This is a genomic window from Dorea chungnamensis (assembly GCF_039832125.1).
Classification (GTDB): domain Bacteria; phylum Bacillota; class Clostridia; order Lachnospirales; family Lachnospiraceae; genus JAFBIX01.
Window position 1 is genome coordinate 1 of sequence record NZ_JBDOHT010000003.1, and the last position, 115343, is coordinate 115343.

A 115343-nucleotide genomic window follows, 5' to 3' on the forward strand; every position below is an offset into this window, starting at 1 on the left:
CCAACAGTGATAGACCGAACCCTTCAACAGGCAATAACCCAAATGTTAGTGCCAATCTATGAACCGCTGTTTGCAGATGATAGCTTCGGCTATCGTCCAAACAGAAGTGCAAAAGATGCAATTCTTAAAGTGAAGGAGTATGCAGAGCAAGGCTACACATTTGCAGTAGTATTGGATTTATCGAAATACTTTGATACACTGAATCACGAAATCCTTATCAATCTCCTTCGGAAGAACGTGAAGGATGAACGTGTAGTACAGCTCATTAAACGTTATCTGAAAAGTGGGGTAATGGAAAATGGGGTGGTCATGGAAACAGAGGAAGGCTCTCCACAGGGAGGGAATCTGTCACCACTGCTTGCGAACATCTACCTCAATGAGTTTGACCAAGAGTTCTTGAAGAGAGGAGTTCCATGCATCAGATATGCGGACGACATTGTGCTCCTTGCAAAGAGCAAACGAGCTTCGGAGAGACTTTTGGAAAGCAGTACGAGATATCTTGAAGAGAAGCTGAAATTAACAGTTAACAGAGAGAAAAGCCGAATTGTCAGCGTGTTTGCAATCCGAAATTTTAAATTCCTTGGCTTTGCGTTGGGAAGGAACGGAAGTGGCATTTATGTCAGAGTTCATCCAAAGTCATGGAAGAAGTTTAAGTCTAGGCTGAAAGAGTTATCTTCCCGTAAGTCTGTACAGTCAATCAAGCCTAGCCTTGAGAAAATCAAGGTTTATGCAAGAGGATGGCTTAACTACTATGGGATAGCGAGCATGAAGAATAACATAGATGACATCAACGGATGGCTCTATCACAGAATACGTATGTGCATATGGAAACAGTGGAAACTACCCAAAACAAAGAAGAGAAATCTGATTAAGATGGGTATACCAGAATACTACGCATGTATGGCGGCTAATAGCCGAAAAGGACATTGGTTGTGCGCCAACCTCACAACGGTAAAACGAGCCATGTCAAAAGAAAGACTGATAAACGGTGGCTTTTATGATTTAGCCACAGCCTATCAGTCCGTGCACGTCAACTATTGAAACCGCCGTGTACCGAACGGTACGCACGGTGGTGTGAGAGGACGGGAGTTAATCACTCCCTCCTACTCGATTTCAAAATTTAGAATATGTAAGTCTGATTCATCGTTTTGTCCAAAGGAGGCGCGAATAATTTTGCGGAAAATAAAGAAGTTTTTTCAATATGATAACATAGGTGTTTTGTTTGTTCTTCCGGCATTTGTGTATATGCTGATTTTCGTGGGGTATCCAATTCTGCGAAATATTATTCTGAGTTTTCAGGATGTTACGGCATTTAATCTGGTGCAGGGAGAAAAAAATTTTGTTGGTTTGACAAATTATCTTGAGATATTTCAGGATGAAGTGTTTCGGAAATCCCTTTTAAATACACTCATATTTACAGTTTGCTGTCTTGTGGTTCAATTTTTGATCGGTTTTGCACTGGCAATATTTTTTAACAAGAGATTTGTGATTGCAAAGCCGTTAAGAGGAATTCTGTTGGTTCCGTGGATGATTCCGATTACTGTAACAGCATTGATTTTCAAGCTGCTGTTTGCAACAGATGTTGGTGTTTTGAATTATATTCTAAAAAGTCTGCATTTGATCTCTACAAATGTTGAATGGCTTACGAATTCAAAGACAGCTATGTTTGCATTGATTTGTGCGAATATATGGATAGGGATTCCATTTAATATGATTTTAATATCTACGGGACTTACCACGATTCCAAAAGATCTTTATGAGAGTGCGTCCATTGATGGTGCAACAGGGGTACAGGCGTTTTTCAAGATTACGCTCCCACTTCTTCGTCCGACAATAGAGTCTGTATTGATCCTTGGATTCATTTACACTTTTAAAGTGTATGACCTGGTTTATGTTATGACAAGCGGAGGGCCTGTAAATTCTACACATATGCTGTCAACATACTCATATAAATTATCGTTTGATATGTTCCAGTATAGTAAGGGCTCGGCGGTAGCCAATGTATTGTTGGTTATTCTGATGATTGTTGGTGTATTTTATCTGAGAGCAACAAATGAGGAGGATGCATAATGGATGAAGAAAAAAGATTGAGTAAAAAGAAAAATATTGTTTTTTGTATCATTGCATTGATTATTGCGTGCATTTTGCTGTTTCCGTTATATTGGGCATTTATTACTTCTTTGAAAACGGAAATGGAGATTTTTCAGAATCCTCCGACATTCTTTCCGCACGTTATAAACACGAAGTCTTATGCGGCACAGGTTGAAACAGGGGATTTCAATATGTTTAAATCCTTTGGAAACAGCCTGATTATTTCACTGGGGGCAATGGTAATCGCGGTAGTTCTTGCGGTTCCGGCATCCTACGGAATTGCCAAGTACAAATTCAAAGGAAGAAAAGTAATGCTGCTTTCATTTTTAGTTACGCAGATGCTTCCAGTATCAGTGCTTTTAACACCGTTATTTATTATGTTTAAGAATATGCATCTGTATAATACATGGGGAGCGGCTATGCTGGCGGATGCAACAATCGGAATTCCTTTTTCTATTCTGATTCTGAAAAATTATTTTGCTGCAATACCAAAAGATATGGAAGAAGCCGCTTATATTGATGGGTGCAATAAATTTACTGCATTTATCCGGATTCTGCTACCAATTGCGAAACCGGGAGTCATGGTATGTGCTATTTTCTCATTCTTATATGCGTGGGGAGATTTGGCTTATGGTATGACATTTATTATTGATCAGCAGAATCGTCCAATTACGGCAGGGATTTTTAATTTTATGGGACAATATGGAACCAAGTGGAGTTATCTGACAGCCTTTGCGGTAGTTACAATTATTCCAGTATTATTGATATTTATCTTCTTACAGAAATATATTGTCGGTGGTATGACAAGTGGAGCAGTAAAAGGATAATCCTCTTGGAGAAAGGAAGTAACATATGCTTAGAATAGAAGAGCAAAAGATTATTTATCATTATGATGCGGAAGAATTATGGATTGAAGGATGGGGAAAGAATGGTCTGCGTATTCGAGCAACAAAGAATGCGCAGATGCCCGAAGAAGATTGGGCACTAAATCCGTTGTCAAAAGTACCGGTGGAAACTGACAGACTGGAAAATGGTGTAAGAGTTCGTAATGGAAAAGCGGAATTGTTTATTACAAATGGTGGAAAAATTACAGTTTACAACCAGAAGGGGAAACTGTTACTTGAAGAATACTGGAGAAATCGTCGGGATGTGACTGATAAAAAATGTAGTGCGATTGAGGTAGAAGCCAGAGAGTTCCAACCGAATATTGGTGGTGATTATCATGTGACCATGCGATGGGAGTCTGTTGATAAAGATGAAAAATTGTATGGTATGGGACAATATCAGCAACCATATCTGGACTTAAAGGGTATGGATCTGGAACTTGCTCATAGAAATTCGCAGGCGAGTGTTCCTTTTTTAGTTTCTTCCGCAGGATATGGACTTTTATGGAATAATCCTGGAGTAGGAAGAGCAGTGCTTGGGAAAAATATTATGAGCTTTGAAGCTTATGCATCAAAAACACTGGATTACTGGATTACTGTAGGAGATACGCCGGCGGAGATTGAGGAAGCTTATGCTGGTGTGGCAGGAACGGTGCCAATGATGCCGGAATATGGTCTTGGATTTTGGCAATGTAAGCTTAGATACCAGACGCAGGAAGAGCTCCTTGAGGTAGCAAGGGAATATAAGAAACGTGGTCTCCCGATTGATGTGATTGTAATCGACTTTTTCCACTGGCCGAAGCAAGGAGAATGGAAATTTGATCCTGTATATTGGCCGGATCCGGACGCAATGTTACAGGAATTAAAAGAAATGGGAATCGAGCTAATGGTTTCGATATGGCCGACAGTGGATCGAACATCTGAGAATTTTGACGAAATGTTGGAAAAAGGTTATCTGATTCGTACGGAGCGGGGGTATCGCACAGGATTGGATTTTGAGGGTGCGACGATTCACTATGATGCAACTAATCCAGCTGCAAGAAAGTATGTGTGGGAAAAGGCCAAACAGAACTATTATGACAAAGGAATTAAGCTGTTCTGGCTGGATGAGGCAGAACCAGAGTATACGGCATATGATTTCGATAATTATCGCTATTATCGTGGGACAGATCTGGAAATCGGTAATATTTATCCTGTTGATTATGCGAAAACATTTTACGAAGGAATGGAGGCACAGGGGCAAAAGAACATTGTAAATCTGTTAAGATGTGCGTGGGCAGGCAGTCAGAAATATGGTGCACTTGTCTGGTCCGGTGATATTGCTTCCAGTTTTGAAAGTATGAGAAATCAATTGGCTGCCGGTCTGAATATGGGGCTAGCAGGAATTCCGTGGTGGACGACGGATATAGGTGGATTTCATGGAGGAGATCCTAATGATCCGGCATTTAGAGAGTTATTTGTTCGATGGTTTCAGTGGGGAGCGTTCTGCCCGGTTATGCGCTTGCATGGTGATCGAGAGCCTAGGCAGCCGCAGTTTGGAACCACAGGAGGAGCAACTTGTTGTTCCGGAGCGGCGAATGAAGTGTGGAGCTATGGGGAAAAAGTCTATGAAATATGTAAGAAATATATGGAATTGAGGGAAACGCTTCGTCCTTATACAAGAACACTGATGAAAGAAGCTCATAAAAAAGGCTCGCCGGTCATGCGTACGATGTTTTATGAATATCCTGATGATAAAGAATGCTGGAAAATTGAGGATACATATTTTTATGGCCCAGATATTTTGGTGGCACCAGTATGCTATGCTAATCAAAAGAAACGGAAATTATATCTGCCAGGGAATACTGTCTGGGTGGAATATGAAACGGGAAAAGAATATTCAGGACAAAATTGGATTGAAGTTTCTGCACCGATTGAGAGTATTCCGATATTTGTGAAAAAAGCTTCTGAAGTAAAAGAAATATTAGAGTTATAAATAATCATAGTTTTATATCATTAAATAACAGAAGAAACGAAATCGTCATTTAGAGGATTTCGTTTCTTTTTATACAATGGTTATTTTTTTCTCTTACAGGAAAAGAGATTTTACTTTCGTATGCAATGAAATTTTTATGGTTCAAAACTTCCGTCTGCCATCGCTTTGATTGAAGAAGCATATTCGGAAGGTGTCATTCCCGTTACTTTTTTGAATTGTCTGGAAAAATAGTGTATCGAAGAATATCCAAGCTGCTCGGAGATCTGCGTAAAGTTCATCCGGTTAGTCCGGATCATTTCCTTGGCAGCATTGACCTTCATGAGAGAAAAATATTCTATAATACCGAGGTTACAGCGCTCTTTAAAGATCTTCTGGAGCTGGGAACGTCCGATAAGATTGTCCTTGCATATCTGTTCGATGGTAACCGGGGCGTTGATGTGATTCTCCAGATAATCAACTACACGATTGAAAATCTCGGTGTCACTCTTCTGCTTGGTGCTCTTAGGAGTCTCGATTCGTGCCGGCCGCTTCCTAAGGACAATCGGGTTAGAATACCTTCGGATCAGGTGAATCAGGAAATACTCCAGATACAGACAGATAAGTTGTTCTGCCCCGAACATTTCCGGTTCCTTTTGTGGCATATTCTGAAGATAAGGGTCATCCAGACGGCAGTCAAAACAGTGTCTTGCTTCGATAATAATGTCTGCAAGAAGATTGCGTTCCATCTCGTCGATTCGAAGAATCCGCTTTTTAAAGAAACGCATGGCTTCATCATCGCACTGGAAAGAGATGACTACAAGATTAGGCGCAATTGTTCCGGTTGCCTGTACATTGTGGAATTCGTTGGGCTGGTGAAAAGCAACATCTCCCTTCTTTAATATAGTAAATGTCTTGCCTGCAGTTACGCCGACTTCACCTTTGTCAACACAGATGAATTCCCAGAAGTTATGGGATTCTCCTTCAAAAGAAAAATCGCTCATGTACTCAAAATAGTGAATACTGTATATCTTGTTGATTGTAATAGAGTTTTTCAGAACCGTTCCTCTGTAGCCCAAGTGACCTCTCCCCCTTTTTGTCAATTTTGCTAATTCTAAAACAACGATTTTGTGTATTCTTAACAATATAATACCCCATTTTTTGTGAAAAATCAAAACAAAAATGCAGATAGTGCAAATTAAGAACAATATAGGATAAAGATATTTGTGCAATATTGTAATACAATACATACAAGCCAAAAAACAAACTTTATAGGAGGTAAAGTGTATGAAAAAGAAAATTGTAAGCATACTGTTGTGCGTGGCAATGGTAGCAACAATGGCTGTAGGCTGCGGAAGCAAATCAGATAGTGACAGCGGCGACAGCAAAGGTGGAGACAAACTTGTATACTGGTCTATGTGGAGCGAAGATGAACCACAGGCAAAAGTTATCAAAGATGCAATTGCCAAGTATACAGAAGACACAGGTGTTGAAGTTGATGTTCAGTTCAAGGGACGTACCGGACAGCGTGAAGGACTTCAGCCGGCACTGGATGCAAAACAGCAGATCGATGTATTTGATGAGGATGTTAACCGTGTAAATGGTTCTTGGGGAAAATACTTATTAGATCTGGAAGATCTGGCAGCAGATTACGAAGCAGAGCATGGCAATGAGACACTGTTCGCAATCGCACGTAACGCATATGGACAGACACATGATGGAGATGATACTTTACACTCTATCCCATATCAGCCATCAATCTTCGGTTTCTTCTACAACAAGACATTGTTCAACGAAGCTGGAATTGAAGCTGCACCTACAACATGGGAAGAACTGGATGCTGCTTGTGCAAAATTAAAAGATGCTGGTATCACACCAATCACTGCTGATGATGCATATATGACATCTTTCATCGGATATCATTTTGCAAGATACATCGGACAGGATGGAGTAAAATCTCTGGTTATGGGCGAAGAAGTGAATGGTGAAGCTGTAACATGGGATGATGACAGAGTTCTTGCAGCAGCAGAAAGCTTTGCTGATTTTGCAGACAAAGGATACTTCTCAGAGAATATCGCAACAAACAAATACCCAGCAGGACAGAATCAAGAATTTGCTCCTGGTGAAGCTGCAATCGTTATCTGCGGCTCCTGGCTTCCAAACGAAGCAAAAGCTTCTGTAGCAGAAGATCTTGAGTGGGGATACTTCAACTATCCATCAGTAGAAGGCGGAACAGATGACAATACAGCTAACAACATTGCAAATCAGGTATTCGCTATTAACAAAGATTCTAAGATGGCTGATCAGGCATTTGAACTGATTACATACATCACAACAGGTGATTTCGACAAGAAGATGACAGAAGAAGCTCTGTGTATCCCAACAGATAAGGCTAACAGTGATGCATGGCCGACAGAGCTTGCAGAAGTAAAAGGTGGCTTTGATGCTACAACAACATACTATGACTGGGCAGCTGGTGTTGAGAATAACAACGACCTTACACCTGTACTTCAGGAGAATACTCTGAAACTTGCTGGTGGAGAGATTGATGCAGCTGGATTTGTAAAAGCTATGAAAGAGGCAGCTGGTCAATAATATCTGGTAACTACCTTGCCAGATCAGGCGGGGATTTGAATATGGCGGCAGGGCGGTATACAACGCTGCCGCCATATTTTGTAAAGAAAAAGGAGGCATAATCAATGAAGAAGAATAAGAAAATGATCGTTGGTTTTCTTGCACCTGCAGTCATCATCTTCCTCGTTGTATTTCTGTATCCGATCATGCGTACGATTATGATGAGTCTGTACAAGATTGAATCTGTTACGGATGCTACAGAGTATTGGACGTTTGTAGGATTACAGAATTACCAAAAACTGTTCACGACAGCAATATTTAAAACAGCAATGTTTAACATCTTTAAGATCTGGGCAATCGGAGGAGCACTCGTGTTGGCAGTATCATTGCTTTTCGCAGTAATTCTAACGAGTGGAATCCACGGAAAGAAGTTCTTCCGAGCTGTGATCTATCTTCCGAACATTGTCAGTGCAGTAGCACTTGCAACCATGTGGATTCAATATGTATACAGTTCTAAATTCGGTCTTTTGAAAACATTCCTGGATGCGATCGGCCTGCATAAACTGGCTAATACACCATGGCTGGATACTAATCATAAATTCTGGGCATTACTGTTCGCATATTGCTTTGGTATGATTGGATATCATATGTTGATCTGGATGAGTGGAATTGAAAGAATCAGTCCAGATCTGTATGAAGCGGCAACGATTGACGGAGCAAATAAGATCCATCAGTTTCGGTATATGACGGTTCCGCTTTTAAAGGGAGTATTTAAAACAAATATTACTATGTGGTCTGTAAGTTCAGCAGCATTCTTCGTATGGTCACAGTTGTTCTCAACGGTTACTGCAGACAAAGCGACCATCGTTCCTGTTCAGTACATGTATATGCACACATTCGGAGCCGGAAATGCGGTAACTGAGCGTAACGCAGGCTATGGCGCGGCAATTGGTATCATCCTTTGCTTATGTGTTGTTATCATATTTACAATCTGTAATAAACTGATCAAAGATGATGATCTGGAATTCTAGAAAGGAGGAGCAATTATGGCGAAAGCAAAAGAAAGAAAAGTAAGAGATAAAATAAATTGGAAAAAAGAATTGAAGCTGGCTCCTGGATATATTATCATCATCTTGTGGATCATCTTTACGTTTATGCTTTTGGGGTGGATTCTGGCAGCAAGCTTGTCTACAACATCTGATATATTTGCAGGTAATGCTTTGAAGTTCCCAACAGGACTGCATTTTGAAAATTATGTGCAGGCGTGGGGCTCTGGCGGTGTTGCAACATTCTTTATGAACTCGTTGTTATATTCCCTGGTATCCTGTGCGCTCTTGATTTTAATCTGTGCGCCGGCAGCATATGTACTGGCAAGATTTACGTTTTTGGGAAATAAAATCATTCAGACGAGTTTTGTATCTGCGATGGGAATCCCGATTACCATGATCGTATTGCCACTGTTTAGTGTAGTAGCCAACCTGGGAATTTTGAATAATGTAGCTGCCAGTAAGGTGACGTTGATCTTCCTGTATATCGGAATCAATATCCCGTATACTACGATTTTCCTGTTGACATTCTTTGCCAATCTGTCACGCACATATGAAGAGGCAGCGGCAATAGATGGATGTCCTCCGGCAAAGACTTTCTGGAAGATTATGTTCCCGATGGCTCAGTCTGGAATCGTGACCGTGACAATTTTCAACTTTATTAATATCTGGAATGAATACTTCTTGTCATTGATCTTCGCAAATAACGATGCGCTGCGTCCGGTAGCCGTAGGTCTGTATGGAATGCTACAGTCTATGCAGTACACAGGAAACTGGGCAGGTATGTTTGCGGCAGTTATCATAGTATTCCTTCCGACATTTATCTTATATATCTTCTTGTCAGAAAAGATCATCGGTGGTGTTACCGGAGGTATTAAAGGTTAGGCGTTTGATTGTTGAAGCACAAATAAATGATAGAACTTGGAGGGATAACGATGAACAAACCAGTATTAGTCATTATGGCGGCAGGAATGGGAAGCCGCTATGGCGGATTAAAGCAAATTGACCCAGTAGATGAAGAAGGACATATTATCATGGACTTTTCCATGTATGATGCAAAACAGGCAGGATTTGAGAAAGTAATCTTCATTATTAAGAGGGAAAATGAAGCAGACTTTAGAGAAGCGGTGGGGGACCGTATGTCACAATACATGGAAGTTTCTTATGCATTCCAGGAACTTCAGAATATCCCGGAAGGATATGAAGTGCCGGAAGGACGTGTGAAGCCGTGGGGAACTGCACACGCTGTACTTAGCTGTATTGATCAGATTGACGGACCATTTGCAGTAATCAATGCAGACGATTATTATGGGCAGGAAGCATTCCGATTGATTTATGATTATCTGGCTACTCATCAGGATGATGACAAATATCGTTATACGATGGTAGGATATCAGCTTGGCAATACTGTGACTGACAATGGGCATGTTGCACGCGGCGTCTGTGATATGAATGAGAACGGAGAACTGGTCGCTATTCACGAAAGAACAAGAATCGAAAAGCGCGAAGGCGGCATTGCATATACAGAAGACGATGGGAAGACATGGACCGAAGTGCCGGCGGATACGACAGTATCTATGAATATGTGGGGATTTACTAAGAGTATATTGAAAGAAATCAAAGATGGATTCCCGGCATTTCTGGAGGAAGGCCTGAAGACTAATCCGATGAAATGTGAATATTTTCTGCCGACAGTCGTAAGTAATCTGCTGGAAGCAGATCAGGCAACGGTAGCAGTGCTGAAGTCAGCAGACAAATGGTATGGCGTTACGTATAAAGAGGATAAACCGGTCGTTGTTGCTGCAATTAAGAAGATGAAAGAAGATGGTCTCTATCCAGAGCATCTGTGGGAGGAAGCATAATGGCTTTGTTGACACAAAAGCAAAAAGATGAAGCAATCGCGAATTTCCAATTTGAGGGAATTTTGATAGAAGAAGGCCCCTATGGAAGTGGACATATCAATGATACATTTCTGCTGAAATTTGAGATAGCGGAGATGGGATGCATCAATGTCATTCTTCAGAGAATGAATAAAGATGTATTTTCGAATCCAGTAGAACTGATGGAAAACATCATGGGAGTCACATCGTATCTTCGTAAGAAGATTATTGAAAATGGAGGGGATCCTGAGCGTGAGACACTGAATGTGATTCCGGCGGTAGATGGAAAACCATATTATCTGGATTCGCAAGGGGATTACTGGCGCTCTTATAAATTTATTACAGATGCTACCAGTTATGACCAGGTAGAAAAACCAGAGCATTTTTATCAGAGTGCTGTAGCATTTGGTAATTTTCAAAGACTTTTGGCAGACTATCCGGCTGAGACACTTCATGAGACGATCAAAGGTTTTCATAATACCAAGGCCAGGTTTGCAGTGTTCAAAAAAGCGGTAGAAGAGGATGTAATGGGAAGAGCATCGCAGGTTCAAAAAGAGATTCAGTTCGTATTGGATCGGGAGAATATTGCGGATTATTTCACGGATCTTCTGGAAAAAGGAGAGCTTCCGCTTCGAGTTACGCATAACGATACAAAATTGAATAACATTATGATTGACAATAAGACGGGAAGAGGAATCTGTGTCATTGACCTGGATACAGTTATGCCGGGGCTGGCAATGAATGATTTTGGGGACTCTATCCGTTTTGGAGCAAGTACCGCAGCAGAAGATGAGCGGGATCTGGATAAAGTATCCTGCAGCATGGAGTTGTTTGATCTGTATGCGAAGGGATTTATCGAAGGCTGTGCGGAAAAACTGACTGCCAGAGAGATTGAACTGATGCCGATGGGCGCAAAGTCTATGACCTTTGAGTGTGGAATGCGTTTTCTTACGGATTATCTTCAGGGGGATAATTATTTTAAGATTCACCGCGAGGGACAGAATCTTGACCGATGCAGGACACAGTTCAAGCTGGTCGAAGATATGGAACAGAAATGGGATACCATGCAGGAAATTGTAAAAAAATATAGTAACTGCTAGGAGGCAAAAGCGATGGCAAAGATATTGATTACAGGCGGAGCGGGATATATTGGAAGTCATACGGCACTGGAACTTCTGAACGAAGGCTATGAGGTCGTGGTTTACGATAATCTCTGCAATTCTTCCAGAGAATCTTTGAGAAGAGTGGAAGAACTGACTGGAAAAGAAATCCGCTTTTATGAAGGTGATGTGCTGGATGCAAAAGCTCTGGAAGAGATGTTCGAAACAGAAAAGGTGGATGCGGTCATCCATTGTGCGGCATTGAAAGCGGTTGGGGAATCCGTCAGAAAGCCGTTGGAATACTACAATAATAATATTACGGGAACTTTGACCTTGATGGAGGTAATGGATAAAGTCGGTGTTAAAAATATTGTGTTTAGTTCATCTGCGACGGTCTATGGAAGTCCAGAGCAGATTCCGATTACAGAAGAATGTCCAAAGGGACAGTGTACCAATCCTTATGGATGGACAAAGTCTATGATGGAACAGATCATGACGGATCTTCAGAAAGCACATCCTGAGTGGAATGTCATCCTGTTACGCTATTTTAACCCGGTAGGTGCACACAAGAGTGGACGAATCGGAGAAGATCCGAAGGGAATACCGAATAACCTGATGCCATATATCTCACAGGTCGCAGTTGGAAAACTGGAAAAATTAGGAGTATTTGGAGATGATTACGATACACCGGACGGAACCGGAGTGCGTGATTATATTCATGTGGTAGATCTTGCAATCGGCCATGTCAAAGCAATCAAGTATATCTTTACGAATCCAGGGCTTGATATTATCAACCTGGGAACCGGAACGGGATACTCTGTATTGGATATGGTGAAGGCATTTGGTAAGGCCTGTGGAAAAGAGATACCGTATGAGATCAAACCAAGAAGAGAAGGCGATATTGCCATGTGTTATGCGGCACCAGATAAAGCGGCAAAAGTTCTGGGATGGAAGGCAGAACGCGGACTGGAAGAGATGTGCGAGGACACCTGGAGATGGCAGTCACAGAATCCAAATGGTTACAACAGTTAGGGAGACTGAGGAAAACAGAAGATAAAAGTGTATAGGGGACAGGTTCTGGAAAGAGCCTGTCCCTAACTAATGTCTTCCTTTTTATAAAAGAAAGTGGTATAATGTCTCCATACGTTGAGTTCTTGGTAATTATTGAGGAAATGGTTATGTTGGAAAAGAAAGAAAAAGAAAAAATTCAGTTAAAGGGGCAGTTGAAATTATATATTCAATGGCCTGCAATCATGGCGATTCTTTTGGTGATCATGAATATCTGGGTCGCAGTGATCGATCGACGTGTCGGGTTATTGATGTGCGCCTTTGTCCTGATCTATATTATCATGGTAGGAATCCTGTATATTTACAGCAAATCGATTATCATGAAGGATCTGGTTGAATTTGCTGCTCAATATGGAATCGTGCAGAACACACTTTTGAAGGAGCTTGCTGTGCCGTATGCCATTCTTTTGGATGATGGAAAGGCAATCTGGATGAATGATCAGTTTGAGAAAGTGCTGGGAGAGAAGCTGAAAGGTGAAGCGTATATCAGCCGCTATATGCCGGAGCTGAATAAGAGTATTTTCCCGAAAAAGGTCAACGACAAAGTGGAGATGGATGTCTATTACGGAGATCGTGAGTATAAAGCAGAACTTCGTAAGGTGTCTGTGGAGGGATTCAGCGATACCGAACAATTGCTGCAGATGCCAGAGGAGAAAGAATATTTTATTGCAGTATATCTGCAGGATGTTACGGAACTTAATGCATCAATCAAGGCGAATGAAGAGCAGCGTTTGATTGCCGGGCTGATCTACATTGATAATTATGATGAGGTCATTAACAGCGTGGAGGAAGTCAGACAGTCTCTGTTGATTGCATTGGTAGACAGGAAGATTAATCAGTATATTGCGAAGGTTAATGGAATCGTTCGCAAGATGGAGAATGATAAGTATTTTATCGTGATTCAGAAGCAATATTTTAAGCAGCTTGAGGCAGATAAGTTTTCGCTGTTGGAAGATGTCAAATCTGTCAATATCGGAAATGGAATACCGGCTACGCTGAGTATTGGTCTGGGGCTTAGCAAGGATTCCTATTCACAGAGTTACAACTATGCGCGTGTAGCGATCGATCTGGCACTTGCACGTGGCGGTGATCAGGCGGTCATCAAGGATTGCCATGGTATTACTTATTATGGAGGAAAGCGGGAGCAGACATCCAAGAATACACGGGTGAAAGCCAGAGTGAAGGCAGAGGCGCTTCGTGAATTTATGACGGTTAAGGATAAGATCTTTGTAATGGGACATAAGCTGACGGATGTGGATGCATTTGGGGCAGCTATGGGAATCTGTCGTGCGGCAGCAGCCTTAGAGAAGAAGGCGTATATCGTCATTAACGAAGTGTCTGCATCATTACGTCCATTGTATGAAAGCTATGAGAAAGATCCGAATTATCCGGATGATTTATTCTTGAAGTCTTCACAGGCGATTGATATGGCAGATGAGAATTCCATGGTCGTAGTTGTGGATACGAACCGTCCTCAGATGACAGAGTGTGAGGAACTGCTGAAAAAGACAAAGACCATTGTGGTACTTGACCATCACAGACAGAGCAGCGATAATATTGATAATGCATTGTTGTCATATATTGAGCCTTATGCTTCTTCTGCCTGTGAGATGGTATCAGAAGTATTGCAGTATATTGTGGATGATATTAAGATTCCAAAACTTGAGGCCAGCAGCCTTTATGCTGGAATTATGATTGATACCAATAATTTTGTGAATCGTACAGGTGTCCGGACATTTGAAGCGGCAGCATTCTTGAGAAGATGTGGTGCGGATATCACATTGGTTCGTAAGATGTTCCGGGATGATATGGAATCTTATCGTGCGAAAGCTGAGATTATCAGCAGTGCGAAGGTTTACCGTGAAAAATTCGCAATCGCAAGAGGGGAGAATCTTCATATTGAGAGTCCGACGATCATTGGGGCACAGGCGGCCAATGAACTGTTGGATATTAATGAGATTAAGGCTTCGTTTGTGCTGACAGAATACAATGGAAGAATTTATATCAGTGCACGTTCCATTGATGAAGTCAATGTCCAGATAATCATGGAACGTCTCGGCGGAGGCGGCCATATGAATGCGTCAGGCGCACAGTTCAATCACACAGATATGGATGAAGCGGTTGCTTGTCTGACGCAGGTGATTGATGAGATGATAGAAGGAGGAGATATCTAGAATGAAAGTAATATTGACAGAAGACGTAAAATCTCTTGGAAAAAAAGGTGAGATTGTTGAAGTGAGCGATGGATACGCAAGAAACTTTATCTTGAAGAAAAAGAAAGGCGTAGAGGCGAACAGCAAGAATCTGAATGATCTGAAGTTAAAGAAAGCAAATGAAGATAAGATTGCTCAGGAACAGTATGAAGCTGCCGTAGAATTAGGCAAGAAGATTGAAGCTGGTCAGATTGAAGTGTCTATCAAGACTGGCGAAGGCGGTAAGGCATTTGGTTCTATTGCGTCAAAAGAGATTGCAACAGAGGTGAAGGCTCAGATGGGACTGGATGTTGATAAGAAAAAAGTACAGTTAAAAGATGCAATTAAGACTTTGGGTACCCATACAGTGCCGGTGAAACTGCATCCGAAGGTTACTGTGGATCTGAAAGTAATCGTAACGGAAGAGGCTTAGGAGGAAGCAGGCATGGAAGAGGCTCTCATTAAAAGAGTGATGCCCCACAGTGTTGAAGCGGAACAATCGGTCGTAGGTGCGATGCTGATGGATCGGGATGCCATTACGACTGCGTCAGAGATTATCAGTGGAAATGATTTCTACCAAAGTGCATACGGAGTGATCTTTGATGCGATGGTAGAATTGTTTAATGAAGGAAAACCCGTAGATCTGATTACGCTCCAGGAAAGGTTGAAGGAAAAGGATGTCCCGGCCGAGATTGCAAGTCTGGAGTTCGTAAGAGATCTGGTGACAGCGGTCCCTACTTCTGCGAATGTAAAATACTATGCACAGATTGTGGCTGATAAGTCTGTGATGAGAAAGCTGATCAAGCTGAATGAAGAGATTGCGAACATCTGTTATGCGGGGAAGGAATCTCTGGAAGAAGTGCTGGAAAAAACGGAGAAATCCGTGTTCGAATTATTGCAAAAGCGAAATACCAGTGATTTTGTGCCGATTAAGCAAGTGGTACTGAATGCGCTGGAACGAATTGAGAAGGCTTCGAAGACGAAAGGAACAGTAACTGGAATTCCGACAGGATTTATCGACCTGGATTATAAGCTGTCAGGATTGCAGCCATCCGATCTGATTCTGGTTGCGGCCCGTCCATCTATGGGTAAGACTGCATTTGTCTTGAATATTGCACAGTATATTGCATTTAAGAAAGATAAGAGTGTGGCAATCTTCAGTTTGGAGATGTCAAAAGAACAGTTGGTGAACCGACTGTTTTCGCTGGAATCGCAAGTGGATGCGCAGGCAATCCGAAGCGGTAATATGAAAGATTCTGATTGGGAGAAATTAATTGAAGGAGCCGGGATTATCGGACAGTCTCATCTGATTATTGATGATACCCCTGGAATCTCTATATCTGAATTGCGTTCTAAGTGTAGAAAATACAAATTAGAACAGGGGCTGGATGTAGTTATTATCGACTATCTGCAGTTGATGACCGGAAGTGTTGGAAAGAGTTCTGAGTCCAGACAACAGGAGATCTCGGAGATCTCACGTTCATTAAAAGGACTGGCGAGAGAGCTGAATGTTCCGGTAATTGCATTGTCGCAGCTTAGCCGTGCAGTAGAGAGCCGTCCGGATAAGCGACCGATGCTTTCGGATTTACGTGAGTCTGGTGCGATCGAACAGGATGCCGACGTGGTAATGTTCATTTATCGTGATGAGTACTATAATAAAGACTCCGAATTTAAGAAACAGGCTGAGATTATTATCGCAAAACAAAGAAACGGCCCGATAGGGACCGTTAATCTGGCTTGGCTCGGCGAATACACGAAGTTCGCGAACTTAAGCAGGAAGGAATAATTTCCTGAGTTTTTTTACGGGACCAGCTTCCGCCGCAGATTTCCGAAAGGATTGTTGCTGGCGGATCAGCTGGTCCAGTTTTTTGAATTCTTCTTCTTCCTGGCGTTCCTTGGCATCCAGAAGAAAAGACATTTCCTTACTGATCATAGACAGAAGAACTTCATTGTTATTCTCAAGCATCCTCTTGATCTGTAATTGCTCTCTTGTGCGGCGGATGTCTGGAATCAGTGCTTTCAGTTCAGAAAATGGAACACCCTGCTCATATAGTTCTTTGATACAGCCGTAGAGTTTGGCATCATCTTTCGTCTCCCTTTTTAATTGTTCTAACGCGTTACTACCCATAAGCTTATACCCCCTTATCATATTCTCCTTCTGGGCGACTATATCATAGCATGGATTATCTGCGAAACAAGTAAAAAGCTGTCATCTATGAAAAAAAGACATTGCATATATCAAAACATGCAATGCCTTTTTGAATTCTTGTTCTCATATGAATCCGGTGATTAGCCTTCAGAAATAGCTCCAACTGGACATTGAGCTGCACATGCGCCACAATCAACACAAGCGTCAGCATCGATTTCATAATGATCTGCTCCCTGAGCGATAGCTCCAACTGGACACTGAGCTTCGCAAGATCCACAGCTTACACATTCATCACTAATTACGTGTGCCATAATATGTACCTCCTTTTTTGATATAAATAGACATAAATCCAAATTTAGTCTACCCATATCATAATACAAAAGGGGAAAATATACAAGAGGGGACGGGGGTTTTTTCGTTTTCCTCCGTCCCAGATTCGATTTTCCCTGTCCCCAATTCAAATTACCCTGTCCCTTGTCAATTTTTTGTAAAAAATTAAGAAAATTTTCAACAATTTTTCACGTTTTTGGTGTATAGTGGTTTTTGTTAGACTGAACAGATGCTTTTTGAGTGAGTTTTGAATAATGATTAACAGGAGGGAATAGGTCATGAAAAAAAGTAGTAGTGTCTTAGCGGTTATGCTATGTGTGGCGATGCTGGCATGTGCATGTGCTGCTCCCGAGAGTAGTGAGAATAAGGAACCAGAATCTTCTGATAATAAGCAGCAGGTGGAAGAGAAGGAATACCAGGGGAAGCTGGATCAGATAGAGCCATCTGCATATGATAATGTGGAGGGACTTCATCTGGAAGCAGGTTCCTATATTTCAATTATCGGGAAAGCTGAGGAAGGGCAGTACTGGAACGAAGTAAAAAGAGGTGTTGACCAGGCAGCGGCTGATATCAATGACTATCTGGGTTATGAAGGCAAGGATAAAGTGAAGGTTACTTACAGCGCTCCGGAGACGGAAGATAATGTGGATGAACAGGTGAATATCCTTGATGAAGAGCTTGCAAGATATCCGATCGCGGTGGGAATCTCCATTACAGATGCAAATGCATGTGAGGTGCAGTTTGATCTGGCTGCTGAGAATGATATTCCGGTTGTGGCATATGATTCTGGAAGTGCTTATCAGGGACTGATGGCAACCGTATCTACGGATAATGCGGCGGCAGCTCGTGAAGCAGCAACGAAACTTGCGAAATTGATTGGTGATTCAGGAGAAATTATCCTGTTTGTAAATGATTCCAAATCCAAGACTTCGTTGGATCGTGAAAATGCATTTAGAGAAGAGATTCAGAATAATCATCCTAATATTACAATTGTAGAATCGTATCATCTGGATCAGTTAGAAGACATGCAGAAAATAGTTGCAGATGAAATCAATGCGGGAACATATCAGATAGACGAAGAGAGTGCGGAAGCGGAGTCGGATGTACAGATTGCGCCGGCGGATATCACAGAAGAAGATGTGATAGATTATGTTCTGGCAAAGCATCCAGACATCAAGGGCTGTTTTGCATCGAATGCGCCGACAGTGAAAAAGGCAATTGCCGGACTTGAACGAGCAGAAGCAGATGATGTCATGGTCGTTGGGTTTGATGCAGACGAAGAAGAGAAGAAAGCCTTGTCTGATGGAAGGATTGAAGGATTGATTGTCCAGAATCCATTTGGAATGGGATATGCTACTGTAGTGGCTGCGGCAAGAGCAGCACTGGATATGGGAAATGAAGCCTTTGTTAATACTGGATATACATGGGTGACCGCGGATAACTTAGAAGATGAAAGTATCCAGAAGACGTTATATTAAGATATATAAGAAATAAAATGACAGGCAGTGGAAAAACCATTGCCTGTCTTCTTTTTGCAAATCTTTCGATTCAGAGAATTATTATTTAATCGTTTTCTTTGTGGCTGTCGTCATTGGATGCCGGTTCCGGCAGATACAAGTGGACACTCTCGATTCGATTTTTATCCAGCGTCTCTACAACCATACGAATTCCTTCTTCTGTTGTAATGCTATCCCCCTTCTCGGGAAGGCGGTCCAGATATTCAATGATGAATCCTCCAAGAGAATCATATTCTTCAGAACTTAAGTTAAGATCCAGACGATCATTCAGGTCATCCAGATTGATAGAACCTTCTACGATATATTCGCGGTCGCTGATTTCCTGAATAAAATCCTCTTCGTTTTCATCGTATTCATCATGAATCTCACCGACAATCTCTTCTAATATGTCTTCCAGGGTAATAAGTCCGGCTGTTTCGCCATATTCATCCAATACAATTGCAATGTTGAATGAAGCCTGGCGCATCTCTACAAGAAGTTCTGAGATGCTTTTATATTCGTAAGTAAAATATGCTTCTCTAAGTATATCACGGATGTTGAATTCCTTTGTGTTGTCATATAACAACAAGTCCTTCATATTAATAGTACCAACAACATTATCTGTGGTGTCTTCAAAAATAGGAAGACGTGTAAATTTATCTTCACGGAAGATTTCAATCAGCTCCGTATAAGTACTGTTGATATCAGCAAATGTCACATGGACACGGGGAACCATAACGTCTTTTGCCCTGGCATCCCCCAGGTCGAATACGTTATTGATCATCTCCCTTTCATCGGATTCAATTACTCCGTCTTCATGGCTTACATCTACGATGGTCCGCAGTTCATTTTCTGTCATGGCGGTATTCTTTGCCTTCGGATCTATGCGGAGCAGTAATAAAACACCGGTAGATAATCCGTTGATCACGAAAATCAAAGGCGTCATGATCTTCATAAAGAAATGGATGACCGGTGCATAGAGCAATGACATTTTCTCAGAATGAATGGTTGCCATGGTCTTCGGGGTTATCTCACCGAATAAAAGAATCAATACGGTTAATATTCCGCTGGCAATTGCTACCATGGAACCGCCAAAGCTGTAAGCAAGACTGGTGGTCAAGGACGCTGCTGACAGATTGACGATGTTGTTGCCAATTAATATGGCACTGAGCATCTTGCCGGAATCATCGGTAACTTTTAAGACCGATTTTGCACGTTTATTTCCTTCGTCAGCCAGACTGCGGATCCGGATCTTATTCACCGTTGTCAAGGCTGTTTCTGCCGATGAAAAGAAAGCAGATAATATCAATAAAATAATTAGAATAATGAGTTGTGTGACGTCACTCGAGTCCAATTGAAAAGTTCACTCCTTTTTGATTAAAATTAATATGGCAATAATATAACGCATTTATGAGGATTTTGCAAGTGTACGTTGAATTTATGCGTTATTTAGTGTATGATGTACGGAGAAATCAAGTAGTGTGTATGGAGAAGAATATGAATCAGATTTTATATAATGAATTGTTGAAAATAATGAGTGAAGAACAGGTTAAAACAGAAGAACCTATGAAGAATCATACGACATTCCGTGTGGGAGGACCGGCTGAATTTTTTGTGATGCCAAGGACAGCCGAAGAAGTAAAGAAAGTGATCGACTTGTGTCGGAGAGAATCATTTCCTTATTATATTATTGGAAATGGCAGCAATCTCCTGGTATCTGACCAGGGATATCGAGGTGTTGTTCTTCAGATTTATAAGGAGATGAGCTACATTGAGGTTGAGGAAAATGTTGTTGTGGCTCAGGCGGGAGCTTTGTTGTCTGCAATTGCGAATAAGGCCTTGGAAAATGGACTTACAGGATTCGAATTTGCAGCAGGGATCCCTGGAACTCTGGGCGGCGCCTGTGTAATGAATGCGGGAGCATATGGTGGCGAGATGAAGGATGTCCTGGAGGAAGTCACGGTCTTGACGGAAGAAGGAGAAGTGCTTACTATTCCAAAGGAGAATCTGGAATTAGGCTATCGTACCAGTATTATTGCCAGGAAGGGCTATACTGTGCTGGAGGCAAGAATACAGCTTCGGGGAGGCGAAAAAGAAGCAATTAAGTCCTTGATGGAAGAGCTGAAGGACAAGAGAGTCAGCAAGCAGCCGTTAGAATATCCAAGTGCCGGAAGTACATTTAAGCGTCCGGAAGGATATTTTGCAGGAAAGCTGATACAGGATGCAGGCCTTAGAGGTTTCTCTGTGGGCGGTGCACAAGTGTCGGAGAAGCATTGTGGATTTGTGATTAACAGAGAGAATGCAACAGCAGCTGATGTAGCAGAATTAATGCGACAGGTATCTGCCAGAGTGGAAGAAGAATTTGGAGTAAAATTAGAGCCGGAAGTGAAGAGACTAGGAGAATTCTAAGATGAGATGTGTAATTGTAACAGGAATGTCAGGAGCGGGAAAAAGTACAGCTCTTAAAATGTTGGAAGATGTAGGATATTTTTGCGTAGATAATCTGCCGGTACCTTTGATCCCGAAGATGGCAGATCTGTTACGAGTGCCTGGAACAGAGATCAATAAGGCGGCTCTGGGTGTGGATATCCGAAGTGGACAGAGCTTTGAAGAACTGGAAAAAGTACTGGAAGAATTGGATAGTACTGGAATGCAGTATGAGATTCTGTTCTTGGAATCCAGTGACGATGTCCTGATCAAACGATACAAAGAGACCAGGCGGTTCCATCCGTTGGCGGGAAATGAAGGGCGCGTTGATCAGGGAATCCGTATGGAGAGGCAGCGTATTCGATTTTTACGTAAGAGAGCGGATTATCTGATAGATACAAGCCATATGTTGACGAGAGAGTTAAAGGCAGAATTAAATAAGATATTTGTGCAAAATAAAGAATATAAGAATCTTTATATCTCTGTGCTCTCTTTTGGCTTCAAATATGGAATTCCGGCAGACGCAGATCTGGTGTTTGATGTGCGTTTCTTGCCGAACCCATATTATATAGAAGAATTACGTCCTAAGAGCGGAAATGACAAAGAAGTAAGAGATTATGTAATGCAGAATGAGAAGGCAAAGGTATTCCTGGAGAAGTTGTCAGATATGGTGGAATTCCTGATCCCGAATTATATTTTGGAAGGGAAAACGCAGCTGGTAATAGGGATTGGATGTACCGGCGGGAAGCATCGCTCGGTTACACTTGCCAATGAACTGTTTTGGGTATTAAGTAAGAATGAGAATTATGGAGTTCGTATTGAACATCGGGATATAGGAAAGGATGCAATTACCAAGGCAAGATAGGAGTAAGAGATGTCATTTTCAGGAAAGATAAGAGAAGAGCTGCTGCAGCATTATGCGAAGGCCAGACACTGTAATCTCGCGGAATTATCGGCAATTGTGCATATGACAGGAGCATTTTCACAAGACAAGAAAGGCGTATGTATCATGAAACTTCATACGGAAAATCTTGGAGTTGCAAGAAAATGCTTTACATTATTGGAAAAAACATTTAATATAAGAACTGATATCGCAATTCGTAGGAATATGAGCAAAGGAAGCTGCAATTATTATATTTACGCCAAAGGTGAAGAATTGTTGGCTGTGAAGAATACGATCGTGCAGGCGGTATGCTGCAAGAGGGCATATATCCGTGGTGCGTTTATCGCTTCAGGTTCGATGAGCGATCCGAGTAAATCCTATCATTTCGAAATTGTCTGCAATACACAGGATCAGGCGGAACATCTGAAGAACATGATAAATAGTTTCGATATGGAAGCAAAGATCGTCAGCAGAAAGAAGACCTACGTTGTGTATCTAAAAGAAGGTTCGCAGATCGTTGATATTCTGAATGTTATGGAAGCGCATGTCGCATTGATGGAACTTGAGAATGTCCGGATTATGAAGGAAATGCGTAATTCTGTAAATCGTAAGGTGAACTGCGAGACAGCTAATATTAACAAAACCGTATCTGCCGCTGTCAGGCAGATAGAGGATATCAAATATATACAAGATACCGTTGGTTTTGAAAAGTTGCCCGAAGGGTTGAAAGACGTTGCCCTTACACGTCTTGCATATCGGGATGCAACTTTGAAGGAACTGGGGAAACTCCTGGAGACACCGTTAGGGAAATCCGGGGTAAATCACCGGCTCAGGAAATTAAGTGAAATAGCAGAAAAGTTAAGGGAACAATAGGGAGGAGCTTTTTTATGATCAAGAAACCTGTTACTATTCAAAACAATATGGATATGGAAGATCGTCCGATTGCACACTTGGTCCAGGAAGCAAGTCAATATGCAAGTCAGGTATACATTGAAATTGATAATAAAAAGATCAATGCCAAGAGTATCATGGGAATGATGAGCTTAAGACTGCAGAAGGGTGAGAATATTACGGTGGTAGCAGAGGGAAAAGACGAAGCAGAAGCCGCGGCAGGTGTAGAAAACTTTTTGGTTGCGAACAACTAAATAATACATAATCAGCAAAAGGCAGAGGGCATGGAATCAACATGTCCTTTTGTTTATCTTATGATAAAAGGAGGAGATATGTATGAAACGGTTATTATTTATTTATAATCCTCATGCAGGAAAGGAACTTTTAAAACCACAGTTGTCGGATATCATTGACATATTTGTAAAAGCGGGTTATGAAGTAACTGCATATCCAACCCAGTCATACCGGGATGCTTATAAAAAAGTACTGAAGTACAATGCGAAAGATTATGATCTGGTTGTGTGTAGCGGCGGTGACGGAACGATTGACGAAGTTGTGACCGGAATGATGAAAAGGAAAGAGAAAACTCCGGTCGGATATATTCCGACAGGGACAACCAATGACTTCGCAAATAGTCTGCATATCCCGAAGGGACTCTTGAAGGCGGCAGACAATGCGGTAAACGGTGTTGTATTTCCTTGTGATGTGGGTCGGTTTAATGATGATACGTTTGTATATGTTGCGGCATTTGGAATTTTTACCAGTGTTTCCTACGAGACCAAGCAGGAGATGAAAAATATCCTGGGGCATCTGGCTTACGTTCTGGAAGGAACGAAACAGTTGTTCAATGTGCCTTCCTATCGGATCAGAGTGATACATGATGATGAGGTTATTGAAGATGAGTTTATCCTGGGTATGGTGACAAATTCCCGTTCGGTAGGAGGGTTCCGTAATATGATCGGCAGACAGGTAGCGTTTGATGACGGCCTGTTTGAAGTGACCCTGATCAAACGCCCGAAGAATCCGATTGAATTGCAGGAGATTATAGCTGCGCTTCTGATTGAACAGATAGATACCAAACATATGTATACATTTAAAACGGGCCATATTACGTTTGAGTCTATTGAGGAAATCCCATGGACACTAGACGGAGAATTCGGCGGTGAGCATGATGAAGTTGTGATAGACAATCTGAATAAACAGCTTATGATAATGGTGCCGGAGACCCATGTCGAAGAATTGATGGAAGATCCGGAAGAAAAATAACATATTTTGAAAAAAGTGCTTGCCTATTTGGCGATTGTTTGCTATAATAGGCAAGTACGAAACAGAAGGACGTATGAATATGGCTCCGTGGTCAAGCGGTCAAGACGCTAGCCTCTCACGCTGGAATCAGGGGTTCGATTCCCCTCGGAGTCACTTAACCAATTCGCTGAATGCTTTGAAATACAGGTGCTCAGCGGATTTTTTTGTTTCATCATATAGAAAACATAATCAGAATGGTAATTGGAAGGAGAGATGACGATGAAATATTATGAGATTCCTCACACGAATATGCGACAATCAGCAGTCATACAAGGCTGCATGCGCTTTAAGGGAATGAGCAGTACGGAAGTTGAGCGAATAGTGAATCTTTGTCTGGAGAACGGAATCAACAGTTTTGATCATGCCGATGTGTATGGCACTGCTGGAATGCGCGGTGAATGTGAGCAATTGTTTGGACAAGTGCTTAAGGAGAATCCGGGACTGCGTGATAAAGTATATATTCAGAGTAAATGCGGCATCTGTAAGAGCGAACAGGATTATTACAACTTTTCAAAGGAACATATTCTGGAGGCTGTGGATGGAATATTGACAAGATTGCAGACGGAATATCTGGATGCTCTGCTTCTCCATCGCCCGGATACTTTGATGGAACCAGAAGAAGTTGCGGATGCTTTTGAAACTCTACATAAGGCAGGCAAGGTTCGATACTTTGGAGTCTCGAATATGAATCCGGGACAGGTGGAACTACTTGACCGTGCGGTGGATGCTCCACTGGTGTTTAATCAGCTCCAGTTGAGTATTGCTCACTGTCCGATGATAGATACCGGACTTAGTGTGAATAACCGGATTCCACAGGCTGTCGATTATGAAGGTGGTATCCTGGAATATTCCCGGTTGAAAGCAATGACGATTCAGGCATGGTCTCCGTTCCAGAAAGGTCTGTTTGAAGGACCATTCCTCGCGGACCGGGAGACTTATGGAGAATTAAATGCTTATATTGATCAGCTTGCTGAAAAATATAATGTGACGAATACAGCGATTGCTGTGGCGTGGATTCTGAGACATCCGGCACACATGCAGGTAATTCTGGGAACAACGAACCAGAAAAGGATAGCAGATGCATGCCAGGGAGCAGATATTACGCTGACAAGAGAAGAATGGTATACGCTGTATGCAAAAGCAGGAAAGAGAATTCTGTAATTGCCATATTCTGAGAGTGCATTACCTTTTGTTGGGATACAATAGATAGGTAACAAATAAAAAACAAGGATTCACTTCGATATGATATATTGGAGTTGACGAAAAACCAATGATCTTAACGAAAGGAGAATCCTTGTATGTCAATCTTATCACAACAGAAATACCAACGTCAACGCATGGTTAAGTATGCACAGAAACATTCTGTAACCGAAACGGCAATCCGTTACCGTGTGAGCCGTAAAACGGTTTATAAATGGATTTCACGGTACGACGGAACCTTAGCAAGCCTGGAGGATCGAAGTCACAGACCCAAGACTTCTCCAGGAAGTCATACGGAACAGGAGCTTCGCCAAATCCGGCGCCGACTGAAAAAATACAAATGGACAGATCTGCTTCTGGCATATCAGGATTTAATAGAGAAAGATGGATATACCCGAAGCTATGGAGGTTTCAAACGAGTTGTAAGGCGTTTAAAGGCTTTAAAACCAGACAAAAAGAAGAAAAAGAAACGCAAACTGAAACCGTATCAACGAGCCGATTATCCAGGGCAGAAAATACAGATAGATGTAAAATATGTGCCATCTTACTGTGTGACAGATGGAAGAAAGTATTACCAGTATACGGCAGTAGATGAGTGTAGCAGATGGACATACCGAGAGATGTATGATGAGCATAGTACCTATAGTTCAAAAGATTTTTTGCTCAAACTAATACAGCACGCACCGTTTCCGATTCGAGAAGTTCAGACGGATAATGGATGTGAATTCACAAATCGGCTGTTGGTGATTAAGAGCAAACACCTCACCATGTTTGAGAAAGCGTTGGAGGAACTGGGAATCTTATATCACCGGATCCAGATAGCAACCCCAAGACATAATGGGAAAGTGGAGAGACAGCATCGTCAGGATGAAGCACGGTTTTATAAGCAAATGCGGATGTATAATCTGGAAGATGGACGAAAACAGCTTGCAGTATATCAGAAGAAATCAAACAACTATATAAAAACGTGTTTAGGAATGAGAAGTCCGAATACCGTTGTAAGAATGTATCAAAATGTTATGTTTTAGAATAGCCAAGGGCGACAGCATAGAGTGCTGCCGCCGTGAACCAGTATATCATGAAGGATAATGTCAAGGTCAGGTAGTATTCCTTTTAGGAATCTCCACCTTTCCCTTGACATTATATGAGGGGTGAAGTGTTACCAATCATTGACACCTATACACCATATTCTGAGAGTGCATTACCTTTCTCCTTGTTTTTTTTCCTTTTATGAGATATAATGAAACAAGCGAATATAATTGCCATGCAGATGTAATGTTACATGGCCAAGGAATTGGAGGAATAATATATGTTAGTATCAGCAAAAGAGATGCTTGACAAAGCAGTAGCAGGCCACTATGCAGTGGGACAGTTCAACATTAATAATCTTGAGTGGACAAAAGCAATCCTTCTTACAGCAGAAGAATGCAAGTCACCAGTTATCTTAGGTGTATCTGAAGGTGCAGGAAAATATATGACAGGCTTCAAGACTGTATCAGCTATGGTATCTGCAATGATCGAAGAACTTGGAATCACAGTTCCAGTTGCATTACACCTTGACCATGGTACTTATGACGGATGTTATAAATGTATTGAAGCAGGATTCTCTTCTATCATGTTTGATGGTTCCAAATATCCAATCGAAGAGAACGTTGCAAAGACAAAAGAGTTAATCGCAGTATGTAAAGAAAAAGGTCTGTCTCTGGAAGCTGAAGTAGGTGCGATCGGTGGAGAAGAAGATGGAGTAATCGGTCAGGGCGAATGTGCTGATCCTAATGAATGCAAGATGATCGCTGATCTTGGTGTAGACATGCTTGCAGCAGGAATCGGTAACATCCATGGAAAATATCCAGAGAACTGGGCTGGATTAAGCTTTGAAACTCTGGACGCAATCCAGAAGCTTACAGGAGATATGCCATTAGTACTTCACGGTGGTACAGGAATTCCAGAAGATATGATTAAGAAAGCTATCGACCTTGGAGTTGCTAAGATCAATGTTAATACAGAATGCCAGTTATCTTTCGCAGATGCTACACGTAAATATATCGAAGCAGGAAAAGATCTGGAAGGAAAGGGATATGACCCTCGTAAATTATTAAAACCAGGTGTAGACGCAATCATGCAGACAGTAAAAGAGAAGATGGAATTATTTGGCTCCGTTGGTAAGGCTGAATAATTTGATAAAATTTTCACTTGCCTTTTTCGACCGATTGAGTTATACTAACAGGCATAGAAAGAACAAAGGCGTTCCAGAGTTATCTGGAGTGCCTTTTTTTCTGGCTTTTATACAAGAGAGTTTCTCTGGTACATAAAACCCCGTAGCATTAGCTTAAAATTAAAGATTAAGAAAGGAAACGCAAAGATATGAGTGAAGCAATTAATGTGGCTGATATTTTTGGCGAAGACGTATTCAATGACACTGTCATGCAGGAACGTCTGCCAAAAAAAGTTTACAAAGATCTGAAGAAAACAATTGAGGAAGGTAAAGAGTTAGACCTTGCAACAGCAGATGTCATTGCACATGAGATGAAGGAATGGGCAATTGAAAAGGGTGCTACTCATTATACCCACTGGTTCCAGCCTCTTACAGGAGTAACTGCTGAGAAGCATGATTCATTTATCTCTGCACCTCTTCCGAGTGGAAAGGTATTGATGAGTTTCTCTGGAAAAGAATTGATCAAAGGAGAACCAGATGCATCTTCATTCCCATCAGGAGGTCTTCGTGCAACATTCGAAGCAAGAGGATATACAGCATGGGATTGTACATCACCAGCATTTGTAAGACATGACGCAGCTGGAGCTACGCTTTGCATTCCTACTGCATTCTGTTCATATAAAGGAGAAGCGCTGGATCAGAAGACACCACTGCTTCGTTCTATGCAGGCAATCAGTGAACAGTCTATCAGACTGCTTCGTCTCTTTGGAAATACAACCTCCAAGAAGGTGACACCTTCTGTTGGACCTGAGCAGGAATATTTCCTTGTAGATGCTGAGAAATTCCTTCAAAGAAAGGATTTGATCTACACAGGACGTACATTATTCGGTGCAATGCCACCAAAAGGTCAGGAATTGGATGATCACTATTTTGGAACCATTCGTCAGAGAATTGCAGGTTTCATGAAAGATGTCAATGAAGAACTGTGGAAAGTCGGTGTATCTGCTAAAACACAGCATAATGAAGTTGCTCCTGCACAGCATGAGTTAGCTCCAATCTATGCAGAAGCTAATGTAGCGGTTGACCATAACCATTTGGTAATGCAGACTCTTAAGAGAGTTGCATGCCAACACGGTATGAAATGTCTGCTTCATGAGAAACCGTTCGCAGGTGTCAATGGTTCTGGTAAGCATAATAACTGGTCTCTTACTACAGATGACGGTAAAAACCTGTTGGATCCAGGAAAAACTCCTCACGAAAATATCCAGTTCTTACTTGTACTTACCTGTATCCTGAAAGCAGTTGATGAACATGCGGATTTGCTTCGTGAGTCAGCAGCCGATCCAGGAAATGATCACAGACTTGGAGCAAATGAGGCTCCTCCGGCAATTATCTCAATCTTCCTTGGAGAGCAATTAGAGGATGTATTGGAACAGCTGATCAGTACAGGTGCAGCTACACACAGCCTGAAGGGCGGCAAACTGGAGACCGGTGTAAGCACACTGCCAGATCTTGCAAAAGACGCTACAGACCGTAACAGAACGTCACCATTTGCGTTTACTGGAAATAAATTCGAATTCCGTATGGTAGGTTCCCGTGATTCTATCGCAGGACCAAACGTTGTACTGAATACAATCGTTGCAGAAGCATTTTCAGAAGCATGCGATGTGCTGGAGAATGCAGATGACTTCCAGACAGCAGTTCATGATCTGATCAAACAATATGCAACTGAGCATCAGCGTATTGTCTTCAATGGCAATGGTTACTCTGATGAGTGGGTTGCAGAAGCCCAGAGACGCGGACTTCCGAATATTAAATCTATGGTAGAAGCGATTCCTGCTCTGACAACAGAAAAGACGGTAGCTATGTTTGAAAAGTTCAAAGTATTTACCAAAGCTGAGCTTGAGTCTCGTGCAGAAATCAAATATGAGAACTACTCAAAGGCAATCAATATTGAAGCACGTACGATGATCGATATGGCAAGTAAGCAGATTGTTCCTGCAGTTATTAAGTATACAAAATCTCTGGCAGATACAGTTGTTGTAGTGAAGGAAGCTGGCGCAGATGCATCTGTTCAGGCAGAATTGCTGGGAGAAATCTCTGGATTACTCACAGAGACAAAGAAAGCATTAGAAGAGCTTATTGTAATCACTGATAAAGCAGCAGCAATGGAAGAAGGCGAAGAGCAGGCAAGATACTATCATTTCGATGTTGTTCCTGCTATGGAAGCACTTCGTGCGCCAGTTGATAAACTGGAGATGATCGTAGATAAAGAAGCATGGCCAATGCCATCTTACGGCGATCTTATGTTTGAAGTATAGGATTTTAATAAAGTCATAAGAAAAATTTTAGAACCTTGGACTTGGAATAGAAACAGGTATGTGATATTCTAAGTGCAAGGTTTTATTATTGAAAATATACTGTAAGGCACAGATATATGTAAGAATAGATGCAGGAGGCTTTCATGACAAAAAGTGAATTTTTGGAAAAATTAAGACATGCGTTGGCAAATGATCTGAGCGGTCCGATTGTGCAGGATAATGTCAGATATTACGATAGTTATATCAGTGATGAAGTAAGAAAAGGACGAAGGGAAGAAGACGTGATCGCGGAGTTGGGAGACCCGTGGGCGATTGCCAAGACAATTATTGAATCTGTTGAGATACAGGGTAATACACAGGATGAATATGGATATGAACCATATAATCAAAGATATGAACAGGAACAACAGAAGGCTGGCGGCCATGTACATGTATTTGGCTTTGATACCTGGTGGAAAAAATTGCTTCTGATATTGGGAATTGTAGGAATCATTATGGTAGTCGTTGCCGTGATCGGCGGTCTTATAAGCCTTCTTGCTCCGATTTTGATTCCGTTGTTGATCATTATGTTCGTGATAAGAGTGCTGGGGAATAGGCGACAATAGATATATAGGATAAATAAAAGACCGATGGGGGAGCCATCGGTCTTTTGAGGGGAGTATAAATAATTAATAAGGGGTTGTAGAAAGTATTCTTTCTACATTGTTAAGTATAATATAGGGTGGTTCAAAAAGCAAGTTAAAAATTAAAAAAAACTTAATATATTTGCAAGTGCATTTTTGTGAAAAAGATACATAAAATCTGAGAGCGTGGACATAATAACCTCGTAACCAAAAAGATTAGGAGGAATTAACATGGCTAAGAATTATAGTTCATCTAACAACAGTCAGAATACATCTGACAGAAATGCATCTGACAAGAACACATCTAACAGAAACGCATCTGATAAGAATGCATCTAACAGAAATGCATCTACACAGAGTACAACTTCAAAGAACAAGAATGCGAACAGCACAAACTTCGGTGATAAATACTAATCTGATCTGACAGAATAGAAACTGAAGAACGAAAGCACCGTCTGTGGAAAATGATTACCGCAGGCGGTGTTTTTTGTATAAAAATATTTCCGATTTTAACAGGATAACAGAAAGTTTTCGGTGTGAGTTGACAAGTGCTATAGAAAGAAAGTAAGATGGAAAAGTAAATAGACAGAATTGGAGAACAGAGAGATTATTATATGAAGAAAGTTGAATTGATCGCGCCCTGTCATTTTGGATTGGAAGCGGTATTAAAAAGAGAAATTCTTGATCTGGGATATGAGATCTCAGAAGTCGAAGACGGAAGGGTCACTTTCTATGGGGATGCGGACGCAGTCTGCCGTGCTAATATATTCTTGCGTACAGCGGAGAGAATATTGTGGAAAGTCGGGAGCTTCACGGCGGTGACGTTTGATGAGCTGTTCGAAAAGACGAAGAGTCTTCCCTGGGAAGATTATATTCCGAAAGATGGAAAGTTCTGGGTTGCGAAGGCTGCTTCTGTGAAGAGTAAGCTTTTCAGCCCTTCTGATATACAGTCGATTATGAAAAAGGCTATGGTAAGGCGGCTGCAGGAGCATTATCATATGGAATGGTTCCCGGAAGATGGGGCATCCTATCCGGTGAGGGTATTTTTGATGAAAGATGTGGTTACTATTGGAATTGACACATCAGGAATATCCCTCCATAAGCGTGGATATCGTGAAGTTTCAGGAAAAGCACCGATTACGGAGACGTTAGCAGCGGCATTGATCATGCTGACACCATGGAGGAAAGACCGGATTCTGGTAGATCCATTCTGCGGAAGCGGAACATTTCCGATTGAAGCGGCTATGATGGCGGCAAATATTGCGCCAGGAATGAACCGGTCTTTCACGGCGGAAGAATGGACGAATCTGATTCCGAGGAAGTTATGGTACGATGCAGTCAATGAGGCCAATGACTTGATTGATGACGAGGTTGATGTGGATATTCAGGGATATGATCTGGATGGTTCAGTTGTTAAGATAGCCAGAAGAAATGCAGAAGAAGCAGGCGTTGGACATCTGATTCATTTTCAGGAAAGAGACGTCAAAGACTTAAGCCATCCGAAGAAGTATGGATTTATCATTACGAATCCACCTTATGGAGAGCGTCTGGAAGAAAAGAAAGACTTGCCGCAATTATACAGAGCATTTGGCGACAGTTTCAAACGACTGGATTCCTGGTCTGCATACATGATTACTTCTTATGAAGAAGCAGAGAGGTATTTTGGAAGAAAGGCGGATAAGAACCGTAAGATTTATAATGGCATGTTAAAAACATACTTTTACCAGTTCCTGGGGCCAAAACCGCCTAGACGGCCCAGAGAACAACAGGAGAAATAATAAAGGGGAGGAAACAGATGGAAAAGATTATATTTGCAACAGGCAATGCACATAAGATGATAGAGATTCGTATGATTCTCGAAGATCTGGGAATGGAGATTCTGTCCCAGAAGGAAGCGGGAATTACGGCAGATGTGGTAGAGGATGGAAAGACATTTGAGGAAAACGCCTTGATAAAAGCGACCAAAATAGCAGAAGCAGCGGCGAATATGCCGAAATACAAAAATGCGGTGGTTCTGGCAGATGATTCAGGCCTGGAAATTGATTATCTGAACAAAGAGCCGGGAATCTATTCAGCAAGATATATGGGAGAAGATACTTCTTACGATATCAAGAATCAGAACCTTATTGACCGATTAGATGGCGTGCCGGATGAAAAAAGAACTGCCAGATTCGTCTGTGCCATTGCGGCTGCGTTCCCGGATGGAAGCAGTGAAGTGGTCAGAGGAACGATGGAAGGAATCATCGGGTATGAGATTGCGGGGGAAAATGGGTTCGGATATGATCCGATATTCTATCTTCCGGAGTATGGATGTACCAGTGCGCAGCTTGCACCGGAGAAGAAGAATGAACTCAGTCACAGAGGAGAAGGCTTAAGAAAGATGAGAAAGATTCTGGAGAAAAAACTGGAATCCAGAGAAAGATAAGATTGCGAGGATACTTATGAAGGTAGTGATTGTAAGCGATACACACGGTTCGCACAGGAATCTGGAAAAGGTACTGGAGGAAGAAAAGCCAATGGATATGTTGATTCATCTCGGAGATGTCGAGGGTGGAGAAGATTATATCACAGCGCTGGCAGACTGCCCTACACATATTGTAAGAGGAAATAATGACTTCTTTTCCGATCTTCCGGGTGAAGAAGAGTTTATGATGGGTGGTTATCATATGTTTATTTCCCATGGACATTATTACTATGTCTCTATGGGAGAAGAACGATTAAAAGAAGAAGCAAGAGCACGAGGAGCGGATATTGTGATGTATGGTCATACACACAAACCGACATTGACTCGAGAAGAAGATCTTATTACATTGAATCCGGGAAGCATTGCGTATCCAAGGCAAGAAGGTCGCAGGCCCAGTTATATGGTGATGGAAATTGGGGGCGGAGACAGGATAGAATTCTCATTACGATATCTGTAAAAAGTGCGTTGTAAAAAGTACTGTAAAAAAGTGAAAAAAGTTGTTGACAAGCTGAGAGCCTTGCTATATAATAACTATTGTGTCACGGAGATGAAGACATAAATGACACGAAAATAAAATATCGGGGTGTGGCTCAGCTTGGCTAGAGCGCCTGGTTTGGGACCAGGAGGTCGCAGGTTCGAATCCTGTCACCCCGATAGACTTTGCGGGTGTAGTTCAATGGTAGAACACCAGCCTTCCAAGCTGGATACGTGGGTTCGATTCCCATCACCCGCTTTCTTAAAGCCATAAGGGATTTAAGAAGTATAGTTCTAAGGAGCTAGTCTTATGAGTCTGTAGCTCAGCTGGATAGAGCAACGGCCTTCTAAGCCGTAGGTCGAGGGTTCGAATCCCCCCAGGCTCGTTAGAACCACAAAAATTGAATAAGGTGGTACTTAGTTGGACATCAATAGTTCGATAAGTAATATATATGGTGGGTATGGTGCAGTTGGTTAGCGCGCCAGATTGTGGTTCTGGATATCAAGGGTTCGAGTCCCTTTACCCACCTTTTTTCTTTTTATTGGGCTATCGCCAAGCGGTAAGGCACAGGACTTTGACTCCTGCATTCGTTGGTTCGAATCCAACTAGCCCAGTTATTATGGGCGTGTAGCTCAGGTGGTAGAGCACTTGACTTTTAATCAAGTTGTCCGGGGTTCGAATCCCCGCACGCTCACTAAAAAAGGGATCAGAATGCTGGTCCCTTTTGATATCATTTATATGGATTATGCGGATGTGGCGGAACTGGCAGACGCGCTAGACTTAGGATCTAGTGGGAGACCGTGCAGGTTCGATTCCTGTCATCCGCAGTGAAAGTCTCAGCCTTTCGATTTCAGGGGGTTGGGGCTTTTTTTGTCCGTATAGACATCTTTTTACAGGGATAGTATTGACCTTCAAGGAACTTGATACTTTACAATTGCTATAAGAAATAAAGAAAGAGGAGGGATCGATATGAAATATGATAAAGAAATAGATGAGATTAGAAAGGCTATAGTGGAAGAAATAGACTTAGAATTTTATGATAGAAAAGATAGTGTCAATCAATTCTGCGTTTCGATAATTTCTGGCAATCCTGTTCCGGAAGATCATTTATTACTGGTTAGTTTTGACAAAAGGACCCTGGGCATACCTCCAATGTCAGGAACTTTCCGGTCAACAGGAGTAAGCCAGGAATATTATGGGAAAGTAACGGTTTATTATTGTAAGAAGAAGAGGGGATTATTTGGAAAAGAAACGATAAAAGTAGATAATTTCTATAAGAAGATATATAGTAAAGAAGATTGGAATTCTCATATAGAGAAAATACATTTGGCAGATATTGTGTGGAAATAAATTATTTCAGGAAATATATTGACCTTCAGGGAACTTGATACCCTACAATCGCATCATATAAGAACGAAAGGAAGGGATTCGTATGAAGATTAAGGAAGTAGAACAAAGGGTGGGGATTACCAGAGCGAACATCCGTTATTATGAAGAGGAAGGCCTTTTGAATCCAGTCAGAAATCGGGAGAACAATTACCGTGAGTATTCAGAAGAGGATGTAAAGAATCTGGAACGAATCAAAGTCTTGAGGGCGCTGGGAATTCCGATATCGGATGTTAAGATGTTGAATGCGGGGGCCCTTTCGCTGGATGAGGTTATGGAGAAGCGCCTGGAGCGGATCAGTGAGGAAGAGAAGAATCTGCGAGAGATTGAAAAGGTGTGCAGAACAATCCGACAGCTGGATATTTCCTTTGAAGAAGTGGATGAACAGATATTGGGTGAGGAAAAGGATATCTGGGAAGAGCAGTTTGAGAAGATCTGGAAAGAAGATATTACCAAGGAGATACTGACGCTGGGACAGCTGAACAAGAATCTGACATGGATGCTTGTGTGGGGATATTTCATGAATGCAGTTATTGCACTGTTATTTGGGGATTTCTTTTTGAGATATGAAGGAATGTCATGGAGTAAGAGAATTGCAGCGATAAAAAGTAATCCGGGAGAGATCCTGAATCGCCAGACCTTGTTCTTTGACCAGTGGAAATGGTTGATTCTGGCGGTAATTGTCTGTTTGATATGCTATATTGGTATGTATTTTACCGCAAATGTCAAAGCTCTGACGGTATTCTTCCACTTGGAGGCTTTGGTTCTGACACCGTTTATTGCGGGAATATCATTGGCTGTTCGTAGCGTGTTTAGTACAGAAAAAGTGAAGAATCAGACCATAAGTGGAATGCATCTTGCGATTTTCTGGCTGGCGATGGTGCTATATGTACTTCTGCTCTTCCTGTTATCAGGGAAAAAACAAGCATTTTTCTCAAAAGCAAGATATGTTCTGGGGATGGCCGTTGTGTATGCAATCATCCTGACTGTGTTGGCAGGAATTCTAAGTGACCTGTGGATACCGGCAGCGGTGATGTCATTTATATTTACGATATATATTGGACTTAGCTGGTTCCATGTAATCGGAGATGCTCCGAAGAGCGGAGGAAGCCGGTATTATGCAATCGTAAGTGCAACGAAGATGATGAATATCGCCGGTGCGGCATTTACAATGCAGGGCAAGTCAAGAGGAACAACGATCTTAAGATAATCAGAGAATCTGGATAAAAGAGCTCGCGTGCGGGCTCTTTTTATTAAGGCTATTTTATGTGTGTCCGGAAAACCATATGTTGCAACAAAAGAAAAAACCGATTATAATGTGAAGTATGTGTATATTAATAATAGGAGAATATATTGGAAAATACAGTTGGAAAAGGAGCGTAAGCAGATATGCTGGAAGTAAAAAATCTGACATTCAAGGTGAATGAAAATGGAATAGAGAGAAGCATCGTCAAGGGTATCAGTTTTGATGTTAAAGATGGTGAGATGCTTGTCATTACTGGACCGAATGGTGGTGGAAAATCAACACTTGCCAAGGTGTTGATGGGAATTGAACAGGCAGATGAAGGCCAGATTATACTGGACGGAGAGGATATTACCTCTTATGATATTAATCATCGCGCCAATGCGGGAATCGGTTTCGCATTCCAGCAGCCGCCAAGATTCAAGGGTATGACGTTGGATAAGTTATTGTCTCTGGCGGCAGGACATAAACTGGCAGAGCCGGAATGCTGTGCATTGCTAAGTAGTGTCGGGCTGTGTGCGCAGGAATATCTGAAAAGAGAAGTAGATGCAACTCTTTCCGGCGGAGAGATGAAGCGCCTGGAGATTGCGACTGTGCTTGCAAAGCAGCATAAGTTATGTATCTTTGATGAGCCGGAGGCAGGGATTGATCTCTGGAGTTTCGCCATGTTGATCCAGCAGTTTGAAAAGATACACAGTAAAAAGGAAGAAAGCCTGATCCTTATCTCTCATCAGGAGCGTATTATCCAGATGGCAGACCGGATTATGGTAATTGAGGATGGCAATATTGGCGCAATCGGACCAAAAGATGAGATTCTTCCGACATTGTTGGATAAGGGTGACAGCTGCGCCTGCATGAACTGCTAAGAGAGAGGAGTGTTAGAGATGGCCACATTAGATGAGATTACAAAAAAGATATTAGAGCAGATCGATGGATCTGGTTTCCAGCAAAAAGGAGCTTTTAATTTGCGCCATAATGGAGTTGCTCTTTGTCACGGAGACAGCGAGCATATTAAGATTAAGAAAAAGGAAGAAAAGTCAGGAATTGACATCTATATTGACGGAGAGACTAGAGGAGAGCAGGTACATATCCCGGTCGTGGTAGATGCTTCCGGTATGACAGATATAGTATATAATGATTTCTATGTTGCAGAAGGTGCGGATGTAACGATTGTAGCCGGCTGCGGAATTCACAACAGTGGCTGTAACGAAAGCCGTCATGATGGAATCCACTCTTTCCATGTGGGAAAGGGTGCGAATGTCCGTTATGAGGAGAAGCATTATGGGGAAGGGGAAGGCACAGGTGCCAGAGTGCTGAATCCAGTCACAAAGATTTATCTGGAAGAGGATGCTGTATTTACACTGGATACAGCACAGATTAAAGGTGTAGATTCTACAGTTCGTGAGACGGATGTTGAGATGGGAGCAAATTCCAAGTTATATGTGATTGAAAAATTAATGACGCATGACAGTCAGACTGCAGAATCCAATATGGAAGTGCAGATGAATGGAGAGGGAAGCTCCGCGCAGATTATCTCCAGATCTGTTGCAAAAGGCGAGTCTAAGCAGGTATTTCACCCGAAGGCGGTAGGGAATGCCAAGTGCCATGCTCATGTACAGTGTGATTCCATCATCATGGATCATGCAGAAGTAAGCTCCATTCCGGAGATCAATGCAAGACATCTGGATGCGGCAATTATCCATGAAGCGGCAATCGGAAGAATTAATGATGAACAACTTGTGAAACTGCGTACATTGGGTATGACGGAGGAGGAAGCAGAATCCATTATTATTGAAAATTTCCTGAATTAGGAGATGTGCAGAGAAAGGACATCAGATGAAGATTAAAAAAAGACTGAAAGTATGGAAAAAAGCAATGCATATGGAACTAAGAGAGCACAGAAGCTCATTTGTTGTGTATGTGGTTCTTCGTATGCTGGTAATATTGATGATGGTGCTTCAGATATTTAATAAGAATTATGAAAATGTATTCTTGTGTATTCTGACATTATTACTGCTTTTTGTTCCAAGCTTTATACAGATTAATCTGAAAATAGAACTGCCTACTGCATTGGAAATTACGATATTAATCTTTATATTTGCAGCAGAAATCCTTGGAGAGATCCAAGCTTATTATATCAGGTTTCCGTTCTGGGATACCGCGCTGCATACGATCAACGGATTCCTGGCAGCGGCAATTGGGTTCGCACTGGTAGATATCCTGAACCGAAGTAAAAAATTCTCAATACAATTATCGCCAGTGTTCGTGGCAATTGTAGCATTCTGCTTTTCCATGACGATCGGCGTGTTGTGGGAATTCTTTGAATGTAGTATGGATCTTTTCTTTGGATTGGACATGCAGAAAGATACGATCGTACATAGTATTCACTCTGTGATGTTGGATCCGGCGGGAGCAAACACCCCAGTTGAAATTGACAATATCACGGATGTGGTAGTCAATGGACAGAGTCTGGGCCTTGGCGGTTATCTGGATATCGGACTTCTGGATACTATGAAAGATCTGTTCGTTAACTTTATTGGCGCAGTTGTATTTTCCACGATTGGTTATTTTTATGTGAAGAATCGTGGAAAGGGCAGATTCGCGAAACGCTTCATCCCCCGGCTCAAGTCTCAGGATGCTGATTTCCTGAAGCAGGTAGAGACGGAAGACGAAGAGTATGAAAAAAATCGCTTATCGGATCAGGAATTTCCGAATCAGACAGCTGATAATGCCAGCGGCGCAAAGCGGAAGTAATGTTGTGTGTAAAGTACCATATACCGCAAGTGCTCCCTGCACTCCCTGGAGTGGAGCCGGAGATGCCGGAACCAATCCGTGAAATAAGTAAGCCAGGTAAGAACCTGCGAAGATAAATACAAAAGAGAACAGGCCTCGTCCTGTATCCTGACAGCGGCCCTTGCGGCTGCTTTTTTTACTGCCAAATAACACCATCAGAAAAGTGATAACCTCAAAAATCAGTAAGAATAATGCAACTCCTGCATAAGCGCCTAAGATATAATTCTTGTCTGTAATAGCATGGAAAATATCTCCGTAGGCACTGTAATTATTCCAGAAATTTACAGTCAGTGTATATGTGATTATCGCGATTAAAATTAAAGTTGCTCCGCGAAGCAAAAGATTAACGGCTTTATAGATTATTTTTCCACCGGTTTTAGCAGCTTTTCCTGCAGGGGAGAGCAGATTCGGTACTCTGCGGCGCTTTTTGCGCTTCTTCTTATCTTCTTCAGAAGAGTTTTCCTCCTCATCTTCATATTCATCATAATCATAATTTTCTTCCAGATAGTCAATGTCATCATCGTCATCTAATTCTGAGAGATTCGACAGAACATCCCTGTAATCGTCATCTTCATCTTCAAAAAAGTTTAGGTCGGGGAAATCTTCCTGATATATGACTTCGAAATCATCACCAAAAAAATCCTCGGTATCTTTCCTTACTGTGTTACCATTTATACTCATATACTCAAACCCTCCTTAAACGATTTCTTATTGTAGTATGTTTAGTCAAAAGTCTCAAGGGATATCACAAAAAGTTCACGAAGACATAAGGTTTTCTTTAGAATTGTAGAAAAGAAAAAAACCGAAAACAGTGAAGTTTCCGGTTTTTTTATAAAAATAATAGATGCGGAGAAAGGGACTTGAACCCTTTTAGGAATACGCAAATACTGTAAAAAAGGAGGTTTCTGCACATCGTTCATTAAAAGGTAATCAAAATAGTAAGCAATAATAATATAGAGGGGAATATTCACATTGTTGAGGTATAGATGATAATTCCTTATGTATAGATGTGGAGTGCTCATACATCAAGTATAAAAAAATAATTATCGAACTAGAATTGCTATTTTTCAGGAAATTGTAAAGTCTTGATTTTCCTAACATTTTGTGAATGGATTTTATGTCAAAAAATAAAAAAGCCCAAAAATAAAGGCTTTTATCGAAGTCGGTATCGAAGTCATTATTGAACACAAAAAATTCTTCGTTTTTATAATTTTTGATCGTTATCGGATGGTATATATACACAAATATCTTGTATTTGACAGTTAAGAATACGACACAGATCGTTGATTGTTTTCATGCTAATATCCTGTCCATGTTTAAGTCTGTGAAGTGTACTATGTGACATATGATGTTTAGATGTTAGAGTGTACCAATTTTCATCTGATTTTTCAAGGGTTTTCCAAAATGGAGAATAATCTATCATATTTATACCGCCTTATTTATATAGATTAAGCATAATCTGACTTCTTATCCTTGAATATCTTCGGAATTACGAATATAATTTCATTAGGAGATGATGATATTGGAGAATATTGTGCCGAAGCCAAATGATATAAATATGACAGAAGAGCAAGAAGAGAAATTTTTAAAATTCATCTTTGAGGATGATTTGGATTTCTATGAAGAATTTACGATTCATTTGACGGATGAACAGCAAGAAAAATTCTTCAAAGAAAATCCAGATTTTATGTCGGAATTTCCTGTCAGTCGTGATAAAATATATTTATTAAAGGATGAGATGTTTAGAAATATCTTAAGGAAGATTAAGAGATATGAGGGAGGAAAGTGAAAATGGCTAATTGTTGTATATGTGGACGCAGAATAGGGGGATTTGGAGAGGATAAACATAAAATTACAAATGATTATGTGGCTTGTTATAAATGTGCTCCACTCTTTAGAAAAATAATAAATTCAGAAACTACTGAGCAATTGGAAATGAGCGAGCATGAATTAAGAATAGAAATAGAATCTAAAAATGTATCTCGAGAAATAATTGATGCTGTGGAAAATGAGATTCAAAGAATAAAAGATAGTAAACAATTTATGTATCAACAAGAACAATTCCAAATGCAAAAAGAAGAAGAAATAAGGAAAAAACGTAAGGCATTTATGATTTCTACAGGATATAATTTTGAGGGATATAAAATTCAAAAATATATTGATTTGGCTCATGGTGAAATTGTACTGGGGACAGGTTTTTATAGCGAATTATCAGCAAGTATTTCAGACCTATTAGGAACATCTTCTAAAACTTTTGAAGGAAAATTGTCTCAAGCGAAGAGAGCTGCCCAAGAACAAATGATTATTAATGCGATGACGCTTAATGCAAATGCCTTGATAGGTGTTGATTTCGATATTACGACATTTTCAAATAATATAATAGCTGTGTCTGCTAATGGTACAGCAGTTGTTATTGAAAAAATAGAGAAATAAGGAGAAAGATATGGCGCTTTTAAAATGCACAGAATGTGGACATGATGTTTCAGAGTATGCGGACAAATGTCCGAATTGTGGCTGTCCAATTGATATTATAAAGAGTAGTATAAAGTTAAATAAAGAGAGTTGTTCTTTAGATAAGGAAATGAATGGATTACAAAATAAAGCATGTCCTATATGTAAAGCAACCGATCGATGGAAAATAGAGAGTAGTAATATGGCGCGATGCAAAATATGCGGATATGCTTTAGAGTTAGATGAGTCATTAATGAATATTCAATGTACAAGAGAAAATGTTCATGAATCTAAAGAGTCAGTTGCAAAAATAGATAAGAAATGTCCTGTTTGTGGTGTGACAAAATGGTTACTTCACGAGGAATCTGGGACAGCAATTTGTGAGGTGTGCGGATATTGCGAAGTAGTCAATGAAAAGAAAACTGAAGAATATATGCATAATATTTCTATGGTTTCAAAAGCAAAGAATCAAGTTCACTGCCCATATTGCAATTCAACAAATGTAAATAAAATATCTGGATCTAAGAAAGCAGCATCTATTATAGGTTTTGGGATTTTATCTAATAAGATAGGAAAACAATGGCATTGTAACAGTTGTAAGAGTGATTTTTGATATGGATTCCGCATTTATTCGGAGGTGCGAAAATGGGTAAAAATTTATATTATTGCAAAATTGATGGAACAATATATAATTTAAAAGAAGTTCAAGAATTACTACAACAGAATAAACAATGGGACGCTATCGAAAAGATCGTAGAAATTGTAGGATGCGACCATGGTATTGCAGGTAATATTTTTATGACTATATACAATAATAATATGGAAATTCCTGTATTTATTGATTCATCAGTTCAACCGAAATCACAATCACAACAAAAGAACATTCCAAAATGTCCTACCTGTTCGTCAACCAATATCTGTAAAATCCCAACTACTCGCAAAGTTGTAGGAGCAATAGGATTTGGATTATTAAGCAAGACTGCAAAGAGTCAGTTTGAATGTAAAGATTGTGGATATAAATGGTAAACAAGATATTAAATTTTGATCCAGAAGGTCTGATGAAACTTCACTTCTTTACAGATGGTCTAGAATATCCAATTGTAATTGCTGTGTATAGTGAGAAAGAAGAAGAGCTGCTTAGTTATATGGAAGAGATGTTTCCGACTTTTGGTTTTACTACTATGGATATTATTGAGTGGTGTAATGAGAATAAATTGGAATATGTGGTGTTGGATGTTTAGAAGTTTAGTTCGGATGGTCAAAAATAGTGGTTAATGTATGAATAGAACTCTTCTAGGGTTTCCGATAAATGAGAATAATTCTCAAGATGTAAACTATCCCGGTTACCTAGCAGATACCATATAACACTCGCCTATGTAGCCTAGAAAAACGACATTCTAGACGGCATTTTCGGCTTGAATATTTCCACTCTAAGAAGAGATTACACCCGATGTAAGAAAATAAAAAACAGACCCCGAAAACGTTCATAAAGTCCCAGGTTTACATCAAAAAAGAGAGCACGACAGGCTATAATAATCTGTCAGTGTTCTTTTTTATTTCAATCCGGTGTCATATCTTAAAAGTATTGACACCATAAGAAAATAGATGTAATATCAATACATAGAGAGGTGTCATAACTTAGTATCATAAATGAAGGGAGATTTTGATATGATTTATGGATATGCGAGAGTGTCTACAAAAGGACAGGCAAAAGATGGTAATAGTTTAGAAGCACAAGAGAAAGCGTTGAAAGAGGCGGGTGCTACACGTATATATACGGATGCTTTTACAGGAACAAAGACCGATAGACCGGAATTTGATAAGTTAATAGCTGAGATAAAAGAAGGAGATACGCTTGTTGTAACTAAATTGGATCGTTTCGCTAGGAGCATGTCACAAGGAAGTGAGTTGGTTTCAAGTCTTATTAATAGAGGAATTAAGGTATACATTTTGAATATTGGAGTTATGGATAATACACCAACATCTAAATTGATAAGAAATGTATTTTTTGCTTTTGCTGAATTTGAAAGAGATATGATTGTAGAACGTACACAAGAGGGCAAGGCTATTGCAAAGAATAATCCGGATTATAAAGAAGGAAGACCAAAGAAATATAGCAGAAAACAAGTTGCGCATGCATTAGAGTTATTAGAGAATCATTCTTATAAACAAGTGGAAGAGATGACGGGAATTAGTAAAAGTACATTGATTCGTGCAAAGAAAAGAGGGGAGCAAAAAACTGTGATATAGGAGCGTGCTTGCTCCTTTGATGTTATGTAGTACAGACACACACATACTGAGAAATATATGACGATATTACTTTTTTATGACAAAATGTGATTTGCGCCAAGAAAATCCGTAGAAATTACGATTTTTTAAAATGATGGTTTTTGTATTATAAAATTAAAAAAAGCTAAGAAAAATAATAGTTGTGACGATATTGGTATAGTTTTTAAATTGTAAGGTTAATTGACCTTGCTTTTTTTATGCTCAAAATGAAAAACGCACCGTAAATAGATTGAAATTATGCGAGTGTTATTTTCATAAAGTTTCGCAACTTAAAAAGAGAATAAAAATGTGTAACATATTTGCACTGCAATCGAATGCTGATCAATTGAAAGAAAGGAATTATTATGAGCAGACTAAGTAGAAATAAAAGATTGGCGTATTGCAAAGAAAATGATGCACAAGTAGGGATTCATACTGGAAATGGAACAACGAGAGAAGTAGTTGATTTAGATAAGGCAACTAAGAATAATCTAGTTTCTCATTGTTCGGTTCGTAAAGTGAGAAATCAGGATATGCTTGAAACTTATATGCGTGTGAATCCTAATAGTGGCAACGATGGGTATATTTCGAAAAAATATACGGCGTTTAATGATGCGATGAATAAGTTGTTTGATGAATTGGGAATAATGGAATTTAAATGGAGACGCATCGATTTGAGCTTTAATACATTTGACAATAAGTATTTTGCCAATTATACGAAGTTAAACAGACTGTTGATCGCTTGTTTGGCAAATTCTTCGTCAGATAAGAATTCGTATGATACAAAAGATTTTTGGACTGGAAAAACGAAAAGCCTAGCCACTAAAAATCAACAAAGAGAGATTGAATTTTATGACAAGAACGACGAAAGTAATGGGACGAGTCCATATTACAGTAGGCTTGAATTTAGAAGCATGCGTATAAGTGGAAGTATAGAACATGAATTTTTGAAAGTTTGGTTTAAAAGGTTAGATAATGCGTTAAAAGAATTTGAAGCTGTTCAAGATAGATTTAATCGGAGCATGGCAGCAGTTTATTTAGACGACTTGGCAAAAAAGAAGGAAGAGCGAGAATTTATGAGTCTCAATAGTTTTTTGATGACAAGGCGTGATTACATATTTACAAGAAAGCAAATGATAAAACTGTTGATGTTAATTGGATTGTCTGAGAAAAAAGCAAAAACTAAAACATACAATTTTAACAAAAATTATACAATTGAATATTTTGACCGTGAAGATTTAGAACTTATTATTTTGGATATTAAAGAAAAGATTATTGGGTATTTTTCAAAATAAAAATTGGAAAATCGTAAAATGTTACTAAAAATGAAAATAGTTAAACTATTGAAAAGCATAGAGTAATAAGGATTAATTGATGTTTTTCCTTAAAGCTAATTACCTAATATGTTCGTGATAAATATGAGGGTAATGGTTGCGTGTAAATATGTTACGAGCTTTTACACAAAAGGAGAAAAACATAAATGATAAGAGTCAGTTTTGAAGATAGAGAATTATTGAATCAGGCGTTAGCTGATGATATTATTGATATAGACGATGTGCGGAAAAAAGTAGAAATGAAAAAACGTACAGAGATTTTAAAACAACATAAGTATGCAATAACACAAGGAAAGGATGGATGTTGGAGAACTTATTTACCAGACTCGACAAAGCCAAATAAGCGAAAGCAGATAAAAAAGAGTTCAAAAGAAAAAATAGAAGATGTGGTCATCGAATACTATGAAAAGGCACAAAAAAAGGAGAGCATGACTATAGAAGAGCTTTATCCTGAATGGTTAAAGTATTATAGTTTGCATACAGAAGCAGAAGGAACTGTGAAACGTGTGAATAGTGACTGGAAAAAGTATTATGAAAATGATCCACTCGTGAAAACGACATTGGAAAAGATTTCAAAGGTACAGTTAGATGAATGGGCGCATCAAATGGTTAAAGTACACCAGATGACAAAAACACAATATTACAACATGTCACTTATTATTCGGAAGATGATGATATATGCAAAGGAATGTGGTTATATATCTGAGAATCCATTTTCGGATGTAAAGGTAAATCCTAAGTTGTTTTTTAAAAAGAAAAAACCGGAAGATGCAACGCAAGTTTATACCGTTGAAGAGGAAATTGCGATTGTAGAAGAAGCATGGAAAGATTATCAAAATAATCCGGAAAATGTTACACCTTTAGCAGTAATCTTAATATTTTATCTTGGAGTCAGAATCGGAGAAGTTGTTGCTTTTAAAGATATTGATATCAAAGGGAATTTACTTGAAGTGGCACGAATGGAACGCCGGATGTTTGATCCAGAAGCAGGTTATCGTCAGAAAGGCAGAAAAGTAGTTGAGCATGCAAAAACATCTGCCGGCAACAGAACGATATATTTGGTTAAGGATGCAAGAACAATTATAAATATTCTACTTGAGGCAGGTAAGAAGAAAGGATATACAGAGAATTACTACTTGTTTACGAATCAGGGAGAACGTATTTATGATTCTGGAGTAAGATGGAGAGTAGAAAAATATTGTAAACATCTTGGAATAGCATACAGGAGTCCGCATAAGATTCGAAAGACTTACATATCTAAATTAATTGATGATAATGTGAATATTAATACGATTCGGGAACTGGTAGGACATGAGAGTGAACGTACAACATACAGAAGTTATTGCTATAGTAGAAAAACAGAAACTCAGACGCAAGAACAATTGGAGCAGACATTAAAAATTGATTTGCCTGATGAATACATGGATAATATTGTACCGTTTGTTCAGAATCCAGAGGAGAAAAAGGTAATCAAAGGTAATCAAAATATTACCGCTTAGAAAGAAACAAAAAAACAGCGGAAACCTTGTATTTACAAGACTTCCGCTACTTTTAAAACCATGCGGAGAAAGGGACTTGAACCCTCACAGGATTGCTCCCACTAGAACCTGAATCTAGCGCGTCTGCCATTCCGCCATCTCCGCTAACAAAAAATATTCTATCACATAAAACATCATTTGGCAAATACTTTTTGTGTTTTTTTGAAAAAAATTGGCAGAACTATTTTCGGACTTCAATTCCGTTGACTTCCAGGTGGTCATCGATTGCAATGACCAGGCACATCCGGCCATCAATCTCGCGGGTCTCTACCAGGTCGGAACGCTCTGGATTGACTTTTACGATCACGTCGGGTGTCTCAATCTGGAAGGTCTTGACACTGGCGATGTTGGATGCGAGTAAGGTGTTCTTGTCACCGACCATCTCCTGGAATTCTTCGTCGAAGGATTCCAGCTTTTCTTCTGGAACACCGCTTCTGGTGAGCAGATTCTTAACATCTGGTTTGGACAGTTCCAGAGGATCTGGGTTTTCTTTGCTTTCTTCCAGCATCTCGTTGAGATTGTCGTGGATGTTGCGAACGACTTCATAATCGCATTCATCACCCAGTGTATCACTGATGATAGTCTGGAAGGTGGTCTTCTGATCGCCGGCGGTCAGAGGAATGGTGCTCCCCAGTACATTGCTGATCAGTTCTGGCTGGAGATCTTCTGGTTTCTTGGTATAATAAAGGATATTATGTACATCACTGGCACGATCCTGGAAGGCCGGGAACAGGAAGCCCTTAACTGGGGCTTCTACGATCCAGTCACGGATGCGGTCTTCGATATTATTGGTCAATGCGTTGTAGGTAAGACCTGCTTTTGTGAGATTGACCGGACAGATGCTGCACAGAATATGTTCGTAGACTGTATCAGAGGCATCGAACATCTCGGAACCATCGGTGGATTTGCCGGGAACATCGTAGACTGCATGAATCAGAATGATGTAATAATTCTCAGCGTAGATATAATTTTCAATAATCTTATCATAGAGTTCTTCTACCAGAAGGTCGTCTTCCAGCTTACTGTCGCGCAGCTTAAGAAGGAATTTCTGTGTACCTCCGCCCAGCTCCTGCTCCAGTGGGAATTCCATATTAATGAGATTTTTCCCAAGGGTTCCGGACAAGGTGTGTTTAAAAATATCAAAGTATTTGAAAGCTTCTTCTTCTGGAAGGGATAAGAATGCTTTTTTTAGTTCGACTTTTTTCTCTTTCTCATGGTCCACATAGCAGCCGCAGATTCGCGTGATTGCGCAGTTTTCCGGGGTGAATTGCTTGCGGATTTCCAGTACTTCTTTCTTATTCATAAGTTACACTCTCCCTTATATTCAGACTGTACCCAATCTTAGCATATTCGAGGAAAATTTACAAGATTACGCGAGTGGGGAAATTGGTCGTTGTAAACCATAGAAATCCCAAGTATAATAAAAGTAGATATATGTCAAAATAAGAAAAAGAGAGGGAAAAGAAATGGGAAGTATATTTGACATTTTGGGACCGGTAATGGTAGGTCCGTCCAGTTCTCACACAGCAGGAGCAGCGAGGATTGGCCTGATTGCCAGACAGCTTTTTGGAAGACAGCCCAAGAAGGCTACCGTATATCTGCATGGTTCGTTTGCCGCTACGGGGAAAGGGCATGGAACGGATCGGGCACTGATTGCAGGCTTGTTGGGAATGAAGCCTGACGATATGAGAATTCCGAATAGCTTTGAGATCGCAAGAGAAGAAGGCATGGAATTTACCATCGAGAACAAGGATATTAAAGAAGCACATCCGAATACTGCTCAGATTATTATGGAAGCAGAAGGTGTGAATACCATGAAGATTCAGGCATATTCTATCGGTGGCGGAAGAATTCGTGTATGTAAGCTGGATGGAATCGATGTGAACTTCAGTGGAGAGAGTAATACGCTGATCATTCGCAATGTGGACGAGCCGGGACGAATTAAGGAAGTTGCATCGGCATTAAGCAATGCAGAGATTAATATCGCAACGATGCAGGTGTTCCGTGATAAGCGTGGTGGTTTTGCTGTTATGGTAGTTGAGACGGATCAGGTTGTACCAAAAGAGGCAATCGATGATCTGGAGAGCAAGCAGGGAATTATCCGTGTGAAGTTCCTGAATGCAAATGGAGAGACGGAATAGGGAAAGAAAGGATTAGAAAGCGTATGTCATATCAATCTATGGAAGAGGCGCGCGTTAGATGCGAAAAGGAAGGAATTGAATTCTGGAAAGCGGTTCAGTTAGAAGATGCAGAAGAAAGAGGCGTTACGGAAGAAGATTCCTGGAAACAAATGAAACACATGTGGCAGGCAATGCTGGATGGGCTGGATGCCTATGAACCGGATGAATTGTCCAGAAGCCGCATGGTTGGAAGAGAAGGTGGGCTTATGGATGCCTACCGTGAAAAAGGGGATACCCTGTGTGGCGATTACATGGCAAAGGTAATGTCCAATGCTTTGAAGATGGGTTGCAATAATGCATGTATGAAGCGAATCGTTGCAGCACCGACTGCAGGAGCCTGCGGTGTACTTCCGGCTGTTCTTGTTACTTATTATCGGGAATATGATGTTCCGGAAGAGAAGATGATCGAAGCTATGTATGTGGCAGCGGGTGTGGGACAGATTATTGCAAATCGAGCATATCTGGCAGGCGCTTCCGGAGGATGTCAGGCTGAGATTGGCTCTGGATCGGGAATGGCCGCAGCGGCTATCTGTTTTGTAAAAGGCGGAAACACAGAGCAACAGGGACATGCCTGTGCAATGGCGCTGAAGAACCTGATGGGTCTGGTATGTGATCCGGTAGGCGGCCTGGTAGAGGTTCCATGTGTGAAGAGAAATGTCGGCGGTGCGGTCAATGCCATGGCAGCAGCAGACATGGCTCTGGCAGGTATCGAGAGCCAGATTCCGGTGGATCAGGTCATTGACGCTATGAAAGAAGTAGGAGATAAGATGGATGTAAGTCTCCGCGAAACTGGAGTCGGCGGAGTCGCAGGAAGTCCGAAGGCAGCAGAAGTTGTGGAACGACTGAATATGTAAAGCCTGAGGAAATATACTGGGAAGAGAATATTTGACAGAAATTAGAGAAATGCTCATGGACCTTTTGGGAACATGAGCATTTCTCGTCGTATTATTTGAATGAAGAGAAGCCTTCCGTAGTTTCTCTTCGGCACAGGATCGGAGTGATTACTTTATGGACTGGTTCGCCAATCGGTGCCGGTTTTCTTTTCTTTCTTTCTTTGATCTGCCCGTCTAATAGTTTCACTGCTTCAAAGGCGATCTTATCGATCTGCTGACCGACTGTACTGATTGGAATAATCGCCTCCCGGGAGATCGGAGAATTATCGAAGCCGACAAGGAGATAATCTTCCGGCAGAGTTCCGTATCTGCGAAAAAGAAGATTCAGAAAACCATTGGCGTGCGTATCATTGGAGATAAATACTCCTTTTTTCTTCCCGGCGTAGTCGCGCTCCAGTTCATCGATGATTTCCATGAGATATTGTTGGTCTTGTTCATATTGGTTGCCAAGATCTCTGATATAGATGCGGTGTTCCAGTCCTTTCTGTTCACAGATGTCAAGAAATCCCTGAATTCGCCGGTAAGCAGGGATCGACTCTGGAGTTGGAGAATTGACATGGATCAGGACATCACAATCATGCTTAGCCAGCAGACTGGTAGCCTGAATAGCCCCCATGTAGTTGTCCGTGTTAATACTGCTGATATATTGATTCTCACGCTCAATGGATACGAGTGGAATCTGTAAGTCGGCCAGTTCCTTAGAAGGAATGGTGTGGCTTAGGACAATTAGGCCCTCAATTTTGTAGGCGAGAAGCTCTTGGATATATTTTCGCTCGGCTTCTTCCGATTCGTTTCCAACAAAAACCAGAAACTTATAACCAAATGTTTCATAAGTAGACAGAATCTGATTGAGCATCTCTGAATAGTAGTTGAGATATAGGTTGGGAATAATGATACCAATGAACTCAGTATTCCCGTTTGCAAGAATCTTGGCTACTTTATTTTCCTTGTAATTTAATTTAACAAGCGCATCTGAGATAATCTGTTGATTTTCCAGAGTCAGAGAATCTGGATTGTTGAAATATCTGGAGATGGTCGTCTTGGAAAAATGTGTGTATTTTGCAATGTCATCAAATGTTACATTCTTTTTTGGTGCCATAAAACCGCTTCCTGTCCTTTGAAAATCTAATAATATCAGTATAGCAAAATCGAAAAAAAAGAGCAATGAGTAAGCGGTAAAGTAACCGGTTATGTGAAGAGTGTACAATGAAAGAAGACAGGAATCGTAGATATTTAACAAAAATTTTAGAAAGATAATTTTCACCATTGACGAGTCTATGGTGTGGTGTTATTATGAAACTACAAAGTAACCGGTTACTTTACCGGTTACACATACAAAGAAATTAAAAAATATAAGAATTCTAGGAGGAATAGTCATGAGAAAGAATCTTATTACAAGAGTCATTGCATTCGGGCTAGTGACAGCGTTGATGACAACAACACTGACCGGATGCAGATTCGGATTCGCCAGTGATCCGGATGACCCGAATGAGGTGGAGGAAGAAGAACCGATTGATATGTCGGTGGATACGTTTACGTATGATGCTTCTTTGGAAGGAACGGAGATTACGCTGTTGAATACGAAAGCCGAGATTCAGGAAGCATTAGAGAAGATGGGAGAGGTCTTCGAAGAAAAGTCTGGTGTGCATGTAGAAGTAATGCCGGTTACGGATGGAGATTCTCCGTACACGAAGGTGGTAAGCATGTATAATGCAGGAAGTGCTCCGACACTGGCAATTCTGGACACCACAGATGTAATTGCACTGGCGGAAGAGAAGGCGGCAGATCTGACGAACGAGCCGTGGGTCGCTGAAGCTGAAGATTATGTGACAAGAGTCAATGATAAGATCTATAGTTTTCCGTTGTGTATTGAGGGACGTGGATTGATCTACAACAAAGCAGTCATAGAAGATGCACTGGGTGAGGAATTCGATCCAGATTCTATTACAACGCTGGACGAATTTGAGGAGTTGTTGGATAGACTGGTCAAGGGTGGAATTGAAAAGCCAGTATCTCTTGCAAAGGAAGACTGGTCGCTGGGTGCTCACCACCTGCAATATGTCTATGAGACTTATGATGGAACCTCTGAGGGGGCGCAGGAATGTATTGAACAGATTAAGGATGGAGAAATCAATCTGACCAAATATGACCGCATGGCAGAATTCCTGGATATGTTCGATGTACTGAAGAAATACAATGTAGCAAAAGGTGATCCGCTGGGAGCAGATTACGATGAGATGGCAATCGATCTGGTGGATGGCAAGACGGCTATCTGGTTCAATGGAAACTGGGCATGGCCGAATATGGAAGAAGCAGGAGCAGAAGAAGACGACGAATATGGATTTCTTCCGTATTTTATGAACAATGATGAAGATGACTTTGTAAATCAGAAGATTCAGGCTTCTCCGTCAAAGCAGGTGATGGTGGATGGACAGCAGGCGTCTGAGACGGAGCAGGCTGCAGCTAAGGAATTCCTGAACTGGATCGTATACAGTGAGATCGGGCAGCAGATGCTGGTGAAGACCTGTAGTATTATTCCGGCATTCCAGAATAATCCGTATGAGCCAAGTGACCCGCTGGCACGTGATATCTATGAGAAGGTTCACAATGACAGAGCATTCAATGCAGCGGCAATCGTACCGAATGACCATTGGTCTGTGCTGGGAGCTGCAATGCAGAAATATCTGGCTGGCAGAAGTGACAGGGAAGAATTTATCGAGTCTGTTGAAGACTATTGGGATGAACAGGAATAGAAGAGAGGGATAAGAGATGAGATCAAAAAATAATGGAAAAGATTTCTGTATGTTTGCATTGCCGGGAATGTTCTGCTTCTTTGCAGTCGTAATGGTTCCGTTTATCTATGGTATCTATCTGACTTTGACGGACTGGAATGGCGTGTCAAGCGAGAAGCATTTTATCGGACTTAAGAACTTTGCAGGTGTTATGAAGGATACACAGTTCTGGACATCACTGCTTCTGACATTCAAGTATGTGATTCTGGTAGTTGTGCTGGTCAATGTGATCGCATTTGCAATTGCATATTTATTGACAAGAGGAATCAAAGGACAGAACTTCTTCCGTGCAGGATTCTTCACACCGAACTTGATCGGTGGTATCGTATTAGGTTACATATGGCAGTTCGTATTTTCCAGAGTATTCGTAAGTATCGGAGAGACCACAGGCTGGAAGTTGTTCGAGGTATCATGGCTGTCAGATCCGGCGAAAGCATTTGCGGCACTGGTATTGGTATCGGTATGGCAGCTGTCCGGCTATATGATTCTGATCTATGTGGCTGGCTTTATGGGACTGAATGAAGATGTTATGGAAGCAGCAAGCATTGATGGAGCATCCGGATGGGTCAAGATGAAGAATATTGTTATGCCGCTGATGATGTCGTCTGTGACGATCTGCCTGTTCCTGACATTGTCCCGCGCATTCATGGTATATGATCTGAACTTATCATTAACTGCCGGTGCACCATACGGAACGACAGAGATGGCAGCGATGCATGTATATGAAAAGGCATTTACATCCAGACAGTTTGGTGTCGGCCAGGCAGAGGCATTGATCTTATTTATCATTGTAGCATGTATTAGTGGTATTCAGGTATATCTGACAAAGAAACAGGAGGTAGAAGCATAATGAGCCGTACAACAATTGGTGGAAATAAGAAAAGAGTAACCAACATTCTCGCAATGACAGGCCTGATCATTATCTTTATTGCTTATATGTTCCCCTTTCTTATGGTGGTGATCAATTCGCTGAAACAGAAGCGAGATATCATTAAGAGCCCATTTTCATGGCTTTTTACAATCAAGGGATTGTCTTTTGATAATTTTGTCAAAGCGTTTACACAGATGGATTTCCTGAATGCATTCAAGAATTCGCTGATCGTAACGGCTTCCGCAACGGTGCTGGTAACTCTGCTGGCAGCAATGCTTGCATATTATATCGTTCGACACAATAATGGAATCTCTAAGATTACATTTGCACTGATGGTAGCATCCATGATTATCCCGTTCCAGGCATTGATGATTCCATTGGTAAGTATCTACGGAGGTACACTGAACGTTCTGAATCACAGAATTACTTTGATCTTCCTGCATACAGGATTTTCTATGGCGATGTCTGTGTTCATGTTCCATGGATTTATCAAAGGAAATGTTCCGATTGCACTGGAAGAAGCAGCCTATATCGATGGCTGTACACACTCTCAGACATTTTTTAAGATTGTGCTGCCGCTGTTGAAGCCGATCATCTCAACAATGGTAATCTTGAATTCACTGGCGTTCTGGAACGACTTCCTGCTTCCGTCACTGGTATTGACAGATAAGAAATTATTGACATTGCCGTTGTCTACTTATAGTTTCTATGGAACCTATTCTGCAGACTATGGTACAATTATGGCTGGATTGTTACTGTGCGTAATTCCGATTCTGATTCTGTATGTAGCGCTTCAGAAGCAGATTATCGGTGGTGTAGTTGCGGGTGCAGTAAAATAGAATTGACAGAATAAAGGACTGAATAAATATGACAAAACAAGAATTGCATTTAAGAGCTCCGGGTAACTGGATTAATGATCCGAATGGATTCATCTATTCTAAAGGCAGATATCATCTGTTCTATCAATTTTTTCCGTATGCTCCGGTATGGGGGACCATGCACTGGGGGCATGCGGTGAGCGATGACCTGATTCATTGGGAGCATCTGGGTGTAGCATTATTTCCGACGAAGGATTATGACCAGAATGGTGTCTTTTCGGGAAGCGCGCTTGAGAAAGACGGAGAGATGTACCTGTATTATTCGGCAGTAAAATATCTGGAATCAGACCGTGAGAATATTCATATGGCGAAGGATAACCGCTTTGAAACCAGCCAGGCGATGGTAATCTCGAAGGATGGGATACATTTTGACAACTGGAAAGATAAAAAGCAGATTATTCCGGTGAACCAGAATGAAGATCAGGCACATCCGACGCATACCAGAGACCCAAAGGTGTGGAAAGATGGGGATACCTATTACATGGTACTTGGAAGCACTTATCGGGAAGAGGTTGGAAGAGCAGTCTTTTATACGAGCCATGACGGCATCAACTGGAAGTTTAAAAATCAGATTCAGGATAAACGCTTTGGCAGGATTCTGGAATGCCCGGATATATTCGAGGTAGATGGAGTGCATGTGTTTGAAGGATCTGCCATGTATATAGCAGATGGGGCCTGTGGTTATGAGAACCACGCAATCTGTGCTACGGCAGAATTCGACCGGGAACAGTGCAGACTTCGATTGATTAGTGAAGTACAGTATGTAGACTATGGAATGGATCTCTATGCACCACAGACGAATCTGGATCACGAAGGCCGAAGAGTCATGATTGCCTGGATGCGTATGCCGCAGCCGATTACAGAGGCTGAAGGAAATAAATGGAATGGTATGATGTGTCTGCCGCGTGTGGTTGAAGTGGAGAACGGGCATGTCTGTTACAGGGTGCACCCTGAAGTAAGAAAGTATTTTAACGAAGTGGCCGCATCTTCACAAGAGTGGAATCCGTTGGAGCCATTTTGCATAAAAGTGTGTCTGGAAGAAGGAGAGAAGCTCAACATTGGTGGTTATCAGATTCAAAGGTGTGACGGGGGTATTCTGACGGATCGGAGTAAAGTCTTTGCAGATCTGAAAGAGTATGCATTGACAGCAAAGAGTCCAAAAGTTTCTGGTGAATGTAAGCTGGAGATCTTCGTGGATAGGAACCTGGTTGAAATATATATCAACGATGGGGAATATGTTATCAGCCAGGTAGTATATGGACTGACAGACACTGTAGAAGTAGAAACCGATAAGAATAATATTACATATCTGCGCCATAATTCTGACCGATAAGGAGTCATTATGGTGTTAGATATGATCGAATGAGATGTAAGCAGGAAATAAAATGGAAGATAAAGATTATAAACGAAGAATGCAGCTCCATGGACAGGAGCTATATGAAAAATACATGTCGTTGTACCAGGATGACCGTAGTTATGAAGAGTTGTTTCTATCGATGGAGTCATTTTTTAAAAATAGATCCTCAGAATTGAAGGAGCTGGATTGCAAAAGGGAAAAGAATCCGTTTTGGTTCAGAGATAAAAATATGCTGGGAATGACCATGTATCCGAATCTATTTGCAGGCAATCTGAAAGGACTGATCCAAAAACTGGATTATCTGTCAGAGCAGAAAATTACATATCTGCATCTGATGCCGCTTTTGAAGATGCCACATCCGTATAACGACGGAGGATATGCAATAGAAGACTTTCGAACGGTTGACCCGGAGATTGGTACGAATGAGGATCTGGAAGAACTTACAAAAGCATTGCGAGAGAGGGGAATCAGCCTTTGCCTTGACTTTGTCATGAATCACACGGCCGATACGCATGAGTGGGCAATGCGCGCCAAGGCAGGAGAATGGGAATATATGCAACGTTATCAGTGTTATGACAACTATGATATTCCATCAAGATTCGAGCAGACGATGCCTCAGGTATTTCCGACTACGGCACCGGGGAATTTTACCTGGTGTGAAGAGATGCGAAGATTTGTACTGACTACATTTTACCCATATCAGTGGGATCTGAATTACCACAATCCAAAAGTGTTTAATGAGATGGTGGGAAATATCCTGTATCTGGCGAATATGGGTGTGGAGATCTTTCGAATCGATGCAGTCCCGTATATCTGGAAAGAACTTGGAACAAACTGCAGGAATCTGCCACAGGTGCATACCATTGTGCGGATGATTCGAATGATTCTGGAGATTGTATGTCCGGGAGTTATCCTAAAAGGTGAGGTCGTTATGGCGCCGAAAGAGTTGCCGGTATACTTCGGTACGAAGGAAGAACCGGAATGCCATATGCTGTATGGAGTATCCAGTATGGTCAATCTGTGGGCGGCCCTGGCTACACAGGACACCAGACTTTTGAAACATCAGATGGATGTCATTCACAGTCTCCCTGATAATTGTTATTTCGTCAATTATCTGCGCTGTCATGATGATATCGGATGGGGACTGGATGAAGAACAGGAAAGAAATCTCCAGATTGATCCATTAAGACATAAGGAGTATCTGTACCGGTTCTTCGAAGGGACGTTCCCAGATAGTTTTGCAAGAGGTGAACTGTATAATTATGATCCGATTAGCCTAGATGCCAGAAGTTGTGGGACAACTGCAAGTCTGTGCGGAATCGAAAAGGGCGGATTCGAAGGGGATGACTGGCAGAAAGAGCAAGGCATTCAGAGGGTCTTGATGATGCATGCAGCATGTATGAGCCTGAAGGGATTTATGATGCTCTCATCCGGAGATGAGATTGGCCAGGTCAACGATTATGGATATAAGAATAATCCGGATGTTGCCGCAGACAGTCGTTATCTGCATAGAAGCCCTTTTAACTGGGAGAATGCAGAACTTCGCAGGAAAAAGGGAACTGTCCAGAATGAGATCTGGAGAGGGCTTAAGAAGATGGAGCAGATACGAAGACAGAATCCATGCTTTCGCAATGAAGCTAATGTGACAACGTGGGATACCTGTCAGATGTCGGTATTTGCCATACGGAGAACTTTCAAAGAAAAAGAACTGATCTGTATTGCCAATTTTTCAGGGGAAGGTAAGATGGCATGTCTTCCGACTCTTGATGCACAGTATGAAGACCTCTTTCGTAAAGAAAGAGTGAGCATGCAGTCAGTATGGATGGCACCTTACCAGTATCGCTGGTGTGTCAGAAAAAGTGAATAAAGGGAAGTAGCTATCTAGGTTTTTTTGTGCGTTCGTATTCTTTTAAAGCGTCAATTGCCTGGCGTGATAATGGAATCAATGCAATCATATTAAAGATGGTCATCATCCCGATTCCAACATCTCCCAGATCCCAGACGAAGGTGTATGCAGCCAGTCCGCCGATGAACAGCATGATCAGTGCAAGGACTTTATACAATGTCTGTGACAGCCAGTTATCGCCAAACAGGTAGGCAACATTTGATCTGGCATAGAACAGTACACCGATAAAAGTCGAGAAACTGAAGAGCCACAGAGTGGCAGCAATGAATATCACTCCGAATTCTCCAAGATGATAGCGCATTGCCTCCTGAAGAAGATCCATGCCCACAAGCCCTTCGGTGAGTGCGGATGGAGTCAGAAGCATGATCATTGCGGAACAGCTGCAGATAACGATGGTGTCGATAAAGACACCGAATGCCTGCAAGAGTCCTTCCTTGACAGGATGGTTGATATCAGCAGCGGCGGCCGCGCATGGCGCTGATCCAGAACCTGCTTCATTGGAGAACAGTCCGCGCTTTACACCGTTCATCAACACAGCACCGAAACCTCCGGCTGCGACTTGACGCAATCCGAATGCTTCTGAGAATATCTGCTGGAAAACGGAAGGAAGCAGGGTTATATTTTTTGCGATAATAAATATCGTAACGAAGAAATAGAGCCCTGCCATAATCGGTACGATAATATCCAGCACTTTTACGGTCGCGTTTTTGCGAAGTACAATAATTGCGGCAATAAGGACGAGTAGAATCGTCGTATAGAGTGGTGGAATATGAAAGGCATTTTCAAACGCCGAAGAAACGGAATTCCCAATGACCTGGCTGATGCCACACCAGCAGATCAGACCAGAGATTGCGAATAAAATGGCGATAACAGAATGCCTGCGGGTGCTGTCTTTTTTGATAAATAAATGGTGGATATAGTAGGCAGGACCACCGCGATATCCGCCATATAAGGGATCCTTTTCTTTGTAAAGCTGTGCCAGGGTCGCCTCAACGAATGCTGTAGAGGAACCCAGAAGAGCTGTCACCCACATCCAGAAGACGGCACCGGCGCCACCTGCGGATATTGCAGCTACCACACCGACCAGATTCCCCATACCGACACGGGTCGCAGTGGAGATAATCAATGCCTGCAGTCCAGAGATGGAATCCTTCTGAGAAGATGCCTTTTTTTCAATTGTAACTTTCATCATATCCGGGAAAAGGCGGACAGGAAGAAACCGGGTCCGGATGGTAAAGTAGATGCCGGATGGAATCAATATCAGTACTAACAGGGAAATCCCCACGGAACTGCCGCCGGGTAATGGAATGGTAATGAGATCGCCCCATAAAAGTTGATAGATGGAATGGAAGATGGTCATTGCCATAATAGGTCTCCTTTGTTAATAATATAATAAAATGTATAAGAAATAGTGCCCAGCTTATAGCTGGGCGCTATGATTATGAATCAAAATCTGATATCGCTGTTAAAGTCTTGCATTGTTCTCGCGCATAAATTTGTATTCTGCAACAGAACGATCAAAGCCTTCGATATGTACATAAAGCCATTCAACGACCTTTTCCTGAACCTTTGCTACAAAAGCTGGAGATGGACCTTCCTCTTCCTGAAGCATATCCTGAAGATCAGCGATCGTCTGCTTGAAAGCGTCATGCTGAGCTTTATGCTTATCGTAGCCTGGATATTCAATCTCTCTCTGAAGTGCTTCCTCTGCGGAGAAATGATATTCTGTATATTCTTCCAAGAAGTCCAGAGTCTTTACTGCGACTAATTTATCATTGCTCTGTTCGCAACTTTTCAGAACGTCATTAATCTTAGAGATCAGTTCTTTGTGCTGAGAATCGATCATCTCATTACCGGTTATTAGGTTGTCACTAAATTCTGCATACATAATGCACGCCTCCTGTCTAATCATTTGATAAAATTATAACATGATAAGGAACAATTAACAACGCTATCAGAAAGAAAAACCAAATTTATATTTTTATCAACATTTCATCCAGTGTTGTCCTCTGGTCAGAGGTGAAAGGATGTGCTAAGATAATACATAAGACGAAGGAGGAGAATTATGGATACTGTCAGATTAGGAAGAACGAATATTGTGGTAAATAAGAATGGATTTGGGGCGCTGCCGATTCAGCGGATCAGTAAGGAAGATGCAGCGAAGATTTTGCAAAAAGCGTATGAGAACGGAGTGCGGCTGTTTGACACCGCTCGGATGTATACCGACAGTGAAGAGAAGATTGGGTATGCACTGTCGGATGTGCGGAAAGATATCTTTATTACGACCAAAACAATGGCTAAGGATGCGGAAGGCTTCTGGAAGGATCTTGAGGAATCTTTGAAACAGCTGCAGACTGATTATATAGATGTATATCAGTTTCATAATCCGGCATTCTGTCCGAAACCGGGTGGAGAAGATGGGTTATATGATGCAATGCTGGAAGCGAAAAAGCAAGGAAAGATCCGATTCATCGGAATTACGAACCATCGTCTTGCGGTGGCCCAGGAAGCAATAGACAGTGGGCTCTATGACACATTGCAGTTTCCGTTCAGCTATCTGAGTTCAGAACAGGAACTGAATCTTGTAGAGCAGTGTAAAGAGAAGGATATGGGATTTCTGGCGATGAAAGCTCTGGCTGGAGGGCTGATCAATCATTCAGAGATGGCTTATGCATATATGAATCAATATGATAACGTCCTTCCAATCTGGGGAATCCAGAGAGAACGTGAATTGGATGAGTTCTTATCCTACCAGGACAATCCACCGAAGATGGAAGGAGAGATTGCAGAGAGGATTGCAAGAGATAAGCAGGAGCTGCAGGGGGAATTCTGCCGGGGCTGCGGATATTGTATGCCATGTCCGGCAGGAATCGAGATCAATAACTGTGCAAGAATGTCACTTCTTCTTCGGCGCGCGCCATCGGCTGCATATCTGGGAGAGGAGACACAGGAGAAGATGAAGAAGATTGAAGGGTGTCTGGAGTGTGGACAGTGCAAGTCCAAATGCCCGTATGGACTGAATACACCGGAACTTCTGAAGAAGAATTACAAAGATTATCAGGAGGTTCTGGCCGGAAAGGCAATCTAAAGTACGAAAGAGGTAGGCTATGAAAAAGGGAAGATCGGTTCTTATTGTGTGTGCTTTCCTTATGACTCTGATCAGCTTTTTCACCATGACAGGAAAGGCGGCTGAATCAAGTACATATTCGCATGCAGTTGGAGCCAGTGTGGTCTCATCGGCAATAGATATGGTTGTTCATGAACCGGAACCAAGATTAAAGAAGGAATTAGAAGATAAAACGGAGGCAATTGAAGCAGAAGGTTATAATGTCAGCTTCTGGATGTATGATCTGAACAGTGGTCAGGGTTTTAGTTATCGCGAGACAAAGACCTATTATTCTGCCAGCACCATCAAAGGGCCTTATATAGTCTGTCTGGCACAGGAAGTGCCGTCTTGCCTGGATGAGCAGCGCTCTGTGATAGAGGAGACCATTCATATATCCAGTAATGATGGATATAAAGTGCTGTGGAATACTTATGGAAAAGAAGTGTTTCAAAAATGGATGGAAAAAGCCGGGTGTAGTGATATAGAGTTCATCGATAAGTGGGCAGATATCACAGCGAGAGAATTGGGACTTTTGTGGGTGCAAATGTATGATTACTTTATGAGTGATACGGAAGATTCCCGGTGGCTTGCATCTGTTTTTACAGATACTTTGAATTCATGTATCTATGACACATTAGGAGATACGTATACGGTATATTCCAAGGCAGGCTGGATCAATTCCAGTGATTATTATATGGTACAGAATGATGCGGGAATTGTGATGGCAGATGAACATCCATATGTAATGGTCGTATTGAGTAATGCATGTGAGCGTATAGACTTGTTGGATCCATTGATCGATACATTGGATGATATACATACATATATGGTAAATGATTGAGGAGGTTATATGAGTATTCTGAATGTGGAACATTTATCGCACGGTTTTGGTAATCGTGCGATTTTTGAAGATGTCTCTTTCCGGTTGTTAAAGGGAGAGCACATCGGTCTGGTTGGAGCAAATGGCGAGGGGAAATCTACCTTTATGAACATTATCACCGGGAAGCTTATGCCGGATGAAGGCAAGATTGAATGGGCGAAGAACGTGAAGGTCGGGTATCTGGATCAGCACGCAGTCCTTACAGAAGGCATGACCATAGGATCCGTTCTCAGAAGTGCCTTTGATTCTTTGTTCGATATGGAAGCGCGGATGAATGAGATCTGTGATAAGATGGGAGATGCAGATGAACAGCAGATGGAAGCCTATATGGAGGAACTGGGAGTCATTCAGGATCTGCTCACTAATCGGGACTTCTATCTGATAGATTCGAAAGTAGAAGAAGTTGCAAGAGCGCTGGGACTTCTGGAACTCGGACTGGAGCGGGATGTAACTGATCTTTCAGGCGGGCAGCGAACCAAAGTTCTTCTGGGCAAATTACTTCTTGAAAAGCCAGATATCTTATTGTTGGATGAGCCCACCAATTATCTGGATGTGGAACATATCACCTGGTTGAAGCGATATCTGCAGGACTATGAGAACGCATTTATTCTGATATCTCATGATATTCCTTTTTTGAACAGCGTCATTAATCTCATCTACCATATGGATAATCTGCAGCTTACACGTTATGTAGGAGATTATGATAAATTTCAGGAAGTCTACGCAATGAAGAAAGCACAGCTTGAGGCAGCCTATAACCGTCAGCAGAAAGAGATTGCGGAGCTTAAAGACTTTGTGGCAAGAAATAAGGCACGTGTCGCGACCAGAAATATGGCAATGTCCCGTCAGAAAAAGCTGGATAAGATGGACATCATTGAACTTGCAGCCGAGAAGCCGAAACCAGAATTCAACTTTAAGGTCGCAAGGACGCCGGGCAGATATATCTTCACAACCAAAGACCTGGTGATTGGATATGATGATCCCCTGTCTTCACCTCTGAATCTGGAGATGGAAAGAGGAAGTAAGATTGTATTGACCGGTACAAATGGAATCGGAAAGACCACGCTTCTTAAGAGTATTCTGGGACTGATCGATCCGCTTGAAGGTTCGGTAGAGCAGGGAGATTATCTGGAAATCGGATACTTCGAGCAGGAGATGCCGCCGGATATCGAGACTACTTGTCTGGAAGAGATCTGGAACGAATTCCCAGGATTCACCCAATACGAAGCACGTTCTGCCCTTGCAAAATGTGGTCTGACCACGAATCATATCGAAAGTAAAGTAAAGGTGCTTTCAGGAGGCGAACAGGCGAAGGTTCGGCTGTGTAGGCTGATCAACCGCCCGTCCAATATTCTGGTGTTGGATGAGCCGACGAATCATCTGGACGTAATGGCAAAAGATGAGCTGAAAAGAGCACTGATTGATTATAAAGGAAGTATTCTTATGGTGTGCCACGAACCAGAATTTTATGATGGAATTGCGACAGACGTATGGGATTGTACGAAATGGACCACGAGACTGGTATAAATATGTTCAAAACTTACGAGGAGGAAGAGAAGATGAAGTTAGGAACCATTGGATGTGGACTTATCGCAAATGCAATTCTTGGAGGAATTGTGAATAACAAATTGATTAATCCGGCTGAGATTCTGGTGTCGGATATCTATCTGCCAAGCCTTGAAAAGATCAAGGATACTTTGGGAGTTAATATTACACAGGATAATAAAGAAGCAGCAAAAGCAGATATTGTATTGATTGCAATTCATCCAAGATTCTGTCCGGATGTGTTCGATGAAATTGCCGAGACTGTCCAGGAAAATGGAACCATCGTATGGTCTGTGGCAGCAGGTGTTACACTGGATGAGATTCAGTCACACATCGGCGCTGATCAGAAGATTGTTCGTACTATGCCGAATACCTGTGCTACGGTTGGTGCAGCGGTAACCGCAGTAGCGCCGAACGATAACGTTACAGAAGAAGAGGTGGAAGAACTTACAAGATTGATCGGAGGATTCGGGGCAGCAGAACGGATGCCAGAGAGACTGCTGAATGGAATTATTCCGGTTACAGGTTCATCTCCGGCGATGATCTTTATGTTGATAGACGCAATGGCAAATGGAGCCGCAAGAGAAGGATTTCCATGGGATCAGGCAATCCGTCTGAGTGCACAGGCTGTAAAAGGAAGTGCGGAGATGGTCCTGAAGTCAGGAAAGCATCCGGCAGAGCTGCAGAATCAAGTATGTACCCCTGGAGGAATTACGATTGAGATGGTCAAGAAGTTGGAAGAATGCGGCTTCCGCAATGCAGTAATGGAGGCAATGGGAGCCTGCACAGAAAATCTGGATGATAGAAAAGGAGAATGAGAAATGAAGGTTGGAATATTAGGCGCAGGCGGTATTGCTCGCAAGATGGCACTTACATTGAACGGTATGGAAGGGGCTGATGCATATGCAGTTGCTTCCCGGAATCTGCAGAAGGCGCAAAGATTTGCAGAGGATGAGCATGTTGAGAAAGCCTATGGCTCTTATGAGGAGATGCTGGCTGATGAGAACGTAGATCTGGTTTATATCGCGACCCCACATTCTCATCATCTGGAACATGCAAAATTATGTATTACCTATGGAAAGCCGGTATTGTGTGAAAAAGCGTTTACTGCAAATGCGAAACAGGCAAAAGAGCTTCTTGATTATGCAAAAGAAAAGCACGTATTTATCACAGAGGCGATCTGGACCCGCTATATGCCGTCTCGAAAGATTATCACAGATATTCTGGAAGGTGGAGAACTTGGAGAACTACAAATGCTGAGTGCGAATCTGGGGTATGAACTGTCTGGAGTAGAACGTCTGATCAAGCCGGAACTTGCCGGCGGAGCACTGCTGGATGTGGGTGTATATCCAATCAATTTCGCCAGTATGTTCTTTGGAAATGATATCGAGAAAATCACTTCAACTTGTGTAAAAATAGATTCCGGCATGGATGCAGAAGATGCGATGATCTTCAGTTACAAAGATGGACGTATTGCAACATTGCACGCAGGAATGATGGCCGCAACAGAGCAGTACGGCATCATCTACGGCACCAAGGGCTATCTGATCGCATATAATATCAATAATATTGACAAGATCGAAGTGTTTACAAAGGACAGAACATTAGTCCGCACCATAGAAGTACCAAAGCAGATCACCGGATACGAGTATGAAGTCGAGGCCTGCAAGAGAGCGTTGGAAGCTGGACAATTGGAATGTGAAGAAATGCCACACAGCGAGACCGTGAAGATTATGGAACAGATGGATGCACTTCGAGAAGACTGGGGAGTACGGTATCCATTTGAGTAGAGAGGGCAATCAATGAATTATTATATTAGTGACCTGCATCTATTCTGCTGTAGTCAGATTGACAATGGCGGGAGAAATTACGATGGAAGGCCATATCAATCATTAGAGGAGATGCATATGGATTATGAACCAAGGAGTCTGAAGGAAATATTAGAGTGGGGCGAGTCTGAATAAAAATGCCATACTCTGTACTAAGTTACCAAAAGGTCAGAGACGGGAGGTAGAAAGATGGCATATGAAAAGCTGTTAAATGAGATATACGCAGCAGTTTCATTAAAGTATCTGTGGGCAGAATATAAGCCTGTCTTCATCAAAAGTGAATCTCCGGACTGGATCAATGAGACCATGGACTTTGGACTGGAAGTCAGTCAGGCACTCATGCCAGACGATGGAAAGACAGAATCCTTCATTGAACAATATCTGGGATGCCGGAAAGAAGAACTCCCAGAATCGGCAATCGAACGGTACGGAGATCGGCTGTACTTTTACAACGGAAGATTCTGGGCTGTGTTACCCGATCCGGAACTAGAGCAGGATTATCTGAAAAAAGCAGAGTATCGATTCGACAGGAAGTTGGAAAAACTAAATGCCAACTACAAGAACAAACGCTATAATGGATTGTATCTGTTCTTACATCCGACAGACGAGACAACGATTGATGCACAATCTCTATTCGAATACATGGAACAACGCCAGAAAAATGAAAAAGTACAATTCGACTGGGTATTCCTGAATTGCAGCAAAGTGATATATGTGTGCAATTATATCGCAGGTACATTGGAATCCATCGTACTGCCCGAGAATGCAGAGAATTTCCTGAATACAGAAGCAGAATATCTCAGGTATCTGAAGGAATGGGGCGAAGGAGTGGCGTTGGATGAAGCAGAGGAATAGATAACGCGATAGTTGAATTATAGTTGAAGGTAGAGAGATTGTAATGACCGGGGAGGGGATATTTATTGAATCATTATGAAATCGAAGTTAAACTGCCGGTTAATAATCTAGAAGAAATAAAAGAAAATGGTGGAACTGGGACTTTCTATGAAGGATACGGTGAGAACATCTTATCTGAGCATGTTGGCGGGAAGTCTTGATGAAGCTCTCGCTACGAGAGAAAATAAATGATTATAGGCAAATTGAAAAAGCAATAGGGAAATTGAGGTGACTCCAATGAATAAAATTAAGATTATAAAGAAAAATAATGATTATTCTTCGGAATACGACATTGGTGACATTTTTACTATCGAGGGTACCTGGTATGGCGGTGTTCATATCACAGGCAAAACCGGTGTTCCGGTCTCTCTTGACAAGGACGAATATGAGGAATTAGAGTCAGAACCGATTGCCTCAGAACCTGAAGAGGAACAGCCGGCAGAGGTAATGAACGGGGATATCCGTGTGGGTGATATCGTGCAGCATTTTAAGCGTGAGTGGGTATCTGCGGATACTTCGGAGTATCTGTATAAGGTGCTTGCGTTTGCGTCACATACAGAGACAGGCGAGAGACTAGTGATTTATCAGGCGTTGTATGCACCATTTAAGGTGTGTGCCAGACCGTATGCGATGTTCATGAGTGAAGTGGACAGACAGAAGTATCCAGATGTGAAGCAGAAGTATCGGTTTGAGAAGGTGGAAGATTAACGATGGATAAGAAGAGTGAGAAGATTGTGTGATGGTGAGAAAAGGAATCTGGAAGATTTGTTTGAACGTTTATCCCAGTCGAAGTTTCGCAGTGGGTTTCATCTAAAAGAAAAGGATAAGAAATATGTGCTTGATAAAGGCGGTGACAAGATTCGGGAGCATGCCAAGGACTTTGTCAGTCAGCGTCTGGCGCCAGCGGTGATTCCTAATGATGGTAAACAAACACCGATGAAAGGCCATCCGATTTTCATTGCGCAGCATGCTACGGCTTGCTGCTGCAGAGGCTGTCTGGAGAAATGGCATCATTTTCCCAGAGGAAAGGAACTTACCGAAGAGCAGCAGGATTATGTGGTAGATGTGCTGATGGAATGGGTCGGTCGTCAGATGGAGGGGTACGAAGTCTCTGAAATAGAGATGGAAGAAAAGTATGAACAGATGACACTGCCGTTTTTATAATTAGGAGGAAAAGAAAGATGTATAAGAACATTGAGAAGCAAGTAAAGTTAGCATTAAAGGATCAGGTAGAGTATTTGGAGGGGCAGGTTGTCAGCAAGACGCTTGTTCAGAACAATTCTGTCAGCATGACTTTATTTTCCTTTGACAAAGGGGAAGAGATTTCCACTCATTCTTCCGGTGGAGATGCAATGGTGACGGTGCTTGAAGGAAAAGGTCGCTTTACGGTGGCGGATGATGTGTTCTACCTTGAGGAGGGCGATACACTAATCATGCCAAAGGGAATCCCGCATGCGGTTTATGGAGAAGAACGATTTAAAATGCAATTAATCGTGTCATTTTAATTTGGGAATCTATCCTATTGATTGAACTAATGGGGCAGGCAATATGAAGTTAGAGTATACCGTGATCAGGAGCAATAGAAGAACGATAGGATTGGAAGTAAAACCAGATGGGCAGGTGATTGTCCGTGTACCCATAAGACTTCCTGATTCAGAAATTTGTAAGTTTGTGCATAAGCATGAAGAATGGATTCAGAAGCACCAGGAGATTGCCAGACAAAGATTAGAAGAACGACCGCCGGTTGAGAAGCTTACCATGCAAGAGATTCAGGAACTTGCGGATCAGGCAGTGAAAGTGATTCCACAGAGGGTGGCATATTATGCGCCAAAGATAGGTGTCGATTATGGGAGAATCACAATCCGTAATCAAAAGACCAAGTGGGGAAGCTGCAGCGCGAATGGGAATCTGAATTTCAACTGTCTTCTGATGCTGACGCCGTCGGAAGTCATTGATAGTGTTGTGGTTCATGAGCTTTGCCATCGAAAAGAGATGAATCATTCAGACAGATTCTATGCAGAGGTGCTTCGGGTATTCCCAGATTATTGGAAATGGAATAGGTGGCTGAAGGAGAATGGCGGTCAGCTGATGCAGAGATGCGTATGAAAATTGACAAGAAAATGTCAACACTTTAAAGTGTTGAAGTTTTGGGGCGGTGGTGTTATACTAGATACAGTCTCCAGAGGAGATGATCATCAAAGGAGTTTGACTATATGATTCATGTATTATTCATCTGCCATGGAAACATATGCCGTTCCCCGATGGCGGAGTTCGTCTTTCGTGACATGGTAGAGAAACGTGGCTTGGGTGACCAGTTTCATATCGCCTCTGCTGCTACAAGTTCAGAAGAGCTTGGCAATCCGGTTCACTATGGAACGGTGAATAAATTAAAACAATATGGAATCAGTACCTCAGGGAAATATTCCGTGAAGCTTCAGAAGAAGGATTATCAGAAGTATGACTATCTGATTGGGATGGAATACCGTAATATTCGTAACATAGACAGGATTATTGGTTCCGACCCGGAGCACAAGGTATGCAAGCTTCTGGACTTCTCAGAGAATCCAAGAGATATCGCAGACCCCTGGTATACCGGGAATTTTGACCGGACATACGATGACATTGTAGAAGGATGCGAAGGTTTCCTGAATGATCTGATTGGAAAAGGACTTGTGTCAGAGCAGATAAGGTGAAAACAGGAGGAGATAGAGAGATGTCAATGAGATTGAACCATGAATTACCGCTGCCGGATGTGTTGAAGGCTCAGTACCCGGTACCGGAAGAGGTAACGAAGATTAAGAAGATACGAGATGATGAGATCCGTAAGATATTTACCGGAGAATCTGATAAGTTTGTTGTACTGGTAGGACCTTGTTCTGCAGACAATGAAGAGTCGGTGTGTGAATATGTCAATCGTCTGAAAAAGGTTGCAGATAAAGTATCCGATAAATTAATGATTATTCCGAGAGTATATACGAATAAACCGCGTACCACGGGAGATGGGTACAAAGGAATGCTGCACCAGCCTGACCCGGAGAAGGAGCCGGATCTGTTGGCAGGTATCGTAGCAATCCGCAAGATGCATATCCGTGTTATGGAAGAGACGGGGCTTTCTTCTGCAGATGAGATGCTGTATCCAGAGAACAGAAGTTACTTGGATGATGTATTGTCTTATGAGGCAGTCGGTGCCCGTTCCGTTGAGAATCAGCAGCATCGTCTGACGGCCAGCGGTATGGATATTCCGGTGGGAATGAAGAATCCGACCAGTGGAGACCTGGCAGTGATGTTGAATTCCGTAACTGCAGCACAGCATCCACATCGTTTTATTTATCGCGGAAATGATGTGACCACCAGCGGAAATGAACTGGCGCACACGATTTTAAGAGGCGGCGTTGACAAATACGGCACAACCATCCCGAACTATCACTATGAAGACCTTGCACGTCTGGCAGATATGTATGCAAAGAAGGATTTGAAAAATCCGGCGGTCATCGTAGATGTGAACCATTCAAACTCAGGGAAGAAGTTCAAGGAGCAGATCCGGATTACCAGTGAAGTCCTTCACAGCAGAAATTATAATCCGGAACTTAAGAAACTGGTCAAGGGGATTATGATTGAGAGCTATCTGGTGGAAGGCAGACAGGATATCTGTGACAATCTGACTTATGGGCAATCTATCACAGATCCGTGCCTTGGATGGGAAGATACGGAACGATTGATCTACGATATCGCGGAGAAATGCTAATCACAGAGGATAGAGAAGTGAAGTTGGCATATAAGAATAGAAGATAAGATATGACGTGTATAATATGAAAAGATATGTCAGAAATCGATAGCAAATGTTGATTTCTGACATATCTTTTTATAGAAAAATAATACTTTGAATATCAAAGTACTTGACAAATACGCTTGCCAGATATATACTTTGAAAGTCAAAATAATTTAAAGTCAAAATAAATCAGAGGAATGCATATGACAGGAATAATATGTGGGACGGGGTCATACGCACCGTCGTATACAATGGATAACAACGATATTGCGAAGCTGGTGGAGACCAGTGATGAATGGATTCAGGAAAGAACGGGTGTGGTAAGAAGACACATCATTCAGGGAGAAACAACGGTTTCTATGGCCTGTGAAGCGGCGAAACGTGCGTTGGATAATGCAGAAGTAACGCCAGAAGAGATAGATCTGATTCTGGTATCGACCATCTCTTCGAATGTGATTCTTCCCTGTGTTGCATGTGAAGTGCAGAAGGAACTCGGGGCAATGAATGCCACCTGCTTTGACTTGAGTGCGGCGTGTACGGGGTTTGTGTTGGCTTATAATACCGCAGCAGCATATCTTGCCGGGGGAATATATAAGACGGCATTGATTATCGGAAGTGAGAGCCTTTCAAATCTGACCAATTGGAAGGACAGAGGAACCTGTATCTTATTTGGAGACGGTGCTGGAGCTGCAGTGTTGAAGGCAGAAGATCAGAAGTTTTATCTGCCAGTCACTCATTCCGATGGATTAAAGGGAGTGGCACTTACTTGTAAGAGCAGACATGACTGTAATGGTCTGACTTCAGAGATAGCTGCAGAGTCCCTGGTGGATGAAGCACATTTTATGCAAATGGATGGGCAGGCGGTCTTTAAGTTTGCGGTAAAAAAAGTACCGGAAGTCATTCGCGAAGCATTGAAAAGAAATGAGATGACTCAGAAAGAAATTGACTGGTATATCTTACATCAGGCGAACCGAAGGATTGTAGAAGCCGTGGCAAAGCGCCTGGAGGAACCAATCGAAAAGTTTCCGATGAATCTGCAGGAGTATGGCAATACTTCATCGGCAAGTATTCCGATTCTGTTGGATGAAATGAACCGTACCGGTAAGCTGAAGGCTGGACAGAAGATCATGATGGCAGGATTCGGTGCAGGACTTACCTGGGGATCGACGATCATTGAGTGGCATTCTTAGAAGAGGAATGGCATCATAGCGATGATAAAGCGGAGATAAACTGGCAAGTTCCAGTTTATATAGATATCATATTATAAGATGCAGAAAATGCCAGTGGCTACTTTTCTGCAAAGAACAAATCAAGAAAAGGAGATTAATTGTATGTTGGAAACAATCAAAAAATTAGTGGCAGAAAATCTGGGAGTAGACGAAGCTGATATTACAGAAGAGTCTTCATTTAAAGAAGATCTTGGAGCAGATTCTCTGGATCTGTTTGAATTGGTAATGGCTTTGGAGGATGAGTATGGAATTGAGATCCCAACAGAAGATCTGGAACAGATTGCAACTGTAGGGGATGTTATGGAATATATCAACGAACACAAAGAATAATAGAAGTGGGGTTTTAATATGCAGACAGAAGTAACCAGATTATTAGGAATCGAATATCCAATTATTCAGGGAGGTATGGCATGGGTCGCAGAATATCATCTGGCGGCAGCCGTATCGGAAGCAGGAGGACTTGGCTTAATTGGAGCTGCCAGTGCTCCGGCAGAATGGGTAAGAGAGCAGGTACAGGAAGCGAAGAAGTTAACGGATAAGCCTTTTGGCGTCAACATTATGCTTATGAGTCCTTATGCAGACGAAGTGGCACAGGTAATCGTAGAAGAGGGCGTTAAAGTTGTGACTACCGGAGCTGGTAATCCTGAGAAATATATGAAGATGTGGAAAGAGGCAGGAGTAAAGGTGATTCCTGTGGTTGCTTCTGTTGCGTTGGCAAAGCGTATGGAGCGTTGTGGTGCCGATGCGGTAGTGGCAGAAGGATGTGAGGCAGGAGGACATATCGGAGAGAATACGACTATGGTCCTGGTTCCGCAGATCGTGGATGCGGTAAATATTCCGGTCATTGCAGCTGGTGGTATCGCTGATGGAAGAGGAATCGCAGCAGCATTTATGCTGGGTGCGAAGGGAGTTCAGATGGGAACTCACTTTGTCGTGACAGATGAATCACAGGTTCACGAGAATTATAAAGAGAGGATTATCAAGGCGAAGGATATCGATTCCAGGGTAACTGGAAGAACCACAGGACATCCGGTCCGTGCCCTTCGCAACGACATGACGAAGAAGTATCTGGAATTGGAAAATAAAGGAGCAAGCTTTGAAGAACTGGAGCAGCTGACACTGGGCGGACTTCGAAGAGCTGTAGTAGATGGAGATGTGGAGAACGGAAGTGTCATGGCAGGACAGATTGCCGGTATGGTAAAAGAAAGAATGTCTTGTGAGGAATTGATTACTAAGTTGGTAAGCGAGACAGATGAAATGATAAAAGGAGCAGGTTTTTATGAGTAAGATTGCATTTATCTATCCAGGACAGGGTGCCCAGAAAGCTGGAATGGGTGCAGATTTTTATGAGAAGAGCGAGATTGCAAGAGAGATCTTTGATCAGGCAAGTGATGCGTTGAATCTGGATATGAAGGCACTTTGCTTTGAAGAAAATGAGAAGCTTGACATTACAGAATATACACAGGCAGCGCTGGTTACCACTTGCCTTGCGATGACCAGAGTTGTGGAAAAGAGAGGACTTACACCGGATTGCACCGCAGGCTTAAGCCTGGGAGAGTATTGTGCAATCGCTGTAGCAGGCGGGATGAAGGATCTGAATGCCATCCGCCTGGTGCGTAAGCGAGGAATCCTGATGCAGAATACTGTCCCTGCTGGGGTGGGAGCAATGTGTGCGGTCATGGCAATGGATGCAGAAGAGATTGAACGTGTCATTGAAGACATAGACGGAGTGACCATTGCCAATTATAACTGCCCGGGACAGATTGTAATTACAGGCAAGAAAGAAGCCGTTGAAGAAGCGGCAGAACGATTGAAAGAGGCAGGGGCGAAACGTACCGTCATGTTGAATGTCAGCGGTCCGTTTCATTCACCCCTTCTGGTTCCTGCAGGAGAAGAACTTGCAAAAGAACTGGAGCGCACAGAAGTGTATCCGCTGAAAGTGCCATATGTGACCAATGTGACTGCTTCCAGAGTAGAAGATATTACACTGACCAAAGCACTTTTGGCAGAGCAGGTAAGTTCTCCGGTACGCTGGATGCAGAGTATGGAGGCTATGATAGAAGATGGCGTCGATACATTTGTAGAGATTGGACCGGGAAGAACACTGGCAGGCTTTATGAAAAAGATTAACCGTAATGTGAAAGTTTACAATATCGCGTCCTGGGATGACGTTGAAAAAGTAGTAGGTGAATTATGTTAGAAAATGGATTGGAAAAGAAGGTTGCTGTTGTAACGGGCGCTTCCCGTGGAATTGGCAAGGCAATCGCAGAGAAGCTTGCATCTCTGGGAGCTATGGTCATCGTAAATTATAACGGTTCCAGAGAAAGGGCCGAAGAAGTGAAAGCCGAAATTGAGGCAGCACAGGGAAAGGCAGAAATCTGCCAGTGTGACGTGTCTGATTATGAGGCATGTGAGACATTTATCCAAAATGTGATCAAAGAATATGGTCATCTGGATATTCTGGTTAATAACGCAGGAATTACTCGTGATGGTCTCTTGATGAAGATGTCAGAAGAAGATTTTGATCAAGTGATAAATACGAATCTGAAAGGCGCATTTAACACCATTCGTTTTGCCAGCCGCCAGATGTTGAAGCAGAGAAGCGGACGAATTATCAATCTATCTTCGGTTGTCGGTGTGGCAGGAAATGCCGGTCAGGCAAATTATGCGGCATCTAAGGCCGGTGTGATCGGCCTTACAAAGGCAGCAGCAAAAGAGCTGGCATCTCGTGGAGTTACGGTCAATGCGATTGCTCCGGGATTTATTGAGACAGATATGACACAAGTATTGCCGGAAAAAGTGAAAGAAGCATCTGTTGCGCAGATTCCGTTAGGAAAGTTTGGAAAACCAGAACAGGTAGCGGCAGCAGCTGCATTTCTTGCATCAGAAGATGCGGCATATATCACCGGACAGGTGCTACACGTAGACGGTGGCATGGTAATGTAGCAGTCAACAGTTAGCTAGAATGTTGTGTTTCAGGATAGAAGGAGACAGTGAGTATGAAGAGAAGAGTTGTAGTGACTGGGCTTGGAGCTGTGACACCAATCGGAAATACGGTGGAAGAGTTCTGGACAGGTATCAAAGAAGGAAAAGTGGGAATTGGGGAGATTACCAAATTCGATACGACCGATTATAAAGTGAAACTGGCAGCAGAAGTCAAAGGATTTGTGGCAAAAGAGCGTATGGATTTCAAAGCTGCAAAGCGTATGGAATTATTCTCCCAGTATGCAGTCGCAGCCGCAAAGGAGGCTTATGAAGATTCCGGCCTGGAGATTGAGAAGGAAGACCCGTTTTGCGCGGGTGTGATCGTTGGCTCTGGTATCGGAAGCCTGCAGACGGTAGAGCGCGAGTATGAGAAGATATTGACTAAGGGACCGGGAAGAGTGAATCCTCTGATGGTGCCGTTGATGATATCCAACATGGCAGCCGGAAATATTTCTATTCAGTTAGGGTTCCGAGGAAAATGCACGAATGTCGTGACTGCATGTGCGTCTGGAACAAACTGTATCGGGGATGCATTCCGTGCCATTCAGTATGGGGATGCGGATGTGATGTTGGCAGGAGGAACAGAGAGTTGTATCTGCCCGACAGGAGTTGCTGGATTCACTAGCCTGACTGCATTATCAACCTCTCAGAATCCGATGCGCGCATCCATTCCATTTGACAAAGACAGAGATGGATTTGTCCTTGGTGAAGGTGCTGGCGTAGTCATGCTGGAAGAACTGGAACATGCGAAAGCAAGAGGTGCCAGGATCTATGCAGAGGTTGCCGGCTACGGTGCAACAGGAGATGCTTACCATATCACATCCCCTGCAGAAGACGGCAGCGGTGCGGCAAAAGCAATGATGCTGGCAATGGAAGAAGGCGGAATCGAACCGTCTCAGGTGGATTATATCAATGCACACGGAACCAGTACGCACCACAACGACCTGTTCGAGACCAGAGCCATCAAAGTGGCGTTGGGAGATGCGGCAAAGGACGTAGTCATCAACTCTACCAAATCTATGATTGGGCATCTGCTCGGTGCAGCCGGCGGTGCCGAATTTATCACCTGTGTCAAATCCATCCAGGATGGATTCATTCACCAGACTGTAGGCACGGAAGTTGCTGACGAAGAATGCGACCTGAATTACGCAATCGGCGCTCCAGTCGAAAAAGACGTGAATTACGTGTTGACCAACTCCCTAGGATTTGGCGGGCATAATGCAACCCTTCTGCTGAAAAAATATGAGGGGTAACAAAGCTGACGAAGAGAATCATAGCTTGTGAAGCATAACATAGTAGGTCGATAGAATCCAAATTGGCGAAAAGCCATAGGTGGAGGGAAGCATAATTGAAGAAGAAAAGCATAGAAAGAGATAGAAAGGGCCTGAGATTTATGGAATTGGAAAACCTTATTCAACTCATAGAAGCTGTATCTGCGTCCGAATTAACCGGATTAAAATACGAAGAAAACGGAATGAAACTGCATATGACTAAGAAAAAAGATCAGGTACAGGTCATATCCGCGCCAATGACGATTCCGGCAGCAACCATCAGTACGGGAGAAGCTGCAAACGTAACAACTACCATGATGGCAACCGATCCTGCAACCCTGGCAGCCACTATGACAGCAGTCGGTAATCCATCTGGTGTTTCCGAAGAAAACACTGGAAACACAACAGCTGCGACAGAGACAACACCACAAGGAAAAATTGTAGAATCCCCACTGGTAGGAACCTTCTATGCAGCACCGGCAGAAGACGCAGCACCATTCGTAGCTGTAGGAGACAGCGTCAAAAAAGGCCAGACATTGGCAATCATAGAAGCAATGAAATTAATGAACGAAATCGAAAGCGAATACGACGGAATCATAGAAGAAATCCTCGTCAAAAACGGCCAGCCAGTCGAATATGGCCAGCCAATTTTCAAAATTCGTTAATTTGGGTACAGGGCAAAAGTCAAATAGGTACACCACATTTTTTAATTAGGGACGTAGTATACTTCAATTTTACTACGTCCCCAGGAGGTAGTATGAAGCATTTGGATATTAATCAGATCAAGGAAATTATCCCGCATCGTCATCCGTTTTTATTATTGGATTATATTGAGGATTATGAGCCGGGGCAGTATGCGGTTGGTTATAAATGTGTATCTTACCGTGAGGAGTTTTTTGCGGGGCATTTTCCGCAGGAGCCGGTGATGCCGGGGGTTCTGACGGTGGAAGCATTGGCACAGGCTGGTGCGGTTGCAATCTTGAGTATGGAAGAGAACAAGGGCAAGATCGCGTATTTTGGCGGAATTAATAAGTGTAAGTTCAAAGGGAAGATTGTCCCTGGGGACAAGGTGCGTCTGGAGACGAGAATTATTAAGCAGAAGGGGCCCGTCGGTGTTGGTGAGGCGATTGCCAGTGTGGACGGCAAGATGGTTGTCAGTGCGGAACTGACATTTATGATTGGATAGTCGAGGTGGACAGCATGATCAAGAAAGTATTAATTGCTAACCGAGGTGAGATTGCAGTGCGCATTATCCGTGCCTGCAGAGAGATGGGAATCGAGACGGTGGCGGTGTATTCGGAGGCGGATAGAGAAGCCTTGCATACGAAACTGGCGGATGAGGCGGTCTGTATCGGGCCTGCTCCATCCAGCGAGAGTTATCTGAGCATGGATCGAATCTTAAGTGCTACGATCGTGACGGGGGCAGATGCCATCCACCCGGGCTTTGGTTTCTTATCAGAGAACAGCAAGTTCGCAGAATTGTGTGAACAGTGCAATATAACGTTTATCGGACCGGGTTCACAGGTCATCGCAAAACTTGGCAACAAGCAGGAAGCAAGAAATACCATGGTAGCAGCAGGTGTCCCAGTGATTCCGGGCAGTACAGAACCAATCTATGATGCCCAGACAGGAGCTCGAATCGCAGCTAAGATCGGCTATCCAGTCATCGTCAAAGCGGCTCTTGGCGGCGGTGGAAAAGGAATGCGAGTTGCGAATACACCGGAAGAATTCGAGCAGAGTTTCCAGACAGCACAGAAGGAAACGCAGATGGCCTTTGGCGATAACACCATGTATATCGAACATTTTGTACAGCATCCGAGGCATATTGAGTTCCAGATCCTGGCAGACAGTTATGGAAATGTGATTCATCTGGGTGAGCGTGACTGTTCGATTCAGCGTAATCATCAGAAGATGATCGAAGAATCACCATCCATAGCCCTGACCGAAGAATTACGGATCAGGATGGGAGAGGCGGCAGTAAAGGCGGCAAAAGCAGCTAATTATGTCAATGCGGGAACCATAGAATTCTTGCTGGAGAAGAATGGAAATTTTTACTTTATGGAAATGAATACACGAATTCAGGTAGAGCATCCGGTGACGGAATGGGTGACGGGAATTGATCTGATCAAAGAGCAGATCCGTATCGCGTCCGGCAAAAAATTATCTTATACACAGGATGAAGTCCACCTGAGCGGTCATGCGATTGAATGCCGAATTAATGCAGAGAATCCCGAGAAAGGATTTCGCCCTTCCCCAGGGACTATCACGGATATGTATCTGCCGGGAGGAAAGGGAATCCGTATTGATTCTGCTATATATAGCGGATACACCATTCCGCCGTATTATGATTCCATGGTAGCGAAGCTGATCGTATGGGCGAAGAATCGTAATGAAGCAATCCGCAAGATGCAGTGTGCATTAGGAGAAGTGATTATTGAAGGAATCGATACCAACGTGGATTATCAGTATGAGATATTGAATCATCCGGATTATCTTGCCGGCAATATAGATATTGAGTTTATCGAAAAGATGTAAAGGTGACGTTCTATGAAGTTAGATAACATGTTTAAGAAGACCAGATTACATTCAGGAAGGAAAAATTATATTGATCTGGGCGCATCAAGACCAGAAGTTCCAGAAGGACTTTTGCGTAAATGTAATAAATGTGGCGGAGCAATCATTACGGAAGATGTGAAAAACGGTTATTATATCTGTCCAAAATGTGGAGGATATTTCCGTGTACATGCATATCATAGGGTTGAAATGATTGCGGATGAGGGAACCTTTGAAGAATGGGATCAGGGACTTACCACTCGCAATCCGTTGAATTATAAAGGCTATGAAGAGAAGTTGGAAGGTCTGAAGGAAAAGACAGGGCTGGAAGAAGCTGTGGTTACAGGGAAAATAAGCATCAACGGAACAGAGACGGCTGTTGGTGTCTGTGATGGACGGTTTCTGATGGCCAGTATGGGTGAAGTTGTGGGCGAGAAGATTGCAAGAATGGTAGAGCGTGCCACCCAGGAGAAGCTACCGGTAATCTTATTCGCATGTTCTGGTGGTGCCAGAATGCAGGAAGGAATCGTATCCCTGATGCAGATGGCGAAGACTTCTGCAGCGTTAAAGCGTCACAGTGATGCCGGCCTTCTGTATATCAGTGTGCTGACGGATCCGACGACTGGTGGCGTGACCGCAAGTTTTGCGATGCTCGGAGATGTGATTCTGGCAGAGCCGAAAGCATTGATCGGATTTGCGGGTCCAAGAGTGATTGAACAGACAATTGGACAGAAGCTTCCGAAAGGATTTCAGCGTTCAGAATTTCTTCTGGAGCATGGATTTATTGATGCCATTGTGGAACGTCCACAGTTGAAGGAAACTTTGTCTCAGATTCTGAAGCTGCATGAAAAAGAGGATGCATCGAATCCTGAGAAGATGAAGTCGAATCTGGCAGAGAACAAATCGCAGGATATGAATGAAATTGGCAAAATGAAGACAGATGAGGATCTTCCGCTTCATAATCATCTGGCGGGAGCATGGGATCGTGTCTTACTCTCCCGAATGAATGATCGCCCGGTAGGAAGCGACTATATTCAGGCATTATTTACAGACTTTGTTGAATTTCACGGGGATCGTTATTATGGGGATGATAAGGCAATCATCGGTGGTGTGGCAAGATTCCATGGCATCCCGGTTACCGTGATTGCGCAGGCGAAAGGAACCAATACGAAGGAAAATATCGAGCGAAACTTCGGGATGCCTTCACCAGAAGGATATCGCAAAGCATTGAGACTGATGAAACAGGCTGAAAAGTTCCAACGTCCAGTTATCTGCTTTGTGGATACCCCGGGAGCTTTCTGTGGACTGGAGGCAGAAGAGCGGGGACAGGGAGAGGCTATTGCAAGAAATCTCTATGAAATGTCCAGCTTAAAGGTTCCAGTCTTGTCTATGATTATTGGAGAAGGTGGAAGCGGTGGCGCGTTAGCTATGGCTGTGGCAGATGAAGTATGGATGTTAGAGAATTCTATTTATTCTATTCTGTCGCCGGAAGGATTTGCAAGTATTCTGTGGAAAGACAGTACGAAAGCAAAAGAAGCGGCTGAGGTCATGCGCCTGACGGCAGAAGATCTGTATCACATGGGAATTGTAGAAAAGGTATTCCCAGAACCGCCACATTTTACCGTGCAGAATTTGAAGCAGATGACACAGATGTTAGCAAGAGAAATGGAACGATTCTTGCGAGATTACGGGGATTTGACTCAGGAAGAGTTATCTGCACATCGGTATAACAGATTTCGTAAGATGTAGGAGAATGCATATGAATATCAATTCATTGAGATTGGGACAAAAAGAAGTAAAAGTTCCGATTATACAAGGCGGCATGGGTGTAGGTATCAGTCTGGGAGGCCTTGCAGGAGCGGTTGCAAAGGCGGGCGGCATAGGAATCATCTCTGCCGCCCAGATTGGCTTTCAGGAACCAGATTTTGATACCAATACAAAGGCAGCGAATCTAAGAGCCATTAGAAAAGAATATCAGAAAGCAAGAGAGATTGCGTCGGAAGGAATCATAGGATTCAATATAATGGTGGCAATGCAGGACTATGAAGATTATGTCAGAGAAGCTATCGATGCGGGGGCAGACTTGATTGTCTCCGGGGCAGGTCTTCCAACGGATCTTCCGAAGATTGCAGATGGCACGGATGTGAAACTGGCACCTATCGTATCCACAGATAAGTCTGCGAAAGTGATATTGAAGTACTGGGATAAGAAATATCATCGTATGCCGGATCTTCTGGTAATTGAAGGACCGAAAGCCGGTGGTCATCTTGGGTTTACGAAAGATCAGCTGGAGGAATATCAGTCAGAGGCATATGATCAGGAGATACGGACAATTCTTGACACAGTTCGGTCATATGAAGCGAAGTATTCCCGCAAGATACCAGTCGCGTTAGCAGGAGGAATTGCAGACCGCAGGCAGGCAGAACATGCATTTTCACTTGGAGTAGATGCAATCCAGGTGGCGACCAGGTTTGTGACAACGGAAGAATGTGATGCAGATATCCGTTATAAAGAAGCATATCTAAAGGCAAAAGAAGAGGATATTGTGATTGTAAAAAGTCCGGTAGGAATGCCGGGACGTGCAATCCGAAATCCATTTATGGAAAAGGTCATGGCAGGTGAGCAGATTCCTCACAGTCCTTGTCACCATTGCCTTCACAGGTGTAGACCGAATGAGATTCCATACTGTATCACGGACGCATTGATTCATGCGGCCAAGGGAGAAGTAGAAGATGCGCTGTTATTCTGTGGTGCTTATGCATATCGGGCGGATTGTCTGGAAACGGTGCAAGAAGTTATTGATTCCCTGCTGCCGGAAATAGTATAATACATGATAAGGGATATAAGTCCCGAGTTGGAAAGAATAGCCGAGCGAAGGGGTAGCGGGTAATGGAAGATGCATATATGACAATTAATCATGTTCTGGTCAAGCTGATCAACGAGATCTGGGAATTGGAAGAAAAGGCCATTATAACCGATGAGTTCAAAGATCTTACGAATAATGATATGCATGTGATTGAGGCAATTGGACTGGGAGAAGGAAAAAATATGTCTTCCATTGCCAGACAGTTGAATATTACCGTGGGTTCTCTTACGACAGCGATGAATAGTCTTGTAAACAAGAAATATGTTGAGCGTCACAGAAGCGAAGAAGACCGCAGAGTCGTATTTGTGAAGCTGACGTCTAAGGGAATAAAAGCATACCATCATCATGAGGACTATCACCGACAGATGACTCAGGCAATTTTGGACAAATTAGATAAGAAGGAATTGCCGGTACTGATGAAGACTCTGGATGCATTGTCGGATTTCTTTGCCGGATACAGTGAGAAGAAGGAGCCATAATTTATGATAAAAGGTGTAATCTTTGATATGGATGGTCTGATGTTTGACACAGAGCGACTGTCCTTTCGATTCTGGAAACAGGCAGGAGAGAAGATTGGGTATGAGATTCCCGAAGAGATGGTGGAAGGATTTCGCGGAAGAAATCGTGCATCGATCGGGAAGGAGATTCTGGATATCTATGGTCCGGAATTTGACTTTGATCTTTTTGAAAAATATAAGACACAGGCGCAAATTCAATATATGGAAGAAAATGGAGTCCCGATAAAACCGGGACTTTTGGTGCTTTTGGAATATTTGAAAGAGAAGCAGATTAAGATGGCGGTAGCGACATCTACCAACCAGGAACTGGCAGATTGGATGCTGGAGATGGCACAGGTATCTGCTTATTTTGATACATTTGTTTACGGAAACAGAGTCGAAAGGAGCAAACCGAATCCAGATATTTTCTTGAAAGCGGCAGAAGAACTGCATCTTCCTATGGAAGAATGCCTGGTTCTGGAGGATAGTATTGCCGGGGTGGAGGCTGGAAAGAGAGCGGGTGGATATATCATCCACATTCCGGATATTATCGTTGTACCTGAAGAAGTGAAGGTAGGAATTACTGCTGAGATGGAGAGTCTGGAGGAAGTGATCTCTTGGATAGAACATGCAAACCAGTCAGTATAGGAGGAAGCGCAATGTATGAAGAGGAAGTAAGGAAACTGCAGGACATTATTGATGACAGCCAGAATATTGTATTTTTTGGCGGAGCGGGAGTATCTACAGAAAGTAATATTCCGGATTTTCGAAGTGCGGATGGATTGTATCAGCAACAATATAAATATTCGCCGGAACAGATCGTCAGCCATAGCTTTTTTGTGCGAAATACGGAAGCATTCTATGAATTCTACAAAAGTAAGATGATGTTCCTGGATGCGAAACCGAATCCGGCACACAAGAAGCTGGCGGAATTGGAAGCGGCGGGAAAGTTATCGGCGGTGATCACGCAGAATATTGACGGGCTTCATCAGGCGGCGGGAAGCAAGAATGTACTGGAACTTCATGGAAGTATCCATCGCAATTACTGTCAGCGGTGTCATCAGTTTTATGATGCGGCTTATGTAAAGAATGCAGAAGGGATTCCGAAGTGTTCTTGTGGCGGTGTGATCAAGCCAGATGTGGTATTGTACGAAGAAGGATTGGATTCTTCCATTATTGAAAAGAGCATTCATGCGATCAGTATGGCGGATACACTGATCATTGGCGGAACTTCACTGGTGGTATATCCGGCTGCCGGATTCATCGATTATTTTCGCGGAAAACATCTGGTCGTGATTAATAAGAGTGCTACAGCCAGAGAGGTTGGAGCAGAGCTTACGATTGCTGCTCCTATCGGTCAGATTATGGATCAGATTGTCTGCTAGGAGGATGAGCATGGTGTTATACGGGAAGGAAACGAAGAAGGCGTGTGAGAATTTTGCATTGGGGACAGAGCGAACCCGCCTTCCGTTAATCTATGCAATGCTGGATGTCAAAAAAGCTGCGGCCATGTCTCACAAGGAACTGGGACTGATGGAAGGATGGAAAGCAGATGCCATCATGGCGGCATGCGACAATCTGAAGCAGGAAAAGTATCAGGAAAATTTCTGCATTCATCCACTTCAGGGTGGTGCAGGAACTTCTACGAATATGAATGTGTGTGAGACGGTGGCAGGCTGTGCGCTGGTATCTCTGGGAAAGGATGCCACAGATTATGATGTGATTCATCCACTGGATGATGTGAATAAAGGACAATCTACCAATGATGTCTATCCAACCGCTCTTCGTATTGCAGCAATCCGGCTGGTGCGTAAGTTAAGCGATGAGGTCAGCCGACTGCAGGAGAGCCTGCAGAAGAAGGAACTGGAATACAAAGATATTCTGAAACTGGGACGGACGGAGCTTATGGATGCCCTGCCGCTTACCATGGGAGAAGAATTCGGCGCATATGCCCAGGCCATTGGAAGAGATCGCTGGCGCATCTATAAAGTCGAAGAGAGACTTCGACAGGTCAATCTCGGTGGAACGGCCATCGGACTTGGGGATAACGCGAATCGGAAATATATGTATCTGGTGATAGAACATCTACGTGAAATGACGGGAATCGGGCTTGCGAAAGCAGAATATCCTGTAGATCTGACCCAGAATAACGATGTCTTTGTGGAAGTCTCGGGCTTACTGAAGGCACTTGCTGTGAACCTTATGAAGATTGCCGGAGATCTGCGCTGGATGAATTCTGGTCCTAAGGGAGGTCTGGGAGAGTTGATTCTGGAAGAAGTGCAGGCAGGAAGTACTATCATGCCGGGCAAAGTGAATCCAGTCATCCCAGAAATGGTGACCCAGGTAGCCATGAAGGTCATGGCAAATGATCAGGCGATTGCATATGCCGCTGCAAACGGCAACTTTGAGCTGAATGCATTTCTGCCATTGATCGCAGATAGCCTGTTGGAAAGTCTGGAACTTTTGATTCGAGCATCGGAGATCTTCCGCAAGAAATGTATTGATACGCTGCGGGTCAATAAAGAAGGGTGTAGAAAGCATCTGGAAGGATCGCTGGCAGATGTGACGCATATGTCTGTGAAAATCGGATACGATCAGGCGGCGGAGATTGCAAAGTCCCAGGAATTCCATGAGAATGCAGAGAGATAAGTACAGGAATGGAAAAGGTTCCATAGAATAAGCAGTAAAATAAAAACAGACAGGGATATATGAAAAAAGATGTATCCGCTGTCTGTTTTTATTTTATAGAAAGGATTCAGATGTTATGAGATCTATAAAAAGGGAAAAATCTCGATGCTTCGTTCCAGGATGCCTTGCATGTATGCGATGGCGGTTCCATAGTTGGTCATAGGAATTCCGGCATCTTCCGCACATTTGATACGATATTTCATCTCTCGCTCATTCAGTGTACAGCCGCCGCAATGCACGATGAGTTTATATTTGCCAAGTTCCAATGGAAATTCGGTACCGCTGGTAAATTCAAAGTTCAGATGCTTCCCTGTGTGATTCTGAATCCACCGCGGTAATTTGACGGTGCCGATGTCGTCGCACTGGCGATGATGGGTGCATCCCTCAGATATCAGAATCGTGTCGCCATCTTCCAGGGTATCCAAAGTTCTGGCTCCATTTACGACAGTCTTCAGATTGCCCTTGTATCTGGCAAATAAGATGGAAAAGGAAGTTAACGGAATATCGCGGGGAGTATCGGCGGATACCTTGGCGAACACCTGGCTGTCCGTAATGACAAGTGAGGGCTTTTTGCCCAGAGAGTCAAGAGTTTCCCGCAATTCATGTTCTTTTACTACAATAGCGGTAGCGTCAGCTTCCAGAATATCACGGATTGTTTGCTGCTGAGGCAGGATAAGACGACCCTTTGGAGCCGCTTTATCAATCGGAACCACCAGGACAACAAAGTCTGAAGGATGAATCAAGTCTCCCACAATCCGTAACTTATTGTCTTCTGTCGGTGCAAGAGCAGCAATCAGTTCTTTTAATTCATGGATATTCGTTTTATCAGCTGCACTCACCCAGATTACATGATCTGACGATAACGAAGCAGGAATATTTTGAGCAGAGAAAGTTCTGTCCTCTATAAGATCCGCCTTATTCATAACCACTACATAAGGAATCTGCTTGCCCTTGATTCGATCAAGAATAGCACAATCCTCACCGGTCATACCAATCGTACCATCCACGACCAATACAGCAATATCCGTCTTATTCAATACCTGATAAGCCTTCTGAATACGAAGTGCACCAAGCTCACCCTCATCATCAAGCCCCGGTGTATCAATCATAACCACCGGACCCAGAGGAAGAAGCTCCATCGCCTTTAATACAGGGTCCGTAGTAGTACCCTTCACATCCGATACAATCGCAAGACTTTGCCCCGTCAGTGCATTGATCACACTAGATTTACCCGCATTCCTTCGGCCAAAAATACCGATATGAACACGCTCCGCAGATGGTGTATTATTCAAACTCATATATAAACCTCCTTAGGTGGGGACGGGGGTTTTTTCAATTTCCTCCGTCCCAGATTAAAATATCCCTGTCCCAAATTCATTTTACCGTGTCCCTAATTGTTCAACGAGTCGCCTCTGGAGGTGACGACGTGGTATCCGATGGATTCCATGCGTCGTTCCATGCAGTGGCGGCATTCGGCGGCTTCGTCTCCGGTACAGATTTTGTTGTCGTACAGTAGATAATCTTTGCGGACGCTGGTTGGTGAGAGATTAGGCATGACGACATTTGCACCTGCCTGGATTCCCATCTCGCGGCCTCTAGGATGGATAGTTCCCAATGCGGTGGTAGCTGGCAGCAGTACTTTGGGAATCATCAGCCGGATCAGGCCCAGCATGAATAAGGTAAGTTCCAGTGTGCCGGCTGGTTCATTGGCAAATGTTGTGTCATGGTGTGGAATAAATGGCCCGATTCCGACCATATGTGGGTTCAGATCATGGATAAACAGCATATCTTCTGCAAGGTGTTCGGGGGTCTGATATGGTGACCCCACCATGAAGCCGGTTCCTACCTGGTAGCCGATTTCCTTCAGATCCCACAGGCATTGTTGCCTTGCCTTAGCGTTTAAACATGCGGGATGAAGCCGGGAATAGTGCTCTTCGTTATAGGTTTCATGTCTTAGGAGATATCGGTCTGCGCCCGCATCGAAGAAACGCTGATAGCTTTCGCGAGATTTTTCACCAATCGAGAGTGTAATCGCGCAATCTGGATAAAGGGTCTTTATCTTGCGAATGAGATGAACCATCTTATCATCGGTATAAAATCCATCTTCACCACCCTGCAGGACAAATGTTCGAAATCCCAGAGAATATCCAGACTGACAACAGGATAGAATCTCTTCTTCTGTCAGACGATAACGGTTCGCGTTGAGATTGCTCTTACGGATGCCGCAGTACAGGCAGTCATTGCGGCAATAGTTGGTAAATTCAATCAGCCCGCGGACATAGACATCATGCCCATAGTATTGATGCCGTTCTTCGCGGGCAAGTGAAAATAAGTATTCCGCAAGTTCTGGTGTTCGTCCGGCAATCAGAGTAGTCCATTCTGCATGGGACAGGTTGCGTTCGCGATGTAATTTGTCAATCAATTGTTGCAATTCTTTGTCTTCTTTCATAAATTTTTCACTCTTAACCTCTTTATTTTCAAAGAAAAAACCTGACACCTCAGGCGTCAGGTTCTAAAGGACAGCATAGTGTACTGTCCATATGTTTTTTTGAATCTGTGCGCCTTCTCACGCAGAGTAATTCTTTGTGATTAGTACGTGCTAAAGAAATTATAACACACTGGCAGATGTCAGACAATAAAAGATAATGTTTTCACGAACGGAAAGTGTGTTATACTGAAACTATGCGAAAATAAATCGATGTATTGAGGAGAATGATATTGAAATGGAAATAGAACAGGTGACGCATGATTTTGCTCCGGTTTTTGATGAGCATTCCAGAATTCTCATGCTGGGAACCATGCCGTCTCCCAAATCCCGGGAGGTAGGCTTCTACTATGGACATCCCAGGAATCGTTTCTGGAAGGTTGTATCTGATGTGTGCGAAGAACCGCTGCCGGAGACGAAAGAAGAAAAGATTGCATTTGCACTGAGAAATAAGATTGCAGTGTGGGACGTGCTGGCGGGATGTGAGATCCGTGGCGCGGAAGACAGTAGTATCCGCAATCCGGTCCCGAATGATATGAATAAAGTAATAAAACAGGCAAAGATCCATGCCATCTTCACGACCGGAACAAAGGCAGCGCAGTTGTATCGGCGGTATTGCTATCCGAGAACCAAAATGGAGGCAATCGCACTTCCGTCTACAAGCCCGGCAAATTGCCGGATGTCTTACGAAGAACTATACGAAGCATATGCGGTGATCCGAAAATATATTTTGTAAAAGATGTATGATTAAAGATCATGCAGATGAATGGGAGGTAATGCAGGCTATGATGACAAGGGAAGAAAGAGTCAGCCATCTGATTGAATATTTGAAAGGTGAAAATCAAGGATATGCATCTTTGCAGGAGCCTGTTAATTATGAAGGAAAGAGGCGGCTGTTGAGAAGCCTTATGAATGTGCGTTTTCCAGGAGAAGCCGGTGACGATTTCCTTGTGCTGCAGGACGAATTGCTGCAAGAAGAGAATCAGGAAAAAGGGATTGTAACAATAGAAGAGATCCCTGCAATTCAAAGTGTTTATCCTTGTACTGACATGAAAAATGCAGAGAAGATCTCACTCTGGAAGGGCGATATCACAAGACTTGCCGCAGATGCCGTTGTAAATGCAGCCAACAGCCAGATGCTTGGCTGCTTCGTGCCATGCCACGGGTGCATCGATAATGCGATACACTCAGCAGCAGGAATTCAACTTCGTAACGAATGCGCAGAACTTATGGAAGCACAAGGGCACGAAGAAGCGACCGGCAAAGCCAAGATTACAGGCGGATACAATCTGCCCGCCAGATACGTCATTCATACTGTCGGACCAATCGTAGGTATGGAAGTGACGGAAAAGCAAAAAGAAGAATTAAAATCCTGCTACTTAAGCTGCCTGAAACTGGCAGAAAAGGAAGGACTAACATCCATTGCATTCTGCTGCATCTCGACAGGAGAATTCCATTTCCCCAACAAACTTGCGGCCCAGATTGCCGTCGAGACCGTAGACAGATACCTTACCAAGTCCAGGATAGAACGCGTAATATTCAACGTATTTAAAGAGGAAGATTTTAATATATATAAGAAACTATTTCGTTAAGGGGGACGGGGGTTTTTTCAATTTACCCCGTCCCAACCTGTTCAGAAAGGACTCAAGATGGAGAATTTGATCTTTAGTTTAAATGCAACGGTTCCGGTATTCTTGATGATGGTACTGGGATTGATTTTTAAGAAAATTGGTTGGATTGATGATGTGTTTGCTGCGAAGATGAATAAGTTTGTCTTTACTGTGCCATTGCCGGTGCTGGTGTTCAGTGATCTGGCAACGGTGGATTTTAGTCAGGTGTGGGATGTGAAGTTTGTGCTGTTCTGCTTTGTTGTGACGCTTCTTAGTATTGCAATTTCGGCGCTGATTTCATTCCTGTGGAAGGATCGTTCCATCCAGGGTGAGTTCATCCAGGCATCCTATCGCAGCAGTGCAGCGCTTCTTGGAATTGCTTTTATTCAAAATATCTATGGAACATCTGGGATGGCACCGCTGATGATCATTGGCAGTGTGCCGCTGTATAATATCATGGCAGTGGTAGTGTTGTCTGTATTCCGCCCAGGACAGAATGGTATGGACAGAAGAGTGATAAAAAAGACGCTGAAAGGTATCGTAACCAACCCGATTATTATTGGAATTGTGGCAGGCTTTTTGTGGTCTGCTCTTCAGATACCAATGCCGCATATTATGGAAAAGACGGTGACCAGTATTGCCGGAGTAGCAACGCCGATGGGGCTGATGGCAATGGGTGCGACTTTCGATATTAAAAAAGCCTTTGCAAAGGTAAAACCTACGGTCATAGCCACATTGATTAAATTGGCAGGATTTTGTGCAATCTTCCTGCCGCTTGCAGTACAATTCGGTTTCCGGCAGGAAGAACTGGTGGCGATTCTCGTGATGCTGGGATCCGCAACAACGGTAAGCAGCTTTGTTATGGCCAAGAATATGGGGCACGAAGGGGTACTGTCCTCCAGTGTAGTAATGCTGACTACATTATTCAGCGCATTTACATTGACAGGATGGCTGTACGTATTGAGGAGCATGTCGTTAATTTAGGGACGTAGTAAAGTGAAAGAATACCCCGGGGTAAAGTGCAACTTTACCCCGGGGTATTCTTTCACTTTACTACGTCCCTATTTGACAAAAATTCAATAAGAAATATAATGAAATATAAGTATTATGAAGAGGAGTTGAAATCAAATGGCAAGAAAAGATTTTGGAGCGAAACCTTTAACTTATCCGCAGCCGGTGCTGATTATCGCAAGTTACGATGAAAATGGTGTTCCGGATGCGATGAATGCGGCGTGGGGAGGTATCAGTGAATCGAATGAGATATCGATGTGTTTATCAGTGGGACATAAAACGGTTAAGAATATCTTGTCTCGACAGGCATTTACCGTAAGTATGGCAGATGCTGCCCATGTTGTGGAATGTGATTATGTTGGAATTGAATCTGGCAATCAAGTGGCAAATAAGATGGAAAAAGCAGGGTTTACCGTTGAAAAAAGTGAACGAGTGGATGCGCCGATTATTAATGAACTGGCTGTTTGCCTGGAGTGTAAGCTTAAAAGCTATGATCCGGAAACTTGCCGTATGGTTGGGGAAATCATCAATGTGAGTGTGGATGAATCTGTGATGACAGACGGGAAAGTAGATGTAGACAAAGTTGCACCGATTACCTTTGACCCATTTAATAATGCGTACCATGTTCTGGGAGTAAAAGTTGGCAATGCTTTTGCGGATGGAGCGAAGCTTAAGTAACAATTAAGAGGGTTCCGACACTCTTAAGGATTTCTGAAAATTTTTTAAACTTCTTGACAAACGTTACTTTGATGGCTATGATAGTCATTAGTTCAATTTAAGATATAAAGGCATTGAAAAAGAGGAGTATGCATGATTGCCCTGACAGAGAGAGCAGCCCACTGGTTGAGAGGCGCTTAAGGAAGTAGGATGCAGAAGGTAGCTTTGGAGCCGGATGGCTGAACTATTGCGACAATGACCGCGGATATTCGTGAGAGTGATCACAGGATCAAGTGAGGATCAGGTAGAATATTAGGCCATCCCGGAGTCGTTCCCGTTATAGAATATGATGAGATATATAGAAGGTATTTCTACTATATAAATAAAGGTGGTACCGCGATGACAGTCGCCCTTTACGTTTTGTAGAGGGCGTTTTTTTTCGCCCTTAAATGTGAAAATAATGTGAACTTATTTATGAGGTGAGGAGGAAATTATGAGCCAGAAGCTTGAGACGACTTACAATCCGAAAGAGATTGAGCCAAAATTGTATGAAAAATGGTGTGAGAACAAGTATTTTCACGCTGAAGTAGACAGAAGCCGTAAACCATTTACAACTGTTATGCCGCCGCCGAATATCACCGGTAAGCTGCACATGGGCCATGCGCTCGACAATACTTTACAGGATATCCTGATTCGTTATAAGAGAATGCAGGGCTACAACACATTGTGGGTGCCGGGAACTGACCATGCCGCAATCTCTACAGAGGTTAAGGTAACGAACCAGTTGAAAGAAGAAGGTATTGATAAGAAAGAACTGGGACGTGAGAAGTTCTTGGAGAGAACCTGGCAGTGGAAGGAAGAATACGCAGGAACCATCGAAGGACAGCTGAAGAAGCTGGGTGTCTCCTGTGATTGGGACAGAGAGCGTTTCACGATGGACGAAGGATGTTCCAAGGCGGTAGAAGAAGTATTTATTAAGTTATATGAAGAAGGATATATCTACAGAGGATCCAGAATCATCAACTGGTGTCCAGTATGTAAGACCTCCCTTTCTGATGCGGAAGTGGAACATGAAGAACAGGATGGATTCTTCTGGCATATTAAGTACCCAATCGTTGGTACCGATGATTTCCTGGAGATTGCTACTACACGTCCTGAGACCATGCTTGGTGATACTGCGATCGCAGTACATCCGGATGATGAGAGATATAAAGATATCGTTGGCAAGAAAGCCATACTTCCGCTGGTGAATCGTGAGATTCCAATCGTTGCGGATTATTATGTTGATAAAGAATTCGGAACAGGTGCAGTTAAGATTACACCGGCACACGACCCGAACGACTTTGAAGTTGGAAAACGCCACAATCTGGAAGAGATCAATGTTCTGAATGATGATGCTACAATTAACGAAAAAGGCGGCAAGTATGCCGGAATGGATCGTTATGAGGCAAGAAAAGCTATGGTAAAAGATCTGGAAGAGCAGGGATATCTGGTAAAGGTTGTTCCACATTCTCATAATGTAGGAACTCACGACAGATGTCACACAACCGTTGAGCCAATGGTAAAACAGCAGTGGTTCGTAAGAATGGAAGAGTTGGCAAAACCAGCTATCGAAGCTGTAAAGAACGGTGACCTGAAGTTTGTACCAGAGCGTTTTGATAAAATATATCTGCACTGGCTGGAGAATATCCGCGATTGGTGTATATCCAGACAGATCTGGTGGGGACACAGAATTCCTGCATATTACTGTGACGAGTGTGGTGAGATCGTAGTTTCCAGGGGCATGCCGGAAAAATGTCCGAAGTGCGGATGTACACATTTCACACAGGATGAAGATACACTGGATACCTGGTTCAGTTCTGCATTATGGCCGTTCTCTACTCTGGGATGGCCGGATCAGACGGAAGACCTGGATTATTTCTATCCGACAGATGTTCTGGTAACTGGATACGATATTATCTTCTTCTGGGTAATCCGTATGGTGTTCTCTGGATATGCACACACTGGAAAATCACCATTCCATACCGTATTCATCCACGGTCTGGTAAGAGACTCTCAGGGACGTAAGATGAGTAAATCTCTTGGAAATGGTATTGACCCACTGGAGATTATTGATCAGTACGGTGCTGATGCATTGCGTATGACATTGATCACGGGAAATGCACCTGGTAATGATATGCGTTTTTATAATGAAAGGGTGGAAGCCAGCCGTAATTTTGCGAATAAGGTATGGAATGCGTCTCGTTTTATCCTGATGAATATTGAAGGCAAAGAGATCACTGAGCCGGTAGATATCACACTTCGTCCAGCTGACTGCTGGATTCTGTCCAGATGTAATAATCTGGTAAAAGATGTAACGGAGAATATGGATAAGTTCGAGCTTGGAATCGCACTTCAGAAAGTATATGATTTCATCTGGGATGAGTTCTGTGACTGGTACATTGAGCTGGCAAAATACCGTATTTATCATGCGGATGAAGATGCACAGAGTGCAAATGATGCAATGTGGACATTACGGGAAGTACTGAAGAAGTCATTGAAACTGCTGCATCCGTTCATGCCTTTCGTGACAGAGGAAATATATGGAAATGTTTGTCCGGAAGAAGAGTCACTGATGTTATCCGACTGGCCGGTATATGATGAAAAGCTTAATTTTGCAGATGCAGAGAATATTGCGGAACATCTCAAAGCAATCGTCAAAGGTGTCCGTAATGTTCGTGCAGAGATGAATGTACCGAATTCCAGAAAAACAAAAGTATATATTGTATGTGAGGACGAGATGCTCTGTAAGGGACTTGAGTCCCTGAAACAGTCTGCGGTTATGATGGCAGCAGCAAATGATTTTGTTATTCAGCACGATAAGACTGGAATTGCAGAGGATGCAGTATCCATCGTAGTACCAGATGCAACCGCATATGTACCGTTAGAAGAGTTGATTGATTTCGAACAGGAAATCGAGCGTCTGACGAAGGAAGAGGCACGTCTGACGAAAGAAATCGCTCGTGCGTCTGGAATGTTGAATAATGAAAAATTCGTAAGCAAAGCACCAGCGGCAAAGGTGCAGGAAGAAAGAGACAAACTTGAGACATACAAACAGATGATGGAACAAGTAAAAGAACGGCTGGAAGGATTAAAAGCAAAACAGTCATAAGGGGATATTATGAAGAAAATTCATTTTAAGAAGCCTGATGTGAAAGGGGCAATTCATAAACTGAAGAATCTGAAAAAGGAAGATGTGAGGGAATATTGGAAAGCAAAAAAGGAGCGGCGTGCACGTATTATAGAGGAGCGGCGCAACAGTGCTTTTGCTAAAAAAATGAAGCCAGTCTATCGTTTTATGAATCGATTTTCACTGGTATTTCACGCATTACTTGCGTGCATCATTAATTTCGCGATCGAAGCGATTTCCAGACATTCTGCCGCGGAAGCGTGGGGATATATGACAGGGACACCGGTGGTGTTCCTGTACAATGCATTTATGATATTTATAACATTTTCTGTGGTATATCTGTTCAAACGCCGGGTGTTTGTACGTATTATCATCAGTGTCCTGTGGATGGTGCTGGGAATTGCCAACGGATATATGCTTATGAAGCGAGTTACGCCTTTTAATGCACAGGATCTTAAAATGGCAAAGGATGCGACTGCGCTGATCAATAATTATTTCAATGGGTTTGAATTGATTATTCTGGCTGTCGGAATTGTGGCAGTCATTATCTGGATCATATCCATGTGGAAACGCGGCGGACAGTATGAAGGCAAGCTTCACCGTGTATGGGCGCTGATTGGGATCATTATCTGCGCAGTATCTTATGGAGTCATCTCAGATCTGGCTGTGGAAAAGAGGGTAGTATCAACTTATTTTGGAAACATCGCCTTTGCGTATGAAGATTACGGTCTTCCATACTGCTTTATGGCCAGTCTGTTCAATACAGGAATTAATGAGCCAAATGATTATAACGAAGAGACCATTGCAGAGATCAGCAATAACGGCGAGATTACAAAGAGTGAGACAGGATTGTCGGATGAAGAAAAGCCGAATATTATCTTTATTCAGTTAGAGTCGTATTTTGATGTGGATGAGGCAGAATTCTTTACAACATCTCAGGATCCATGCCCGAATCTGCATGAGATGTATAATAATTATTCATCTGGTTATTTCAAAGTACCTTCTGTAGGTGCCGGTACGGCGAATACGGAGTTTGAAGTGCTGACGGGTATGAATATGAGATATTTTGGACCAGGTGAATACCCATATAAGACGGTATTAAAGAATCAGACATGTGAGAGTGCCGCGACAGCATTGGCGGCATTAGGCTATGGAACTCACGGACTTCATAATAATGGAGGAAACTTCTATAGCCGTGCGAAGGTGTATAATAATATCGGGTTTGATACATTTACCAGTAAGGAATTTATGAATATCTTACAGACTACGGAAAATGGATGGGCTAAGGATGATATTCTGATTCAACATATTCTGGAAGCGATGGATACCACTGAGCAGCAGGATTTTGTGTTTGGTGTCAGTGTACAGGGACATGGGGATTATCCAGAAGAGAAGGTACTGGAGAATCCGACGATTACCATAGAAGGAATTGAAGATGAAGGCCTGAAAAATAAATGGGAATACTATGTAAATCAGGTCTATGAGATGGATCAGTTTGCAGGCAATCTGGTCAAAGCAATCGAAGAGCGTGGAGAACCGACGGTTATTGTATTCTATGGAGATCATCTTCCGACGATGGGATTAAAAGCTGAAGATCTAAAAGGACGTTACCTGTATAACACGAATTATGTGATCTGGGATAATATTGGTCTGGAGAAAGTGGATCGTAACATTGCGTCTTACCAGATTATGGCGGATGTATTTGAGCGTCTGGATATTCATTCCGGTACCGTGTTCAATTATCATCAGGAAAGAAGACAGACCAAGAATTATCTGGCAGATCTGGAACTTCTGCAATATGATATCTTATATGGCAATCAGTACGTGTATGACGGAGAAGAACCGATTACAAAAGGACATATGGTCATGGGTGTCCGGGATGTGACGCTGACGAATATTGTGCCACATCTAAAGAGCGGTTACAGCCTGTACGGCGAGAACTTTACAAAGTCAAGTAAGGTATATGTCAATGGAGAAAAGCAGAAGAGTTCATTCTTGAACAATACGCGAATTGATATCTCAGATATTGAATTGCAAGACGGCGATGTGATCGTAGTTCAGCAGATGGGATCAAGCAATACATTGTTCCGCAAGTCGGATGAATATATTTATCAAGATGGTGAATTAAAGGTTCAGGAAGGAACTGCGACCGATAAGACAAGATCCTGGGTTGAGCAGGCAGAAGAGGAAGAAGAGTAAGATGATAAAAGAGTCATTCACATATGAGGAAGCGACTGCTTATATCGAAGAAATACCAAAATTTACGCAAAAGCACACGCAGGAACATACCAGAGAATTCTTGCGAAGACTTGGTGATCCGGGTATGGACCGGAAGATTATTCATGTGGCAGGGACCAACGGGAAAGGTTCTGTGTGTGCGTATTTGCAGGCAATCTTAATGGCAGAGGGGAAAAGAACAGGATTCTTTACTTCCCCTCATCTTGTATCTGTCAACGAGCGGATACAAGTAGACCATACACAGATAGATAATGAGACGTTTCTTCGGGTATTTCTGCAGGTGCTGGAAGTCGTAAGACAGATGGAAGAAGAGGGAATTGCACATCCCTCTTATTTTGAATTTTTACTGGGGATGGGTATGAAAGCATTTGCCGGTACGGATGTGGAATACATTATTTTGGAGACTGGTCTGGGTGGCAGGCTGGATGCGACGAATTCCATCCCACAGCCTGCACTTTCTATTATTACGTCGATCAGTCTTGATCACACGGCAATTCTGGGAGATACGATTGAAGAAATTGCAGCTGAAAAGGCTGGAATTATCAAGCGTGGAGTCCCGATCTTCTATGACGGGAGCAATCCAAAAGCTGCTGAGGTCATCCGTCAGACAGCCCGTAAGCAGGGGGCTCCTTGTAGAGAAATATCGAAAAATGCGTTCGAAATCCAAGAAGTTACTCGGAAACATATTGCATTTTCACGGGCGAATGCGTATGATAAAGATGTTATCTATCAGGTGCCGATCTGTGGATGCTATCAGGCAATGAATGCAGAGATTGCACTGGAAGCAGCGGAATATCTGTTGCAAGGAGAAGTTATCCATGAAGACCGGTGGCAGAAGGCACTTGCTTCGATTCACTGGGAAGGCAGAATGGAGCAGGCGGCACCGCATCTTGTGATTGATGGTGCCCACAATCCCGGAGCAATCGAGGCATTTGTAGAGAGTATGAAAGCACTTGGCGCGGATGAAGGAGAAGGTCCGGTGATTCTGTTCTCTGCAGTGAGTGACAAGAAGTATGAGCAGATGATTGCTTATCTGTGTGAGAATCTCAATGCGAAAGCCTATGTGATTACGGAGATTGAAGACGCGAGAAAGGTCCCAGCAGAAGAACTGGGACAGGTGTTTAGGAGATATACGACGAAGCCGGTTATCTGTGAAGTGGATATAGTGGATGCACTTAAGGCGGCAGAGAAGCAGAGGGGTGAACACGGTGATGTCTATTGCCTGGGTTCCCTGTACCTTGCGGGAATGGTAAAGAAGCTGTTGGAAGGAGGCGGTTACCATGCTAAATTTTGAAGAAGAGTTAAAGAAGTTCCAGCCGAGTCTGGAAGTAGAGGATATAGAGGACGCTGTCTATCAGGAAGATCTGACAGACATGACGGATATTTTACGAGAGATGATTGAACAAACCAAGTAGTTGAAGGGGTACGAGGGTAGTATATGGATTATACAACAAAATTGTCTTACCAGTCCATGTACTGGTATAATGATGGATTGAAGAAAGCGAAGATTCGAGATTTGTCCGGTGCAATTGCATCTTTGAAGAAGAGTTTACAGTATAATAGAGGGAATATTGCATCCAGGAATCTGCTGGGGCTTGTGTATTATGGGCGAGGAGATATTGTAGAAGCGTTGGTAGAGTGGGTCTTGAGTAAGAATTTTCAGTCTCATGAGAACATTGCTAATTACTATATTCAGAAAGTCCGGGAGTCTCAGGAAGAACTGGAGATGATCAACCAGGCGATCCGTAGATATAATCAGGCTTTGCTCTACTGTCAGCAGAATGGTGAGGACCTGGCGATCATTCAGCTGAAAAAGGCTGTGGCTGCCCATCCGACGTTCGTAAAAGCGCATCAGCTTCTGGCGTTGCTCTATATCAAGACGGAACAATATGGAGAAGCAAGGCAATCCATCCGTGCCGCTCATAAGCTGGATACGACGAATGAGATTACCCTGCGATACATGCATGAATTGAATCAGATCCGTAAGGCAAGGACGGTGAAGATCAAGGAAAAAGACAAGAAGGAAAAGCATACTGTTACCTACAATATTGGTAATGAGACTATTATTCAACCGGTATCTTCCAGTTATAAGGATAATGCCGGGCTGCACAGTGTTGTGAATATTGCACTGGGTGTATTGGTAGGCGTGGCTGTGATGTGGTTTTTAATCATGCCGGCGATGAACGCTTCCCGGCAGGAAAAGGTGAATCAGCAGACGGTGGAATTCAGTGATAAGATTGCCACTCAGGAGGCGCAGATCAGCGCACTGAAAAAAGAACTGGAAGAATACCGCTCTACCAGTGAAGAGACGCAGAACGCGCAGGCCACGGCAGAATCCACGCAGAGCAGTTATGAGATTGTGATGTCGATTGCAGCCCATTACCGGGCAGGGGATATGAGTGATGCCGCTATGCTGGAGGAGCTTCTGAAGGTGAATGCAGATTCGCTGGGGACAGTTGGAAGGGATAAGTTTGAAGAGATTACATCGGAGTTATATCCAAGAATGTGTTCGAATCTATTTGCAACATCCCAGCAGAATTATGAAGTTGCCAATTATGATACGGCAATTACCAATCTGGAACAGGTCATGCAGATGGATGCAGGTTATAATGACGGGGCAGCAATGCTCTTGTTGGCACAGTCCTATGAGAAGAAGGGTGACCAGGATCAGGCGAATATGAAGTATCAGAAGATTATCGAAGATTATCCGGATACAGATGCGGCAAATGCTGCTCAGGAAGCTCTGGATGCGCAGAATTCCGGTGGCGATAATGCTGACGGTGATGCAGGAAGTACAGAAGAATAGGGAGTTTTTATATACAAAAGAAAAGGATATGCATAAAAATATGTGCATGTCCTTTTTTCTGTTCTTTTTTACGTATAGAACAGCTTTGAGGAAGGAGACGAATATGAAGTATCAGGTACAGGAGAATTGTCTGACGGTGTTCCTGCCCCGAGAATTGGATCACCACAATGCCGAAGAGATCAGGAAGGAATCCGATCACTTAATTGAACACAATCATATCAGGTATGTCATCTTTGATTTTGCGGAGACGAATTTTATGGACAGTTCCGGGATCGGTGTGATCATGGGGCGTTATAAACGAATCTATATGCTGGGAGGAGAGGTGTGTGCAGTGCATGCCAATGAAAGAATGAAGAAGATATTGACGATGTCAGGAGTAACCAAAATAATGCAGATATATGAGGAGGATAAGTAGATGGAACATACCAATGAGATGCAGTTAATCTTTGACAGCCGCTCGTCCAACGAATCATTTGCCAGAGTGACGGTGGCGGCATTTATGACAGCGTTGAATCCGACGGTGGAAGAAGTATCCGATGTGAAGACGGCGGTCTCTGAGGCAGTGACCAATGCAATCATTCATGGATATGAAAATGAGGTACATAACATCTGTATCCGTTGCCGTACTGAGGATAAGACGCTTTATCTGGAGATATCGGATGAAGGAAAAGGAATTGAGGATGTGCAGCAGGCGATGGAGCCGATGTTCACAACAAAACCAGAGCTGGATCGTTCTGGAATGGGGTTCTCTTTTATGGAGGCCTTCATGGATCATCTGGAAGTCGTATCTGCTCCTGGGAAGGGGACGACGGTCAAGATGGAAAAAACAATTGGAAAAGGACGGAGATTATGGACCACACAATCGCTTTGATTCAGAGATCTCACGAAGGGGATGAAGAAGCAAGAGCACGATTAGTGGAGGAAAATGCAGGTCTTGTCTGGTGTATTGTGAAGCGGTTCTATAATCGGGGTGTCGAGGCAGAGGATCTCTTCCAGGTGGGGAATATCGGACTTTTAAAAGCAATTGATAAGTTTGATCTGACTTACGATGTTAAGTTCTCCACCTATGCGGTGCCAATGATCTCGGGGGAGATCAAACGATTCTTAAGGGATGACGGTATGATCAAGGTCAGTCGCTCTCTGAAGGAACTGGCGTACAAGGCATATATTTGTCAGGAAAAACTGCAGGAACAATGGGGGAGGGATCCGACGGTCACAGAGATTGCAGAGCAGCTTGGCGTGGAGAGAGAAGAACTTACCATGGCGCTGGATGCCAACAGCGATATTGAATCCCTGCACAAACCGATTTTCCAGAAAGAAGGGCAGGAGATCCGTCTAATGGACAAGCTGCCTGAAAAAGAAGGGAACGAAGACCGGATTCTGGATCACATGCTGTTACAACAGCTGCTGGCCTATCTGGACAAAGAAGAACGACAACTGATCTATCTGCGCTATTTTGCCAATCAGACGCAATCCCAGGTCGGAAAGACATTGGGAATCTCGCAGGTTCAGGTGTCGCGAATGGAAAAGAAAATATTGAAAAATCTGCGGGAACGAATATAACAGGCATACCATGTATATTTTTTTCTGAAATCATCCATACTAATCTGCAAAAAGAATGAAGAGGTGGATCGTATGGATGAGGCAAGGAAAAAGCTCAGGGTATGCCTGATCTGCGTTGTGGCAGTGGCAGTCATTGTTGGGTGCATCTATTATTTTGGAAGTGTAAGAGAACAGAATAATGTCAGTGAAGGGACGCTGGTCCGTCTGGAGGAAGAGATTGTGGAGGACGGAAGATAGAGATGGCGGGCAGTAATGAGACAGTATACATTAAGGCAGACCGGGATGTGGAGGTGAGCAACCCAGATGTTACGTTGGGAGATGTGCTGACCATGGAATGTTCGAATCCACATATTGTACCCAAACTAAACACTATAAAATTGCTAAAATTTCATCACACGGATAACAAGAATCAGAATCGGGTTGCAGTCTCTGTCTTAAAGGTGATTGAGTGTATCCACAAGGAATATCCCAATATCAATGTGGAGAATATGGGAGAGACTGATTTTATTGTTACCTATGAAGTGCAAAAAGATTCTGGAGGTATCTGGCATTATGCGAAGATTACGGCAGTGGTGATCATTAGCTTTATTGGGGCGGCATTTTCTATTATGGCATTTAACAATGATGTAGACACCACCAAGATGTTCGCACAGATCTACCAATTACTGACGGGTAAGACTTCTGATGGATTTACGATACTCGAGCTTACTTATTGTATCGGACTGATTATAGGAATATTGACGTTCTTCAATCATTTTGGGAAGAAAAAGTTTACCGTTGATCCAACACCTATGGAAGTAGAGATGCGACTATACGAAAACGATATTCAGACCACCCTGATTGAGAATTACTCCAGAAAGGAGAAAGAACTGGATGTGGGCAGCACAGATCATACTGGCCGTCATCGGTCTTAGCTCCGGGTTAGTGGTGGCAGGAGGACTCTTCTCATTTATCAGTGGTCTCGGCGTCATCTCTGACTTTGCCGACCGGACACACACCGGAGAACACATTCTTCTCTACGAGACCAGCGTAGCTCTTGGCGGAATCCTGGGGAATATCTTCTTCATATACCATATCGCCATCCCACATGGAGAATGGATGGTGCCAGTCTTCGGTCTGTTTGGCGGAATCTTCGTGGGGTGCTGGGCCATGGCATTGGCAGAAATCCTCAACGTATTCCCCATCTTTATCCGACGAGTCAGGCTGGTCAGAGGAATACAATACCTTATACTGGGGATGGCAATTGGCAAAGGAATCGGGGCGTTCGTATTCTTCGCAGAAAGATGGTAGGTGGGGACGGGGGTATTTTCATTTTCCCCCGTCCCAGATGAAAATATCCCTGTCCCTTTTTGGGTTTGCCCTGTCCCCATTTAAATAGATGAAAATATGATAGTGAAATGATATGGAGGTAAGTAATTGTGGACAAGAAAAAGCAGCAACAAGCATATGAAAATTATGTAAAGCAAAAGACGCCGGTGCACAATCTCCCTGCAAATATGGCAAAAGCATTTGTGGTAGGAGGTGTTATCTGTGTAATTGGACAGGCGATCTTAAATTATTGTGAGAAGATGGGACTTGGCAAGGATATCAGCGGTGGCTGGACTTCTATGATTCTGGTACTGCTCAGTGTGGTTTTGACGGGATTTAATATTTACCCAAGTATCGCAAAATGGGGTGGCGCCGGTGCTTTGGTTCCGATTACTGGATTCGCCAACTCAGTGGCAGCTCCGGCTATTGAGTATAAAAAAGAAGGACAGGTCATGGGAGTCGGCTGTAAAATATTTACCATTGCAGGACCAGTTATCTTGTATGGAATCTTTACAAGTTGGCTTTTGGGACTGGGATATTGGATATTGAAAATCAGTGGTATTGTATAGCCTGACTTGGAAAAATGGATAGATTGTCAATAAGAAAGTGAGAATAATGTATGGAAAAGGGATTACAAAGTATTGCATTTGAGCAGTCGCCGTTTCTTATTACCAGTGCATCTGTGGTAGGGAAGAAGGAAGGCGAAGGGCCTCTGGGAAATATGTTTGATCTGATAGAGACAGAGGATTTATTTGGAGAAGATAATTGGGAATCGGCAGAAAGTGCTATGCAGAAGGAGGCTTGTCTTTTGGCACTTGAAAAAGCACATTTGCTGCCGGAAGACATCCGGTATCTTTTCGGGGGAGATCTTTTGAGGCAGGGAGTAGCGACTTCGATGGGTGTGGAAGAATTGGAGATTCCAATGTTCGGACTTTTCGGAGCATGTTCGACTTCGGGAGAAGCACTGGCGTTGGCGTCTATGAGTGTGGCAGCAGGATATGGAGAATATATGATGGCAGTGACATCCAGCCACTTCGCCAGTGCAGAAAAGGAGTTCCGTTTCCCATTAGGATATGCAAGCCAAAGACCACTGTCCGCGCAATGGACTGTGACGGGAAGCGGTGCATTTATCGTAGGAAAAAGAAGAAGTCATGTCAGGATTACCGGAGTCACCATAGGAAAAATCATTGATTATGGGTTGAAAGATTCCCAGAATATGGGAGCATGTATGGCACCGGCCGCCTGCGATACTATTATAAGAAATCTTGAAGATTTTGAGCGTACACCAGAAGATTATAGCCGTATCATAACTGGAGATCTCGGATACGTCGGTCAGAGCATTCTGTTCGATCTTATGCGGGGAAAAGGATATGATATTAAAGCCAATCATATGGACTGTGGCATGACAATCTTCAATCAACAGTTACAAGATACTCATGCAGGAGGAAGTGGATGTGGATGCGCTGCGACCACATTGTCCGCATATATTCTGCCAAAAATAGAAAAAGGAGAATGGAAAAGAGTATTATTTGTCCCGACTGGGGCACTAATGTCCACCGTCAGCTACAACGAAGGAGCCAGCGTCCCGGGGATTGCACATGGGATTGTACTCGAACATTGCTGATGGGGACACGGCAAATTGAAAAAGGGACACGGAGATTTTCATCTGGGACGGAGGAAAATGAAAAAACCCCCGTCCCCACTTTAGGAGGTTAACATGGATTATATAAATGCATTTTGGGTCGGCGGCTTGATATGTGCCGTCGTACAGATTTTATTAGACAGGACGAAGTTGATGCCGGGGCGTGTCATGGTGCTTTTGGTCTGTACCGGGGCGGTACTTGGAGCATTGCAGATCTACCAGCCTTTTCAGGAGTTTGCCGGAGCCGGAGCGAGCGTACCGCTTACCGGATTTGGCAATCTGTTATGGAAAGGTGTGAAGGAAGCAGTGGATCAGGAGGGATTTATCGGTATCTTTATGGGAGGTTTCAAAGCCAGTGCGGTGGGAATATCGGCGGCATTGATTTTCGGCTATTTGGCATCCTTGATTTTCGAACCGAAGATGAAGAAGTAAAAGGTCGAAAAAAGTAAAAGAATTGTTAAGAAAATCGAAAAATTTGTTGTTTTCTCTATTTATAGATGTTATTGTAAAAAAGGTGGGTTTAACACATGTGCATATATTAGTAGGAGGAAACCAATGAATTACTTAGACATTATCATACCATTTGTCGGTGGATTGGGAATGTTCATCTATGGTATGCAGATTATGGCTCAGGGCCTGGAAAATGCAGCAGGAAATAAGATGAAGACTTTGCTGGAGGTCCTGACCAAGAATAAATTGATGGGTGTTCTTCTGGGAGCGGCAATTACAGCTGTGATTCAGAGCTCATCCGCAACGACCGTCATGGTTGTCGGTTTTGTAAATGCCGGAATCATGAACCTGACACAGGCAATGGGCGTCATCATGGGTGCCAATGTCGGTACGACGGTAACCGGATGGCTGGTATCAGCAGTAGAATGGGCAAAGTTTTTAAGTCCGGCAAAACTGGCGCCAATCGCAGTGATACTTGGTGTTGTTATCATGCTGACAGGAAAGAGACGTTCCTCGAAGGAAATATCTAGTATCATTATCGGATTTGGTCTACTCTTTATCGGAATTACAACCATGTCTTCTGCGGTAGAGCCTTTGCAGGAATCAGAAGCATTCTGTGGAATACTGGTAACATTAGGAAATAATCCGATTATGGGAATCCTGACAGGTGCGTTGGTAACTGCGGTGATTCAGAGCTCCTCAGCTTCGGTCGGTATCCTGCAGAGCCTTGCAGCGGCAGGACTGGTTCCGTTCAGCGCAGCAGTCTACATCATCATGGGTCAGAATATTGGTACTTGTGTGACAGCAATCTTATCAAGTCTTGGAGCTAAGAAAAATGCGAAGACAGCTGCTTTGATGCATCTGTTGTTTAATATTATTGGATCTGTTATTTTTAGTGTTTTTGCAATTGTATTTTTCGAGATTATCAATCCGACGATGGGAGCAGGAATGATCAGTCAGACACAGATCAGTATGGTGCATACGGCATTCAATATTGGAACGACAGTGCTTCTCTTCCCAGTATCTGGCTGGATCATTTCACTGGCGAAGAAGATTGGCCGTGTGGATGAAGATGGACAGGATCAGAGTGTTGTTCTTCTGGATGACCGTATCTTAGAGACTCCTGGAATCGCTTTGCAGTCAACGGTAAAAGAAGTTGCGCGTATGGCCAAGATTGTGGAAGAGTCTTTAGAAGTAGCAAAAGAGGTACTCTTTACACTAAAAGAAGAAGATATCCAATTTCTGAAGGAAGAAGAAGATACCGTAGATAAATTAAGTGCAGGCATCACAAATTACGCAATCAAGCTGAGTTCTTTGCAGATTAGCGAGAAGGAACATCAGGATGTCGCTCATCTGCTCCAGATGATTTCCGATATTGAGCGTATCAGTGACTACTGCGAAAATATTTCCGAATTTGCGGAGACCTTGTATGAGAAGAAAGTGTCCTTCTCTGAGGTGGGGACTGCACAGTTGAAAGAAATGCTGGATGTATGTGCGGATAGTTATAAATATGCATATGAAGCATTTACAGAAAGAAGCCGGGAGAAGGCTCTGAAAGTTATTGAAAAAGAGACGCAGGCAGATGATCTTGAGATTACGCTTAGAAGTAAGCACATCAAGCGTCTTGCGAATAACCAGTGCAACACAGAGGCAGGTGTTGTGTTCCTGGATGCTCTGGTATGTCTGGAACGTATTTCCGACCATGCACGAAATATCGCAGAAGAAGTGCTGGAACAGCAGGCATAGTAAGGGAAAGTATTTATAATAAATATAGTGGCGCAGGATAATCTGAGACATTTTCAGAGCTCCTGCGCCACTTTTATGCTTCAAGGACGATCTTCATTTTGTCCTTGTCAATCTGTTCCCAATGTGTCCGTTGTTCATCAAAACGTTGATTGATCCAGACAATTGCTTCGTCTAATCCTTCCTGGGTAAATGCAAATTCTTTCCGTTCTTTCTGCTCATCGGGTGTAACCTCAAAGCTCCAGGGCTCCGGGTAGACCCAGGTGTTCAAAGTATCTTCAGAAGCTGACAGATAAAAACGCATTCCATGATAGGAACCTGAAAAAGGTTCTTTTTTTAATGCTTTTATATTTAATCCAATCGTTGAAATCATACAAGTCCCTCTTTTCATATTATGGATCTGTTATCACAACATTAGTATACCAGCAAACATAGATTTTTCAATGGAAAAGTCTCCTTTTGCGATTTTAGGCAGAATATTCGGTACCCACGCGAAATAAGCTGTGGGAGATTTTGTTAGATACTTCATGCAAGATGGGCAGGTATTTGAGGAGATCGTCTGTGTCCTCCACTCCTATAAACCCGCTGAAGGAGATTGCAGCAATCACGGTTCCCTCACGGTCATAGACAGGAACGGCAATGCAGCTTCCGTTTTCTGTTGATTCTTTGTGATCAAAAGCATAACCTTGCGTGGCTGTCTGCCTTAATTCTTGCCAGAATCGTTCCGTGTCTGTGATGGTATCTTCGGTAAGCTTTGTCAGTTCGCAGGCGTTGATGATCCGTTCTGCGTAGTTGATTGGAAGAGAGGACAAAAGAATCTTTCCTCCTGCGCAGGCGTGGATTGGGAGATCAGTATGCATTGGCGGCACATAGTCTACAAATCGATTTGTACGGGATTGTTGGATGATTACGCAATGTTTGCCGTTTCGTACCATCAGATTCATTGCCTGTCCATATTGGTCGGTATAGTCTTGCATGATAAAAAGTGCAACATCCTGAAGAGCAAGATAGAGATTGTTCTTCTCTGTAATAAAGCTAAGTTTTTCACCACTGATATATCGGTCATCACTCAACTGAAATACCCATCCCGATTTTTCTAGGGTTTTTAAAATGCGGAAGGTTGTTGAAGGGTTCAAATCACACTTTTTGGCGATTTCATTTACACCAAAACGACTGTTAGGGGCCCTTAACAAATCCAAAACTTGTAATGCACGTTCTACCATTTTTATTGTTTCGTTATTTTTAGGGGTCTGTATGTTCATAAAGAACCTCCCTTCTGTACTGTATTGTGTTGTTTAGGTCAATATGAAAGAGTATGGAATATATATTTCGGTATATATAATATAATACATGTTGTGCAAATATGTCAAATATTTATCTATATAATAATTATTAATGTGCAATAGCGACAAAAATAAGAAAAACTTATTGTGTAAAATACCAGTTTTTTAGAAAAATAAATATTTTTATTGTGTTTTCTGATATGTTGTGGTAAGTTGAACTTGGAACAAGTATTCCGAAAATAAAAATCCAACCCAAAAACAAAAATCAAAAAGAAAAGGAGAGATTATCATGCAGAAAGAAAAACTTAATGGAATTTACATCCCAGTCATCACACCGTTTAACAAGGATGAATCAATTAATTTCAGTGCCATCAAAGAACTGACCAAATTCTTGGCTGATAATGGTGTAACTGGTATCATTCCATCTGGAAGTACAGGAGAAATCACTGCTTTGACAACAGATGAACAGATCGCAATTAATAAAGCATACATAGAAGCTGCTCATGATAACAACATTAAAGTAATTGCATCTACAGGTGCTTACCGTACAACGGATGTTATCAAGATGTCTCAGGCAGCAGAATCAGATGGAGCAGACGGAATCATGGCTGTTACTCCTTGGTATATGGCTCCAAACGAGAAGGAATTAGTTGCTCACTACAAAGCAATCCATGATTCAATCAATATTCCTGTAATGTTATATCACAACCCATACTATTCTACATGCTTACTGAGTGATAAATTCATGGCTAAGCTGTACAACGAAGGATGCATCGATGCAGTAAAAGAGCGTCAGGCAGATGTATTCCGTCAGCAGAACCTTCGTCATCTGACCGATGATGGATTCGCTATCTTCTACGGATATGATGTATACTCTTGTCTTTTCAGATAAAAGTAAGAGTATGTCATTTAAGACAAGCACTTGTAATCCTGATAATCCAATGCGTAAGAACATGGAACATATTGTTGGAGAAGTAGGATTGGATTTCATACTGAATGTAGTCCTGAATAATAAGATGGAAGTTGCAGATGCATATGCAGGGCATTTTATCAAAGCACACAGAGAAGCCTGTGCAAGTGCAGCAAAATTACTGAAAACAGAATTGGTTCCAGATGCAGATATTTCAGTGCTTTCGGCGTTCCCGAAAGATACGGAGTATTCACAGATTGGAACATGTTTTGCAGTATTGGGGCATCATAAAGAAGCGTGTGTACGCAAGGATGGAACGATCGTTGCAATGACAGCAGCCAGCGAAGGTCCGGGATTTCACTCTTTGTTTGGCCCGGGAATGAGATTGTTCTCTCCGCATGATGATAATATTCCTCCGCAAGAGTTAAGAGGAATTCAGACAATGATCTATTCAGACGGAGTCTCTCGGATAGATATCCGCCAGTTTTATAAAGGAAAAGTGCCGGAAGTCTATCCAGACTGGGACACAATTTTAGAGCAGCTAATGGAAAAGTACAAAGGTAAAGATCCGGTTGTCGCAATCTATCCAATGGGAGCGATACAGATCGGTTATCTGGATGAAGAAAAAGAGGTTTGATTATGGATGGAAGATTTGATGTCGCCATTATCGGCGGTGGAGTAGTAGGAAATGCCGTTGCCAGAGAACTTTCACGATATCAGCTTAAGATTTGTGTGTTGGAGAAAGAATTAGATGTTTGCAACGGTGTCAGCGGACACAATACTGGTCTGCTGCATTCAGGAATTCTGCATAAACGAGGAACCTTACGTACGGAATGCTGTATGGAAGGAAATGAAGAATTTGAACAGGTAGCAAAAGAGTTGGATGTACCGTTCAAACGATGCGGGAAATTCATTGTTGGTTCTGGAGAAGAGGAACGGAAGCGTCTGATGGCTTTGTATGATCGTGGATTAGACAATGGAATTCCGGGAATTCGTATGTTGGATGAATCCGAATTGAAAGAGATGGAACCAAATGCGCAGGGAGAATTTGCTATTTTTGTACCTTCTGCCGGAATTCTCTGTCCGTTCTCCTATACGATTGCTTTAGCAGAAAATGCAGCAATGAACGGAGTAAAACATTTCTTTGATCATGAGGTGACAGGTATCACAAAGAGTGCAGATGGTTACGAAATTGCAACAACACAAGAAACAGTTTCGGCACGTTGGATCGTAAACTGTGCAGGACTTTATTCTTATAAGATTGCAGAGATGCTGGGATATGATTCTTATAAACCGAGCAGAGTAAAAGGAGAATATATTATTCTGGACAAACGTGTTGGTGATAAACTGTCCCGTCCAATCTATCCGACACCGAATGAAGCAGGTGCATTTGATGTTCATGTAACACCAACGATTGATGGAAATATTCTGGTAGGACCTACCATTGAGACGATTGGAAAAAATGTGAACTACGATGCAACACAGGGAATGATCCAGCATCTTGGCAAGATGGGCGCGGAATTGTTCCCATATGTAAGGAAAGAATATTACATCCGAAACTATGCAGGTGTATTCCCGACACTTGAGAATCCAGATTCTGATGAAGAACTGGATTTCCAGATTCAGACGAAGGAAGAAGTTCCTTGTACCGTCAATGTTGTTGGTATTACGTCACCTGGTCTTACAAGTGCTCTTCCGCTTGCAAGACGTGTCGTGGAAAAGATTAAGAATTCAGAAAAACTTACATCAAATCCTGATTTTAATCCTGTTCGAAAAGGAATTGTTCGTTTTGCAGAACAGAGTAAAGAGGTTCAGGATCAACTGATTAAAAAGAATCCTGATTATGGTGAGATCTTCTGTCGGTGTGAATGCGTTACAAAAGCCGAGATCAAGCAGGCAATTCATAATATTCTTGGAGTCAGCACAGTCAGTGGAATTAAGTATCGTACTCGTGCAACCATGGGACGCTGTCAGGGCGGATATTGTGAAACCAGAATCACGGCACAGATTCAGCAGGAATTGAATAAAGACAAGACAGAGATACTTTTAAATAAGAAGAATGCCTATATGTTCGTAGGGGAGGTGAGACCAGATGAAGAAGCATGATGTTGTAATTATCGGAGGTGGTCCTGCAGGACTTGCAGCAGCGGTGAAATTAAAACAGCAGGGAATTGATGATATCCTGATCATTGAAAGAGAAAAGCAATTAGGTGGAATTCTGCGTCAGTGTATTCATGATGGCTTTGGTCTGACACGTTTTGGTGAGACATTGAGCGGACCGGAATATTCACAGCGTTTTATTGATATGGTAGAGAAATTGGAGATCCCTTATATTACCAATGCTACAGTAATAGATCTGTCAGGAGATAAGATCGTGACGGCAGCTACTCAGGATGGTCTGCTTCAAGTCCAGGCCAAAGCAGTGATCTTAACGATGGGATGTCGGGAACGTACAAGAGGTGCGCTGGCAATTCCAGGCTCACGTCCATCTGGGATCTATAATGCAGGTGTTGCCCAGAGTTACATTAATCTGTTTAACACAATGGTTGGTAAAGAGGTCATTATTATGGGTTCCGGTGATATCGGAATGATCATGGCAAGACGTATGACTCTCGAAGGAGCGCACGTAAAAGCTGTGTTTGAAGTACTGCCATATCCAAGCGGTCTTCCGCGTAATATTGAGCAGTGCCTGAATGATTATGATATTCCGTTATATCTGAGTCATTCCGTAGTCAATATTAAAGGCGATACACGTATTGAGGGAGTGACCGTTGTACAGGTGGATGAGAACATGCGCCCAATCCCAGGAACGGAGAAAGACTTCTCCTGTGATACGCTGGTATTGTCGGTAGGCCTGATCCCGGAAAATGAATTGTCTATAGAAGCCGGAGTTCTTCTGGATAACAGGACCAAAGGTGCAGTTGTCGATGAAAATTATCAGACAGGTGTACCGGGAATCTTTGCGGCAGGAAATGTTCTTCATGTTCATGATCTGGTAGATTTCGTTTCTCAGGAAGCAGAACGTCTGGCAGATGGTGTTGCTGCATATCTGAAAGATGGGGAATTGCCGAAATGCGATATTACGGTAGAACCAGATGCTGCCATTGGTCATGTGATTCCACAGAAAGTCAGTGGACAGCAAGACTTTGGCTTGTCTATGCGTGTGCGCAAACCATTGAAAAAATGTTGTGTGACAGTGAAGCAGGGAGATGTGGAATTAAAGACAGTAAAACTTCCAAAGGCAAACCCTGCGGAAATGATTCAGTTTGTAGTTCCGGCAGAAAAAATAAAGGCTGACGAGAAAATAGAGGTGTCTGTATATGAAAGATGAGAAAAGAACCTTTACATGTATTATATGTCCAAATGGCTGTGTGATTGAGACTCAGAAAAAAGGAGAAGAGATCATTGTCTCCGGTAATCTATGTAAGATAATATGAAGTGACCTCACGTTTGTGGGTTCGTGGATTTACCTGTAAACTGTTAATTGACAAGATTAATGGTAACAGGGATTACCGCATACAAAAGGAGGCCACTTATATGAAAAGAATAATACGAATCGGGATGGATGTCCATAGTACAAATTATACTTTATGCGCAATGGAGCCAATTATTGGAGAAGACGACAGGATTTTTGCAACGGTTGATGTAACACCAGATTACAAAAATATTTTGATGTTTATTGAGAATTTAAAAATGAAACTCGGTGTTGATAATCAGTATGATATTCAATGCGGATATGAAGCAGGATGTCTTGGATATTCTCTTTATAATCAGCTTACAGCAGCAAACGTTAAATGTGTGATTCTTGCACCAACTACTATGTTGACACCACAAGGAGTTCGTGTAAAAACAGATGCCAGAGACGCAAGGATGATTGCACAATGCTTGTCTTATGGAGGTTACCATGCGGTGTATGTTCCAACTGAAGATGATGATTCTGTAAAGGAATATATTCGTATGAGAGATGATCACAAAACAGCGTTAAAGAAGATAAAACAGCAGATTAGCGCATTTTGCTTACGTCATGGGCACCACTATGCCCAAAGTAAATGGACAATTGCTCACTGGAAGTGGTTGAAAAAACTAGAACTTTCTGCATTGTACCGTGAAGTGTTGGATGAATATATGATTTCATATGAAGAACAAACTGCAAAAATAGATAGACTTGATCAGAGGATTGAAGAACTGGCAGCCCAGGAAAAATATGCAGAAAAGGTAAAAAAACTGGAATGTTTTCTTGGGATTCAAACGCATACAGCATTATCACTGATTGTAGAAACCGGTGATTTTAAAAGATTTGCAAAAGGAAATATCTATGCAGCTTACTTGGGTCTAGCACCAGGAGAGGATTCCAGTGGACCAAAGACTAACAGAACCAGTCTGTCCAAAGCAGGGAATAGTCATTTGAGACAGTTATTGGTGGAAGCGGCAGGAGGAATTTGTAAGGGAACGATAGGTCATAAATCCAAAGCATTGAAAGCAAGACAGAATGGTAATACGGCAGAAGTAATCGCGTATGCTGATAAGGCGAATACAAGGTTGCGAAGTCGATACTATAAATTTATAAGACATGGTAAAGCAAGAAATGTAGCAGTAGCAGCAATAGCAAGAGAACTGGCATGTTTTGTATGGGGAATGATGACGGACAATATCAGCGTAAGGGCTGTATAAGTACATCATGCTCATCTGTCAGTCAAGAGCGCTACGCACCGCATTAGCGGCAGGCTCTTGACAGCCATCTGCCCATGATGAATTGGGCAAACAAGCAGAAATAAGCAGTAAACTGCAGATTTCTGCTGTCAAAAAAGTAACTAGTAAACCATTGACAGTATCTGGGAGGAGCCAAAATAACTTTAAAGGTTCGAGTTATTCGCGTCCTCGCTTTGTTGGCACGAAAAAATCGTGATCCACGTAGAAAGATAGCAGAACTCACGGCGGACCATTAGCCTGTAGGTAACCAATCCACGAATAACAGAGTGGCCAAATGCCGGGAACTGTTAAATCTGGCTCTTTCCAGATGCTGTCAATCAACAAATGTGATAATTGTTAGGGGAAAGCTTCTTAATGCAAAATTTACTCTTGACAAGAGGTCACTTCATAACAGCGAGGAGAAGAGTACGTTAATCAGGAATTGAAAGATCCGAGAAGAACAATCGCCACAACTGTTTCTATTTCAGGGGCTGAGCTGCCGCTGTGCAGTGTGCGCCTGACGAAAGCAATACCGAAAAAAGAGATTTTTAATGTTATGAAGGAAATCCAAAAAGTACGTTTGACAGCACCGGTACGGATCAATCAGGTCGTTATCTCCAATGTCTGTGGACTCGACAGTGATGTGATTGTTACCAAGAATATGGATGATGTTTCAAAATAATCTGGCCTCATAATAGGAAACGAAAAGGAGGAAAAAAGATGCAGAATACATTAGTCCTTTTGCCACTTGATGAAGAGTATCGAAAGAGAATTATGGCAGCATCGCAGGGAAAAAGCGATGTAGTCTTTTGTGATTCCTCCTGGACGCGCGATGAATATATTTCTGCTCTGCAGTGTGCGGATGTATTGCTCGGTGACCCTGAGCCGGAAGACTTGAATGCTTGTCAGAACCTTAGATGGATGCAGACCACGTGGTCTGGGGTTCGACAGTATGTGACGTGTGAAGTGTTCCGGCAAGGGGCCGTGCTATGCAATATGACGGGCGCTTATGGGCCTGCCATTGCAGAGCATGAGATGGCGATGATTCTGGCATTGTGTAAAAGGCTGCCTCAATATCAGAACCACCAGTCCAGGGGGTTGTGGAAAATGGCTGGTTTTGATAAGACACTGGAAGGAAGTACCGTTTTGATTCTTGGTGCGGGAGATATTGGATGCGAGCTTGCTAAACGTTTGCGTCCTTTTGTCAAGAAAATCATAGGCATCCGCAGAAGAGAGCGGGAGTATCCCGATTATTTTGATGAGATGATTACGCTGAATGATCTAGATCAATGTCTTCCGCTGGCTGATGTTGTTTCCTGCAATCTTCCGGATACTTTGGAGACACGACATCTGTTGGATAAAAGGCGACTCCATCTGATGAAAAAGGATGCGATCTTAATCAATGTAGGGCGCGGCAATCTGATTGTTACGGAAGATCTTCTGGAAGTGCTGAAAGAAGGAATGCTGTGGGGAGTTGGGTTGGATGTCACAGATCCGGAACCGTTGCCGCAATATCATTCGCTGTGGAAGCAGCCGAGGGTCATGATTACGCCGCATGTATCCGGCAATGTACATGAGCAAGACAGCCCAAGTATCTGTAGAATCCTGGATTTTGTTGTTCAGAATTATGAGAAGTACATGCAGGGGAAAGATTATGAAAATATCGTGGATATTGATGTGGGATATCGGAAGGGATAAGGTATATTGTTATGAATATGATACCGATTATCTCTCAAATGGCAATCCTGTTTTTAACGGTAGGACTTGGTTTCATCGGTGCAAAGACAGGATGCATGAATGAAGATTCCAATGGACTTCTTTCGAAAATCGTATTGAATCTGACGATGCCATGTTCAATCTTGTATTCCGTTTTTAAGAGCAGTAGGGTCTTGAGTAATGGGCAGGTTGTCCTCCTCCTTATCATGGCAGGTTTTGCTGCGTTGATAATGATTATTCTGTCGAAAATTCTGACCTGCCTGTTCCAGATTCCTGATATCCAGAAAGGAATCTGTGAATTCATGATATTGTTCAGTAATTCTGCTTTTATCGGTTATCCGGTCATTCGGATTATATTTGATGAAAATGCGATCTTTTATGCGGCTGTGGTCAATATGGTATTTACAACACTTTCCTATACGTATGGTGTCACATTATTCGTAAAAAAAGATGAAAATCATCCGCTGGATGTAAAAGTGTTCCTGACGCCAATGGTAATCAGTTCCGTTGCCGCCTGTGTCTTTTATATGGTAAATATCCAGATTCCGGATTTTTTAAAAGATTTTCTGGGATTTGTAGATCAGGTAACAAGTCCTCTAAGTATGGTTTCCATTGGCTGTGCGCTGGCATTCACATCTGGGCGCTACATGACCCGGATGTGGCGGGTGTATCTGGCAGTAGTTTTGCGGATGATGGCAGCACCGATATTCATCGCGCTGATTATGAGGCTGTTTATTTCCAATCAACTTATGATTGGGATTGTGGCAATTATTGTTGCTATGCCGGCAGCGGCCAGTACGACCATGTTTGCCGCAAAATAACATGGCGATCAGGCATTGGCATCCGCCTGTGTCTTCACCAGTACCCTTGCATCAGTGGTTACTATTCCGCTTGTAAGCGCAATCCTGTTTGCCTTTATATTATAGAATGGAGAGAATGGAGAGATAGATTTAGAAAGTGTTGACACGTTTTTGGAAAATGCATATAATATATTTAACGAGAGAGCCGTTGGTCAGATGAAGAATGACCGCCGGAAAATAAGTGTTATTTAGAATAGCGCCTTATCTTACCAGGACAGGGGCGCTATTTTTTTCGCCTGAAAATAGTTATGACAAGAGTCATAACGGTACAAAGCATAATTACAAATGTAAATAAATCATTGTATGTAACCATAGCATCAACCTCCTTTCTTGTGTTCGGCGGCTGACATAGCACCTCAACGGCTCCCTGGGCAAATATATTATTTTAAATTGGGATTTTTAAGAAAATAGAATTTTAAATAGAATCGAATGGTATATACATAAAAGCAGACAAATAATTTAAAGCAGATAACGGGAGTCGAACCCGCCTTTCCAGCTTGGGAAGCTAGCGTTCTACCGATGAACCATATCTGCTTGTATCAATGAATATCTATGAGTGACATTTCTGTCAACACGTCTATTATATTACTTTCCTCCATAAATTGCAATATTAAGAAATCTTTCAGAATTTCTATCGAAAGAATTTGTTTTTATACCGTATACTGTAGGCAGAATCAAGAGAGGAGGAGCCTATGGATAAAGTAATCGAAGTAAAAAACCTTTATAAATTGTATCGGGTAGGTGACGAATTTGTTCGGGCTCTGGATGGTGTGGACTTTGAGATCTACGAAGGGGAATTTTGCGCGATCGTGGGTACTTCCGGGTCAGGTAAATCTACGCTTCTGAACATGTTAGCAGGACTGGAAAAGCCTACCAAAGGGGAAGTGATCATCAGCCATCATCATATAGAGAAATTGAATGAAGAGCAACTGGTGCGGTTCCGCCGGGAGAATGTCGGGTTCATCTTTCAGTCGTTTCATCTTCTTGGTACCATGAATGCGCTGGAGAATGTCGCATTGCCTTTGAGCTTTCGCGGGGTGCCAAGAGAAGTTCGTATGAAAGAAGCAGATAAGATGCTGGAACTGGTAAATCTGAAGAAACATAAAAACCATCTGCCGAATCAGATGTCTGGCGGACAGCAGCAAAGAGTCGGTGTGGCAAGAGCGTTGGTGGTGAATCCGAAGATCATATTTGCTGATGAGCCGACTGGTAATCTGGACTCTCACACATCCGAGGAAGTAATGGAATTGATGCAGCGGGTGGTGCAAGAACAGAAGAAGACGCTTGTTATGGTAACCCATGATGCACATCTGGCAACTTATGCGGATCGGGTTTTTCATATACGAGATGGAAAGATATTAAAGATAGAGGATAACCGCAGCAATCAAGAGAGGGAGGATTGAACATGAAACGATTAAAGAAAGTATTGGCAGGATTCTGCATGGCAGCATTGGTGGTGACGATGGTGAAACCAGCTGAGATACAGGCAGCTTCGCCGGAAATCATCACTATCGAAGCAAAAGATGGAAAGGCACCAGTATTTCAGGCTGGACTGTCGCAGAAATGGACGATTACCGTGACAAACAGTACATCACAGTCACTAAGTCAGGTCGCTCTGGCACCAGAATTAGGAGATAGCGGCAAGTCCTGGCCATTTAAAACAGAATATCAGGATTATAAGCAGTCTGTGGATGTC

General features: G+C 42.6%; 119 protein-coding genes, 10 tRNA genes, 1 pseudogene and 1 other annotated feature (1 of these 131 running past the window's edge). Of the genes and pseudogenes, 114 read left to right on the forward strand and 16 right to left on the reverse strand.

All coding sequences use genetic code 11. The features are described from left to right. From ltrA to ABE613_RS03160, 4 genes are all read left to right on the forward strand, one after another. The coding region (ltrA, locus tag ABE613_RS03145) for a group II intron reverse transcriptase/maturase (protein WP_347375671.1) at nucleotides 1-1041 on the forward strand (1041 nt) is incomplete at its 5' end. Nucleotides 1042-1173: 132 nt separating this feature from the next. Further along, the gene (locus ABE613_RS03150; RefSeq protein ID WP_347375672.1) at nucleotides 1174-2070 is read left to right on the forward strand and encodes a carbohydrate ABC transporter permease; all 897 of its coding nucleotides are present in this window, start codon (nucleotides 1174-1176) and stop codon (nucleotides 2068-2070) included. Then, on the forward strand, nucleotides 2070-2918 hold the full coding sequence (locus tag ABE613_RS03155) for a carbohydrate ABC transporter permease (protein WP_347375673.1): 849 nt from the start codon (nucleotides 2070-2072) through the stop codon (nucleotides 2916-2918). The genes ABE613_RS03150 and ABE613_RS03155 overlap by 1 nt, the downstream gene beginning before the upstream one ends. Before the next feature lie 25 nt (nucleotides 2919-2943). After that, the gene (locus ABE613_RS03160; RefSeq protein WP_347375674.1) at nucleotides 2944-4950 is read left to right on the forward strand and encodes a glycoside hydrolase family 31 protein; all 2007 of its coding nucleotides are present in this window, start codon (nucleotides 2944-2946) and stop codon (nucleotides 4948-4950) included. Nucleotides 4951-5084: 134 nt separating this feature from the next. Here ABE613_RS03160 and ABE613_RS03165 read toward each other — a convergent pair whose 3' ends face one another. Next, nucleotides 5085-6005 (reverse strand): AraC family transcriptional regulator, encoded by a 921-nt coding sequence (locus tag ABE613_RS03165; protein WP_347375675.1) that lies wholly within the window; start codon nucleotides 6003-6005, stop codon nucleotides 5085-5087. Nucleotides 6006-6213: 208 nt separating this feature from the next. Between ABE613_RS03165 and ABE613_RS03170 the strand changes: the two genes are divergently transcribed. From ABE613_RS03170 to dnaB, 9 genes are all read left to right on the forward strand, one after another. Next, nucleotides 6214-7521, forward strand: a complete 1308-nt coding sequence (locus ABE613_RS03170; protein WP_347375676.1) for an ABC transporter substrate-binding protein — start codon at nucleotides 6214-6216, stop codon at nucleotides 7519-7521. Between the two features lie 104 nt (nucleotides 7522-7625). Then, the gene (locus ABE613_RS03175; protein WP_347375677.1) at nucleotides 7626-8531 is read left to right on the forward strand and encodes a carbohydrate ABC transporter permease; all 906 of its coding nucleotides are present in this window, start codon (nucleotides 7626-7628) and stop codon (nucleotides 8529-8531) included. A 15-nt stretch (nucleotides 8532-8546) separates the two neighbouring features. Further along, on the forward strand, nucleotides 8547-9431 hold the full coding sequence (locus ABE613_RS03180; RefSeq protein WP_235232943.1) for a carbohydrate ABC transporter permease: 885 nt from the start codon (nucleotides 8547-8549) through the stop codon (nucleotides 9429-9431). A 50-nt stretch (nucleotides 9432-9481) separates the two neighbouring features. Then, nucleotides 9482-10408, forward strand: a complete 927-nt coding sequence (locus ABE613_RS03185; protein WP_347375678.1) for a nucleotidyltransferase family protein — start codon at nucleotides 9482-9484, stop codon at nucleotides 10406-10408. Continuing rightward, entirely contained in the window at nucleotides 10408-11526 is a 1119-nt protein-coding gene (locus ABE613_RS03190) for a phosphotransferase enzyme family protein (protein ID WP_347375679.1), read from the forward strand. Before ABE613_RS03185 ends, ABE613_RS03190 begins: the two co-directional genes overlap by 1 nt. Before the next feature lie 12 nt (nucleotides 11527-11538). After that, nucleotides 11539-12558, forward strand: a complete 1020-nt coding sequence (gene galE / locus ABE613_RS03195; protein ID WP_235232940.1) for a UDP-glucose 4-epimerase GalE — start codon at nucleotides 11539-11541, stop codon at nucleotides 12556-12558. 146 nt (nucleotides 12559-12704) lie between these two features. Continuing rightward, nucleotides 12705-14768, forward strand: coding sequence for a DHH family phosphoesterase (locus ABE613_RS03200; protein WP_347375680.1), 2064 nt, complete (start codon nucleotides 12705-12707; stop codon nucleotides 14766-14768). Nucleotide 14769: 1 nt separating this feature from the next. Further along, nucleotides 14770-15219: a 50S ribosomal protein L9 gene (gene rplI, locus ABE613_RS03205; protein WP_347375681.1), complete on the forward strand. Its 450-nt coding sequence runs from the start codon at nucleotides 14770-14772 to the stop codon at nucleotides 15217-15219. A 12-nt stretch (nucleotides 15220-15231) separates the two neighbouring features. Next, nucleotides 15232-16572, forward strand: coding sequence for a replicative DNA helicase (gene dnaB / locus ABE613_RS03210; protein WP_235232937.1), 1341 nt, complete (start codon nucleotides 15232-15234; stop codon nucleotides 16570-16572). On the opposite strand, the gene ABE613_RS03215 is transcribed toward dnaB, so the two are convergent. Together ABE613_RS03215 and fdxA are read right to left on the reverse strand one after the other, a co-directional pair. Beyond that, nucleotides 16555-16914, reverse strand: coding sequence for a hypothetical protein (locus ABE613_RS03215; protein WP_235232936.1), 360 nt, complete (start codon nucleotides 16912-16914; stop codon nucleotides 16555-16557). The genes dnaB and ABE613_RS03215 overlap by 18 nt on opposite strands. Nucleotides 16915-17075: 161 nt before the next feature. Beyond that, nucleotides 17076-17246, reverse strand: coding sequence for a 4Fe-4S ferredoxin (gene fdxA / locus ABE613_RS03220; protein WP_235232935.1), 171 nt, complete (start codon nucleotides 17244-17246; stop codon nucleotides 17076-17078). A 297-nt stretch (nucleotides 17247-17543) separates the two neighbouring features. On the opposite strand from fdxA, the gene ABE613_RS03225 reads away from it, so the two are divergent. Next, nucleotides 17544-18743, forward strand: coding sequence for a substrate-binding domain-containing protein (locus ABE613_RS03225; protein ID WP_347375682.1), 1200 nt, complete (start codon nucleotides 17544-17546; stop codon nucleotides 18741-18743). An 85-nt stretch (nucleotides 18744-18828) separates the two neighbouring features. On the opposite strand, the gene ABE613_RS03230 is transcribed toward ABE613_RS03225, so the two are convergent. After that, nucleotides 18829-20115, reverse strand: a complete 1287-nt coding sequence (locus tag ABE613_RS03230) for an HlyC/CorC family transporter (RefSeq protein WP_347375683.1) — start codon at nucleotides 20113-20115, stop codon at nucleotides 18829-18831. A gap of 143 nt (nucleotides 20116-20258) precedes the next feature. Here ABE613_RS03230 and murB point away from each other — a divergent pair, with 143 nt between their 5' ends. The 27 genes from murB (at nucleotide 20259) to ABE613_RS03365 (ending at nucleotide 38888) form a co-directional block, all read left to right on the forward strand. Further along, nucleotides 20259-21170 (forward strand): UDP-N-acetylmuramate dehydrogenase, encoded by a 912-nt coding sequence (murB, locus tag ABE613_RS03235; RefSeq protein WP_347375684.1) that lies wholly within the window; start codon nucleotides 20259-20261, stop codon nucleotides 21168-21170. Nucleotide 21171: 1 nt separating this feature from the next. Continuing rightward, a complete protein-coding gene (gene rapZ, locus ABE613_RS03240; RefSeq protein WP_347375685.1) occupies nucleotides 21172-22053 on the forward strand; it encodes an RNase adapter RapZ in 882 nt (293 codons plus the stop codon). A gap of 9 nt (nucleotides 22054-22062) precedes the next feature. Further along, nucleotides 22063-22944: a DNA-binding protein WhiA gene (whiA, locus tag ABE613_RS03245; protein WP_347375686.1), complete on the forward strand. Its 882-nt coding sequence runs from the start codon at nucleotides 22063-22065 to the stop codon at nucleotides 22942-22944. A 14-nt stretch (nucleotides 22945-22958) separates the two neighbouring features. Beyond that, nucleotides 22959-23216, forward strand: coding sequence for an HPr family phosphocarrier protein (locus ABE613_RS03250; protein ID WP_235232929.1), 258 nt, complete (start codon nucleotides 22959-22961; stop codon nucleotides 23214-23216). Nucleotides 23217-23298: 82 nt separating this feature from the next. Continuing rightward, a complete protein-coding gene (locus ABE613_RS03255; RefSeq protein WP_347375687.1) occupies nucleotides 23299-24228 on the forward strand; it encodes a diacylglycerol/lipid kinase family protein in 930 nt (309 codons plus the stop codon). A gap of 81 nt (nucleotides 24229-24309) precedes the next feature. Then, nucleotides 24310-24381, forward strand: a tRNA-Glu gene (locus ABE613_RS03260). Between the two features lie 105 nt (nucleotides 24382-24486). Beyond that, complete coding sequence (locus ABE613_RS03265; RefSeq protein WP_347375688.1) at nucleotides 24487-25428, forward strand: aldo/keto reductase; 942 nt, start codon at nucleotides 24487-24489, stop codon at nucleotides 25426-25428. 137 nt (nucleotides 25429-25565) lie between these two features. Further along, nucleotides 25566-26495, forward strand: coding sequence for a DDE-type integrase/transposase/recombinase (locus tag ABE613_RS03270; RefSeq protein WP_347375689.1), 930 nt, complete (start codon nucleotides 25566-25568; stop codon nucleotides 26493-26495). A 281-nt stretch (nucleotides 26496-26776) separates the two neighbouring features. Then, nucleotides 26777-27643, forward strand: coding sequence for a class II fructose-1,6-bisphosphate aldolase (fba, locus tag ABE613_RS03275; protein ID WP_235232926.1), 867 nt, complete (start codon nucleotides 26777-26779; stop codon nucleotides 27641-27643). A 188-nt stretch (nucleotides 27644-27831) separates the two neighbouring features. Beyond that, nucleotides 27832-29943, forward strand: a complete 2112-nt coding sequence (locus tag ABE613_RS03280) for a glutamine synthetase III family protein (protein ID WP_347375690.1) — start codon at nucleotides 27832-27834, stop codon at nucleotides 29941-29943. A 143-nt stretch (nucleotides 29944-30086) separates the two neighbouring features. After that, entirely contained in the window at nucleotides 30087-30548 is a 462-nt protein-coding gene (locus ABE613_RS03285; RefSeq protein WP_235232924.1) for a DUF1700 domain-containing protein, read from the forward strand. Nucleotides 30549-30797: 249 nt separating this feature from the next. Beyond that, the gene (locus tag ABE613_RS03290) at nucleotides 30798-30980 is read left to right on the forward strand and encodes a hypothetical protein (protein ID WP_235232328.1); all 183 of its coding nucleotides are present in this window, start codon (nucleotides 30798-30800) and stop codon (nucleotides 30978-30980) included. Nucleotides 30981-31180: 200 nt separating this feature from the next. Beyond that, the gene (locus ABE613_RS03295) at nucleotides 31181-32344 is read left to right on the forward strand and encodes a THUMP domain-containing class I SAM-dependent RNA methyltransferase (protein WP_347375691.1); all 1164 of its coding nucleotides are present in this window, start codon (nucleotides 31181-31183) and stop codon (nucleotides 32342-32344) included. A gap of 17 nt (nucleotides 32345-32361) precedes the next feature. Beyond that, nucleotides 32362-32991 (forward strand): RdgB/HAM1 family non-canonical purine NTP pyrophosphatase, encoded by a 630-nt coding sequence (gene rdgB, locus ABE613_RS03300; RefSeq protein WP_347375692.1) that lies wholly within the window; start codon nucleotides 32362-32364, stop codon nucleotides 32989-32991. A gap of 16 nt (nucleotides 32992-33007) precedes the next feature. Then, nucleotides 33008-33487: a metallophosphoesterase family protein gene (locus ABE613_RS03305; RefSeq protein ID WP_235232325.1), complete on the forward strand. Its 480-nt coding sequence runs from the start codon at nucleotides 33008-33010 to the stop codon at nucleotides 33485-33487. A 122-nt stretch (nucleotides 33488-33609) separates the two neighbouring features. Then, nucleotides 33610-33684, forward strand: a tRNA-Pro gene (locus ABE613_RS03310). Nucleotides 33685-33692: 8 nt separating this feature from the next. After that, nucleotides 33693-33763, forward strand: a tRNA-Gly gene (locus ABE613_RS03315). Between the two features lie 53 nt (nucleotides 33764-33816). Next, nucleotides 33817-33890, forward strand: a tRNA-Arg gene (locus ABE613_RS03320). Between the two features lie 69 nt (nucleotides 33891-33959). Further along, nucleotides 33960-34033 (forward strand) — tRNA-His (locus ABE613_RS03325). A 14-nt stretch (nucleotides 34034-34047) separates the two neighbouring features. Next, nucleotides 34048-34119 (forward strand) — tRNA-Gln (locus ABE613_RS03330). A gap of 7 nt (nucleotides 34120-34126) precedes the next feature. Continuing rightward, nucleotides 34127-34199: transfer RNA gene (locus ABE613_RS03335), tRNA-Lys, on the forward strand. A 53-nt stretch (nucleotides 34200-34252) separates the two neighbouring features. Beyond that, a tRNA-Leu gene (locus ABE613_RS03340) sits at nucleotides 34253-34332 on the forward strand. 142 nt (nucleotides 34333-34474) lie between these two features. Beyond that, nucleotides 34475-34855: a hypothetical protein gene (locus ABE613_RS03345; RefSeq protein ID WP_235232324.1), complete on the forward strand. Its 381-nt coding sequence runs from the start codon at nucleotides 34475-34477 to the stop codon at nucleotides 34853-34855. Nucleotides 34856-34937: 82 nt separating this feature from the next. Continuing rightward, nucleotides 34938-36101 (forward strand): MerR family transcriptional regulator, encoded by a 1164-nt coding sequence (locus ABE613_RS03350; RefSeq protein ID WP_347375693.1) that lies wholly within the window; start codon nucleotides 34938-34940, stop codon nucleotides 36099-36101. A gap of 179 nt (nucleotides 36102-36280) precedes the next feature. Further along, nucleotides 36281-37000, forward strand: coding sequence for an ABC transporter ATP-binding protein (locus ABE613_RS03355; protein WP_347375694.1), 720 nt, complete (start codon nucleotides 36281-36283; stop codon nucleotides 36998-37000). A gap of 18 nt (nucleotides 37001-37018) precedes the next feature. Further along, the gene (locus ABE613_RS03360) at nucleotides 37019-37945 is read left to right on the forward strand and encodes a SufB/SufD family protein (protein WP_347375695.1); all 927 of its coding nucleotides are present in this window, start codon (nucleotides 37019-37021) and stop codon (nucleotides 37943-37945) included. 25 nt (nucleotides 37946-37970) lie between these two features. Beyond that, nucleotides 37971-38888, forward strand: coding sequence for a DUF2238 domain-containing protein (locus ABE613_RS03365; protein WP_235232320.1), 918 nt, complete (start codon nucleotides 37971-37973; stop codon nucleotides 38886-38888). On the opposite strand, the gene ABE613_RS03370 is transcribed toward ABE613_RS03365, so the two are convergent. Further along, nucleotides 38826-39608 carry a hypothetical protein gene (locus ABE613_RS03370; protein ID WP_347375696.1) on the reverse strand — a complete coding sequence of 261 codons (783 nt, stop codon included), beginning with the start codon at nucleotides 39606-39608 and terminating at the stop codon, nucleotides 38826-38828. The genes ABE613_RS03365 and ABE613_RS03370 overlap by 63 nt on opposite strands. Nucleotides 39609-40131: 523 nt before the next feature. Continuing rightward, a complete protein-coding gene (locus tag ABE613_RS03375) occupies nucleotides 40132-40350 on the reverse strand; it encodes a helix-turn-helix domain-containing protein (protein WP_235395492.1) in 219 nt (72 codons plus the stop codon). A gap of 99 nt (nucleotides 40351-40449) precedes the next feature. Here ABE613_RS03375 and ABE613_RS03380 point away from each other — a divergent pair, with 99 nt between their 5' ends. The 8 genes from ABE613_RS03380 to ABE613_RS03415 all read left to right on the forward strand — a co-directional run bounded on the left by ABE613_RS03380 (nucleotide 40450) and on the right by ABE613_RS03415 (nucleotide 46479). Continuing rightward, complete coding sequence (locus tag ABE613_RS03380) at nucleotides 40450-40716, forward strand: hypothetical protein (protein WP_235395490.1); 267 nt, start codon at nucleotides 40450-40452, stop codon at nucleotides 40714-40716. 2 nt (nucleotides 40717-40718) lie between these two features. Next, entirely contained in the window at nucleotides 40719-41360 is a 642-nt protein-coding gene (locus ABE613_RS03385; RefSeq protein WP_347375697.1) for a YbjQ family protein, read from the forward strand. Between the two features lie 10 nt (nucleotides 41361-41370). Beyond that, nucleotides 41371-41991: a hypothetical protein gene (locus ABE613_RS03390; RefSeq protein ID WP_347375698.1), complete on the forward strand. Its 621-nt coding sequence runs from the start codon at nucleotides 41371-41373 to the stop codon at nucleotides 41989-41991. Between the two features lie 32 nt (nucleotides 41992-42023). Beyond that, nucleotides 42024-42404 carry a hypothetical protein gene (locus ABE613_RS03395; protein WP_347375699.1) on the forward strand — a complete coding sequence of 127 codons (381 nt, stop codon included), beginning with the start codon at nucleotides 42024-42026 and terminating at the stop codon, nucleotides 42402-42404. Next, the gene (locus tag ABE613_RS03400) at nucleotides 42398-42619 is read left to right on the forward strand and encodes a hypothetical protein (RefSeq protein ID WP_347375700.1); all 222 of its coding nucleotides are present in this window, start codon (nucleotides 42398-42400) and stop codon (nucleotides 42617-42619) included. Before ABE613_RS03395 ends, ABE613_RS03400 begins: the two co-directional genes overlap by 7 nt. 427 nt (nucleotides 42620-43046) lie before the next feature. Next, nucleotides 43047-43628, forward strand: a complete 582-nt coding sequence (locus ABE613_RS03405; RefSeq protein WP_235395480.1) for a recombinase family protein — start codon at nucleotides 43047-43049, stop codon at nucleotides 43626-43628. Between the two features lie 383 nt (nucleotides 43629-44011). Then, complete coding sequence (locus ABE613_RS03410) at nucleotides 44012-44941, forward strand: hypothetical protein (protein WP_347375701.1); 930 nt, start codon at nucleotides 44012-44014, stop codon at nucleotides 44939-44941. Nucleotides 44942-45126: 185 nt separating this feature from the next. Next, nucleotides 45127-46479, forward strand: coding sequence for a tyrosine-type recombinase/integrase (locus ABE613_RS03415; protein WP_347375702.1), 1353 nt, complete (start codon nucleotides 45127-45129; stop codon nucleotides 46477-46479). A 61-nt stretch (nucleotides 46480-46540) separates the two neighbouring features. Here the strand turns inward: ABE613_RS03415 and ABE613_RS03420 are convergent. Then, nucleotides 46541-46623, reverse strand: a tRNA-Leu gene (locus ABE613_RS03420). A gap of 76 nt (nucleotides 46624-46699) precedes the next feature. Continuing rightward, nucleotides 46700-47821: a DUF4317 domain-containing protein gene (locus ABE613_RS03425; RefSeq protein ID WP_347375703.1), complete on the reverse strand. Its 1122-nt coding sequence runs from the start codon at nucleotides 47819-47821 to the stop codon at nucleotides 46700-46702. Between the two features lie 163 nt (nucleotides 47822-47984). On the opposite strand from ABE613_RS03425, the gene sdaAB reads away from it, so the two are divergent. Beyond that, nucleotides 47985-48659 (forward strand): L-serine ammonia-lyase, iron-sulfur-dependent subunit beta, encoded by a 675-nt coding sequence (sdaAB, locus tag ABE613_RS03430; protein WP_235232317.1) that lies wholly within the window; start codon nucleotides 47985-47987, stop codon nucleotides 48657-48659. 23 nt (nucleotides 48660-48682) lie between these two features. Beyond that, the gene (gene sdaAA, locus ABE613_RS03435; protein WP_347375704.1) at nucleotides 48683-49552 is read left to right on the forward strand and encodes an L-serine ammonia-lyase, iron-sulfur-dependent, subunit alpha; all 870 of its coding nucleotides are present in this window, start codon (nucleotides 48683-48685) and stop codon (nucleotides 49550-49552) included. A gap of 91 nt (nucleotides 49553-49643) precedes the next feature. Here sdaAA and ABE613_RS03440 read toward each other — a convergent pair whose 3' ends face one another. Then, nucleotides 49644-50690, reverse strand: a complete 1047-nt coding sequence (locus tag ABE613_RS03440; RefSeq protein ID WP_235232315.1) for a LacI family DNA-binding transcriptional regulator — start codon at nucleotides 50688-50690, stop codon at nucleotides 49644-49646. 277 nt (nucleotides 50691-50967) lie between these two features. On the opposite strand from ABE613_RS03440, the gene ABE613_RS03445 reads away from it, so the two are divergent. The 5 genes from ABE613_RS03445 to ABE613_RS03465 are packed head-to-tail and all read left to right on the forward strand — an operon-like array spanning nucleotide 50968 to nucleotide 57356. Further along, the gene (locus ABE613_RS03445) at nucleotides 50968-52344 is read left to right on the forward strand and encodes an ABC transporter substrate-binding protein (RefSeq protein ID WP_347375705.1); all 1377 of its coding nucleotides are present in this window, start codon (nucleotides 50968-50970) and stop codon (nucleotides 52342-52344) included. 16 nt (nucleotides 52345-52360) lie between these two features. Continuing rightward, entirely contained in the window at nucleotides 52361-53233 is an 873-nt protein-coding gene (locus ABE613_RS03450; RefSeq protein WP_347375706.1) for a carbohydrate ABC transporter permease, read from the forward strand. Further along, complete coding sequence (locus ABE613_RS03455) at nucleotides 53233-54093, forward strand: carbohydrate ABC transporter permease (RefSeq protein WP_235232312.1); 861 nt, start codon at nucleotides 53233-53235, stop codon at nucleotides 54091-54093. Before ABE613_RS03450 ends, ABE613_RS03455 begins: the two co-directional genes overlap by 1 nt. A 28-nt stretch (nucleotides 54094-54121) precedes the next feature. After that, nucleotides 54122-55465, forward strand: a complete 1344-nt coding sequence (locus ABE613_RS03460) for a glycoside hydrolase family 32 protein (protein WP_347375707.1) — start codon at nucleotides 54122-54124, stop codon at nucleotides 55463-55465. Nucleotides 55466-55517: 52 nt separating this feature from the next. Then, complete coding sequence (locus ABE613_RS03465; protein ID WP_347375708.1) at nucleotides 55518-57356, forward strand: alpha-amylase family protein; 1839 nt, start codon at nucleotides 55518-55520, stop codon at nucleotides 57354-57356. 10 nt (nucleotides 57357-57366) lie between these two features. Here ABE613_RS03465 and ABE613_RS03470 read toward each other — a convergent pair whose 3' ends face one another. Together ABE613_RS03470 and ABE613_RS03475 are read right to left on the reverse strand one after the other, a co-directional pair. Beyond that, nucleotides 57367-58761, reverse strand: a complete 1395-nt coding sequence (locus tag ABE613_RS03470) for an alanine/glycine:cation symporter family protein (RefSeq protein ID WP_235232309.1) — start codon at nucleotides 58759-58761, stop codon at nucleotides 57367-57369. Nucleotides 58762-58860: 99 nt separating this feature from the next. Further along, nucleotides 58861-59283, reverse strand: a complete 423-nt coding sequence (locus tag ABE613_RS03475; protein ID WP_235232308.1) for a bacteriohemerythrin — start codon at nucleotides 59281-59283, stop codon at nucleotides 58861-58863. A 177-nt stretch (nucleotides 59284-59460) separates the two neighbouring features. On the opposite strand from ABE613_RS03475, the gene ABE613_RS03480 reads away from it, so the two are divergent. The 29 genes from ABE613_RS03480 to ABE613_RS03620 all read left to right on the forward strand — a co-directional run bounded on the left by ABE613_RS03480 (nucleotide 59461) and on the right by ABE613_RS03620 (nucleotide 83468). Beyond that, entirely contained in the window at nucleotides 59461-60483 is a 1023-nt protein-coding gene (locus ABE613_RS03480) for an aldo/keto reductase (RefSeq protein WP_235232307.1), read from the forward strand. Between the two features lie 19 nt (nucleotides 60484-60502). Beyond that, a complete protein-coding gene (locus ABE613_RS03485; RefSeq protein ID WP_347375709.1) occupies nucleotides 60503-61342 on the forward strand; it encodes a serine hydrolase in 840 nt (279 codons plus the stop codon). Nucleotides 61343-61351: 9 nt separating this feature from the next. Then, the gene (locus ABE613_RS03490; RefSeq protein WP_347375710.1) at nucleotides 61352-62908 is read left to right on the forward strand and encodes an ABC-F family ATP-binding cassette domain-containing protein; all 1557 of its coding nucleotides are present in this window, start codon (nucleotides 61352-61354) and stop codon (nucleotides 62906-62908) included. Between the two features lie 32 nt (nucleotides 62909-62940). Beyond that, nucleotides 62941-63744 carry a pyrroline-5-carboxylate reductase gene (gene proC, locus ABE613_RS03495; RefSeq protein WP_235232304.1) on the forward strand — a complete coding sequence of 268 codons (804 nt, stop codon included), beginning with the start codon at nucleotides 62941-62943 and terminating at the stop codon, nucleotides 63742-63744. Between the two features lie 3 nt (nucleotides 63745-63747). Continuing rightward, entirely contained in the window at nucleotides 63748-64716 is a 969-nt protein-coding gene (locus ABE613_RS03500; protein ID WP_347375711.1) for a Gfo/Idh/MocA family protein, read from the forward strand. Between the two features lie 12 nt (nucleotides 64717-64728). Further along, nucleotides 64729-64890 (forward strand): hypothetical protein, encoded by a 162-nt coding sequence (locus tag ABE613_RS03505; protein ID WP_235232302.1) that lies wholly within the window; start codon nucleotides 64729-64731, stop codon nucleotides 64888-64890. A gap of 54 nt (nucleotides 64891-64944) precedes the next feature. Continuing rightward, entirely contained in the window at nucleotides 64945-65610 is a 666-nt protein-coding gene (locus ABE613_RS03510) for a hypothetical protein (RefSeq protein WP_347375712.1), read from the forward strand. 65 nt (nucleotides 65611-65675) lie between these two features. Beyond that, nucleotides 65676-65810 carry a hypothetical protein gene (locus ABE613_RS03515; RefSeq protein ID WP_268826442.1) on the forward strand — a complete coding sequence of 45 codons (135 nt, stop codon included), beginning with the start codon at nucleotides 65676-65678 and terminating at the stop codon, nucleotides 65808-65810. Nucleotides 65811-65886: 76 nt separating this feature from the next. Continuing rightward, entirely contained in the window at nucleotides 65887-66357 is a 471-nt protein-coding gene (locus tag ABE613_RS03520; RefSeq protein ID WP_235232300.1) for a DUF1653 domain-containing protein, read from the forward strand. 15 nt (nucleotides 66358-66372) lie between these two features. After that, nucleotides 66373-66813: a DUF4186 domain-containing protein gene (locus tag ABE613_RS03525; RefSeq protein ID WP_235232299.1), complete on the forward strand. Its 441-nt coding sequence runs from the start codon at nucleotides 66373-66375 to the stop codon at nucleotides 66811-66813. 17 nt (nucleotides 66814-66830) lie between these two features. Next, nucleotides 66831-67154 (forward strand): cupin domain-containing protein, encoded by a 324-nt coding sequence (locus ABE613_RS03530; protein WP_235232298.1) that lies wholly within the window; start codon nucleotides 66831-66833, stop codon nucleotides 67152-67154. 43 nt (nucleotides 67155-67197) lie between these two features. Next, complete coding sequence (locus ABE613_RS03535; RefSeq protein ID WP_347375713.1) at nucleotides 67198-67755, forward strand: M48 family metallopeptidase; 558 nt, start codon at nucleotides 67198-67200, stop codon at nucleotides 67753-67755. A 107-nt stretch (nucleotides 67756-67862) separates the two neighbouring features. After that, the gene (locus ABE613_RS03540) at nucleotides 67863-68342 is read left to right on the forward strand and encodes a low molecular weight protein-tyrosine-phosphatase (protein ID WP_235232296.1); all 480 of its coding nucleotides are present in this window, start codon (nucleotides 67863-67865) and stop codon (nucleotides 68340-68342) included. Between the two features lie 20 nt (nucleotides 68343-68362). Beyond that, a complete protein-coding gene (locus ABE613_RS03545) occupies nucleotides 68363-69394 on the forward strand; it encodes a 3-deoxy-7-phosphoheptulonate synthase (RefSeq protein WP_235232295.1) in 1032 nt (343 codons plus the stop codon). A 227-nt stretch (nucleotides 69395-69621) separates the two neighbouring features. Beyond that, the gene (locus ABE613_RS03550) at nucleotides 69622-70608 is read left to right on the forward strand and encodes a beta-ketoacyl-ACP synthase III (RefSeq protein WP_235232294.1); all 987 of its coding nucleotides are present in this window, start codon (nucleotides 69622-69624) and stop codon (nucleotides 70606-70608) included. Nucleotides 70609-70749: 141 nt separating this feature from the next. After that, complete coding sequence (acpP, locus tag ABE613_RS03555; RefSeq protein WP_268826441.1) at nucleotides 70750-70977, forward strand: acyl carrier protein; 228 nt, start codon at nucleotides 70750-70752, stop codon at nucleotides 70975-70977. Between the two features lie 18 nt (nucleotides 70978-70995). Then, on the forward strand, nucleotides 70996-71934 hold the full coding sequence (gene fabK / locus ABE613_RS03560; RefSeq protein ID WP_347375714.1) for an enoyl-[acyl-carrier-protein] reductase FabK: 939 nt from the start codon (nucleotides 70996-70998) through the stop codon (nucleotides 71932-71934). Beyond that, the gene (fabD, locus tag ABE613_RS03565; RefSeq protein ID WP_235232292.1) at nucleotides 71927-72847 is read left to right on the forward strand and encodes an ACP S-malonyltransferase; all 921 of its coding nucleotides are present in this window, start codon (nucleotides 71927-71929) and stop codon (nucleotides 72845-72847) included. The genes fabK and fabD overlap by 8 nt, the downstream gene beginning before the upstream one ends. After that, the gene (gene fabG, locus ABE613_RS03570) at nucleotides 72841-73593 is read left to right on the forward strand and encodes a 3-oxoacyl-[acyl-carrier-protein] reductase (protein WP_235232291.1); all 753 of its coding nucleotides are present in this window, start codon (nucleotides 72841-72843) and stop codon (nucleotides 73591-73593) included. The genes fabD and fabG overlap by 7 nt, the downstream gene beginning before the upstream one ends. Before the next feature lie 53 nt (nucleotides 73594-73646). Then, entirely contained in the window at nucleotides 73647-74885 is a 1239-nt protein-coding gene (gene fabF, locus ABE613_RS03575) for a beta-ketoacyl-ACP synthase II (RefSeq protein ID WP_347375715.1), read from the forward strand. Nucleotides 74886-75025: 140 nt separating this feature from the next. Continuing rightward, on the forward strand, nucleotides 75026-75568 hold the full coding sequence (accB, locus tag ABE613_RS03580; RefSeq protein WP_347375804.1) for an acetyl-CoA carboxylase biotin carboxyl carrier protein: 543 nt from the start codon (nucleotides 75026-75028) through the stop codon (nucleotides 75566-75568). Between the two features lie 92 nt (nucleotides 75569-75660). Beyond that, nucleotides 75661-76089, forward strand: coding sequence for a 3-hydroxyacyl-ACP dehydratase FabZ (gene fabZ, locus ABE613_RS03585; RefSeq protein WP_235232289.1), 429 nt, complete (start codon nucleotides 75661-75663; stop codon nucleotides 76087-76089). A gap of 14 nt (nucleotides 76090-76103) precedes the next feature. After that, entirely contained in the window at nucleotides 76104-77438 is a 1335-nt protein-coding gene (locus tag ABE613_RS03590; protein WP_347375716.1) for an acetyl-CoA carboxylase biotin carboxylase subunit, read from the forward strand. Nucleotides 77439-77450: 12 nt separating this feature from the next. Then, entirely contained in the window at nucleotides 77451-79205 is a 1755-nt protein-coding gene (locus ABE613_RS03595; protein ID WP_235232287.1) for an acetyl-CoA carboxylase carboxyltransferase subunit alpha, read from the forward strand. Between the two features lie 4 nt (nucleotides 79206-79209). Further along, the gene (locus tag ABE613_RS03600) at nucleotides 79210-80283 is read left to right on the forward strand and encodes an NAD(P)H-dependent flavin oxidoreductase (protein ID WP_420370567.1); all 1074 of its coding nucleotides are present in this window, start codon (nucleotides 79210-79212) and stop codon (nucleotides 80281-80283) included. Nucleotides 80284-80345: 62 nt separating this feature from the next. Then, complete coding sequence (locus ABE613_RS03605) at nucleotides 80346-80801, forward strand: MarR family winged helix-turn-helix transcriptional regulator (RefSeq protein ID WP_235232285.1); 456 nt, start codon at nucleotides 80346-80348, stop codon at nucleotides 80799-80801. Nucleotides 80802-80804: 3 nt separating this feature from the next. Further along, the gene (locus ABE613_RS03610) at nucleotides 80805-81467 is read left to right on the forward strand and encodes an HAD family hydrolase (protein WP_347375717.1); all 663 of its coding nucleotides are present in this window, start codon (nucleotides 80805-80807) and stop codon (nucleotides 81465-81467) included. A gap of 11 nt (nucleotides 81468-81478) precedes the next feature. Continuing rightward, nucleotides 81479-82204: an NAD-dependent protein deacylase gene (locus ABE613_RS03615; protein ID WP_347375718.1), complete on the forward strand. Its 726-nt coding sequence runs from the start codon at nucleotides 81479-81481 to the stop codon at nucleotides 82202-82204. Between the two features lie 10 nt (nucleotides 82205-82214). Further along, nucleotides 82215-83468, forward strand: a complete 1254-nt coding sequence (locus ABE613_RS03620) for an aspartate ammonia-lyase (protein WP_347375719.1) — start codon at nucleotides 82215-82217, stop codon at nucleotides 83466-83468. A 122-nt stretch (nucleotides 83469-83590) separates the two neighbouring features. Here the strand turns inward: ABE613_RS03620 and hydF are convergent, their stop codons facing one another. After that, on the reverse strand, nucleotides 83591-84805 hold the full coding sequence (hydF, locus tag ABE613_RS03625; RefSeq protein WP_347375720.1) for a [FeFe] hydrogenase H-cluster maturation GTPase HydF: 1215 nt from the start codon (nucleotides 84803-84805) through the stop codon (nucleotides 83591-83593). A gap of 92 nt (nucleotides 84806-84897) precedes the next feature. Beyond that, entirely contained in the window at nucleotides 84898-85956 is a 1059-nt protein-coding gene (hydE, locus tag ABE613_RS03630; protein ID WP_347375721.1) for a [FeFe] hydrogenase H-cluster radical SAM maturase HydE, read from the reverse strand. A 274-nt stretch (nucleotides 85957-86230) separates the two neighbouring features. Between hydE and ABE613_RS03635 the strand changes: the two genes are divergently transcribed. The 19 genes from ABE613_RS03635 (at nucleotide 86231) to ABE613_RS03725 (ending at nucleotide 104192) form a co-directional block, all read left to right on the forward strand. After that, the gene (locus tag ABE613_RS03635) at nucleotides 86231-86728 is read left to right on the forward strand and encodes a DNA-deoxyinosine glycosylase (protein WP_347375722.1); all 498 of its coding nucleotides are present in this window, start codon (nucleotides 86231-86233) and stop codon (nucleotides 86726-86728) included. Between the two features lie 52 nt (nucleotides 86729-86780). Then, a complete protein-coding gene (locus tag ABE613_RS03640; protein WP_347375805.1) occupies nucleotides 86781-87584 on the forward strand; it encodes a protein-ADP-ribose hydrolase in 804 nt (267 codons plus the stop codon). A gap of 57 nt (nucleotides 87585-87641) precedes the next feature. Beyond that, nucleotides 87642-88586, forward strand: coding sequence for an AEC family transporter (locus tag ABE613_RS03645; RefSeq protein WP_347375723.1), 945 nt, complete (start codon nucleotides 87642-87644; stop codon nucleotides 88584-88586). Nucleotides 88587-88730: 144 nt separating this feature from the next. After that, complete coding sequence (locus tag ABE613_RS03650; protein WP_347375724.1) at nucleotides 88731-89291, forward strand: flavin reductase family protein; 561 nt, start codon at nucleotides 88731-88733, stop codon at nucleotides 89289-89291. Between the two features lie 104 nt (nucleotides 89292-89395). Continuing rightward, nucleotides 89396-89687: a binding site (T-box leader), on the forward strand. A gap of 76 nt (nucleotides 89688-89763) precedes the next feature. Then, entirely contained in the window at nucleotides 89764-92421 is a 2658-nt protein-coding gene (locus tag ABE613_RS03655; RefSeq protein ID WP_347375725.1) for a valine--tRNA ligase, read from the forward strand. A 9-nt stretch (nucleotides 92422-92430) separates the two neighbouring features. Beyond that, nucleotides 92431-94638, forward strand: coding sequence for an LTA synthase family protein (locus tag ABE613_RS03660; RefSeq protein WP_235232276.1), 2208 nt, complete (start codon nucleotides 92431-92433; stop codon nucleotides 94636-94638). A gap of 1 nt (nucleotide 94639) precedes the next feature. After that, nucleotides 94640-95971, forward strand: coding sequence for a bifunctional folylpolyglutamate synthase/dihydrofolate synthase (locus tag ABE613_RS03665; protein ID WP_235232275.1), 1332 nt, complete (start codon nucleotides 94640-94642; stop codon nucleotides 95969-95971). Beyond that, a complete protein-coding gene (locus tag ABE613_RS03670) occupies nucleotides 95958-96092 on the forward strand; it encodes a hypothetical protein (protein ID WP_004607343.1) in 135 nt (44 codons plus the stop codon). The genes ABE613_RS03665 and ABE613_RS03670 overlap by 14 nt, the downstream gene beginning before the upstream one ends. 23 nt (nucleotides 96093-96115) lie before the next feature. Further along, nucleotides 96116-97483 carry a tetratricopeptide repeat protein gene (locus tag ABE613_RS03675; RefSeq protein ID WP_347375726.1) on the forward strand — a complete coding sequence of 456 codons (1368 nt, stop codon included), beginning with the start codon at nucleotides 96116-96118 and terminating at the stop codon, nucleotides 97481-97483. 103 nt (nucleotides 97484-97586) lie between these two features. Next, entirely contained in the window at nucleotides 97587-97898 is a 312-nt protein-coding gene (locus tag ABE613_RS03680; protein ID WP_235232273.1) for an STAS domain-containing protein, read from the forward strand. Then, entirely contained in the window at nucleotides 97899-98354 is a 456-nt protein-coding gene (spoIIAB, locus tag ABE613_RS03685; protein ID WP_347375727.1) for an anti-sigma F factor, read from the forward strand. It abuts the gene before it with no gap. Beyond that, nucleotides 98333-99046: a SigF/SigG family RNA polymerase sporulation sigma factor gene (locus ABE613_RS03690; protein ID WP_235232271.1), complete on the forward strand. Its 714-nt coding sequence runs from the start codon at nucleotides 98333-98335 to the stop codon at nucleotides 99044-99046. Before spoIIAB ends, ABE613_RS03690 begins: the two co-directional genes overlap by 22 nt. A 72-nt stretch (nucleotides 99047-99118) precedes the next feature. Then, on the forward strand, nucleotides 99119-99283 hold the full coding sequence (locus tag ABE613_RS03695) for a hypothetical protein (RefSeq protein ID WP_235232270.1): 165 nt from the start codon (nucleotides 99119-99121) through the stop codon (nucleotides 99281-99283). Nucleotides 99284-99285: 2 nt separating this feature from the next. Then, entirely contained in the window at nucleotides 99286-99960 is a 675-nt protein-coding gene (locus ABE613_RS03700) for a stage V sporulation protein AA (RefSeq protein ID WP_235232269.1), read from the forward strand. Next, entirely contained in the window at nucleotides 99920-100336 is a 417-nt protein-coding gene (locus tag ABE613_RS03705; protein ID WP_235232268.1) for a stage V sporulation protein AB, read from the forward strand. Before ABE613_RS03700 ends, ABE613_RS03705 begins: the two co-directional genes overlap by 41 nt. A gap of 128 nt (nucleotides 100337-100464) precedes the next feature. After that, on the forward strand, nucleotides 100465-100923 hold the full coding sequence (locus tag ABE613_RS03710; RefSeq protein ID WP_235232267.1) for a SpoVA/SpoVAEb family sporulation membrane protein: 459 nt from the start codon (nucleotides 100465-100467) through the stop codon (nucleotides 100921-100923). A 50-nt stretch (nucleotides 100924-100973) separates the two neighbouring features. Next, on the forward strand, nucleotides 100974-101978 hold the full coding sequence (locus ABE613_RS03715; protein WP_235232266.1) for a stage V sporulation protein AD: 1005 nt from the start codon (nucleotides 100974-100976) through the stop codon (nucleotides 101976-101978). Between the two features lie 93 nt (nucleotides 101979-102071). Continuing rightward, nucleotides 102072-102428, forward strand: coding sequence for a stage V sporulation protein AE (gene spoVAE / locus ABE613_RS03720; RefSeq protein ID WP_235232265.1), 357 nt, complete (start codon nucleotides 102072-102074; stop codon nucleotides 102426-102428). A gap of 123 nt (nucleotides 102429-102551) precedes the next feature. Continuing rightward, nucleotides 102552-104192, forward strand: a complete 1641-nt coding sequence (locus ABE613_RS03725; RefSeq protein WP_347375728.1) for a Na/Pi cotransporter family protein — start codon at nucleotides 102552-102554, stop codon at nucleotides 104190-104192. Nucleotides 104193-104265: 73 nt separating this feature from the next. Here the strand turns inward: ABE613_RS03725 and ABE613_RS03730 are convergent, their stop codons facing one another. Next, complete coding sequence (locus ABE613_RS03730; protein WP_347375729.1) at nucleotides 104266-104562, reverse strand: GNAT family acetyltransferase; 297 nt, start codon at nucleotides 104560-104562, stop codon at nucleotides 104266-104268. Between the two features lie 94 nt (nucleotides 104563-104656). Further along, on the reverse strand, nucleotides 104657-105451 hold the full coding sequence (locus tag ABE613_RS03735; protein WP_235232262.1) for an IclR family transcriptional regulator: 795 nt from the start codon (nucleotides 105449-105451) through the stop codon (nucleotides 104657-104659). A gap of 310 nt (nucleotides 105452-105761) precedes the next feature. On the opposite strand from ABE613_RS03735, the gene ABE613_RS03740 reads away from it, so the two are divergent. The 8 genes and pseudogenes from ABE613_RS03740 (at nucleotide 105762) to ABE613_RS03775 (ending at nucleotide 113608) form a co-directional block, all read left to right on the forward strand. Then, nucleotides 105762-106364, forward strand: coding sequence for a dihydrodipicolinate synthase family protein (locus tag ABE613_RS03740; protein ID WP_235232261.1), 603 nt, complete (start codon nucleotides 105762-105764; stop codon nucleotides 106362-106364). Between the two features lie 10 nt (nucleotides 106365-106374). Beyond that, nucleotides 106375-107019 (forward strand): nickel-dependent lactate racemase family protein, encoded by a 645-nt coding sequence (locus ABE613_RS03745; RefSeq protein ID WP_235232260.1) that lies wholly within the window; start codon nucleotides 106375-106377, stop codon nucleotides 107017-107019. A gap of 2 nt (nucleotides 107020-107021) precedes the next feature. Next, entirely contained in the window at nucleotides 107022-108488 is a 1467-nt protein-coding gene (locus ABE613_RS03750; RefSeq protein ID WP_347375730.1) for an NAD(P)/FAD-dependent oxidoreductase, read from the forward strand. Then, nucleotides 108475-109713, forward strand: a complete 1239-nt coding sequence (locus ABE613_RS03755; protein WP_347375731.1) for an NAD(P)/FAD-dependent oxidoreductase — start codon at nucleotides 108475-108477, stop codon at nucleotides 109711-109713. Before ABE613_RS03750 ends, ABE613_RS03755 begins: the two co-directional genes overlap by 14 nt. Nucleotides 109714-109919: 206 nt before the next feature. Then, nucleotides 109920-111053, forward strand: coding sequence for an IS110 family RNA-guided transposase (locus tag ABE613_RS03760; RefSeq protein WP_235234323.1), 1134 nt, complete (start codon nucleotides 109920-109922; stop codon nucleotides 111051-111053). Between the two features lie 442 nt (nucleotides 111054-111495). Continuing rightward, nucleotides 111496-111753 (forward strand): annotated as a pseudogene (locus ABE613_RS03765) (DUF1667 domain-containing protein); the annotation flags it as partial. 38 nt (nucleotides 111754-111791) lie between these two features. Continuing rightward, on the forward strand, nucleotides 111792-112769 hold the full coding sequence (locus ABE613_RS03770; protein ID WP_347375732.1) for a D-2-hydroxyacid dehydrogenase: 978 nt from the start codon (nucleotides 111792-111794) through the stop codon (nucleotides 112767-112769). An 11-nt stretch (nucleotides 112770-112780) separates the two neighbouring features. Further along, nucleotides 112781-113608 carry an AEC family transporter gene (locus ABE613_RS03775; protein WP_347375733.1) on the forward strand — a complete coding sequence of 276 codons (828 nt, stop codon included), beginning with the start codon at nucleotides 112781-112783 and terminating at the stop codon, nucleotides 113606-113608. A 502-nt stretch (nucleotides 113609-114110) separates the two neighbouring features. Here the strand turns inward: ABE613_RS03775 and ABE613_RS03780 are convergent. Continuing rightward, nucleotides 114111-114181, reverse strand: a tRNA-Gly gene (locus ABE613_RS03780). Nucleotides 114182-114339: 158 nt separating this feature from the next. Here ABE613_RS03780 and ABE613_RS03785 point away from each other — a divergent pair. Then, nucleotides 114340-115050 (forward strand): ABC transporter ATP-binding protein, encoded by a 711-nt coding sequence (locus ABE613_RS03785; protein ID WP_347375734.1) that lies wholly within the window; start codon nucleotides 114340-114342, stop codon nucleotides 115048-115050. 2 nt (nucleotides 115051-115052) lie between these two features. After that, a protein-coding gene (locus ABE613_RS03790) for a COG1361 S-layer family protein (protein ID WP_347375735.1) crosses the window boundary here: on the forward strand, nucleotides 115053-115343 show its start. Its footprint extends 1215 nt past the window's final position; 291 of the gene's 1506 nt are visible here — the first part of the coding sequence; it begins with the start codon at nucleotides 115053-115055; its stop codon lies beyond the right edge, outside the window.

Bases quoted from the DNA above. Each gene is read 5' to 3' on its own strand.
- ABE613_RS03155 (WP_347375673.1), top strand. From the start codon at position 2,070: ATGGATGAAGAAAAAAGATTGAGTAAAAAGAAAAATATTGTTTTTTGT.
- ABE613_RS03160 (WP_347375674.1), top strand. From the start codon at position 2,944: ATGCTTAGAATAGAAGAGCAAAAGATTATTTATCATTATGATGCGGAA.
- ABE613_RS03170 (WP_347375676.1), top strand. From the start codon at position 6,214: ATGAAAAAGAAAATTGTAAGCATACTGTTGTGCGTGGCAATGGTAGCA.
- ABE613_RS03175 (WP_347375677.1), top strand. From the start codon at position 7,626: ATGAAGAAGAATAAGAAAATGATCGTTGGTTTTCTTGCACCTGCAGTC.
- ABE613_RS03180 (WP_235232943.1), top strand. From the start codon at position 8,547: ATGGCGAAAGCAAAAGAAAGAAAAGTAAGAGATAAAATAAATTGGAAA.
- ABE613_RS03185 (WP_347375678.1), top strand. From the start codon at position 9,482: ATGAACAAACCAGTATTAGTCATTATGGCGGCAGGAATGGGAAGCCGC.
- ABE613_RS03190 (WP_347375679.1), top strand. From the start codon at position 10,408: ATGGCTTTGTTGACACAAAAGCAAAAAGATGAAGCAATCGCGAATTTC.
- galE (WP_235232940.1), top strand. From the start codon at position 11,539: ATGGCAAAGATATTGATTACAGGCGGAGCGGGATATATTGGAAGTCAT.
- ABE613_RS03200 (WP_347375680.1), top strand. From the start codon at position 12,705: ATGTTGGAAAAGAAAGAAAAAGAAAAAATTCAGTTAAAGGGGCAGTTG.
- rplI (WP_347375681.1), top strand. From the start codon at position 14,770: ATGAAAGTAATATTGACAGAAGACGTAAAATCTCTTGGAAAAAAAGGT.
- dnaB (WP_235232937.1), top strand. From the start codon at position 15,232: ATGGAAGAGGCTCTCATTAAAAGAGTGATGCCCCACAGTGTTGAAGCG.
- ABE613_RS03215 (WP_235232936.1), bottom strand. From the start codon at position 16,914: ATGGGTAGTAACGCGTTAGAACAATTAAAAAGGGAGACGAAAGATGAT.
- fdxA (WP_235232935.1), bottom strand. From the start codon at position 17,246: ATGGCACACGTAATTAGTGATGAATGTGTAAGCTGTGGATCTTGCGAA.
- ABE613_RS03225 (WP_347375682.1), top strand. From the start codon at position 17,544: ATGAAAAAAAGTAGTAGTGTCTTAGCGGTTATGCTATGTGTGGCGATG.
- murB (WP_347375684.1), top strand. From the start codon at position 20,259: ATGAATCAGATTTTATATAATGAATTGTTGAAAATAATGAGTGAAGAA.
- rapZ (WP_347375685.1), top strand. From the start codon at position 21,172: ATGAGATGTGTAATTGTAACAGGAATGTCAGGAGCGGGAAAAAGTACA.
- whiA (WP_347375686.1), top strand. From the start codon at position 22,063: ATGTCATTTTCAGGAAAGATAAGAGAAGAGCTGCTGCAGCATTATGCG.
- ABE613_RS03250 (WP_235232929.1), top strand. From the start codon at position 22,959: ATGATCAAGAAACCTGTTACTATTCAAAACAATATGGATATGGAAGAT.
- ABE613_RS03255 (WP_347375687.1), top strand. From the start codon at position 23,299: ATGAAACGGTTATTATTTATTTATAATCCTCATGCAGGAAAGGAACTT.
- ABE613_RS03265 (WP_347375688.1), top strand. From the start codon at position 24,487: ATGAAATATTATGAGATTCCTCACACGAATATGCGACAATCAGCAGTC.
- ABE613_RS03270 (WP_347375689.1), top strand. From the start codon at position 25,566: ATGTCAATCTTATCACAACAGAAATACCAACGTCAACGCATGGTTAAG.
- fba (WP_235232926.1), top strand. From the start codon at position 26,777: ATGTTAGTATCAGCAAAAGAGATGCTTGACAAAGCAGTAGCAGGCCAC.
- ABE613_RS03280 (WP_347375690.1), top strand. From the start codon at position 27,832: ATGAGTGAAGCAATTAATGTGGCTGATATTTTTGGCGAAGACGTATTC.
- ABE613_RS03285 (WP_235232924.1), top strand. From the start codon at position 30,087: ATGACAAAAAGTGAATTTTTGGAAAAATTAAGACATGCGTTGGCAAAT.
- ABE613_RS03290 (WP_235232328.1), top strand. From the start codon at position 30,798: ATGGCTAAGAATTATAGTTCATCTAACAACAGTCAGAATACATCTGAC.
- ABE613_RS03295 (WP_347375691.1), top strand. From the start codon at position 31,181: ATGAAGAAAGTTGAATTGATCGCGCCCTGTCATTTTGGATTGGAAGCG.
- rdgB (WP_347375692.1), top strand. From the start codon at position 32,362: ATGGAAAAGATTATATTTGCAACAGGCAATGCACATAAGATGATAGAG.
- ABE613_RS03305 (WP_235232325.1), top strand. From the start codon at position 33,008: ATGAAGGTAGTGATTGTAAGCGATACACACGGTTCGCACAGGAATCTG.
- ABE613_RS03345 (WP_235232324.1), top strand. From the start codon at position 34,475: ATGAAATATGATAAAGAAATAGATGAGATTAGAAAGGCTATAGTGGAA.
- ABE613_RS03350 (WP_347375693.1), top strand. From the start codon at position 34,938: ATGAAGATTAAGGAAGTAGAACAAAGGGTGGGGATTACCAGAGCGAAC.
- ABE613_RS03355 (WP_347375694.1), top strand. From the start codon at position 36,281: ATGCTGGAAGTAAAAAATCTGACATTCAAGGTGAATGAAAATGGAATA.
- ABE613_RS03360 (WP_347375695.1), top strand. From the start codon at position 37,019: ATGGCCACATTAGATGAGATTACAAAAAAGATATTAGAGCAGATCGAT.
- ABE613_RS03365 (WP_235232320.1), top strand. From the start codon at position 37,971: ATGAAGATTAAAAAAAGACTGAAAGTATGGAAAAAAGCAATGCATATG.
- ABE613_RS03370 (WP_347375696.1), bottom strand. From the start codon at position 39,608: ATGAGTATAAATGGTAACACAGTAAGGAAAGATACCGAGGATTTTTTT.
- ABE613_RS03375 (WP_235395492.1), bottom strand. From the start codon at position 40,350: ATGATAGATTATTCTCCATTTTGGAAAACCCTTGAAAAATCAGATGAA.
- ABE613_RS03385 (WP_347375697.1), top strand. From the start codon at position 40,719: ATGGCTAATTGTTGTATATGTGGACGCAGAATAGGGGGATTTGGAGAG.
- ABE613_RS03390 (WP_347375698.1), top strand. From the start codon at position 41,371: ATGGCGCTTTTAAAATGCACAGAATGTGGACATGATGTTTCAGAGTAT.
- ABE613_RS03395 (WP_347375699.1), top strand. From the start codon at position 42,024: ATGGGTAAAAATTTATATTATTGCAAAATTGATGGAACAATATATAAT.
- ABE613_RS03400 (WP_347375700.1), top strand. From the start codon at position 42,398: ATGGTAAACAAGATATTAAATTTTGATCCAGAAGGTCTGATGAAACTT.
- ABE613_RS03405 (WP_235395480.1), top strand. From the start codon at position 43,047: ATGATTTATGGATATGCGAGAGTGTCTACAAAAGGACAGGCAAAAGAT.
- ABE613_RS03410 (WP_347375701.1), top strand. From the start codon at position 44,012: ATGAGCAGACTAAGTAGAAATAAAAGATTGGCGTATTGCAAAGAAAAT.
- ABE613_RS03415 (WP_347375702.1), top strand. From the start codon at position 45,127: ATGATAAGAGTCAGTTTTGAAGATAGAGAATTATTGAATCAGGCGTTA.
- ABE613_RS03425 (WP_347375703.1), bottom strand. From the start codon at position 47,821: ATGAATAAGAAAGAAGTACTGGAAATCCGCAAGCAATTCACCCCGGAA.
- sdaAB (WP_235232317.1), top strand. From the start codon at position 47,985: ATGGGAAGTATATTTGACATTTTGGGACCGGTAATGGTAGGTCCGTCC.
- sdaAA (WP_347375704.1), top strand. From the start codon at position 48,683: ATGTCATATCAATCTATGGAAGAGGCGCGCGTTAGATGCGAAAAGGAA.
- ABE613_RS03440 (WP_235232315.1), bottom strand. From the start codon at position 50,690: ATGGCACCAAAAAAGAATGTAACATTTGATGACATTGCAAAATACACA.
- ABE613_RS03445 (WP_347375705.1), top strand. From the start codon at position 50,968: ATGAGAAAGAATCTTATTACAAGAGTCATTGCATTCGGGCTAGTGACA.
- ABE613_RS03450 (WP_347375706.1), top strand. From the start codon at position 52,361: ATGAGATCAAAAAATAATGGAAAAGATTTCTGTATGTTTGCATTGCCG.
- ABE613_RS03455 (WP_235232312.1), top strand. From the start codon at position 53,233: ATGAGCCGTACAACAATTGGTGGAAATAAGAAAAGAGTAACCAACATT.
- ABE613_RS03460 (WP_347375707.1), top strand. From the start codon at position 54,122: ATGACAAAACAAGAATTGCATTTAAGAGCTCCGGGTAACTGGATTAAT.
- ABE613_RS03465 (WP_347375708.1), top strand. From the start codon at position 55,518: ATGGAAGATAAAGATTATAAACGAAGAATGCAGCTCCATGGACAGGAG.
- ABE613_RS03470 (WP_235232309.1), bottom strand. From the start codon at position 58,761: ATGGCAATGACCATCTTCCATTCCATCTATCAACTTTTATGGGGCGAT.
- ABE613_RS03475 (WP_235232308.1), bottom strand. From the start codon at position 59,283: ATGTATGCAGAATTTAGTGACAACCTAATAACCGGTAATGAGATGATC.
- ABE613_RS03480 (WP_235232307.1), top strand. From the start codon at position 59,461: ATGGATACTGTCAGATTAGGAAGAACGAATATTGTGGTAAATAAGAAT.
- ABE613_RS03485 (WP_347375709.1), top strand. From the start codon at position 60,503: ATGAAAAAGGGAAGATCGGTTCTTATTGTGTGTGCTTTCCTTATGACT.
- ABE613_RS03490 (WP_347375710.1), top strand. From the start codon at position 61,352: ATGAGTATTCTGAATGTGGAACATTTATCGCACGGTTTTGGTAATCGT.
- proC (WP_235232304.1), top strand. From the start codon at position 62,941: ATGAAGTTAGGAACCATTGGATGTGGACTTATCGCAAATGCAATTCTT.
- ABE613_RS03500 (WP_347375711.1), top strand. From the start codon at position 63,748: ATGAAGGTTGGAATATTAGGCGCAGGCGGTATTGCTCGCAAGATGGCA.
- ABE613_RS03505 (WP_235232302.1), top strand. From the start codon at position 64,729: ATGAATTATTATATTAGTGACCTGCATCTATTCTGCTGTAGTCAGATT.
- ABE613_RS03510 (WP_347375712.1), top strand. From the start codon at position 64,945: ATGGCATATGAAAAGCTGTTAAATGAGATATACGCAGCAGTTTCATTA.
- ABE613_RS03520 (WP_235232300.1), top strand. From the start codon at position 65,887: ATGAATAAAATTAAGATTATAAAGAAAAATAATGATTATTCTTCGGAA.
- ABE613_RS03530 (WP_235232298.1), top strand. From the start codon at position 66,831: ATGTATAAGAACATTGAGAAGCAAGTAAAGTTAGCATTAAAGGATCAG.
- ABE613_RS03535 (WP_347375713.1), top strand. From the start codon at position 67,198: ATGAAGTTAGAGTATACCGTGATCAGGAGCAATAGAAGAACGATAGGA.
- ABE613_RS03540 (WP_235232296.1), top strand. From the start codon at position 67,863: ATGATTCATGTATTATTCATCTGCCATGGAAACATATGCCGTTCCCCG.
- ABE613_RS03545 (WP_235232295.1), top strand. From the start codon at position 68,363: ATGTCAATGAGATTGAACCATGAATTACCGCTGCCGGATGTGTTGAAG.
- ABE613_RS03550 (WP_235232294.1), top strand. From the start codon at position 69,622: ATGACAGGAATAATATGTGGGACGGGGTCATACGCACCGTCGTATACA.
- acpP (WP_268826441.1), top strand. From the start codon at position 70,750: ATGTTGGAAACAATCAAAAAATTAGTGGCAGAAAATCTGGGAGTAGAC.
- fabK (WP_347375714.1), top strand. From the start codon at position 70,996: ATGCAGACAGAAGTAACCAGATTATTAGGAATCGAATATCCAATTATT.
- fabD (WP_235232292.1), top strand. From the start codon at position 71,927: ATGAGTAAGATTGCATTTATCTATCCAGGACAGGGTGCCCAGAAAGCT.
- fabG (WP_235232291.1), top strand. From the start codon at position 72,841: ATGTTAGAAAATGGATTGGAAAAGAAGGTTGCTGTTGTAACGGGCGCT.
- fabF (WP_347375715.1), top strand. From the start codon at position 73,647: ATGAAGAGAAGAGTTGTAGTGACTGGGCTTGGAGCTGTGACACCAATC.
- accB (WP_347375804.1), top strand. From the start codon at position 75,026: ATGGAATTGGAAAACCTTATTCAACTCATAGAAGCTGTATCTGCGTCC.
- fabZ (WP_235232289.1), top strand. From the start codon at position 75,661: ATGAAGCATTTGGATATTAATCAGATCAAGGAAATTATCCCGCATCGT.
- ABE613_RS03590 (WP_347375716.1), top strand. From the start codon at position 76,104: ATGATCAAGAAAGTATTAATTGCTAACCGAGGTGAGATTGCAGTGCGC.
- ABE613_RS03595 (WP_235232287.1), top strand. From the start codon at position 77,451: ATGAAGTTAGATAACATGTTTAAGAAGACCAGATTACATTCAGGAAGG.
- ABE613_RS03600 (WP_420370567.1), top strand. From the start codon at position 79,210: ATGCATATGAATATCAATTCATTGAGATTGGGACAAAAAGAAGTAAAA.
- ABE613_RS03605 (WP_235232285.1), top strand. From the start codon at position 80,346: ATGGAAGATGCATATATGACAATTAATCATGTTCTGGTCAAGCTGATC.
- ABE613_RS03610 (WP_347375717.1), top strand. From the start codon at position 80,805: ATGATAAAAGGTGTAATCTTTGATATGGATGGTCTGATGTTTGACACA.
- ABE613_RS03615 (WP_347375718.1), top strand. From the start codon at position 81,479: ATGTATGAAGAGGAAGTAAGGAAACTGCAGGACATTATTGATGACAGC.
- ABE613_RS03620 (WP_347375719.1), top strand. From the start codon at position 82,215: ATGGTGTTATACGGGAAGGAAACGAAGAAGGCGTGTGAGAATTTTGCA.
- hydF (WP_347375720.1), bottom strand. From the start codon at position 84,805: ATGAGTTTGAATAATACACCATCTGCGGAGCGTGTTCATATCGGTATT.
- hydE (WP_347375721.1), bottom strand. From the start codon at position 85,956: ATGAAAGAAGACAAAGAATTGCAACAATTGATTGACAAATTACATCGC.
- ABE613_RS03635 (WP_347375722.1), top strand. From the start codon at position 86,231: ATGGAAATAGAACAGGTGACGCATGATTTTGCTCCGGTTTTTGATGAG.
- ABE613_RS03640 (WP_347375805.1), top strand. From the start codon at position 86,781: ATGACAAGGGAAGAAAGAGTCAGCCATCTGATTGAATATTTGAAAGGT.
- ABE613_RS03645 (WP_347375723.1), top strand. From the start codon at position 87,642: ATGGAGAATTTGATCTTTAGTTTAAATGCAACGGTTCCGGTATTCTTG.
- ABE613_RS03650 (WP_347375724.1), top strand. From the start codon at position 88,731: ATGGCAAGAAAAGATTTTGGAGCGAAACCTTTAACTTATCCGCAGCCG.
- ABE613_RS03655 (WP_347375725.1), top strand. From the start codon at position 89,764: ATGAGCCAGAAGCTTGAGACGACTTACAATCCGAAAGAGATTGAGCCA.
- ABE613_RS03660 (WP_235232276.1), top strand. From the start codon at position 92,431: ATGAAGAAAATTCATTTTAAGAAGCCTGATGTGAAAGGGGCAATTCAT.
- ABE613_RS03665 (WP_235232275.1), top strand. From the start codon at position 94,640: ATGATAAAAGAGTCATTCACATATGAGGAAGCGACTGCTTATATCGAA.
- ABE613_RS03670 (WP_004607343.1), top strand. From the start codon at position 95,958: ATGCTAAATTTTGAAGAAGAGTTAAAGAAGTTCCAGCCGAGTCTGGAA.
- ABE613_RS03675 (WP_347375726.1), top strand. From the start codon at position 96,116: ATGGATTATACAACAAAATTGTCTTACCAGTCCATGTACTGGTATAAT.
- ABE613_RS03680 (WP_235232273.1), top strand. From the start codon at position 97,587: ATGAAGTATCAGGTACAGGAGAATTGTCTGACGGTGTTCCTGCCCCGA.
- spoIIAB (WP_347375727.1), top strand. From the start codon at position 97,899: ATGGAACATACCAATGAGATGCAGTTAATCTTTGACAGCCGCTCGTCC.
- ABE613_RS03690 (WP_235232271.1), top strand. From the start codon at position 98,333: ATGGACCACACAATCGCTTTGATTCAGAGATCTCACGAAGGGGATGAA.
- ABE613_RS03695 (WP_235232270.1), top strand. From the start codon at position 99,119: ATGGATGAGGCAAGGAAAAAGCTCAGGGTATGCCTGATCTGCGTTGTG.
- ABE613_RS03700 (WP_235232269.1), top strand. From the start codon at position 99,286: ATGGCGGGCAGTAATGAGACAGTATACATTAAGGCAGACCGGGATGTG.
- ABE613_RS03705 (WP_235232268.1), top strand. From the start codon at position 99,920: ATGTGGGCAGCACAGATCATACTGGCCGTCATCGGTCTTAGCTCCGGG.
- ABE613_RS03715 (WP_235232266.1), top strand. From the start codon at position 100,974: ATGGAAAAGGGATTACAAAGTATTGCATTTGAGCAGTCGCCGTTTCTT.
- spoVAE (WP_235232265.1), top strand. From the start codon at position 102,072: ATGGATTATATAAATGCATTTTGGGTCGGCGGCTTGATATGTGCCGTC.
- ABE613_RS03725 (WP_347375728.1), top strand. From the start codon at position 102,552: ATGAATTACTTAGACATTATCATACCATTTGTCGGTGGATTGGGAATG.
- ABE613_RS03730 (WP_347375729.1), bottom strand. From the start codon at position 104,562: ATGATTTCAACGATTGGATTAAATATAAAAGCATTAAAAAAAGAACCT.
- ABE613_RS03735 (WP_235232262.1), bottom strand. From the start codon at position 105,451: ATGAACATACAGACCCCTAAAAATAACGAAACAATAAAAATGGTAGAA.
- ABE613_RS03740 (WP_235232261.1), top strand. From the start codon at position 105,762: ATGCAGAAAGAAAAACTTAATGGAATTTACATCCCAGTCATCACACCG.
- ABE613_RS03745 (WP_235232260.1), top strand. From the start codon at position 106,375: ATGTCATTTAAGACAAGCACTTGTAATCCTGATAATCCAATGCGTAAG.
- ABE613_RS03750 (WP_347375730.1), top strand. From the start codon at position 107,022: ATGGATGGAAGATTTGATGTCGCCATTATCGGCGGTGGAGTAGTAGGA.
- ABE613_RS03755 (WP_347375731.1), top strand. From the start codon at position 108,475: ATGAAGAAGCATGATGTTGTAATTATCGGAGGTGGTCCTGCAGGACTT.
- ABE613_RS03760 (WP_235234323.1), top strand. From the start codon at position 109,920: ATGAAAAGAATAATACGAATCGGGATGGATGTCCATAGTACAAATTAT.
- ABE613_RS03770 (WP_347375732.1), top strand. From the start codon at position 111,792: ATGCAGAATACATTAGTCCTTTTGCCACTTGATGAAGAGTATCGAAAG.
- ABE613_RS03775 (WP_347375733.1), top strand. From the start codon at position 112,781: ATGAATATGATACCGATTATCTCTCAAATGGCAATCCTGTTTTTAACG.
- ABE613_RS03785 (WP_347375734.1), top strand. From the start codon at position 114,340: ATGGATAAAGTAATCGAAGTAAAAAACCTTTATAAATTGTATCGGGTA.